The organism is Pseudomonas laurentiana (assembly GCF_014648275.1).
GTDB classification, from domain to species: Bacteria; Pseudomonadota; Gammaproteobacteria; order Pseudomonadales; family Pseudomonadaceae; genus Aquipseudomonas; species Aquipseudomonas laurentiana.
Map to the genome: position 1 here is coordinate 1 of NZ_BMQU01000015.1, position 115,343 is coordinate 115,343.

A 115,343-nucleotide genomic window follows, 5' to 3' on the forward strand; every position below is an offset into this window, starting at 1 on the left:
GTTTGCAGCGAGCAGCCACACAAGAGCTTGTTTTTAAAGGGTTTCCATGACCAATGCACGCATGGGGTGCAAGGGGTCGAGTGTTCGAATCACTCCGTCCCGACCAATATTCCTGAGTAAAATCAGACACTTAAGCCGATCAGCTAGATCGGCTTTTTTGTGCCTGCGCAAAACCCGCGCAAGTGACGTTTCGAGTGACTTGGCCTTTTCCTTAATCCAGGCCTCCTGCTCCCGGACGCCAGTGTTCATCTTGAACAAGGCCATCGTTTGCAGGTGCGCCGGCAACTCGCCGAAAAGGATCGACTGCTCATCCCGTGACATGGGGTAGGGCTCCCTGCTCAGTTATGAGTGCATGGCAGGGCAGAAAAAGCTCAATCAATGGCCTTTGCTGGAACACGGGACTATGAATCGTCCAAGCTGCTGTACCGCCGCACTGGTATCAGACGGTTCACTTAAGTATGGACTGATCTCTTTCCACGAAAAGGCTTTTACAGGACGGACAGATCACTCCAGAGCGGATTTTCCGCACGAAGCGATGCTTGCACTTTTTACAGATAAAAAAGTAGGGCGGACCAGGATGGAAATGGGTCACCGCTATTTGCTCTTTCTAAGGGTCAAACTGAAGCTACCCTTACCCTGCTGAGTCGTTGACGCGCCTGCAGCCTCAGAGCCGCCGAGAGTGTTTTTTTGTTTACCGCTGAAGTCGCAGTTAGTTTCAAGCTCGTAATCTTTTACCATGACCAGGTAGAGCGTACCGAGAAAGGTCAGAGCAGTGATTGCGGCAATCAGTACTCCGGCGGTAGCTCCAGACATAGCAGCAGTGAGCCCGGCAGCTCCGGCAATTCCCCACCCTAGAGGATTCCAGGCGCTTGCCACTCCTATGCCCAAGACGGTCGCACAAGCAATGGCGGTTCCTTTCTTCGCGGTCTTTACTGTTTTGACGTGACGAGCTAGATCAGGGGCAGCGATGTGGATGACCTCAACACGATCCTTTAACGCTTTTTTCAGATCTTCCTTGGTTGTTACCACGCGACTGCTCATGTTGGGTCTTTCCTTCGGAGATTCACTTTGCCATCACGGTAGCTTAGGTCTAGCAAGTAAGGCAATTCTAGGGTTCGACCTGTAGATACTTTCGTATGACCAGGCAGCAAAAAGCCCGCTGAGACGGGCTTGAACTACGCAGTTTCAGCATTGAAGAATCGTTCGGCTGCTCGCTCAACCGACTCAATAGTTTGAACTCGGAATGAGTGTTTTTCGCCAGCCTCTTATAGCGACTCGATAGGCCGTCTAAGGGCATCGATCTGTCGTTCACTGCCGGTTGGATCTTCAATGGCAGTGACGTGTGCCGGCTTTCCTGTCGTTATGACAGCCTTGCTTGTCGGTACGGCCGCCATGGGCGACTGCAGATAGGGAGGTGGCTGCGAGAACTGCGGCCAAGATGAGACTGGTGAATTTCATAGTGCACTCCATGTGTTGGGAATAATCCTGCTGATTCGTGTTGTGGCAGCTCACGCAGTTTTCGTGCTGGTGGCCTGCTTAGCGTTTACTTCATCTGCCTCACTCCCGGCATGGCTCAGCCGCTTCCAGCGCCTCGCAAGGCCTAGAAGGTCGCTGCGTAGATCTTGGTTTGGCTTGGTGAGTGCCATAAAGCCCCTGAAAACTTACAGGGTCAGACGCATCAATGGAGCGTCACAACCCTGCGACTTTCGCCAATCCTGATCCTATCCAGCGCCCGGTTTAACGCATCCAAGGCATCGAGGAGGGCTTTTGCCTCGGCTTCGCGGCCATCCCCCCAAAGGCGTTCAGCCATTTTATTCAGGGCCTGAATGGATCTTTCAATGTCAGCAGCGGTTGCTGTCGAGGTGTCTTTCGGTTGCTTCTTTGGCATTTTTAGAGCTTCTGCGTTGCCCGGACGACGATGCCGACGATCCGGCAATACTCGTCAAGCGGCTCGATCGGGTATCCAGGGTACAGCAGTTTCAAGAAAAATCGCCCCCTCACGTCCTTCACATAACCGTCCAGTCTGGTCTTTACCTTCTGAACAGCCTGCGCGTACTACACCAGATGTCGCGGGATCTGCAGTCGAGTCGAAGCCGCTCAGCCTCTTGATGTTGATCGCTTCTTCCAGGTCAAGCGAATCAAACCACCCCCTGGGAAGTCCTTCAACAGTTTCGATTCGGCGAGCAAAATCGTCGTCTAGGCGAGCTCACCATGCAAGAAAAGCGGGCGCGGCTGCACCCTATCGAGTGACAACAAAGAGCTCGGCCTTTAAGCCGGGTTTTTATTGCTCGCAGAACAGTGCACTGCAGCCAAATCGGATTTTGGGGCTTCTTTGAACGTTACATCTCGTCTTGGCCGTGCATTGCTCTGCAGTAACTGGCGTTGTAGATTTTTACGTACACGTTGCGTGCTTGAGCTGTTGTCATAGTGTCGAGGCCGTATTCCTTACGGACATCCATAGCGATCTTGATTGCTTCTTTTTCGGAGAGCCCATCAAAGTCTTTCTCATTAGACTGAAGGTAATGCGAAATACCTGCCAGTGCTTGTAGGTTCTGCAAAACGCCAACGGCGGCCAGGCACGTCATTGCCTCTTTGGTGTCCGGGCTGTCAGAGCAGCCAGCCATTGTCAAAAGAAGTGTCGCGATTGCAATGTTCCTGTAACGCATTGTGAAAGCCTTTGAATAGTGTGAAGGCAAATGCTAGCACATTGACATTGCTTGGGCTTCTCACCCGCTTACTGGCAGGCGGTATGTGGGTTAGTGAGTTACGTAGGAAAGCAGGCAGCGTGAAAATGCAAACGGTCTTTCATTACGGATGGATCAAAATGAAACTGATTTTGGTAGCGCTCGTGGTTGGTCTGTTGGCTTGGACGCTTTCCCCTGAACTACAGTCCTGGGCTGACACCCGGGTATTGCATCCCAAAGGAACCTCTTCCATTGCGACTGAACCGAGGCCTGTTCCCGTTCCATTTAAATGTGATGGGCGCAAATATTGTTCCCAGATGACCTCATGCAAACAGGCCAAGATTTTTTTTGCAAAATTGTCCAGGAATGAAAATGGACGGCGACAACGACGGAGTGCCCTGTGAGACGCAGTGGTGCCGCTGATAACTCGCCGATAACAGATATCGCTGCCGACACTTTGCACCTCCAGTGGTTACTGTTTTGCCTTCATGGCTTAACCTCGCGTTGCGCCCAGCGCTCACATGGGCTGTTCCTCAGGCCCGTAGTGGTGGCTCTCGGACATATCGTCAGCTTCTTTTTCTCAGGCATGACTTCGTCCTTGCCGACATATGGCGGCTGAAAGTTGTACAGGTGATTAAGTGCAGTACAGGGTTTTCAGCCGGTTGTCTGAATCAGTTCTCAAACCAGTCGAGATTGGTTGCTTGTCGCTTGGTTTTGACTATGGTGGCCTTTACACATCTAAGACCAAAGTCGTAGGAGAGCGGCATGAGAATTCGCGGTGAAGCTTTTTGGGAGTGGGCTGACCCAGCGCTCCAGCATAGGTCCCATGACGAAACGCTCGATAACGGAAAGATCATCGACGTTCAGGTGCGCCTGTCACGCACAGGCAGTACACAATTGTTCATCGGTGTTTACGCACCATCCGGTATGGCCTTGCATGAAGAGGCTTACAATTCCCGTCCGGGCGAATCAACGACCAGGGCGCTGGCCTGGGGGGTAGGGCTGGCTCGAAGGCTCGCCACCTCAGGTGCTCCGCAAATCAAGCATCGCATTGCCAGTGAAGCCTGACTGAGTGCCTGTTCAATAGAGGGGCGCGGGGGATTCTTTGGTTGAGTACAAATGTACTCTCTGCGCTATGCGGCCTTTGATTGGCGCTTTGTAGCTCGCCACGGGTCATTCGTGTGAGCCGGTGCCGCCATCGGTGCCGGGCTGACGCTGTTCTCGCACTCCGCTCCTGCTCGGTTTTCGTGAGCCTCTTGCCGTCGGCACCCTTGTCGATGATGTAGTCGGTCGGGAGGCCCCGGCCCTTGAGTCGGCTTTGTAGGTGTTTTTCATCCCCCCTGACTATTCTCAGTTGACCTGAAATGGCAGAGGAGAATGTTCACATGAAGCGGAATTGGAATTACATCAAGGGAATTCTTGAGCAAGTTGAACGGGCCAACAGAAAAGGGGTACTCCAAGAAGAGGCGCTGAAGGCAGCGCTTGGTCCGGACATTCACGATCATGCCAAAAAGGAACAAGGTACCCATGCGCTCCAGCTCATCATCAAGGAGGCGTTCGTGGAGTACACACTGGATGCTGCAGGCGTTGAGACGCTGATCTCACTCACATGGAAAGGCCATGACCTGCTTGATGACATGAGAGCGAACGTTGCCAAGTACGAATTCAAGTCATTTAGTTAATATTGATCTCTTAAGCCCCGTCATCAAGCGGGGCTTTTTTGTGCCAAAGAAACACTACTTGCTGTAGCCAGGGCAGTCTACGGGGTGGACATCGTCTGTCATGGCAGGCTTCATTGCACTGCGTAACCATGCCGACCTGTCCAATTGCCTGTTGTGCTGATTGCTGCACGCACAACGTGTACCCTGCGTTCTTTGTCAGCGAGCTTGAACTGTCTACCGAGGCCTTGCATGCCAGTGTCTATCAGCACCGAAACCCTCTGGATCGATACGCCACACGGACGCTTGTTTTGTTGTCGCTGGCGCCCTGAGGGGGGAGCAAGCCATCAGGACAAGCCACCCATCATTCTTTTCCATGATTCCCTTGGTTGCGTGGCACTGTGGCGTGATTTTCCCCAGCGGCTGTGCCAGGTAACCGGGCATGAGGTAGTGGCCTATGACCGGCTCGGCTTCGGGCAGTCTGGTGCGTATCCGGGGCAATTGCCGCTGCACTTTATCCGCGATGAAGCCGAGTGCTTTTTTGCCTACGTCAGGGCAGCGTTGAAGATCGATCGCTTTCTCGCGCTGGGTCATAGTGTGGGTGGGGCCATGGCTGCGGCCTGTGCCTCGGTGTATGCGCAGAGCTGCACGGCGTTGATCACGCTTTCGGCGCAGGCGTTCGTCGAGGATCGGACGTTGCAGGGCATCCGGGCAGCCGAGGTGCAATTTGAGCAGCCGGAACACATGGCGCGTCTTGGGAAGTACCACGGTGACAAAGCGCCATGGGTGTTGTCTGCCTGGACGCATACCTGGCTTTCGCAGGCCTTCAGGGCATGGACTATTGAGCGCACGATTGATGCCATTCATTGTCCAGTGCTTGCCATCCATGGTCAGCATGATGAATACGGTTCTGCCATGCATCCCATGCGCATCGCCAAGCTATCGACCGCGACTGGCGAATACGTGATTGTGGAGGACTGTCACCATGTGCCTCATCGAGAGGCACCTGAAGCGGTGCTTGAAGCTGTCGGTCATTTTCTCAGTGTCGAGTTCTGATTGTGCTACCCACTTAACCCCGCTTGGTGGAGAAAATCGCCGGCATTTGCAGCTCCTTGTAAATCGCCAGGAACCTCAAGCCAGAGGTGAATATCAAGGCAATCCAGCCTACGGCACGGATTGATGGGAATGCATCGTGCAACAAGACATAGAGCGTGCATCCCAGCAGAATAGGCGTGGCGTAGATCTCACGTGACATCAGTAACGAAGGTCTCCCGGCTAGAACATCGCGGGCGATGCCGCCGCCAATGCTGGTCAGTACGCCCATCATCACGGCCAACGGTGCAGCAAGATTTAATCCCAGCACCTTCTCGGTAGCGACCAATCCGAACAGCGCCGCTGCGAATCCGTCGAGGTACAGCAGCAGGCGATACCGCTGTTGGAATCGCGTGGTGAGAAAAAAAGCCAGCAGTGCTGCGAACAGGGCGACCCAGATGTAGTTGAAGTCTGCAATCCAGAAAATGGGTTGATCAAGTAACAGGTCTCGAAGGGTGCCGCCACCAATAGCGGTGATGATGCCAAGTACCACGGCCCCGAATAAATCGACGCCTACTTTATGAATAGCCAGTACGCCGGTAATGGCAAACACCGCGGTGCCCAGCATTTCCTGAAAATAAAGCATCCTGTACTCCGTTCTCAGGTCACCCATCAGACGAGCGATGACTCGGTGTGTGTCGGTGTTCGCTGAATTATAGAGCTGTTGTCTCTGGTGTTCAGGTTCTGGTGGGGGCTGTTTATCTTTGATCGATCACTGATGTGTGTCGATTCACTTTAAATAGACAGGAATGGCTAATTAATCTCTAGTAAGAACACTATTGAGGGATGACAAGTAAGGGCGAGATTCAGGGCGAGCAGTGAACGAATACTCAAGGTATCACCTGGCTGGAAGCAGGGTTAGCACTGTTTCATCTGCTGCGGCGCCACGTGAAGTGAACCTAAGCTAATGAAAAAAAGATATTTGTTCCCGGTTTTTAAGATCGTTTAGCTTCAAGTGACGGGGCAGAAGAACAGGTTAGCGCCATGTCGCGAATGACCGTGTTGTTGATGCCGACCCAATCAAGGTTCAACGGGTTTATTGACGTCACATGGAGTGAAGCATGCCGCACACACGGGACATTACCGCTTTACCGATCCTGGATCTGTCGTTACTCGATGGCACGCCAGCACAGCGTCAGGGATTTCTTGACGACCTGCGCCATGCCGCCCGCGATGTTGGTTTTTTCTACTTGACCGGTCACGGCATCGACAGCCGTCTGTTGAAGCAGGTACAGGACTGCGCTCGACAGTTCTTTTCCCTGCCTGACAGCGAAAAGGCAGCTGTCGGCATGATCAACTCACCGCATTTTCGTGGCTACAACCGCGCAGCATCCGAGATCACTCGCGGCAAACCCGACCTGCGTGAGCAGTTTGATCTGGGGGCCGAAAGGGAGGCGTTGCCGCAGGATAAGGACAGTCCGTACTGGACGCGCCTGCAAGGTCCTAACCAATGGCCACGGGCGTTGCCGCAGCTCAAGCCGTTGCTGCTGGATTGGCAGCACGCCATGACGGGTATGTCGTTGCGCCTGCTGCGCGCCTTCGCTCAAGCCTTGTCGTTGCCGCAAGACGCGTTCGATCAGTTGTATGGGGATAAGCCCAATGAGCACATCAAGCTGATTCGTTATCCCGGTCGTGGGGCAGACGAAAGCAATCAGGGTGTGGGAGCTCACAAGGATTCGGGCTTTCTGAGCTTCCTGCTGCAGGATCATCAAGCCGGCCTGCAAGTCGAGATCGAGGAGGGGCGCTGGATCGATGCGTTGCCACGGGACAACACATTGGTGGTGAACATCGGCGAACTGCTGGAACTGGCCACCAACGGCTATCTGCGTGCCACCGTGCATCGGGTGTTGTCGCCGCCCAAGGGGGGCGAACGTTTGTCGATTGCGTTTTTCCTCGGTGCGCAACTGGATGCAGTGGTGCCGCTCTATCCCTTGCCCCCGGCTTTGCTGCATGAAGCACGAGGTCCGGCCAGTGATCCGGACAATCCGTTGTTTCGTGACGTGGGCTGGAACTACCTCAAGGGTCGCCTGCGTTCGCATCCCGATGTTGCCCAGCGTTACTACGCCGACGCACTGATTCCCAACACCCTGAGTGCCTGACTCCCCCTTACGTGATCAAGGACTATGAACATGTTCAAAAAAACAGGATTGACCCTGGCCGTGCTGGGTGGGCTGGCTGCTTCGTTCAGTGCGTTGGCCCTGGAGCCATTGCGTGTGGCGGCGGACCCTGTGCCTCATGCGCAGATTCTTGCGTACGTTCAGAAAATCGATCCGCAGTTGAACCTCAAGGTCATCGAAATTCCCAACGGTGTGAACTCCAATGAGTTGCTGGTGCATGGCGACGTGGACGCCAACTACTTCCAGCATTTGCCCTATTTGAAGTCTCAGGAGCAGGCCCTTGGCGAAAAACTCGCGGTGGCGGCGACGGTGCATATCGAGCCGTTGGGGATCTACTCCCATCGCCACGAGCGCTTTGCCCAGGTGCCAGAACACGGCACGGTGGCCGTACCCAACAACGTTACCAACCTAAGTCGCGCGTTGTACCTGCTTCAGGACAATGGCCTGATCACGCTCAAAGCGGGCTTCAACGACCCGGCCAGCGATCAGGCGACACCCAAGGACATTGCCGAGAACCCAAAGCAGCTCAGGATTCTCGAAATCGAGTCGCCGCAGATTCCCCGTGCGCTGGATGATGTAGACCTGGCGGTGATTAACGGTAATTACGCACTGGAAGCTGGCTTGGTGCCGGCCAAGGACGCGCTGGGCCTGGAAAAAGCCGAGCACAACCCCTACGCCAATATCCTGGTGACGACGCCAGGGCTGGAGAACGACCCGCGCATCAAGCAATTGGCCAAAGACTTGAGTTCACCTCAGGTCGCCAGGTTCATTACGGATAATTTCTCGGGCTCGGTGATCCCGGTTACGGTGGCGGACAGCAAGCCATGATCGTCATCGAGCACGTGAGCAAAACCTACGCATCAGCGCAGGCACCTGCGCTGGACCAGGTTTCCCTGAGCATCCCCGATGGCGCGATCTATGGGATCCTTGGGCGCAGCGGTGCGGGTAAATCGACGCTGCTGCGTTGTCTCAATTTGCTCGAACGTCCCAGCTCCGGTCGCATCATGTTGGACGGTGAAGACCTGACAGCCCTGTCTGACAGTGAGCTTCGCCAGCAACGCCAGCGCATCGGCATGATCTTTCAGGGTTTTAACCTGCTGCACTCGCGCAACGTTTTCGACAACATCGCTGTACCTCTGGAAATTGCCCGCGTCAGTAGCGCGCAGCGGCATGCGCGAGTCCGGGAGTTGCTGGATCTGGTGGGGCTGAGTGATAAAGCACAGGCGTTCCCTTCCCAGTTGTCCGGTGGGCAAAAGCAGCGGGTGGGCATTGCTCGGGCGTTGGCGGCGCGACCGGCGTATCTGCTGTCGGACGAAGCCACCAGCGCGCTCGACCCGGAGACCACCGCTTCAATTCTTGAGCTGCTGCGCACCATCAATCGTCAGTTGGGGTTGACCATTGTGCTGATTACCCATGAGCTGGACGTGGTCAAGTCCATTTGTGATCACGCCGCTTCACTGGCACATGGCCGGTTGGTCGAGGCGGGACCGATCGCACACTTGTTGGCCAACCCGGAATCAGCACTCGGACGTTCACTGCTGCCGGGTTACAGCATGCCTTTCGGCGAGGAGTCCCAGGCCTTGGACCTGAGCTTTTTCGACTCGCTTCTGGCCACGCCTGTGCTCAATGCGTTGGCGGTACAACAGGGGGTGGAGGTGAACGTGCTGGCCAGCGGTGTCGCGTCGATCGGTGGGCGACAGGTCGGGCGTTTACGTGTGGCCTTGCGGCCGCCACGTGATGAGCTGAAGTTGGCTCAGGTGGTAGCTTTTCTCAAACAGCGCGGCGTCAGGGTAGAGCGCTCATGAATCGTCTTACTGGCTGGAACGAGATTCTTCAACTGGTACTCAATGCGACGGGCGAAACCGTGTACATGGTCATGCTGGCAGGGTTCTTTACCCTGCTGATTGGCCTGCCCCTCGGTGTGTTGCTGTTCATCAGCCGCAGCGCAGGCCTTTACCCGATGCCCAGGCTTAACAGTGGTCTGGGTGGCCTGGTCAATCTTGGCCGTTCGTTACCCTTTGTGGTGATGCTGATTGCCTTGATCCCTCTGACCAGGCTGGTGGTTGGCACAACCCTGGGCAGTACTGCTGCCGTTGTGCCGATCACTATCGGCGCTTTTCCATTCTTTGCCCGAATCGTCGAGAACGCTCTGGATGAAGTCGACAAGGGCCGTATTGAAGCCATCCTTGCCATGGGCGGTAACATTCGCCACGTGATTCTCAAGGTCTTGCTGCCCGAAGCGCTGCCCGCGTTGGTGGCGGGCGTCACCCTGACCCTGGTCATGCTGATCGGATTTTCATCCATGGCCGGAGTCATCGGTGGCGGTGGGCTAGGGGACCTGGCGATTCGTTACGGTTACCAGCGCTTCAACAATCAGGTGATGGTGGCGACGGTGGTGGTGCTGGTGATGCTCGTCCAGAGCGTACAAAGCCTGGGTGATCGGCTGGTACGTTCCCTGGCCCACCGACGCTGATGCACCGCCTGGGCGTTAGCCCAGACGCTTCACAAAGTGATGGCAGGCAATTTGATAATGGCGCTGCATGTAGAGTCGATGGGCAGCCCCCCTGTCTGCACCGACCCCGGAGTCAAGGTGAACGGCCGAACAACCCAAGCGTTCGGCTTCCGCCTCTACCCAGGCAAGCAGCGCTGACCCGAAACCTTTCCCGCGCCACTGAGGAAGTGTCGCAATATCGACGACGTAAAGCGATTTTCCCATCCAGAGAGAATGCTGGATGCGATAACCCAGTACACAGACGGCATCAGGCGATTCCTCTGTCCAAACGCCGATCAGGTTGTAACCGTTTGGGCGAAGAAACTCATCGACCTGGGTGACAATGTCAGTTGGCGTGTATCGTGGCCATAACTCACATAAGGCCGCAGCGGCCAAACCTGTTTCACGTGCATCTACGGTTTTGATTGTGAAGGACATGAGTGTCTCCGTGGCTGTCCATGCAATTTTACGCTTGTTTCTCAGACTGCCTGATTGCTAGCACTTGTAGTTTGCTTCAATCAGTCTCCCCTTGGCGGCGTGCACATGCTTGATCAGCAACTTCTCCAGTTGCTCCCACAGTGCCGGTTCCGTACTGAAGGCGACGTTGAAGCGCATCCAGCCGGTGGCTTGTGAATCAACCATGAACAACTGCCCAGGGCCGAGCATGATGCCGTGTTTGAGCGCCTCGTCAACCAGTGCTGCGCTGTCGGCAATGGCCGGGTGGCGGGTCCAGATGTACATGCCTTCATCCGAGTCGACGAACAATTCGAAACCCAGTCGGGTGAGCTGGCGGCTGACTTCCTGTTGGGCTTCGGACAGGCGCTGACGCAGGCGTTTGAGGTGTTTGCGCCAACGTCCATCGGTAATTGCGGCATACACCACGCGTTCCATGACCTGCGAGGTCGTCAGGCCCGAGCGCATCTTCAGGTGCAGCAATTGCTGCATCAGTGTTGGGTTGGCCAGCATGTAGCCAACGCGTACGTTGGGCGAGATGCTTTTGGAGTAGCTGCCGACGTACACCACCTGTTGCAGGTGATCGAGGCTGGTCAGGCAGGGCAGGGGCTCGGCGATCATGTCGGCGTAGAGGTTGTTTTCCACAATGCGGAAGCCGTGCTGCGACGCCAGTTGCAGCAAGCGGTGCAATTGCACGAGAGGCGTGCGTGAGCAGGTCGGGCTGTGCAGGTGCGGCTGGGTGAAAAACAGCGTTGGGCGGTGGTGTGCCAGCAGCCGTTCGAGGTGATCCAGGTCGTAGCCGGCCGGGGTGCGTGGCACACCGATCAGGGTGGCACCCTGAAAGCGCAGGATGCTCATCAGGTTGGGGTAGCCGGGGTCGTCCACCAGCACAACATCGCCGGGTTGCACCAACGTGCGTACCGCCAGGTCCAGCGCCTGGCTGGCGCCATGGGTGAGCATCAGCTGGGTCGGCGGCACCACGATGCGCAGGTCTTGCTGTAGATTTTGCGCGGTGAGGGCGCGCAGCTCCAGCAGCCCCATCGGGTCGCCATAGCCACTGAGCTCCATCACGCTGCTGGCGACCTGGCGTAGACCGCGTCGCAGCCCGTCTTCAAACATCCAGTCGTTGGGTAGCCAGCCGCAGCCGGGTTTGAAGGCCAGTTGTCGGCTTTCAAAAATCTGCTGCAAGTACCACTCTGAGTTGAATACGGGTTTGGTTGGGCGCGGTTTGCTGGCTTGTGCGTTGACTCGCTCGCTGGCCGAGCGGTTGACGAAGAAGCCCGCATTGCCGCGGCTGATCAGCAAACCTTGGGCGACCAAGCGGTCGTAGGCTTCAACCACGGTAAACGTGCTGACGGAGTAGGTGGCGGCGAACGCGCGAATCGACGGTACTTTTGCGCCGGGTTTGAGGGTGTTGTTCTCGATCAACTCACGCAGCCCGTTGATGATCTGGTTGACCAGTGGGGGCGATGCGTCGGGTCGTAATTCAAGCATGGGGAAGCTGTGCCTTCAAATGAGCGTACCACCAAGCGCCTGCAGGAAAACGGAGTGTGCTGCATCGGCGACCTGTACAGTGCAGTGACGATTTGTGCGCGCTGTGCATGGCTCTTGGCGTCAGACATTTTTACATTAGGTGTCAGTTATCGCCAGACCAAAGCCGTTGAAGCTTCATGAACAATCACAATCTACCCGATGCTTTTCCGACGGAGTGTGCTCCGTTCACGTCTTTTCCGCTGATGTCGTCGCCTGTTGGCGTCGTTCATCCGTCCCTTGCACCACACCTCAGGCCCAACGGACGAGCCTGAGCACGATAGCAACCCTGCCCAACGTGGCCGTTTGCCGGCTCGGGCACACCATCGTGCACACAATCAGACAGCTGATGCAGAGGTGAACGCGACGTTCGTCGTGCTTTCACGAGTTTCCTTAGATAAAAAGAACACGAGGTAGACTACTGATGGACGCAACATCCACATCCACTTCCACAGCGAAGGTGGAGCATGAGAGCAAGCTCAGTGCTTCGCTCAAATCGCGCCACCTGACCATGATGTCGATCGCCGGGGTCATCGGCGGCGCATTGTTCGTCGGCTCTGGCAGTGTGATCCACAGCGCTGGCCCGGCCGCCGTACTTGCCTATCTGGCCGGTGGCATCCTGGTGGTGCTGATCATGCGCATGCTTGGCGAAATGGCCACCTCTTCGCCTGACACTGGCTCGTTTTCCACCTATGCCGAACGCGCCATTGGCCGTTGGGCCGGCTTTACCATCGGTTGGTTGTATTGGTGGTTCTGGGTCATCCTGATGGCGTGGGAAGCCTATGTCGCGGGCAAGATCCTGCATGGCTGGTTCCCCTCGGTCAGCGTCAACGTATTCACCTTGATCGCTACCCTGACGCTGATTTGCATCAACTTCTTCAACGTCAAGCACTACGGTGAGTTTGAGTTCTGGTTCGCCCTGATAAAGGTGGTGGCCATTGTCTGCTTCCTTGTGGTCTGTGGCATGGCCGTGCTCAATTTGTGGCCGACCGGTGAAGTGCATGGCATCAGTAACCTGACAGCGGTAGAAGGCTTCATGCCCAACGGCATTGAGTCGGTTGTGGTGGCCATGCTTGGGGTGATGTTCGCCTTCCTTGGCGCCGAAATCGTGACCATCGCTGCGGCCGAGTCAAAAAACCCTTCCGAGCAGATCGTCAAGGCGACCAACTCGGTGGTTTGGCGCGTATGCCTGTTCTACATCGGCTCGATCTTCCTGATCGTAGCTCTGGTACCGTGGAACGACCCACTGTTGGGGCAGTCGGGCTATGGTTCCTACCGTCGTACGCTCGAACTGTTGGGTATCCCAGGCGCTGAGATGGTGATGAACTTCGTGGTTCTGACCTCGGTGAGCAGTTGCATGATTTCGGCGCACTACACGGCCTCGCGCATGCTGTTCTCCCTGTCCGCCCGTGGTGATGCGCCAGCGATCTTCAAGATGACCCGTGCCGGCAGCGGTGTACCGGTCTTCTCGATTCTCGGTTCGTGCTCGGTGGCTGTGTTTGTTGCCTTGATCAACTTCAGCGACACCCTGCGACCCAAGGATGTGCTGGACGTGTTGATGAACACCACAGGCATGATCGCCATGCTGGTTTACCTGGTGATTGCATTCTCGCAACTGAAAATGCGTCGCAAACTGGAAGCTGAAGGCAAGCCGATTCGTCTGAAAATGTGGCTGTTCCCTTGGCTGACCTACCTGGTGATTGCGTTCATCATCGCTTGCCTTGTGACCATGGCTTTCGTCGATGAGTATCAGGTACTGGTGATTTCCACTGGCATCGCGTCCATTATCGTGGCGCTGATGGGTGTGTTCGTGCACCAGCGCGCACTGAAGAACAAGGCCGCCTGAGGCCACCTCCCTTCCTGGGCGACTCCCGTTCGCCCAGACCCGCACCTGGCGTCCTGCCAGGTGCAGTGTGCAACCGGTGCCGGTTAGTTGTTCCAGGCACCGGTTGACGCCAACCCGGTAGGGTCAGGCGAATCAAAGCCCTGCGCACCTCGGATTTGCAATGACGTTATTTTGACGAAATTGCCTGTGACCTATAGAGACTTATTATGGTACCGAGCCATTGACGTAGTGGCGATGTGCTCATAAGCTCAGTTCATGCGCCAATGATTCCAACGTACGATAAAAATAATGATTCTCCTTGCGGCGGGGGGCGGATATGCGCGCGACACTTTTCATTATATTTATTTTTTTATTGGTTATCTTGGGGGGTGCAGTCGGTACGGCTGGCGCTTACATTAATCATGCAAGTGCCGTCCCGATTCATACTGTCGCATGGCTGTTTTTTTCTGCGCTGATTGGTTTTATTGTTGTTGCCAGTCGGCGAAAGCTATAGCAGGTTTTTGGGGGATGTCCGGTCGTGTAATGGCAATTGATTTTTAAGGATCAATGGTTTTTACAACATCCGGTAAACAGAGCGAGCCAGGGTGAGGGTGTTTGGCAATTGTTCAACTGGTTTTTGTTGTTGGTTGAATTGCCTCAGTTGATTGTGGCATAGCCAGATCCGGCGCCAATGAAAACGGGACGGTCCGTCTTGTTTTCAGCAAGGCTCTTTGAATGGCCACTTGGCCAGAGGGGTCCCTATGTTGCGTTTGTTGTTTTCTGTGCTTTGGGTACTGGTCGTCTGGTCGGGTGCCAGCAGTGCCGATGAAAGAAACGTGGATTACCGTCTAAGCCCTGGTGATGTGATTTTGGTTTCTGTCTGGCAGGAAGAAAATCTACGTCAGGAGGTTCATGTGCTTCCCGACGGCAGCATTACCTTTCCCTTGGCTGGACGAATCGAAGTTGCGGGGCTTGATACCACCACTGTCGAGCAGAGAATCTCTGCAAAACTAGAAAAATTCCTTCCTGATCCGAACGTAAGCGTCGTCGTCACGAGCATTGCAGGCAACCTTGTGTACGTGCAGGGTAAGGTGCTCAAGCCCGGCCCAGTGCTGATGGCCGGCCCGACGGCAGTGCTGCAGGCGTTGAGCATGTCGGGCGGGCTCGACAAGTTCGCGGATGAGGATGCCATCAAAGTCATTCGACGCAAGGGGAGTACGCAAGAGATACTGCCCGTCCGCTACAGAGATTTGACTTCTGGGCGTGACCTGTCTACCAATTTCCAACTTCAGGCTGGCGATACGCTGGTTGTACCCTAACCTTGTAAGATTTTTAAGGCTTATTTGTGTCTATGTTGCGAGCAACAGGAGTTGCGACGGTAATCATGGCCTTGCCGTACCCAGGTATGGCCCATGCGTCCAATTGGCAAACAGCGGTAGCGTTACCCATGACCGTCGAGCATGACAGCAACCCACGACTCGATACGAGCGGTGTGAAGGCGGTGACGCGTACGATCATTGCGCCCGATTACAACCTCGTGGGGACGTATGGCCGTGATCAGTTCAAGTTTGGTCTTGGCGTCAGTGTGGAGCACTCGTCTGACACGTCCGTAATCAAGGATCGCGAAGACCCGAATCTGCAGTTGGGCTGGCAGCGCGAAACCGAAAAGGGCAGTTATGGGCTGGCGGCCAGGTATGTCGAGAGTTCGACGCTTTCCAGTGTGGTTGAGAAAACCGGCGTGGTGGTCGCAACCGATGGCACTCAAAAGCTCTATTCGTTGGCAGGGAACTGGAGTTCGGCCCTCAGCGAAAGGAGCACCCTGTCTAACGAAACCGGGTACACAAGTGTCCATTACGACATTAATTCGCTGATCAACTATAACGAACTTTCCAACCGCTTGGTCTGGCGTTACGCCTGGAGTGAGCGCGCGGAGCCTTTCCTGCGGTTTGACGTAACACGTTATGAGCCGGAAAAAGGATTTGCCGTTGCGTCTTCAAATAGCTACACCCCCACGGCCGGCGTGAAGTATCAGTTTTCAGAGCGGCTTGAGGGCACCGTGCATGCGGGGGTCAATCAAGTCTCCGGTACGAATGGCGGCTCTAGTGGGCAAGGTGGTGTTGAGGTTCGTTACCGGGGAGCGCGCGTCGATTCAAGCCTTGATGTCAGTCGCAGTAGCGTCGCCAGCGGGCAGGGCGGTTTTGCCGAGATCGACCAAGTGCAGGGTAGATGGAGTTATGCCGTTGACGAGATCAGCCGACTCGGCGTTGATGCGTCATGGCAAGACAGTAAAGGGCAAACACCTAATACCTTGCGCAAGTACGATGCCTGGTTTAGTCGAGAACTCTCGCCTTTTTGGATTGTGCGCCTATCCTTGATGTACAAAGAACGCCAGCAAGATGGATTACCCGATGCCAGTGGCGAAGTGTTTGGTTTAACCCTGGCCTATAGTCATCCCGATTTCTGAATTTCAGCGGTGTGGTGATTATGAAATCTGAATACGAGCTGTCACTCAATGACTACATCGCCATAATCAAGGATCGGGCCTTGCTGTTAGGTCTGAGTTTCGCGGTAATACTCGGGGTGAGCGTGGCGGTTGCCGTCGCGATCCCCCCGGTCTATCAGTCAGCGGGCACCATTCTTGTCGAGTCTCAGCAGATCTCGCCAGATTTGATCGCCGCGAACAATAGTACCTTCGCAGACGAGCGCATCGAAGTTATTCGCCAGCGCGTGATGACCCGTGAGCATCTGATGCGGATCATCGAAAAGTACAACCTGTTTGCCAGCAAAGGCAGGCCTCTGAAAGACTCCGACAGGATCGATCAGATGCGCAATGCCATTGCGGTTTCCACGGTCAGTACCTCCGTCAAGGGGCGTGGAGAAGTGACGATCGCTTTCCGGGTGTCCTTTGACCATAAGGAACCCGAAGTTGCCAATGAAGTTGCCAATGAGCTGGTCACGTTGTTTCTGGATGAAAATATCAGGCAGCGCACCGAGCGTGCGAGCGAAACAACAGAGTTCCTGACGCAGGAGGCGAACAAGCTAAGGGTCGAGTTGGAGGCGTTGGAGAACCAGTTGGCGGACTTCAAGCAAGCCCATGCCAACGCCTTGCCCGAGCATCAGGAATTGCGCATGAACATGTTGTCGCGCGCGGAGCTTGAGCTCAAGGAGGTTGATCGCGACTACAAGTCTGCTCAAGAGGAGTTGCGCTATCTGGAGCTCGAGCGCTCGGCCGCGAGTGCAGGGCTACTTGTCCAGCCTGGTACTGCGGCGGCGGCTGAAAAACCGCAAGACCTGGGTAGCCTCAAGGCAGAGTACGCCAGGTTGCTGGCACGTTACAAGGAAGCCCACCCGGACGTGCGAGCCGTCAAACGCAAGATTGATGCGCTCGAGGCCTCTGAAGGTGGTGGACGTGCAGTCGTGCCGGTAAGTCTGGATGTTGCCAGGGTTCAGGCTCGGATGGCCGCAGCGCAAGTGCGTATTAATTCGCTGGCTGAGCAAAAACGTGAACTACTCAAGAAAATGGATGCCTACGAGGCGGAAATTCTTGAAACGCCGCAAGTCGAGCGGGGCCTGGTCACACTGATGCGTGATCATGACAACGCGCGCAAGAAATATGAGGAAATTCGCACCAAGGAAATGAGTGCAAAAATTTCCGAAAGCCTGGAGCAGGAAAACAAGGCTGAGCGCTTTGTGCTGCTGGAACCTCCGCAGATGCCTGAACAACCGGTCAAGCCGAACCGTAAGAAAATTGTGGCGCTAGGCTTTGTTCTGGCTCCGGCAGGCGCTGGTGTATTGGTGATGTTCCTTGAAATGTTGAATCAGCGTATTCGCGGGGTCGAGGCGCTGGCTAGCGTGCTGGGCAAGCGCGTATTGGTTGCCATCCCCTACATTACGACTCAGGCAGATCTGGCTCGGCGCAGGAAGTGGCGAACCCTTCTGATCGTTACTGGCGTCTTGCTCATCACCCTCATGTTGGTGCTCCTGCACGTCTTCTACATGCCGTTAGACCTCCTGATAATTAAAGCTATGGCTCGGTTTGAATAGGGAAAACAGCAATGGATAGAATGACGCCGGCTATTGATAAAAACACACAGCAGGGTTCGTCCAATTCCGCAGGAGCATCGCAAGTCATGATCTCGACTGAGCAGCCTGCAGTGCTGGGTCAGTTCAATTATGTACAAACCAGGGTCGTACCGTTGCGTACAGAGCACCTTGAGCGTAACCGCATTGTTGCGTACAACAAAAACTCAAACATGAGTGCGGCCTTCGATTTGCTGCGTACGCAGGTTTTGAAGGTCATGGATGAAAATGGTTGGCGCACGCTGGCTATTACATCGCCGACGCCGGGATCCGGTAAGACGGTGCTGGCAATCAACTTGGCAATGAGTGTGGCGCACCATACTACCAAGGCGGCATTACTGGTGGATTTCGACCTGCGTCGCCCCAGGGTTGGGGCCTATCTGGATTTGCCGATGGAAAAATCGCTCAATGAGTTGCTTGCCAACAAAGCCGAGCTGAGGGACGTGTTGGTCAACCCGACGCTGCCACGCTTTGTCGTCCTGCCGACGCGTGAGCCGATTGCGCTCTCGACGGAGGTGCTGTCTTCTCCAGTGGTGAGCAATCTCATTACGGACCTGCGCGATCGCTATGACTCACGCATCAATATTTTCGACTTGCCGCCGTTGTTGAGCTCCGATGATGCGATCACTGTCTTGCCCAAGTTCGACTGCGTACTACTCGTGGTGGCTAACGGCGTGAACAGCAAGAAAGAGATCGAAGAGAGTATGTATCATCTGGCAACTGCCAATCTGATCGGTACGGTGTTGAATAAGGCAGAGCCACAGCCCCGTTCTTACTATTAGGGTGTCATCATCCGGTGGAGGGTGACACCGTTCATTTTCAGCACCAAGGGTATTTCTGTTCCCAGCTCCAGGCGTGCGCCACTATCTGTTCGAGTGAAGTAAACTGCGGTTGCCAGCCGAGTAACGCCTTGACCTTGCGCGCATCAGCTACAAGGCGTGGCGGATCCCCGGCACGCCGAGGTGCTTCACTCGTCACGATTTCCCGGCCCGTCACGCGGCGTGCGGTATCAATCACTTGTTGTACTGAAAACCCTTGGCCGTTACCGAGGTTGAAGGCGGTGCTTGCACCACCGTCCAGTAGATAGTCCACGGCCAATGAGTGCGCTGCAACAAGATCGACGACATGGATATAGTCACGAATGCAGGTGCCATCGGGCGTATCGTAGTCACGGCCATATACGGTAATGTTTGTACGGCGCCCGGCGGCTGCCTGCAGGATCAGTGGAAGCAGGTGGGTTTCCGGTTCATGGCGCTCGCCCAACTGTCCATCAGGGTCTGCGCCTGCGGCGTTGAAGTAGCGCAGGCAGACCGACTTCAACCCGTATGCACGGTCAAAATCTTCAAGTATCTGCTCCACCATCCACTTGCTGCGTCCGTAAGGGTTGATCGGAGCCTTGGAGTGTTCTTCGTCGATCGGGGTATACAGCGGTTCGCCATAGACGGCTGCGCTTGAGGAAAATACAAGGTGCTTGACGCCTGCCCGAACCATGGCTTGTAACAGTGTCAGGGTTGCCGCCAAGTTGTTTTGATAATACTTGGCAGGCTCGGTAACAGACTCGCCCACCTGAATGAACGAGGCGAAGTGGAACACGGCATCGAAGTGGTGTTTGGCAAACAGGGTGTCCAGCGCTTGCGCGTCGGCGATATCCAGCTCAACCAACTTCGTGCAATGTCCAGTGGACAGATTGTCCGCCACTTCCACTTCGTGACCTGCACTCAGCAACTTTTTCACCATGTGCGAGCCAATATAGCCGGCACCGCCAACAACCAAAAACTTCATCCAATTCTCCTGGAATCTGTTGCTGTATAAGCGTAGGTTGGAGCGTTTGTGCGATTGTCCGTAAAAAGGTCTATTGGTTATCAGCCCGCCGGAGCGCCTGATGTTGTGGTAGGGATTGGCTTGGCGTCCTGTAAAACTGTAGTTTGCGAAGTGTCTTTTTTCAAGAACAGCCAATTGGACATTTGCCGCCCATCGAACCGGATGATGTATTGCCCATTCAAGTAGGTCGCTGGCAGCGCCTTCATTTGCAATAGCGTGCTGTGGGTGAAAAGTTTCAAGCCTTGCGGTGCCTTGATCGTTAGTGTGCCCTCAAGGGGCTCAATATAATAAGGCGGCTTATTGTCCTCTTTCGGGATGGCCCGGGTGCCCAACGAAATCAGCACGTCCTGCGATTGGCCCAATGGCATGCCGTCCAGACTCTGTACCACCACACTGGCATTGGCAGTTTTGACTTGAACCTGAATGTCACCAAGGTTGATCGACTTGCCACCGATCCAGCCGGTTGCGGCCTGTGTGCGTGGTGTATTGATGGTATAGATACCGTGTTGCCAATCGCGCGTGAGTTCGCCGGTGTCGGTTGTCGATGCGTTAGCGTTGGCGTCCAGCAGCGACTGGTCGGGGTCATGCAATACCTGCACGTTGCTTGAAAGCCTGCTGTGTTGCAGCCAAGGTAATTCCGGTGTTTGTGGCATGGCAATTTGTATTCTGCCTTTCTCCATGGCGGTACGCAGGAGAACGGAATTGCTTGGCGAGATGGATTGATTGAAAAGACTGTTCGGGGTTGGCGCAAAGACATAATTCGTCTTGGCCGGGTGAACGTCTCCACGACGATACAGCAAGGCGGCGGCGGGGAGGGTGGCCAGCATCGCCGGGTCGTTGTAGGCGTGCCAGTTGCCAACCGTCATCCATCCGCCAGACAGCCCTTCCTGGCTGTAGGCATACTGCATCAGCGCATCCCAACCCTGATGGCTTGCGGTACCTGCCATATAGAGGGGCAGCGAGTGGCGGTCGGGTGTCGGGAAGGGTTCAGCATTCCACTCGGTGACAGTCAGGGGCTTGCCGACGACCTGGCCCGCGGCTATCCAATTGACCATGTTGTCACTGGTCAATGGGTTTTTCTCAAGCTGTCCAACACCCCCGTAGCTATGGGCATCAATCAGGTCGCCGGCAGTAAGGGCCGGTAGGGCGCTCAGACCATTGCCGCCCCAGGTGCTGCTTGTGGCAATGGGAACCTTCACCCCTACCTCACGCAGGTGTTGAATCATGTCCGCGTAGAAGTGTCGTTCCAGGTCGTTGAGAAACAGCTTCGCGGGACCATGCTCCCAGGCGCGCCAGGTTTTCTCTTCAGGTAGATTGTGCTGCTGGGCAAAAGCCTTGGCCCTGGCCATGTAGACCTGACTGTGTTTTGGAACTTGCTTGTCTGGCAGCAGGGCGTTGCCAAAGTGCTGGGTGATATCGTTCTCGTTAGTGATCAGTACCGCGGCGATAGCCGGGTCATCTTTATAGGCAAGGCCGGTATAGGTGTTCACGTGGGTCAAATAGGCATCGGCAAAGCGTTTCATTGCCTGCGAAATGGTAATGTTTACATAGGCATAGCCCTTGAGATCGGCGTTGTTATTGTTATCTTTCGGCAGTTCCTCGAAACCATAGATATTGTCGTGCGCTGTCAGCGCTCGTTGAACATGCAAGTCGAGCCATACATAAATGCCTTCGTTTTTCAGGCACGTGATCCACCAGTCTATTTTCTTCAGTGACTCCGGGCTTAGTTGCTGAGTGTCACGGGTGAGGGTACGGTCGCCAAAAATATTCGGGCTTACCCATGGGGAGTCATGATGGTGCAGTCGCACAATATTGAAGCCGAGCGCTGACAAGCGTTTTGCCTGTTGCTTGACCTCGTTGTCTGGGGTCTTGAATAGCGAGTAGGCCGATAGGTTCGTGCCCCAGAAGCGCGCCGGAGTATTGTCCGCGAATAGCAACTGCTCGCCGGACACTTTCAGGAAGCCATGCCTGCCTGCCGGTTTTTCTTGAGCATTCAGGAAGGACAGATCGACCGGAGGCGTTCTCCAGTCGATGTGATCGCTTGGCCAGCGCGTTGGCTCCGCCAGTCCGAAACGCTCGGTAGTGGTCTGACCGAGGACTACATCACCAGACACGCTCAGAACGGCCTTGATGTCCTGACGGCCAGGGCTGATGGTGTCCTTGTAGAAAAATGCACGTACCTCGGCGCTGTCGCCCCTCTCGAAATACACGCTCGCCAGTGGTGGTTCGAAGCGCATCTCGATGTGCCGACCTTGCGCGTTCCGCCCCCAGGACCAACCGCGATTCTCAGGTAGTAAAACCGGTTCGCCCATGTCTCCCGCGAAGAGGGCAGGATTGAACTTGAAGACAATGCCACCACCCATCACCCCCGACTTCATTCGGTGTGCATCCAGGGCGAAGTTCCAGGTCAGCGTCGTTGCTTGCGCCTTCTTGATCCCGGCGTTCAAATCAAAATCCAGGGCTTTGTTGGTGCCAGCAAGGACGTAATTGCCCGGTGCGTTGACCTTGAACGAAGTCGTCAAATCCGCCCAGGTCCAGTTCTCCCCAAAAAAAGCGAAAGAAGAGGTCAGCCCAGGGCCTCCACCGCGAGTCAAGCTTGGCAGGCCGTTGCGTTCGTCCACGCTGACGACCCAATCCGACGCCCACGTGGTAAACGGCAAGATGAGCAGGCTCAATAGAACCGAGACCCGCATAAATGGGCGGTGGGAGCGAGTGGTCATTGGCATTACCGGAGTTGAAGGCTCGCATTTGAAGCGGCTGCTGTCTGGGTGTGCCTGAGCCTGCTCACCATCTGGGCATAAGCCACGCCCAGTCCTGCCACCGACCAATACACCACGGGAATCACCGTGATGCTGCTGACAGTAAAGATGATGACCAGTATTCCGGCCAATGTCGCCAACAGCGCACGCCCGAGTCGTCGTTCTTCATCATCCTTGTCGGGAAACGAGCGCATCGATTTGCGAATACTGAGCAGAACTGTGCCAAAAAAAGCCACGAAGAGCGCCAATCCTATCAGGCCGACCTTAAGTGCCAGGCTGATATAGGTATTAACGATGTCAATGATGCCTTGCCCCTGAACCAGTGCTTGCATCTCAGGGGTGCTGCGGTAATCGAATGACCCTAGCAAGGGGTTACGCTGTATGACAATCAATGAGTTGTCGATCAAGCGTTCCCGGTACGTGATGTTCTCTTTTTCCAGCGTGCCAATGAAAGGAAGCAGATCGAGCACTTTTTCCCCGGCAGGCAAAACAGCCAGCATGGGGAGTGCGAGCGCTCCCGCGAGAGCAAGCAGCATGAGTCTTTTGATGGCCCCTCGGCCAGTGGCGATGAATACGGTAATGATGACGGCTGCGCCGACCCAGGGGCCGCGCGACAGCGGCGCAAACAACCCGGCGGCCAGCAGAAGGGCACTGAGAAATCGCTGCAATCGGCTGCGCGCGTAGACATGCAGAAACAGGAAAAAGCCGATGGCTACGCTGACAACGTAGCCCAGTACAATGGCTTGGCCGGTTGTGGCGCTGGCGCGCAATGAACCACCTCGGCTCAAGTAGCCGGACATTTCCCACTGCATGCCCAAGGCATCGATCAGTGCGTCATACAGTAACCAATGACGGGTGTACTCGAAGGCGGCAATCAGCGACAGCACCATGGCGGCAAGCAAGTAGCACAACAGGGCATCCTTGAAGTCGCTTAGCCTCTTGATGGCACGGCTGGCGACGTAGTAGGGCAAGAAAACTTCGATGAACAGGTAGAACGTTTGACGCAACGTATCGGTGACCGTTGTTTCACGCAGGTACAGCAGGCTGGTCAGCGCAATGCTGGCCGCTAGCAGCCTGTCTGGCCAGGTACGTCCAAATGGCAGTGTGTCCGCTTGTCTTATCAGCGTGAAAAAAGCTGGAAGCAACACACATAGCGCCAGCAGGCGAATGTGGTCGAGATCAAAGAGATAATTGATCAGGCCGAATCCGGGTATCTGGGCTGAAGCCGGTGGGATGAGAAAAAGCAGAAGGAAGAACAGTCCCACGGGGTTGCGATCACGTTGCCCTGCGACGGTCAAAGCGATTGCCGCAATGCCCGCATACACCCAGAAGTTTTGCGAGACAAAGGCCAGCAACGTCAAGGCAAACCACAGGTTGCGGCGACGGGTGAAGTCGCGGTAGGGGATCAGATCTGTTGCAGAGCGACGTGCAAGGGTAAACACGATGCCGGCAACAGCCAGAATGACGATCAACGCGCGAAAGTGCTCAGGCATGGGCTTTTTGTACTTCTTCCTTGGTGAGCGACGACTAGCGACATGGCGAATTGAGATTATAGTAAAGCTCAAGCCATCGACTTAGGGATTGATGTAGGGCTTTGATTGAGGTGCCGCGATCCGTGAGCCTTCGCAGGCGAGCGATATGGGCATGGGCAGGGAGCTCGGGCTCGTTGGTGGTATCCCTGGCAATACGCTTGGGCGGGAACCTCGTAATGGCACCTCTGCGGGTGCCGAAAATGTTGGGCGTCATGGCGATAGCCACCACTGCTTCAGTGCCATGGAATGGATATCCAGGTGATGGCTAAGGCGCAAAGGCACTGTGTTTATGCATCGCCAGGATTCTAGAGTCACTCAATGGTGTGGGTCTTGGGGCCATGAAAAAACATGACTGGAGTGTTCCTACGCTAAATCGCAGAGGTTTTCTCTGGGGGTGTGTTGTGCTGGGCCTGGGGGGCGCGATGTTCGGGAGCGCCAAGGCCGTTGCCCGGCAATCTGCTGATGAGTCCGAATTTGTTGTCATTAATGGCTGGGTGTTGCCAGCCCATCATTTTCGGAAACCATAAGCATGATCAAAGACTACCAATATCAGAAAGAGCTTCGCGACTCGTACGATTTCTGCATCATTGGTGGTGGGCCGGCCGGTATTACGTTGGCATTGCGTTTGGCGGGATCTGGATGGAGCGTGGTGCTTGTCGAGGGCGGAGGGCACGAGTATTCGCAGCGTTCGCAAGCGCTCTATACCTGTCCATCCTCAGCACTGGACGCATACGCCCACGAAACGCGCCTGCGCTTTCTGGGCGGTACCTCCAACCACTGGGCAGGACGTTGCCGCCCCTTTGAGCCTTCCGACTTCGCTGTTCCCCCAGTCGGCAATTTGCCGGGTTGGCCTATCGCCTTTTCCGAAGTCGAGCGGTATTTGGCAGGTGCCATGGCCATTGTGGACCTCCCGGCGGGGTCGGGTTTCACGCCTATCAATGGGGCCCTGAACGGTGGCGAGTTTGACGCTGATCGCTTCCTGCTCAGTCCTCCGACGCGATTTGCCCAAAAGTATGCAGAGGACCTTCGCGAGAGCGATGGCCTCGACCTCTTCATAAACTGCAACTGCGTCGATCTTGAGTTTGCCCCCACATCCGGTCGCATTGCGGCGGTGGTGGTTTCTGATTACGACAGAAACCGAGAACGGCTAAGGGCAAAAAATTTCATTCTGGCGACGGGTGCGATCGAGAATGCCAGGCAACTGCTTAACAGTGAGTCTTTAGTGGCTCACGGTATCGTGAGCAGGGATGGTTTCGTTGGGCGTTGCTTCATGGAGCATCTGAATGTTGATATGGGGACCTTCATTTTGCAGGAGGGGCAGCGTACAGAGCCCAGTCAGTATTTCACGACGGAGGCGTTTACCTCGGCGTATCAATCAGGGAAAGGCAACATAACGACCACGGTGCTATCGGAAGTAAGAACTTACGGTATGACGGCCAGGGTCAAGGGTTTTTTCGAAAATCTCATGTGCGAAATTGGCGCTGCGCACAAGATTGATTACATTGCAAAGTTCAACTGCCCAGGGGATGGCGTCATTAGTACCTTGATTGAGCAGTTTCCAAGCGTGAACAGCCGAATTTCGCTGCTCAACGAGCGAGATGAGCTAGGCGTTGCTAAAGTCAGTATTCATTGGGAGCTGAGCCCGGCAGACCGGCATACGATTAAATCCATAGGTCTCGAAATGGCAAAACGATTTGCTGAAACAGGGCTTGGATTCGTAAAGTTGAATGATTACGTGTATGACACCTCCGTGCCGCTGAACATGACACCCCACGCCCATCATATGGGAACTACGCGGATGGCTGCGACACCCGAACAGGGTGTTGTCGACACAAATTGCAGAGTCTTTGGGACCGACAATTTATATATTGCAGGTAGCAGTATTTTTTCCACTGGCGGCGCCTGCAATCCCACGATGCCGCTCTTGCAGTTTGCGTTGAGGCTTGCGGATCATCTGAATGAAAAAATGAGGTCGTTGGCGAGCAGCTATTCTTGAGTGGGGGATGCTGCTCGTTCGCGTGGCGGTAACCGTGCCGTTGAGGGGTGTTGTTAGTTTCGTTTTAGGGAGCAAGACCAAAAGATCAAGCGCCTATCCGGCGCGGGTGAAGTTTCAAATCTTTGGATTCTGGAGGCGGGCAGGATGATCGGGTGGATAAGGCGTGTTCTAACTTACGTTGCCCTGTCGACGGGGCGTGCCCGCCCGATCTATGCGCGGCCTTGCAATCCTCACAGACGAGCGTGGGCGGATTATCTGGCTCGTCGTGCGGCGCATCCGTGGATGGACCTCGTCAGGCCGCGCAGCGGTGCATATGGTCCCCGACGGGAGTCGAGTTGTTCAATAATAGGGACGCAGCACTTTTCTTGGGGGGGATGCTAATGGCCAGTAAGCTCCTTGATGTATTGATTGTTAACTTTAATACGGCCTCATTGCTGCAGCCTATGTTTGACGCGTTGCGCCGATCCGACCGTGCGCATGACGTTAACTATTTAGTCGTGGATAACGCCTCTGCCGATAACTCACTGGCGTGCCTGGCTACGGTTTGCCCTGAGGCGTTTCTCGTGGCCAACGAGCACAATGTCGGCTTTGGTCGGGCTAACAATCAGCTGGTTGAGCACTTGCAGGGAAAGTACGCGCTACTCCTGAATACCGATGCGTTCGTGGCTGCTGATACCCTGGGCAAGACCATCGATTACATGGAGGCCCATCCTGATTGCGGTGTGCTCGGTGTTCGGTTGGTGGGTCGAGAGGGTGATCTGCAACCCAGTTGTCGCTTTTTCCCTACCCCGTTGAATGTCTTCGTCGCACGTACAGGACTCGGACGCTTTTTCCCCGGGCTTAAAATGATCGACGAAATGGACTGGGATCATGCCTCGGTGCGCGAGTGTGACTGGCTGCCTGGGTGCTATTACTTGATCCGCCGTGAAGTCATCGATCAGGTTGGCTTGTTTGACCCGCGCTACTTTCTCTATTACGAGGAAGTCGACCAGTGTAAGCGCGTCAAGCAGGCTGGCTGGAAGGTCGTTTATTATCCACACACCACAGTCGTGCATATTGGTGGCGAAAGTTCAAAGTCGGTTGCCGAACTGGATAAAGCCAGCCGACAGATATCCAATCTGCAGATCGAAAGCGAATTGCTGTATTTCCGTAAGCATCATGGGTTGCCTGGGTTAGCCTTGCATATGCTATTGGTGAGTCTCGGCGATCTTGTTCTGGCACTCAAGGCGCTCTTGAAACGGCGTGGCTGGGCTGCCATCAGGGCGTGTTGGCAGCATAGTCGTGTTACCTGGAGGCTGCTGCTCGATACCAAGTTCGCTAGCCAACCCACACGGTAGGTGAATCCATGTTCGACAATATACGTGCGGACTTGCGTGCCCATTCGGGTGACTGGGCTGCTCAGGGATTTTGGGTGTTGCTGGTCTACCGTTTTGGGCGGTGGCGTTATGGGGTGCGCCCTGCGGTGCTGCGCAAGTTTTTTTCCATCGTGTACAAGTTTCTCTTCAAGTGCGTTCAGATCATCACCGGGGTAGAGCTGCCCTGTGAAGTGGTAATAGGCCGTAACTTCGTCATCGACCACTTCGGCGGCATCGTGATCAGCGGATATGCCCGATTTGGTGATGATTGCCGCGTCCGCAATGGCGTGGTTATCGGCTTGAAAAATATCAATGAACCGATTGCTCCGGTGCTTGGAAACAATGTTGATATCGGTGCGGGTGCCAAAGTGTTGGGCAACATTCGCATTGGCAACAATGTCGTGATTGGCGCCAATGCCGTGGTACTGACAGATGTGCCGGATGACTCGATAGCCGTCGGGGTGCCCGCGACGATCAAGAAGAGGCAGTGCCCGGTGAAAGAGCGTGCGCAAGAGCCTGTCGATGAGCGAGTGACAGGACCATGAGTGATCTTTTGGGCTTTGCAGAGTGAACGCCATGGCTATTGGCGTCGTCGTCATCGGCAGAAACGAAGGCTTGCGGCTCGAGCGCTGTCTGACTTCGTTGGTTGGCACTGCGGACAAGATTGTCTATGTCGACTCCGGCTCGACGGATGGCTCGGTGCAGATGGCATTGAAGCTTGGCATTGAGGTGGTGGCGCTGGATATGGCGCTTCCCTTCACTGCGGCGCGTGCCCGCAATGAAGGCTTTTCCTGCTTGCAGCGTGTATTGCCTGCGATGCGTTATGTGCAGTTCGTCGACGGTGACTGTGAAGTGGTCACTGGCTGGCTCTCCCGGGCGCAAGCGTTTCTTGATGCGCATCCAGAGGTCGCTGTGGTGTGTGGTCGGCGCCGAGAACGCTTTCCTGAAAACTCTGTTTACAACTTGCTGTGTGACCTTGAATGGGACACGCCACTAGGTGAAACCAAGGCATGTGGTGGCGACGCGCTCATGCGTGCTGAAGCGTTTGCCTCGGTATCCGGGTTTCGCCCGGATCTGATTGCCGGAGAAGAACCCGAGTTGTGCGTGCGTCTGCGTGCAGCCGGGTCGAAGGTCTGGCGCCTGGACGAGGAAATGACGTTGCACGATGCGGCCATGACGCGCTTCAGTCAGTGGTGGCAGCGCAGCCTGCGCGCCGGATATGCCTTTGCCGAGGGGGCATTTCTGCACGGGGCCGCACCGGAGCAACATTGGCGGCGCGAGTCGAACCGCGCCTGGATCTGGGGCCTGGGTCTGCCGTTGGCTACTGTTTTTGCGAGTGTGGTGCTGGGCGGGTTCGGTCTGCTGTTGCTACTGGCTTATCCGCTACAGGTCGTGCGTCTGGCACGCCGGGGTGACAGGTCGGCGCGAGAAAACTGGCTACGGGCGCTCTTCCTGGTGCTGGGAAAGTTTCCCGAAATGTGTGGGCAAATAAAGTTTCTATTGAACAGAGTTGGCGCCGGCAAGACGGTGTTGATCGAATACAAGTGAGACGCCCATGACGTTTTGGGTAACTGTACTACTGTGGGTGGAGATGGGCTGGTAATTAACCGCAACGACATTGAACCTGGTCCTTATGCGTATCACCTATTTTATCAATCAGTACCCCAAGGTAAGCCATAGCTTCATTCGTCGTGAAATTCTGGCGCTGGAGCGTCAGGGGTTTGCGGTTCAACGTGTTGCTTTGCGTGGCTGGGACGCCGAGGTGGTGGATGCCGAGGATGTGTCCGAGCGCAGTAAAACCTGTTATGTACTGCAGCACGGCATCAAGGGGCTGCTGAGGCCATTACTGCAGGTGCTGCGTACCCAGCCGCGACGTTTTTTTTCGGCCTTGTGGCTGGCACTTCGCATGGGGATGCGAGCAGATCGCCCCTGGCCCTACCATGTGGTCTATTTCGCAGAGGCGTGCCACCTGCTGCAGCGGTTGCACGCCTTCGGCACCGAGCATGTGCACGCGCATTTCGGCACCAACTCAACTGAAGTGGTCATGCTTGCCAATGCTCTTGGAGGGCCTGCGTACAGCTTTACCGTGCATGGCCCGGAAGAATTCGACAAGCCGCAGTCGATCAAGTTGGGAGAGAAAGTCCGGCGTGCCGCCTTTGTGACGGCCGTCAGCTCTTACGGGCGAAGTCAGTTGTTTCGCTGGGTAGCGCACGGGCACTGGAAAAAAATAAAGGTGGTGCATTGTGGCCTGGAACGGGTCTTTCACGATGTACCGGCAGTTGCCGTACCGGCGCTACCGCGTCTGGTGTGCGTGGGGCGCTTGTGTGAGCAGAAAGGCCAACTGTTATTGCTTGAGGCGGCCCGAATCCTGGCAGACCAATCGGTGGCGTTTGAGATAGTCCTGGCCGGTGACGGGGAAATGCGGACGGAAATCGAAGCCCTGATCGCCAAGTATGATTTGCAGGCACGGGTGCGAATTACCGGCTGGATCAGCAGCGGGCAGGTACGCGCTGAAATCCTCGCCGCGCGTGCCTTGGTGTTGCCCAGTTTTGCCGAGGGTTTGCCGGTGGTCATCATGGAGGCCATGGCCTTGCGCCGGGCAGTGTTGACCACCTATGTCGCAGGTATTCCCGAACTGGTCCGAGCGGGTGAGAACGGTTGGTTGTTTCCCGCTGGAGCGGTTGAAGAACTGGCGGCTGCTATGGCGGACTGCCTCGCGCAGCCCGTTGAGGTTTTGCAACGGATGGGTGAGGCGGCTTACGAGCGTGTGCTGGAACGACACGATATCGACACCGAAGCGGCCAAACTGTCCGGCTATTTCAGGGCGTCGGCATGACCGTCCTTCTGGGTGGGTTGGTCGGGGCATTGGCGCTGCTTGTCTTGCTGCCGGTGTCGGTAATATTTGTGCAGGTGTTGCTGGCCTGCCTCCCTGCACGGGCACTCCCGCTGGTGAGCGGATCACGTCCGCGGGTCGCGGTGCTGGTGCCGGCGCACAATGAAGCCTCGATCATTCTCGCGACGCTGAATAGCATTCGTCCACAATTGCAGAGCGGCGATCGACTGTTGGTGGTGGCGGACAACTGCTCTGACGACACTGCCGCGTTAGCTCGTTCGGCGGGGGCGGAGGTGGTTGAGCGCAGGAATGATCAGCAGCGTGGCAAGGGGTATGCGCTGGACTTCGGGATACGACATCTGGCCAACAGTGCGCCTGAGGTTGTGATTGTCGTCGATGCCGATTGCCAGGTCGGCGAGGGCGCGATCGAGCGTCTGGCGTCGTGCTGCGTCGGTTCGGGGCGACCTGCACAAGCACTCTACCTGATGCATGCTCCTGTTGGTTCAGCGCTGAAAGTCCAGATTGCCGAGTTCGCCTGGTGTGTGAAAAATCTGGTGCGGCCACGAGGTTGGGCTCGAGCTGGCTTGCCCTGCCAGTTGATGGGGGCGGGGATGGCGTTCGACTGGCGGGACCTGGCGTTGGTTGATTTAGCCAGCGGCCACCTCGTCGAAGACTTGAAGATGGGGTTCGATTTCTGCCGCAACGGCAAGCCGCCCGTATTCTGCCCTGATGCACGGGTAACCAGCTATTTTCCGGGCACCGATGACGGTTTGAGTACTCAGCGCACACGATGGGAACATGGCCACCTGGGCGTGATGTTGACTGACGCCCCAAGGTTGCTCGTAACGTCGATCAGCCGCGGCAATTGGAACCTGCTGGCGATGACAGTCGATCTGCTAGTGCCTCCTCTGGCCTTGTTGAGCTTGGCGTCAGCGGCTGTTTTCAGTCTTTCATGGTTGATGTTTGTGTTGATCGGCGCGGTGGTTCCAGCGCTGATGGCGTCTGCTGCAATGGCAATGCTGGGTGTAGCGGTTTTGCTGGCATGGAGCCGATTTGGTCGCACGCTGATCTCTTTTTCCGCCTTACTGCATGCACCGTTCTATGCGGTGAAGAAAATCCCGTTGTATCTGGGCTTTTTGATCAAGCGCCAGGTTGAGTGGGTTCGCTCGAAGCGAGATGACAATTAATGCGTGCGTTGGCTTGGCAGAACCGCTGGAAAACAATCATCGGAAAACTCCGCGTGGTCAGTAATCCGGGTGATGAACAAAGGATGCTGGACGCGTTATCCGCACCCGACGCTGCAACCGTGCTTGGATTCGTCAATGCCCATGCCATGAATCTGGCGGCGGGTAACGCCGATTACTACAAGGCGTTGTCGTCTGCAGATGTGTTGTTGCGGGACGGTAGTGGCATGGCGATCCTGTTTCGTCGACTGGGACTCGTACCCGGATTGAATATGAATGGCACGGACTTTATCCCCAAGGTACTGGCAGCGTTCAAGGGGCGGCGTGTGGCGTTCTGGGGGACTCAAGCGCCTTTCCTGGACAATGCAGTGCAGCGTAGTGAAGCGCTGTTCGGAGTACATGTAGTCTCTGCTCACCATGGCTTTGCCGAGGTGGATACCTACCTCAATCTTGCGCAGCACATGCAGCCTGAGTTGATCGTGTTGGGTATGGGAATGCCCAAGCAGGAAGCCATTGCCGCCAGGTTGGCCGCCAGTGGTATACCGTGCCTGATTGTGTGTGGTGGGGCGATCCTGGATTTTCTTGGCGGTAAGGTCATGAGAGCGCCACGATGGCTGCGCCGTTTAGGTTGTGAGTGGGCGTTCAGGCTGATGCGTGAGCCAAAGCGATTGTTCAGTCGTTACGTGTTGGGTAATCAAATGTTCCTGTTGCGTACGCTGAGGTGCCGAAAGTGACGACGCAGAGCCGTGCAGTCAAGGCAAGCAGCCATGCTCCTGGAGCGTTTCAACAACCCTGATAAACAACTAGTTTCGAATCAGACCGCGCTGATCGGAGGGTGATGCTACAGTGATATTAACCGTTGCTTGAACGTTGGGGGGAAGTGCTGGGGGGGCTCTACGCGACTGGTTGTGTAGGCGTTTGGTGTGTACTGAGACGTGCGGCTAAAACGACTCGAAGGTCAGGGAGGAACTCGCGGGATGAACAACGGGCTAGCGGTCCGTTTTCAACGTAGCCTTTCTGCAGACTTGACTGCACGTCAACTGCCAGGTGGCGCCAGCGTGAGGGCGTTGCGGGTTGCTCAGGGCGGGAGTCCGTACCTGACCCGGACGTTTACATTGCCTAATGATCCATATTCTGTACGGAGGCGTCCGGGTGTGACCGGGGTTTGCCTCGGCACAGTAGCAGCACGACATAACGTTTCTGTGTCTGTTGGCTGTTTGTTGTTTTTATTATTTTTGGGTCGGTAGGCAAGCACTCGGCATCTCAATTGTATTACGAGGTCTAGTCATGATTTTTGAGCCCAGAAGTAGCCGCTCCCTACTCCAGCGCCGAAGCAGTATCAGTAACGCTGTCCAAGCGGCTCTTGACGGCATTGCAGTGACCGGCGTTGCCTGGTCCCTCATTTATTATCATATCGGCTACATGACACCCGATTATGTCATCATGGTGCTGTTGTTGCTGGGTGCGTTGGCCATTATTTATGATCATTATGCTATTTATCGCAGTAATGTGAGTTTTTCTATCAAGGCGTTTAAGCTCTTCAAGGCGTGGTCGGCTACATTTTGTTTCCTGGTGGTCATGGCGTTTCTCACCAAGCAAAGTACGGAGTATTCGCGGCTGTTAGTCGCGGAGTTATTTGTGGTGGGTTATTGTGTGCAGGTGCTTTTGCACTTGGCCGTGCGCGAAGTGCAAAAAAAGTTTCTGGCACTCCCGTCGCGCTTGGAAAATGCGCTGATTATTGGCGGGGGCGAGCTGGTTAATTTCTTGCACCAGAAAATCAGCAATAACCCCTGGTCGGGTGAGCGGGTTGTCGGCTGTATATTGATCGGCGGTGAGGAGGCACGCGGGAGCGAGAGCGCTGAGAGCAAGCAGCGTCTATCGATACTGGGCAACCTCTCCGAGCTCGATGAGGTCATCGAGCAGCATGCCATTCGTACGGTGTATTTCGTGACCCCGCTGGATGGCTCTGAGGTCATCAAGGATGTTTATTTAAGGCTGTTGGATAAGTATATTTCTGTTAACTGGGTGCCTGATATTTTTTCACTCCGCCTGATCAATCACAGCGTTCGAGAAATTGCCGGCATGCCCGTGCTGACGTTGTCTGAAACACCGCTGATGGGGACGAAGCTGTTTCTGAAGAATCTTGAGGACAAATTCCTGTCGGCCCTTATCCTGCTGCTTGCTGCACCCCTGCTGATGGTCATTGCCATTGCGATCAAGATCGACAGCCCTGGGCCGGTATTCTTTCGGCAGGAACGCAAGGGGTGGAGTGGGGAGGTCTTCCGTATCTGGAAGTTCAGAAGCATGGTTGTCCATCAGTCAGAAGATGGCATGGTCAAACAAGCAGAAAAAAATGATGCGCGAGTGACCCGGGTGGGTGCCTTTATTCGTCGAACCAGCCTGGATGAGTTGCCGCAGTTGTTCAACGTGCTGATGGGCGAAATGTCGTTGGTGGGGCCAAGGCCGCATGCGATTCAGCATGATGCGCAGTACTCCCAGAGCATTGCAGACTATTTTGCCCGTCATAATATCAAACCCGGTATTACAGGCCTGGCTCAGGTGCGTGGCTTTCGAGGCGAAACGAAAGATATCGAACAGATGATTCATCGTGTTGATTCTGATATTGAGTACATCAATAACTGGTCGTTGTGGCTCGATTTCGTCATTCTGCTGCGAACGGTGTTTGCGTTCACCGGCAAGCAAGCCTACTAACTGTTCGGTGTCATCCAAGTTTTATGACGCTTTATGACACCGAGCCCAATGGCGGGAACTCCTCAGGCGTCAGGGTTTCTTTCTCCAGCAGTAGCCTGGCGCCGGTGTCCAGATCGGTCCGACGCTGTGCAAGCAGTGCCTTGGCCTGGCTGTAAGCATCCTCGAGCAACCCTCTGATCGCGAGGTCGATTTCTCGTGCGGTGTGCTCTGAATAGTCCTTGTCGCGTGTGGCCAGCAGGTTTTCACCCAGGTAGCTTGCGGTGTTTCGCTCCAGTACGGCCTGGCCGAGCGTTTCGCTCATGCCGAAGCGGGTGACCAATTGCCGGGCGATGTCGGTGGCTTTGGCCAGGTCGTCAGCAGCCCCGGTGGAGATTTGGCCATAAACGATGAACTCGGCGGCACGTCCGGCCATCAACACGACCATGCGATCTTTCAGTGTCTGGCAACTGACCAGAAAATGATCGGCGTTCGGACGCTGCAAGGTGTAACCCAAGGCGCCAACAGCACGGGGGACGATGGATACCTTGTGAACCGGGTCCATTCCGGGAAGTGTGGCTGCAGCCAAGGCGTGGCCCATTTCGTGATAGGCAACCACCTGGCGCTCCTGGGGCAGTAGCAGGCTGCTTTTACGCTCCACGCCAGCCACGATTCGTTCCACTGCGGCCGTAAAGTCATTCAGCGTGACGGTCTGGCCGCCGCGTCGCGTTGCCACGATTGCCGCCTCATTGACCAGGTTCGCCAGGTCTGCACCGGTAAAGCCCGTGGTAATGTCGGCGATGCGTTCACTGTCGATACTTGGGTCCACCGTGACGTTCTTCAAATGAACCTTGAGGATCTCGCTACGGCCTTTGCGGTCAGGCCGGTCAATGATGATCTGGCGGTCGAAGCGACCGGCGCGCAACAGGGCAGGGTCGAGGATCTCCGGCCGGTTGGTTGCTGCCAGCAAGACCACGCCTTCACGGGGATCGAACCCGTCCAGCTCGGCCAGCAACTGATTGAGTGTCTGTTCCTTTTCATCGTTGCCACCAAAGGCACCGACGCCACGCATTTTTCCCAAGGCATCGAGTTCGTCGATAAAGATGATGCACGGCGCGGCGGCTCGGGCCTGCTCGAAGAGGTCGCGAACCCTGGCTGCGCCCACGCCCACGAACATTTCGACGAATTCCGAACCAGAGATGGAAAAGAACGGTACACCCGCTTCACCGGCCACGGCCTTGGCAACCAGTGTCTTGCCGGTGCCCGGAGGCCCGACCAGCAGAATACCTTTAGGGATGTGGGCACCCAGGCGGGCGTATTTAGCCTTGTCTTTCAAAAAGGAGACGATTTCGACCAGTTCAGCCTTGGCCTCGTCAATACCTGCCACATCTGCGAAGGTCACCCCGGTCTCGCGCTGGACAAAGATCTTTGCCCTGGACTTTCCAACGCCCATCAGGCCGCCCATGCCTTGTTTGCCAGCCATTGAGCGCATGATCAGGTTCCAGCCAAACAGCAACAACATCAGCGGCATGAGCCAGCCCAGCAGTTGGCTGCCAAAGGAACTTTCCGGTATGCCGGTAAAGTTGACATCGGCTCCGGAAGCGGTGAGCTCATTGGCCAGCGCCGGGTCGACCCGGACCGTCGAAAACTGCTTATGGCCATTGATCGGCTCTTCCAATACGCCCGAAATCTGCTCCCGTTCGATTTTCAGGTCAGAGACTTTATGCGCCTCCAACAATTGCAGGAACTGGCTGTAAGGAATAGGTTCCAGCGGATTCCGGTTGGATTGCATGAACTGCAACAAAGACAGGGCAATGAAGGCAGATGCAAAGAAAAATATGAACTCCCAGCGAATGTTCTTCATGGCTGCGTCTCGTCAGAACCCGCGCAGCCGCTGACATGGGCAAGTGGTCGCATGGTCCATCCCCCTTTACGTTTCAATCTTTACGTTTCAATGCTTCAACCATAGAACATAGCGTAGCTGGCTGAACGGCTTGGCTATGCACAAGCATCTCGCCTACGCTTGAGGTGTTTCGTAAACCCTTCAGGCTGCAGCAACCGTGACGTGGCCACTATGCCGTTCATTTCGCAACTGCCCTACAGGGCACTGTTGGTGGTGTCCGCTTTAACGCTGTTGGTCGGCACCCTGTTGCATCTGAATTCGCAGACCGCGTTGGCGCATGGGTTGTGGCTGGCGGGTGTGATACCCGTCCTGTTGGGGCTGTGCGTTGATATCGTCAAAACCCTGTTGCGTCGTCAAGCTGGGGTCGATGTTCTGGCGTTGTTGTCGATTGGTCTGGCGCTGGTACTGGACGAAATCCTGACCGCAGCAGTCATCGCGTTGATGGTGGCCAGTGGACGAGCCCTGGAGGATTACGCCGAAGCGCAGGCCCGCCGTGAAATGACCGCGTTGTTGAACCGGGCTCCCCGCGTGGCCAACCGTTACGAAGACGGTCAGTTGCGGCAAATCAGCCTTGAGCAGGTATTGCCAGGTGACAGGTTGCTGGTGCGTAGCGGGGAAGTAGTACCGGTCGACGGTACCTTGAGCAGCCTTGCGGAACTGGACGAGTCCATGTTGACGGGGGAGTCCTTGCCGGCTCGGCGCTTATCAGGCGACACCGTTCGCAGTGGCGCTATCAATGCCGGGGCTGCGTTTGACATGACCGCGAGTGCCAGCGCTGCCAACAGCACGTTTGCCGGGATCGTCCGGCTGGTTTCTTCGGCCCAGGCAACGCGTAGCCCGGTAGCCCGGCTGGCAGACCGTTATGCACTGTTGTTCGTGCCATTGGCACTCGCTTTGGCTGGACTCGCCTGGTTTACTACCGCAGACCCGATCCGGCTGCTCGCGGTGTTGGTCGTCGCAACGCCGTGCCCACTGATTCTCGCGGTGCCGGTGGCGATCGTTTCCGGCATGTCACGCTGTGCGCGCAGAGGTGTACTGGTGAAAGGTGGCGGCGCGCTGGAACGGCTCGCTCAGGCCAACACCCTGTTTTTTGACAAGACCGGCACCCTCACGGGTGGTAACGCACGACTCGTTGCCATTGAGTGTGAGCCACACACCCGCGCAGACGAGGTCCTGCGCCTTGCGGCGTCGCTGGATCAGGCCTCCAATCATGTGATTGCTGCGGCGATAGTCGCTGCTGCGCGCGAGCGCGGCCTGGTGCTTTCCGTACCTGCACAGGTGGTCGAGGAGCCTGGCGCGGGGGTGTCCGGGCAGGTGGATGGCAAGTCAGTGACCGTCGGCGCCTTCGCCTATGTGATCCGCACCTCGGCGCCGGCCTCCTGGAGCCAGTTGTTTCTTCAGCGCTTGCGGTACGACGGCGCCTGCGGGGTGTTTGTAGGCGTGGATGGTGTGATGCAAGGGGCGTTGCACCTGACCGATGAGATTCGTCTGGAAACACCGCGGGCATTGCGCCTGTTGCGTCGAGCGGGGATAGAGCGCTTCGTGATGCTGACCGGTGACCGGCAGCACATCGCCGACTCGATTGGTGCTGTGCTCGGTGTGACCGACGTACGGGCAGAGCAAACACCTGCTGACAAACTCGCTGCCATCCAGGCGGCACGCCGTGACGGCGTGGTCATTATGGTGGGTGATGGGGTCAACGATGCCCCGGCGCTGGCGGCGGCCGACATTGGCGTGTCCATGGGCGCGCGGGGGGCGGATGCGTCGTCCGAAGCGGCGGATGTGGTGTTGCTGGTAGACCGTCTGGACCGTCTGGCGGAGGCGCTGATGGTGGCCCGTCGAACACGCCGGATCGCAGTTCAGAGCGTTGCTGTTGGCATGGGGCTGACACTGGTGGCGATGGTCGTGGCCGCGTTCGGCTACCTGCCGCCTGTGGCTGGCGCGTTGTTGCAGGAGGTGATCGATCTGGTTGCGATCCTCAGCGCGTTGCGCGCCCGCCAGGCCGGCTCGATGCGACCGTCGGGGGGATTGTCGAGTGAACAGTGGACACAATTGCAGGTTGAACACCAACAACTCAAACCCGTGCTGGACAGCGTCAGGTCATTGGCTGATCGCCTGAGCAGCCTGTCCGGCCCGGTCGCGGCAGCCGAGCTCGCTGAGCTGAACGAGCGTTTGCTTCACCAACTGCTGCCTCACGAACGCCAGGACGACAGTGAACTGTACCCGCGCATCGCCGTGTTGACCGGGGGCGACGACCCGATGGCGGCGATGAACAGCACGCACCGCGAGATTTTTCGCATCACTGGACGGCTTGCCCACATTGCACAGGAGCTGCCGGAGAGCGGTCCCGACCCTGCGTACATGCAGGAAATCCAGCGGCTCTTGTACGGCCTGGACGCTATTTTGCGTTTGCACTTTGCTCAGGAAGAGGAGCTCTATCACGCGTTCAGGGAGAGCAGTTGAGGTGGCTGCCGCACATCGGCGAATGCCTGGGGATGTTGGCCTTTTTTGATAAAAGTCAAGGCTGGACGGGGGCATTCATGGAGGCTGTCAGGACAGGCTGGTGGCTGAACGATCCCGGAGTGCATCCCGATATGGCCCACACAAAAATTCTCTTTCGTTCCGCTGCTCGCGAGAAAATCCTCTGCGGCGCAGCGCAATTGGCGGACGCCGTTCGCGTGACCCTCGGGCCCAAATCGAAATCGGTGTTGATCCAGAACAATTGGGGCAATCCCACCGTCTGCAATGACGGTGTGACCATTGCCAAACGGGTCGATCTGCTGGACCCCGAGGAGAACCTAGGCGCCCAGATGCTGCGTCAGGCCGCCGAGCGTACCGGTGATGCCGTGGGCGATGGTACGAGCACCGCGACGCTGCTGGCCCATGCAATCCTCGCCGACGGCATTCGCAATGTCGTTGCCGGTGCCAGTGCCATTGACCTGAAGCGTGGGCTGGACCGTGGCTTGGCGCTGGTGATGCAGTCGTTGCTTGCGCAGTCGCGTCCGGTGAGCACCTTCAAGGAGAAGGCCCAGGTGGCGACACTTTCGGCCCATAACGATGCGACCATCGGCCAATGGGTCGCGGATGCCCTGGAGAAGGTCGGCATTGAGGGCGTCGTCAGCGTGGAAGAGTCCAAGACGACCGAAACGGTGGTCGAAGTCATGGAGGGCATGCGCTTCGACCGCGGCTATGTCTCACCCTATTTTGTGACTGATACCGAGAAGATGCAGGTAGAACTCGACGAGGCCTACCTGTTGCTCTGCGATCATAAGATCGGCTTGCTGAAAGACCTGCTGCCCGTGCTTGAAAAGGTCGCTAAAAGTGGTCAGCCGTTGGTATTGATTGCCGATGACATCGAGGGTGAGGCCTTGACCACGCTGGTGGTCAACCAGATCCGTGGCGTGTTGCGCGCCGTGGCAATCAAGGCCCCCGGCTTTGGCGATCGGCGCAAGGAGATGCTCCAGGACATCGCCGTTCTGACGGGGGGGACGGTGATTTCCAGCGAACTGGGCATTGAGTTGGAACAGGTGGAGCTGAGTCAGTTGGGGCAGGCGCATCGTGTCGTGGTACAGAAAGACAGCACGGCGCTGATTGGCGGCGTGGGCCAGCGGGAGGCCATCGATGCTCGTCTGCAACATATTCGCCAGCAAATGGACAGCACCACCAGCGACTATGACCGCGAGAAGCTTCAGGAGCGCTTGGCCAGGTTGTCCGGTGGCGTTGCAGTAATCCGTGTGGGCGCGCCTTCCGAGGCTGAGATGAAGGTGCGCAAGGATGCCTTGGACGATGCCATTTCAGCGACCCGGGCAGCCATTGCCGAAGGTATTGTCCCGGGGGGAGGGCTGGCACTGCTCAAGGCCATCCCGATGATTGCGGCAGAGGAAGCCACGAGTGAAGGCGACTTCAAGACCGGGCTGCAGATCTTGCGTCGGTCGCTGGAGGCCCCGGCCAGGGTCATCGCGGAAAATTCGGCGGTGGATGCCGGCGTTGTCGTCGCACGCATGCTCGCAGAGTCCGACAACATTGGCTTTGATGCCGCCACCAATCGTTATGTGGACATGTTCGAGGCGGGCATCATTGACCCGACGAAGGTGGTGCGGATTGCGTTGGAAAACGCGGTTTCAGTTGCCAGCATCCTGCTGTTGACCGAAGCCACGATGACCGACATTGCGGAGAAGGAAACACCAACGCAGTTGCCACTCCCTGAGTGACTGGCACCGATGACGGGTGCTCATGCGAGGCTAATCATGCGTCCGACGCTTATCACGAAAGCCATGCTCGACTGTCCAGTGCCGCCTAACTGGCTCGACAGTGTGCAGTCCCGGGAGGCGTTTTCCTGGCAGGGGGAAGCGACCGAGTTGGCCGGGTTGCCGGAGGGCGGGTTGAACCTTGCGTATGAGGCCGTTGACCGGCATGCCACGGGGGAACGCCAGCATCACACCGCATTGCGGATAGTCGAGCGCAACGGCGGCTGCCGTCATATCAGCTTTGCCCAGTTGAGCGTGCTGAGTAATCGGTTTGCCAGCGTCCTCAGCACCCTGGGTGTGCAGCCTGGTGAGCGTGTGTTCATGCTGTGCAATCGAGGGCTGGAGTTGTTCCTCGGCGTCCTCGGCGGTTTGAAGCATGGTTGCGTGGTTTCGCCGCTGTTCTGCGCATTTGGCCCTGAACCTATTGAGACACGCTTGCGCCTTGGCGAGGGCAGTGTACTGTTGACCACAGAGGCACTCTATCGACGCAAGGTCGCGGCCATTCGCGAGCGCTTGCCCGCCCTCAGGCATGTACTGGTCTATGACGAGCAGGGCACCGAGGTTCAGCCACCCCCGGGCACCCTCAGTCTGCAGTCGTTGTTGGCCGACGCCGATGAGCACGTTCCGATTGCCCGGACGACCGCCGACAGCCCTGCGCTTTTGCACTTCACCAGCGGCACGACGGGCACCCCAAAGGGGGTCTTGCATGTCCACGGCGCCGCGTTGACCCACCGTGTCACGGGGAAGTACGCCCTGGATTTGCACCCCAATGACATCTATTGGTGCAGCGCCGATCCAGGCTGGGTGACGGGCACGTCCTATGGCATCTTCGCGCCGCTATTGGTCGGTGTGACCAGTGTGGTCGACAGCAACGAGTTTGATGCCGAACGCTGGTACTGCATGCTTGAGGCCCAGCGGATTACGGTCTGGTACACGGCACCGACGGCTATCCGATTGCTGATGAAAGCCGGTGCTGCGTTGGCACACAACCATCATTTTGCAGATTTGCGTTTTATAGCCAGCGTCGGTGAGCCGCTTAATCCGGAGGCCGTCTGGTGGGGCAAGGACGTACTGGGCCTGCCGATCCATGACAATTGGTGGCAGACCGAAACAGGCGGGATCATGATCGCCAACACCGTTTCCATGGCCATCAAGCCCGGCTCCATGGGAAAACCGCTGCCAGGTGTCGAGGCCGCGATTGTCTCGCTTAACGCAGACGGCACCTTGCGTTTCCTGGGAGAGCAAGAGGTCGGCGAGTTGGCCCTGAAGCAGCCGTGGCCGGCGATGTTCCGTGCCTATCTCGGGCAGGAGGCGCGTTACCGTCAGTGTTTCGCCGGTGACTGGTACCTGAGCGGTGATCTGGTACGCCGAGATGCCGATGGCTATTACTGGTTCATTGGCCGTAGCGATGATGTGATCAAGTCAGCCGGGCACCTGATCGGCCCGTTCGAAGTCGAGAGTTCGCTCATGGAGCATCCGGCGGTGGCGGAAGCGGCGGTGATCGGCAAGCCCGACCCCTTGCTGGGTGAAACCGTGAAGGCCTTTGTCTCCCTCAAAAGCGGTTTTACAGCCAGCCCGGAATTGCATGACGAGTTGCTCGGACACGGGCGTAAGCGCCTGGGTGCCGTGGTGGCGCCCAAGGAACTGGAGTTCGTTGTACAGCTGCCGCACACCCGCAGCGGAAAGCTCATGCGACGCCTGCTCAAGGCAAGAGAACTGGGTTTGCCGGAAGGTGACACCTCCAGCCTGGAGAACCCGTCATGAGTCCTCAGCCGTTGCCCTATGCACACGATGTGTTACTCGCCTTGCTCCGCGACATGCTGCGTATCCGCCGTTTCGAGGAGCGTGCCGCCGAGCTGTATGGTGAAGGAAAAATTCGCGGTTTCCTGCACCTCTACATTGGTGAAGAGGCGGTGGCTGTCGGTGCCTTGCATGCACTTGGCGCTCACGATGCGGTGGTCTCGACCTACCGTGAACATGGCCACGCGCTGCTCAAAGGGGTGCCGATGCAGGCGATCTTCGCCGAGATGTACGGGCGTCAGGAAGGGTGCTCACGAGGCCGCGGCGGCTCTATGCACCTGTTCGATGCCAAGACCCGTTTCTACGGCGGCAACGCGATTGTCGCTGGCGGTTTACCGTTGGCTGTCGGGCTGGCCCTGGCCGACCGTATGCAGGGAAAGGCAGATGTCTCGGTGTGTTTCTTCGGCGAAGGGGCAATGGCGGAGGGTGCATTCCATGAGTCGATGAACCTGGCGGCACTCTGGCAGTTGCCTGTGCTGTTTTGTTGTGAGAACAACCTCTACGCAATGGGTACCGCACTGGCGCGCTCACAGTCGCAAACGGATCTGTGTGCAAAGGCCTCGGCCTACAAGGTCGCTACCCAGGCGGTGGATGGCATGGACGTGATTGCGGTGTATCAAGCCACGACCGCAGCGCTTGAGCATATCCGTGCAGGGCTCGGGCCGTATTTCCTGGCGTTTCAGACCTATCGGTTCCGTGCCCACTCGATGTTCGACCCGGAGTTGTATCGCGACAAGGCGGAAGTGGAGCAATGGAAGGCCCGCGGGCCGCTTCATACCTACAGCGCGCGGCTCAAGGCGCAAGGCGTGCTCGACGAAGCGGGTTTTCTGGCGATGGCGGCGCAGGTGGAGGCCGAGGTGGAGGCCGCGATTGCTTATGCCGAGGCCGGCAGCCTGGAGCCTGTCGAGGATTTGTACCGCGACGTGCATACCCCGGAGCCTGCGCCATGAGCCCGCCCATGACCTACCGCGAAGCCTTGCGCGAGGCGTTGCGTGATGCGTTGCAACGGGATGCGCGGGTGTTCCTGATGGGCGAGGACGTGGGGCGCTATGGCGGAAGCTATGCCGTCTCCAAGGGGTTGCTGGAGGCGTTTGGTCCGGAGCGCATTCGTGATACCCCGTTATCCGAGCTGGGTTTCGTTGGAGCCGGTATCGGGGCTGCACTGGGTGGAATGCGACCGATCGTCGAAGTCATGACGGTCAACTTCAGTCTGTTGGCCCTGGACCCGCTGATGAACACGGCGGCGGCCTTGAGACATATGTCCGGTGGGCAGTTTTCCGTACCGCTGGTGGTGCGCATGGCAACGGGCGCCGGGCGCCAACTGGCTGCCCAGCATTCCCACAGCCTGGAAGGCTGGTATGCGCATATTCCGGGGTTGAAAATTCTCGCGCCGGCAACGGTCGAAGATGCCCGCGGCATGCTCTGGCCGGCCCTGCAAGACCCGGATCCCGTGCTGATTTTCGAACATGCCCAGCTCTACAACCAAGAGGGTGAACCGGGTGACTGGCAGCAGGTTGATATCTGCAGCGCCAAGGTTCGTCGAGCAGGCAGGGACCTGACGCTGATTGCCTACGGCGGCACCCTCGGCAAGGCGCTGAAGGCTGCGGAGCAATTGGCCCGGGAGGGTATTGAGAGTGAAGTCATCGACCTGCGTGTGCTGCGCCCGCTGGATGATGCCACCCTCATGGCATCCGTCGGCAAAACCCGTCGTGCGCTGGTGGTCGATGAAGGTTGGCGCAGCGGCAGCCTGGCAGCCGAAATCATTACTCGGATCATCGAACAGGCTTTTTTCGAGCTGGATGCGCCACCGTCAAGGGTGTGCAGTGCCGAAGTACCCATTCCCTATGCCCGGCATCTCGAAGAGGCCGCGCTGCCACAGGTCTCGACGATTGTTGCCGCCGCCCATGAACTCTGTAGAGGGGCGTGAACATGCACAGGACCGGGCGCATCGGCAGGCCAGATTGGAGGCGCGCGCCATGATCGAGTTCAACCTGCCCTCACTCGGCGCAGACATGGATGAAGGCACCTTGCTGGAGTGGAAAGTTCAACCAGGAGAAACCGTCAGGCGGGGGCAGGTGATCGCCGTTGTCGACACGGCCAAGGCCGCTGTAGAAATCGAGTGTTGGCATGACGCTACCGTCGCACAATTGTTGATTGAGGTCGGCACCAAGGTGCCGGTCGGAACACCGATCGCGCTATTGCTGGCGCCAGGCGAGGACGCATCAAGCGCAGCACTGGCACCGCGTATCACCGGTCACGAACGGATTGAAACACCAAGGGCCGTCGGCAGCCGTCCACGGATCTCCCCGGCGGCACGCAAGCGCGCGGCCGAGCTGGGCCTGGATGCCACGTTACTGAAGGGTAGCGGCCCACACGGCGTGATTACGCTGGACGATGTCGAGTCGGCCGGTCGTGCTGCAACACCACCTGACCGTAACCAGGCCATGCGCCAAACGATCGCCATGGCCATGAGTCGTTCGAAACGCGAGATACCCCACTATTACCTGTGCGAAACCCTTGCGCTGGGCAACGCCATGACCTGGCTGCAGGCACACAATGCGCAGTGCCCGTTGCAGGAGCGCTTGTTGCCCAGTGTCCTGCTGCTAAAAGCAGTGGCCCTGGCCCTGCGAGCGTATCCCCGGCTCAATGGCTTCTGGCGAGACGGGAATACCTTCGAGCCTGCGACCGGTAGTGACCTTGGGGTGGCGATTTCGTTGCGCCAGGGCGGCTTGCTTGCGCCGGTCTTGCATGATGTCGCAGCGAAGTCGTTGCCCCAGTTGATGAGTGAGCTGGCCAACCTGGTGGAGCGTACACGCAGTGGCGCCTTGCGCAGCTCGGAACTCAGCGGTGCGGGCATGACGGTGACGATTCTTGGTGATCAAGGGGTGGACACCGTCATCGGTGTGATCTACCCGCCCCAGGTGGCGTTGGTCGGCTTCGGGCGGATCAGTGAGCGGCCCTGGGTGCACGAGGGGCAATTGTGCGTGATGCCCACCGTTGTCAGCAGCCTGTCTGCCGATCATCGCGCCAGCGACGGCCACTACGGTGCGCGGTTTCTCGTCGAGCTGGGTCATTTGCTACAACAACCAGAGAACCTCTGAGGAATGCCCACATGGATCGACAATTGATCAGCAGCCAGGTCCTGAGCGCTTTGAAAGGTATTGCGCCAGAGCTGGACGTCGAGTGCCTGCGCGGTGATCGGTCACTGCGCGAAGAGGTTGATCTGGACTCCATGGACTGGCTTCGCTTCATTGAAGCGTTGAACAAGCGCGTCGGCATTGCCATCCCCGAGGCCGACTACCAACAGGTACAAACCCTGGACACGCTCGTTGACTATCTGTTGCAAAAGGGCACGACGAGTGCTGATCCGCCATTGATTAGCCCTTAGGAAGGTGTCAGATGAATCCTAGTCCCTCGCTGGAAATGACCTTACGTGACAGAACGGCTGCCGGAAAAAGCCTGGTGGAGCCGCTGCTTAAGTACGCACACAGGGATGATGTCATTGTTCTCGGCCTGCCACGTGGCGGTGTTCCGGTGGCCTACGAGATTGCCACCGCCTTGGAGGTTCGCCTGGACGTGATGCTGGTTCGCAAGCTGGGTGCGCCCTCCCATGAGGAATATGCCCTGGGCGCCATTGCCAGTGGCGGCATAGAAATCGTCAACGAGCAGGCGTTACGGGTCAACCACATCGATCAGGCGACGCTGGATGCCATCGTTGAGCGCGAAACGCGTGAGCTGCTGCGTCGTGAAACTGCCTACCGGGCCGGGCGGCCGCCCTTGAACCTCAAGGATCAGGTGGTGATTCTGGTTGATGACGGGCTGGCCACCGGTGCATCGATGATGGCTGCGGTGCATGCCGTGCGTCGGCAGGATCCGGCACACATTGTCGTTGCAGTGCCTGTGGCGGCCCTGGAGTCTGCCGAGGCCTTGCGCAGTGAAGTGACCGAACTGGTGTGCCCGCTCACCCCCGAGTGGCTGATGTCGATCGGCCAGTGGTACCTGGACTTTTCCCAGACATCGGATAACGAGGTCATCGACCTGCTGCAGCGTGCCTGGCAACGTGAATCTGCCGCGTGAATGTCACGGTCCTGTGGGAAGCAGGCTTGCCTGCGATGGCATCGTCGGCGCGTCCACACGGGAGCGATGGTGTAAGGAAGGAACCCGGAGCGTAGCGTAGGGCCGGATGTCGGGACAGGGCGTTTTGCCCACTTTTGCGCCCTTCCAAAAGTGGGTCGCCGTAAAAGGCGAAACCAGCCGGTGGTGCCGCTGCAGGAAATGGATATGTTCACGAGGTAAGAGCCAATAGCCACAAACGACCTCCTGGAGGGACGATTTGGCGGTGCCTGCAGGTTCAGCACATGGAAAAGCACCGCCGGAAAGACAGGCTCAGCCCATGTCGCGCCCTTAAATGAACAGCATTACTGTCCTCGTCGAAGCTATAGGCTGCCCCTACACGCCAAACGGATAGGTCTCGTCTTCCGGTTCCAGTCTCTGGGATTTCGGCAGCGGCAACGCTGTGACCGGACGCGTCTTTTCAAACCACACCATCGCGTCGAACTGCTCGGCCAGTACGGCCTGAAAGTAGTGACTTTCGCGTTCACTTTGCGGGCGGTAGATGACGCCGATGGCCCGTTCCAGCAGCGACATGGACAGCGCCTCGCGCAAATCCTCTCGTTGGGGATCACGCCAGTCGGTCAATGAGCGAGGCACGCCGGCCTTGAGAAACTGCTGTTCCCAGCTATCGGCACGTGAGGGGCGCACATCCTTGATGTGCATGTCGCCATCCCAATCATCGGCTGCCGCTACCTGGCCATGATCGGTGCTCATGCCGATCAGTACCACGTCACGGCCGTAGGCGTTGCGACAGAGTTGTCCGATATTGAACTGTCCTTTCCAACCCATCTCCGTGGCACTCGCATTGCCGATGTGGGAGTTGTGCGCCCACACCACGGCCTTGGCGTGAGTGCCCCGATGCGTGAGCAGTGCCTGCAAGGTGTCGAACATATGCCGGTCGCGCAGGTTCCACGAGGCACTCGAGCCGCGATAAATGGCCCGGTAGTATTGTTCCGCCGCCCGGATGACTTGTGCATTCTGCCGGGCATTGAAAAAGGCTTCGTCGTCCTTCATTAGCCCGGTCATCTGTTTGGTCAGCATGACGTTCAGTTGCTCGACCACCGCTTGCTCACAGGGCATCACGCCCGCACGCTCGACAAAATGCCCATACAGCGTGGGATCATCCTGCCAAGGGGTCAGGCATCCGTAGCGTTGCCGCGCCTCCTGCGCCAACAGTGGGGCGACACTGTCCAGGTAGTGCAAGACTTCACGAATGGAATTGCGCAGGCTGTACACATCCAGCCCACGAAATTCGACACGCTGTTCGGGGGCTATCAAGTGGTTGTGTTGATGAAGCCAATGGGCAAAGGCTTTGACCTCGGCATTGCGCCACATCCAGGTGGGGAATCTGCTGAAAATGTGATGCTTCCAGGCTGTCGCTGCCAGGCCGCGCACATAACGGTCAAGGTGGCCGGCATCCGGCCAGTCCGCTTCGACGGCGACGATGTTGAAACCGTGCTTGGCAATCAGTCGCTGGGTGATCGCCGCACGGGCTTGATAGAAGTCCGAGGTGCCATGGCTGGCTTCGCCGATCATGACCACGCGTGCATCGGCGTATCGGTCAAACAGTTCGCCAAAGGCTTCTGTATCTACCGCAGGCAGCGGTTCGGCGTAATGGCGTAACACCGGGGTAATGGCGGCCTGGGCACTGTTGGCTCGGTAGGCATAGGGTTTCTTCAACATGCCGTGGTTACTCCCAGAAGCGGGCTTTCGTGGCTCAGGTAGCCTTGTGCCTGACGCAGTAACTGCCTGGCTTTGTCGGCCTTCAGTTGCCGCAGTGCCGGGTCCTGCTGACGCACCTCGGCGCTGGCATGAAACCGCGCAATCTCGGCCCCTAGCTCATGGATCAACGGTTCGCTTAATCGCCCTTCAACCGCCATACGGTCGAACAGCGCTTTTTGAGGAAAGCGACGCATCACCACCAGCCAGTCCATGACGTGGCCATCACCATCGAAGGCCAGCCGACCGTCTGCCTGGCGTGTGATTGGGCACAGGCGCAAATACAGGTCAGGGGCTGTCCGGCTGTTGAGGCGCAACTCGGCCCGGCAAGCGTGCTCGCGGCGTTTCAGGGTGAGGAAATTCAGTTCTGCATAGGCCACCGCGAGCTTTAGTTTATACGCCCGGTCTGCATGCAGAAACACTCTGGAACCGTGGCTTTCAATGCAGGTGACAGGCTGCTCAGGCCCAGGGTAGCTGCCGGGGCATGAGAGAAAGGCGATGACCTCGTCCTGCGAGCTGCTCATGGGTGTCTCAATGGGTAGGTAGCCATTTTGACTACTCTATCCGTGGACTGGTCGGAGCCTTTTGACATTTATCAGAAAGGTGAACCCGGGCTCGCCCACTGGTCTACGTCTCGATAGGCGGGTCATTGTCAGCTGCTTACCATGCAAATGGAAAAAAGCCCTTCAGATGAGCACTCAGGTTGCCTGTCAATTCCAGTAGGGAGTAGTCGCGAAAGGAAAAACGCCACGTCTGGTCGATGCGTTCAAATGTATCGTGGTAACGGCCTGCGGCAATGGGTTGAAGCGGGATCTCGTCGGTTTCCTGAAAAACCGTGTAGTAGGCGCGTACGGTCGCCTTGCCTGAGGCTTCATCGATCTCGATGATGGGATTGCTGATGATGTGTTTTGTACGCGGTGTGCCGCAGGGATAGATTTTTATGTGTTGTTTCCAGACCAGCAACAGTGCGTGTTCATCAATCAAATCGTCGCGGCTCTGAACCTTGATGCGCGCATGCCTGAAGAGGGCCGCAGCACCTTCCAGATCACCACCATCCATTTTCTCAGCGTAGCGGTAAAGTAGATTGGTGATCTCGACAGCACTGTTGTTCATCTCTCACCCTTGCGTACGAATGGCCAGTTGGCCGGAGGGGCCGTAGCCACTGTCGCAGGCATCGTGAGTCGAAACATCGTCCCTATGGACGATCAGCCGTGGGCGGGCGCGAGTCCCGATACGCCGGTGTTGCACCCCAAGGCACCAGACGACAAAAAGCCCGCACGGGGCGGGCTCTCTGCGACGGGTCGCTGATCCTTCAGCTGAAACCAGTGTGCGCCTGCAGCGCCGTCGCGACCATGGGCAAAAGGTCGTACTGCCAGGCAGTAGAGCGGTTGCTGCCATCGCACGGTGTGTTCAGGGCGTGAGGACGGTGGCCGGGTAGAACAGGATGTTAAGGACGAAGAGCATCACCCAGAAGCCGATTTCCAGGGTTTCGGTAATCGGCTGGATACGCTTCAGTGCGCCATAGACATGCACGACGAACATCAGGCCGAAGACCACGAACAGCAGGTCGAATGCGTAGCTGTAACCGGTTCCGGTCGTGACCGAGCGCAGCATCGCGGCTTCAATCACCAGAATAAAGGCGCCGAGGCAGCGTCCGAAGTAAATGGCCAGGTGCTGATGGTCTGGAATCGTCCAGCGCATGGCTTTGGCCCAGGCAACAGGCGCAATGAAGATCGGCAGCGCGAAGAAAAGCGTGGTCACGATCATCAGGGTAGTGAGGTAGTCCTTGCTGTATTGCGCATAGTAGCCAAGCATCGACGAACTCCTTGTTCCGATGGCGCAGTGAAGCGCCACTCAATCGCTATTTTTGTTATGGAGGGCCTGTTTTGCGCAGCAAGAATTGCGAGCGGCCTGTTGGACTGTCAAGCGCACCGGGGCTTTCCAGTACCAAAGAGGCAGGGGGTACGACTTAAGGTGTGGGTGGCAACAGGGTGACCAGACGCGCGAGGGTCGTATCGACGGCAGAACCTACGGAAACGCTGCGGTAATGGTCACCCGGGTGCCCCTGAACACGCTTAGTTCAGTGTTTTCAGGTAAGCGATCAGGTGTTGGCGGTTCTGCGCGTCTGCCTGGCCTGGGAACATCATCATGTTGCCCGGCAACAGGGTGGCAGGACTGGTCAGCCATTTGTCCAGGTTTGCTTCATTCCACTGCAGCTTGGCACCTTGCAGTGCGGCAGAGTAGCTGAAGGCGGGGGCCTGGGCGCTGGCACGGCCGAAGACGCCATGCAGGCTTGGGCCCATGAGATTCTTGCCCGCTTCGGGGCTGTGACAGAAGCCGCACTGGGCAGTGAACAGGGCTTTGCCCTGGGTGGCGTCGCCCTGAGCAAGGGCCAGAGGGGCAGCCAGCAGCAAGGCACTGGCAGCGAGCAGTTGCGCGTATTTCATGGTATTTCCTAGCGGTAAAAACGGCCCCGCCGAGAGGTTTCGGCGGGGCATCAAGAGCAATCAGAACGGGTTGGCGAGGTCGATGCCCGACTTGCCCGGCGAGAGGATGTTGTTCGGGTCCAGGGCACGTTTGAGCGCATGCTCAACCTTGCGCTTCACCGGGCCGTAGCTCTGCGCCACACGCTCCTGGAAGGCGGTGTTGACGCGGTACACGGCGTAACCTTCGCTCTCGAACACATCCAGCAGTTCGGCGAAGCAGGCGTTGGCGCGCTTGGTCTCCTCCGGGTTGGTGCGGTCGTACAGCACGTCGATGACGTGGTGCATGTCGCGCCAGCCGACGATGAACTCGCCGACATAGTCCAGACCGTGTTTGTTGAGGATCTTCTTGGCCAGCGCCTGCTGCTTGTTGCACTCGCTGCCACGGGCCTGGCTCACCGGGGCGAACCACATCGAACCACCGCCGCCACGCCAGTTGTACAAGCCGAATTCCTGCAGGTTCGGCACACCCGACATCAGTTGCGCACGGTACTTGAACGGCTGGGTGTCACCGGCTTCTTCCTGGGTGACGATGCGGCCTTTACCCAGTTGTTTCAGGGCGCCGGTGACGATCTTCCAGTTCACATCGACCTGTTCCTGAGTGCCGTAGAGCGCGGCATAGACGTTCCAGGCACCGAGGTTCTTGTCCTTCTGGATTTGCTTGAGGATCGCGTCGGAGGTCGCACCCGGCTCAGTGGTGTAGTCGGCACGGCGGGTGTTGCAGGTGGAGGCTTCCCAGAGTACGCCGGCGATGACCACCGAGTTCGGAATGACCTGGGCAATACGCAGTGGGCGGATGAATTCGACAATCTCGGCGATGTCCGACTCGTTCTCGAATTTGATCTCGAACGGCTTGAACACCGGTGGTTTTGGCATCAGCCAGAAACCCATCTTGGTGCAGATACCATAGTTGGCCTGGGTGAACATGCCGTCCAGGGTCGGGCCGTAGCCCCATTTGAACACCTGCCAGGCCTTGTCGCCTTTAACGCCGCCCATACCGGTACGGTAGACGTCACCGTTGGCCAGCACCACTTCCATGCCACATTGCATCAGGAAGTGTTCGCCATAGGGGGTGTAGCCCACGCCACGGTCCATGGTATTGCCCAGCGGGCCAGCGATGGCCGACGGTGCGGAGAACGACAGCATGAGCGGCAGGTTGTTTTCCTGCAGGTAGTCATACAACTGCTGGTAGGTCACACCCGGTTCGACCAGTGCAGTACCCAGCTCTGGGTCGACATGCAGGATCTTGTTCATTTTCTTCAGGTCGAGGATCACCTGGCCGCGTTGGCCTGGTGCCGCCGAACCGTAACCGAAGTTACGGCCGGTGGAGATGGTCCACACCGGAATCTTGTGTTCGTTGCAGATCTTCACCACGCCTTGCACTTGCTCGACGGTCGTGGCGGTGACGGCGGCGGATGGCGCGTGCTCGGCGTTGTCCACGGCCATCATGATTTTGGTGTAGGGGATCAGTTGATCGTCCTTGACCAGGACATTGTCCTCGCCCAGCAGCGCACGGAATTTGGCGATGGCTTGTTGGAAGTTGGCAGCATCGACGCCGCGCGGGAGCAGTGTGGTGTTGGTTTGCTCAGTCATCTGATTAGCTCCTTCAAGCTTCGATCGAGAACGAAACGAAATTGCCGGTCAACGGCGATGGGCGGCTGGCCACCAGAGGCGCCTGTCCGCTGTCGGCGGTGCCCATTACCGCCAGGGCGTAGCCGAGGGTGGCGGCCCATTGCTCGGAACCCGCACGGTTACGGCTGGCGGCGCCCATCTGCAGCGGGGCTTTATTGCCATGCAGACGCTGTTCGCTGAGGCTGAAACCGGTGCCGCAGGCATTCAGCTGCAGGCCAAGCTGCGGGGCGCAGCCGCTGGCCGCTTCGGCGCTAAGCAGACGGTGCTGTGAGGCGTTGGCCGTTGCATTGTGCTGGCCCAGCCATTGCACCCGGGCACCCGTGCTGCGCGCCAGGTCTATGATCAGCGCCGCGCTGGCATCGTCGACCAGGCCAATGATGCGTTGCGGTTGGCCGCTGCGCAGGCGTTTTTCCAGGCCGAGGATGAAGTCCAGGCTCAGGTCGGTGCGCTGCACGCTGACCTGCTTGGCAGCGTTGCTGGCCTTGATCCCCTGGAGGAAGGCCGACTCGGCGACATTGCCGCTGACCAAGGCCAGGGTCGGCAGTGCCGGCCGGGCTTGGCCGCCCAGCATGGTGTTGGCCATGGCCAGGCTGGAACTGCCCATGGCGACACCGGCCAGGCCACCCAGGGCCATACCTTTGAGCAGGAAACGACGTTCGACGTTCATGACGCGCTCCTTAAGGTTTGGCCGCTGGCGCAGACGCCTTGGAAATGTATTCGGCGACCTGCTGCAGTGAGTTGTCGTCGATGAACGAGGCTGGGAAGGCCGGCATGGCGCGGAAGCCGTTGCGGACCACGGCGGTGATGTATGCCGGTGGCAGTTGGCGGCCTTTGATGACCGGGCCAACCTTGTTTTCATGGCAGTGGCCACAAACCTTGGCATAGACGTTTTCGCCGCCTTTCCAGACGCCATCACCATCGGCGGCAGCATTACCGGCAAGCACGACAAAAGGCAGGGCGAAACAAGCAGCGAAGGTCCGCTTCACAGCAGCGCTGTTGAGGAGTGAGGACATTTCGTACTCCATATTGTTATTGGTAGGTTGGTTCATGAGCGCCTTGGGCCGGATCAGAACGGATACGGACGAGGGGCGTGTTGCAGGGTGATCCAGTGATCAGTGGTGAACTCTTCGATGGCCCAGTCGCCGTTGAAGCGGCCGAGACCGGAGTTCTTCTCACCGCCGAATGGCGCATTCGGTTCGTCATTGACCGGGATGTCGTTAACGTGGGTCATGCCGGCATGAATACGCTGGGCGAACTGCACACCGCGCTCCAGGCTGGAGGTGAACACGGCGCTGGACAGCCCGTACTCGCTGCGGTTTGCCAGTTCCAGTGCATGTTCGGCGTCGCGGGCGGACTGAATGCCCACCAGCGGGCCAAAGATTTCTTCCCGGGCGATGTCCATGTCGGCGGTCACGTCACCGAACACATGCGGTGGCAATACATTGCCCTGGGCTTGCGCACCGACCAGCAGCGTGGCGCCCTCGGCGATGGCCGTGGTGATCTTCTCCTGCAGGCCAGCCAGTTGCTTGGCGTTGATCACTGGGCCGACCACGGTCTCGGCCTTGCTTGGGTCGCCGTAGGGCAGGGCTTTCACGCGCTCGACGAAGCGGCGGGTGAAGGCTTCCAGCAGTGGCTGCTCGACGATGATGCGGTTGATCGCCATGCAGATCTGCCCCTGGTGAAGGAACTTGCCCACCACGGCTGCGTTGACGGCCTGCTCGACGTCTGCATCGGCCAGGACCACAAACGGGCTATTGCCACCCAGTTCGAGGGCAACGTGCTTGAGGTGCTCGCCGCCACTGGCGATTCGGCCGATGTTGCGTCCAACCTGAGTGGAGCCGGTGAAGGAAATGAATGCCGGTACCGGGTGCTCGACAAAGGCATCGCCGATTTCCGCGCCAGAACCCACGACCACGCTGAGTACGCCTGCCGGCAGGCCGGCTTCCTCGAAAATACGCGCCAGCAGCAGGCCACCGGTGACAGGGGTGTCACTGGCCGGCTTGACCACCACGGCATTGCCCAGCGCCAGCGCGGGGGCCAGGGAGCGGGCGGTCAGGTGCAGGGGGAAGTTCCATGGGCTGATGACACCGATCACGCCCAATGGCGTGCGGTACACGCGGCTTTCCTTGCCCGGGATGTTCGACGCCATGATGCGCCCGTGTACACGGCTTGGCAGGCTGGCCGATTCCAACGTGATGGCACGGGCGGCGCCCCACTCGATCTGAGCCTTGATGCGGGTACTGCCGGACTCACGAATGATCCAGTCGATGATCTCCTCACGGCGTTCGTCGAAAATCTTCACCGCATTGAGCAGCACCTGGGCACGCGCCGCTGGCCCTTTGCTTGCCCACTCGGCCTGGGTTTCGCGTGCCTTGCGGTAGGCCGCATCGAGGTCTTCGCGGTTGGCCAGGGTGATGTCCAGCAAGCGCTGTTGGGTGAAGGGGTCAGACACTTCCAACGAGCGACCGGCGCTGCCGGCACGCCATTCTCCGGCGAGCGGCTGCAAGTCAAGGTTCTGATAGGCAGGGCGAGTAGTGGTCATGATGTTCTCTCTTATAGAACCGAAAGGTCATCCATCAGCGGCTGAAAGGCCGCTGGCCGAAGGCTTCCGGCTGGTCGTGGTACGCAGGGGTTACGGTTCAGCCGCGAGGCTGACGAAGGTCACCGAGAGCACTGTCCAGCGGGGCGCACTTGCAGAGTAGTCGCCACGGTAAGGTGCGCTGGGTGTCAAGTGCGAAGTGGGCAGTCGTCATGTCGGGGTCACCTGTATTTTTTTTATCAATGTGCACGTGACCTGTGACTAACAATTATCGTGCCACGCTGCTGTTTGTGATTGTTTTTCCTTTAAAAACAGTGACTTGCGAGTGTTTTTTGGCGCGACAGCATGTCGCGGGCAGGAGGTGTTAAAACGCCCAGTGCGGAAATTTATGCAGAGAAGTTGCAGGCTGTCGAAAGCTCAGCGGTGCGCTGAATGATGAAAAATGTGCGGTTATCGGACGAAAGTGGTGCTTGCAGCGTACCGTTGCCCGCCTGCCGATTGACCCGTCGGGGGGGCTGGGCATACTGAAAGACTACTTATCTGCCTTCTGTTGATTGCCTATGACTCGTACAACAATAACCAACAAGACCGGCCGTCCTGCGGATGAGGATTTTCTCAAGCAGTTACTCGGTCGACAGAAGCGCCTGATCGTTGATCGGGCCAGCCAGTTCGGTGCCAGCGGCTTGCCGTCCGCTGAGCAACTGGCTGAAACCGTGGCCTTCGCGCCACAGGATGGCAGCATCTGGTTGTGCGGCCAGCGCATGATGCTGCTGCAAGGCTCTGCGTTCGGGGCTATCCGCCGTGAACTGATTGATGCGCTAGGGTTCGACAAGGCGCGCGGCTTGCTCACGCGCATCGGCTGGCAGGCCGGTGCACGCGATGCTGCGCAGGTCAGCGAGCAATGGCCCGAGGGTGATCACGCCAGCCTCTATAGCGCCGGGCCGCGGCTGCATATGCTTGAGGGCATGGTCAATGTCGAGGTCGTGCGCTTCGAGATCGACTCCAGCGCCGGGCACTTCTACTCCGAATTCCTCTGGCACAACTCCCTGGAGGACGACGAACACATCGCGGTCTACGGGTTGGGAGGCGAACCCGCCTGCTGGATGGAGATCGGTTACGCCAGCGGCTATGCTTCGTCGCTGCTCGGACGCCTGGTGGTCTTTCGCGAGGAAGAGTGCCGCGCCATGGGCCACCAGGCCTGCCGTATCGTCGGCAAGCCAGCCGAGCAGTGGGAGGATATCGACGTCGATCTGGCGTATCTGGACGCGGGCGATTTCCTGAGCCGTAGCGCCTACAGCTCAGGTATCGAGACGACCCTCGCCGAGCTCGATGTACCACCAGAGGGTAAACAGTTGGTGGGTATTTCCGCTGCCTTTGTCGCGGCCAGTCAGCTGCTGCAACGTGTAGCGCCGACCCAGGCCACGGTACTGCTGACCGGCGAGTCGGGCGTGGGCAAGGAATTGTTTGCGCGTACCCTGCATCAGGCCAGTTCGCGGCATCACACGCAGTTGGTCGCCTTGAACTGCGCAACCCTGCCGGAGAACCTGGTAGAGGCCGAGTTGTTCGGTGTCGAGCGCGGTGCCTTCACCGGCGCGGATCGGTCACGGCCTGGGCGTTTCGAGCGTGCCCATGGCGGCACCCTGTTCCTTGATGAGATCGCCACGCTCAGCTTGAGTGCGCAAAGCAAAATTCTGCGTGCCCTGCAGGAGGGTGAGATCGAACGGGTAGGGGGGACAGCACCGATCGCGGTTGACGTAAGGGTCATCGCTGCCACCAACCTGGACCTGCGCCGTGAAGTCGAAGCCGGACGTTTTCGTGAGGACTTGTTCTATCGACTGAATGTCTTCCCGATTCACCTGCCACCGCTACGCGAACGTCGTGAAGATATTCCGCTGTTGATGAGTTACTTCCTGCGTATCTTCAGCCAGCGTCATGGCCGCCAATTGGCCGGTTTCAGCACGCGCTTGGTCAATGCCCTGCTGACCTATCGTTTCCCGGGCAATATCCGCGAGCTGCAGAACCTCATCGAGCGTGGCGTGATTGCCGCAGGCGAGGGTGAGGTGATGGACGTTGTGCACCTGACCGAAGCCGGGGCTCCGTTGATGGCGACGGCCATAGGGCTGACTGCCGAGGGGCGCTTGTCGGCGGCGCAAACCTCTGAAGAGGTGGCCCAGCCCGCCTCGGCGTCAGACGTCGAGGCGGTGTCGGATGGCGCGGCTGACGAGCCTGCGTTGGCGAGCCTGCAGGACTTTGTTTCGGGGCGTCAACGGGTCTTGAGCACCTCCCTGGAAGAAATCGAATTGCGCCTGGTGCGCCTGGCGCTGGAACGCTCTGGTGGCAATGTGACTGCGGCGGCACAGATGCTCGGTATGAGCCGTGCTCAGGTCAGTTACCGCCTCAAGGGAGGGTGAAGGTTCGTGATGCGCATAAAAGCGCCCCGCAACCACTAGGGTGCGGGGCGTTTTCATTACCGCTGGCGAGAGCAGCTCACAGTGCGGTAGTGAACTTCAGCCAGTAGGTCTGGCCTTCGGCGCGGTTGCGCACGCCCGATTCGTCCTGCCACTTGGCACTCAGCGACCAGCCATTCTTGCTGGTGTACTGCACGGCCGGGCCGATGGAGAAGGATCGCCCACGGTTGCCGTCGTTGGCATCAACCAACGCTGCCGCAGCGCAGTTCGAGGCGCTGCATTTGTCATCGCTGATCTGCTGGTAGGCGTGACCACCAACGCCGAGCACCCAACCATTACCCATGCCCCAGCCGAGGGTGTAGTCCGCATGCAGTTCGCGGCCCGACTGGTAATGGGTGTCCTTGTTCTCGAAGTTGTAGTCGTGCATCAAGCGCACGTCGGCATTGAAGCCATTGGGGTCCATGTAGGTCATGGCATACACCGCCTGCACGGTGTAGTAGTTGTTGCCCAGGTTGACCAGGTCGTTCTTGTCGTACTCGCCGCCGGTTGGCAGCACGAAGTCGACGCCCACGGCCGTGTGGAACTTGTCACTGTGGTGGAAGCCGATCACTGGGCCGAGGTGTGCGTCGCCGATGCCGCGCTTGTGGTCGTGCGGACCATTCTTGACGTTCAGGCGAATGTCGTTGAGTGGCAGCAGGGCATGAAAGCCCAGGTTGCCACCCAGGACCTTCTGCTCGGTAACCCAGACAAAACGCGGCACGATGGTGGTGACACGCAGGTCGATGTCAGCCGCTTTGTCGCCGGCGTTGTCGCGCAGGGTGTCAGCCAGGTAATTGCCAACGAAGACCTGACCGTACGTGCCAGGTGGCGGCAGGATACCCATGCCGTAGTTTTCGATGCCCATTGGCCAGGACGAGATACCGCCTTCAGTGGCCTGAACCTGTGAAGCCGTGCCGGTCAGCAGAAGGGCGGCAGTGAGCGCAAGGGGTGTGGCGAGGGTGAATTTCTGATGCATGAGAGGGTCAGCCTTATTGTTATGAGTACTGCGCAGCTTTTTTTATATCTGCGCAAGCGTGACGCCTCTCAACTACCGTGCCAGGTTTCTGTAAAAATCTTTTATCTTTAAAAACAATGACTTATGTATTTTTGTGTTGCTGGTTGGTCGCTGTCTTCCCGTGCAAGTGATGGTATTTGTTAAGAAAATTCAGCGGATTGCGAAAAACTCGAGCCTTTTCAGGCTCCGCTTTCACGGTGTCCGGCTGCCTGGCGGAATGCATTTGGGGTCTGGCCACTGAGCCGGCGGAAGAACCGTGAGAAGTAGGTCGGGTCAGTGAAACCCAGGCTGTCGGACAGCTGACTGATGCTCATGGTGGTGTAGATCAGGCTGCGTTTGGCTTCCAGTAGCAGGCGCTGGTGAATGATCTGCAGCGCTGTTTGCCCGGCCAGCTCACGGCACAGGGTATTGAGGTGTACGCTGGAAAGACCGACGCGGTGGGCGAAGTGCTCCACTGAGAGATGTTCCCGGTAATGCTGTTCCACCAGCTTGATAAAGCGGCTGAGCAATTGCTGGTTGCGTTCACCACGGCTACTCGGTTGCCTGTTCTGCAGACCTTGGCGGCTGATCCAGACCATCAGCACATTGACCAGTGAGTGCAGCAGCAGGTCGCGTGCCGGAGCGCTGCCCTCATACTCCTGATGCAGGGCAGTGAACAGGGTGTTGAGGGTACGGCGATCACGCCCGACCGGGTAGCAGCCGGACGATGCCAGAACGGTCAGCGGCGCGCCTAATTGTGCCTCCAACTGCGCAACCAATGGCGCACCGAGGGTGAGTACGTAGCCCTCGATGTTTTCTGAAAACTGAAAGCCATGCACGGTCAGCGGCGGAGTGACCTGAATCGACGCTTCCTGCACGTTTGTACGCCGCCCCTCGACCTCGACCACCGCTTGGCCACGCTGTACGTAAAGCAACTGGAACAGGTCGGCGTGACGGTGTGGTTTGATCTCCCAGTGGTGCAGGCTGCTGCGTTTGGGGATCGACTCACAATGCAGCAGGTCTGGGGTTGGCCACGCCTGGTTTTCACCGTACAGCTTGAAGACAGGGATGCTGGGGAGGCTGGTTTTCATCGTGCGAAGCGACCTGGCAGGGGTGGATAGAGCGGCGGATCGGTTTGTTCGATAATCGAACCGTATTTATAAAAGTGCAATTTACAGGGGGAATATCACCTTTTTTTCCATTTTTTGTAAGTAAAAATGCAGGGGCCAAATAAAACAATAACCTCCAGCCGCTGCCTGCAATTGGCTGGAGTACCCATGAGAGATCACAGTAATGAAAACTCAGGTTGCGATTATCGGTGCCGGCCCCTCCGGACTTCTGCTGGGTCAACTGCTGCACAAAGCAGGCATTGACAACATCATTCTTGAACGTCAGACGCCGGACTATGTGCTTGGCCGCATCCGTGCTGGTGTTCTGGAGCAAGGCACAGTGGACATGCTCCGCGAGGCCGGTGTTTCCGAGCGTATGGACGCTGAGGGCCTGGTCCATGACGGCGTCGAGTTGCTGGTTGCCGGCAAGCGCATGCGTGTTGACCTCAAGGCACTGACGGGTGGCAAGACCGTGATGGTCTATGGCCAGACGGAAGTCACCCGGGACCTGATGGATGCCCGCACTGCCAGCGGTGCGCCGATCATCTACTCCGCCGAAAACGTGCAGCCTCACGACATGAAGGGTGAGAAGCCCTATGTCACCTTTGAAAAAGGCGGCGAAACCTACCGTATCGACTGCGATTACATCGCCGGTTGCGATGGTTTCCATGGTGTAGCCCGCAAGAGCATCCCGGACGAGATCCTCACCCATTACGAGCGCGTATACCCGTTCGGCTGGCTGGGCCTGCTGTCCGATACCCCACCGGTCAACCATGAACTGATCTATGCCCACCACGACCGGGGTTTTGTCCTGTGCAGCCAGCGCTCGCTGACCCGCAGCCGTTACTACCTGCAAGTACCGCTCACCGACAAGGTCGAAGACTGGTCCGATGAGCGTTTCTGGGATGAGCTCAAGGCCCGTTTGCCGCAGGATGTAGCCGACAAGCTGGTGACCGGTCCATCGTTGGAAAAGAGCATTGCCCCGCTGCGCAGCTACGTGGTCGAGCCGATGCAGTACGGCAAGTTGTTCCTGGTGGGCGACGCTGCCCACATCGTGCCTCCGACCGGTGCGAAAGGCCTGAACCTCGCCGCCTCCGACGTGTGCTACCTGTACCGCATCCTGGTCAAGGTCTACAAGGAAGGCCGCACTGATCTGCTGGAAAAATATTCCGAGCTGGCACTGCGTCGTATCTGGAAAGGCGAGCGTTTCAGCTGGTTCATGACCAACCTGTTGCATGACTTCGGCGACCACAAGGACGCTTGGGACCAGAAGATGCAGCAAGCCGACCGTGAGTACTTCTTCAACTCCCATGCCGGCCTGGTCAATATCGCCGAGAACTACGTCGGCCTGCCTTACGAAGACGTCGAGTAATCAGCGTGTTGGGCGCCCGCATCCAAAGTGCGGGCGTTGCACTGTGTAAACGGAGACTGAATCATGGGCGTGTTTGACTGGAAACACTGGCTGGTCGTGTTGGTTGTAGCGGTGCTGCTGTTCGGCAGTAAACGCTTGAAGCACCTGGGCGCCGACCTGGGTGAGTCGATCAAGGGCTTTCGCCGTTCGGTGAACAGCGAGGACGAGACGCCGCCTGTAGTGGCGTCGGCGCGGGTTGAGGGCGATACCCGTGAGGCTCAGCACGCCGCACACGCTGAGACCACCGCCAACCGCTGAACTACCCGGCCATAGGCGCGGTGTACTCGCTGACACCGCGCCGCCGCTATCGCAGGCAAGCCTGCATCCCACAGAACAGCAGGGTTCTGCGCGGATCCCAGTGGGAGCAGGCTTGCCTGCGATGCAAGCGCTGCGCATTCACTGACAGCCGCGATCACGCCGGCAGGCGACGTCTTTGTCCTATTGGTTTTCAACACCCGGGAAAGCTGGCAAGGCATACTCGGGTGCCATGTGGCTTACTTAACCAATGAGGCAAGGATGAGCGATATATTCACTACTCAGGAGGCCGGCGTCCTCACGATTGCGTTTAACCGTGAAGCAAAGAAAAACGCCATCACCGCGACCATGTACGACGCGCTCAGCGAGGTGCTGGTCGGTGCAGCGGCTGACCGTGAGGTTCGCGTGGTGCTGATTCGTGGCAGCGAGCAGGTATTCTCTGCCGGCAATGATCTTGGAGACTTCATCGGGCATCCGCCGGCGACCGAGGATGCTCCGGTCTGGCGTTTCTTGCGCACCTTGAGCGCATTTCCCAAGCCGATTGTCGCGGCCGTCTGCGGTGTGGCTGTCGGTGTCGGCACGACACTGTTGCTGCACTGCGATCTGGTCTACGCGGGTTCCAACGCCCGTTTCAGTGTGCCCTTCGTCAGCCTCGGCCTCTGCCCGGAAGCGGCGTCCAGCCTGCTCTTGCCCAAGCTGTTTGGTCATCAGGGCGCCGCCGAGGCGCTGCTGACCGGCGAGCCGTTCGATGCCGAATTTGCGCTGCAGTCGAAGCTGGTCAATCGTGTTCTGCCACCGGAAGCCGTCCTCGACTTCGCATTGTCCCAGGCACGCAAGATTGCCCAACAGCCTTCGAGTGCGGTCATGGAGACCAAGCGCCTGCTGAAACTGGCAGATGCCAGCGACGTGTTGGCACGCATCAATGAAGAAGCGAAGCGCTTTGCTCAAATGCTTGATGAAGAGGCTGCACGTGAGGCCATCGCGGCCTTCACCGAGAAACGTAAACCGGACTTCAGCCGGTTCTGATCGAGGGATGGGCAGCCCAGCATGAACGGGCTGCCCATTTAAGCAAGTACGCTGTGGCTCAAGGCCTACAGCGCATGGCTATAGGCCGTTCTGGAGGCGTGGGTCGAGGTCCGGATCAGCAGCAGCACTGAGCCGATGACCGGCAGGCTTACCATCAGTAGTGCGTAACGCAGGGACTGCTGGCCAAACAGGGGTTGCAGCAGATCGCTGAACAGACCGGTCACCAGTGGGCCGATGCCGACCCCGAGCAGTGTGCTGACGATGGTTTGCAGGGCCATGGCCGTACCGCGTCGGTTGGACGGTACCAACTGTGTGACGAGGTTGTAGGACGGTGCTACCCACCAAACGGCGAAGAAGCTGTAGAGCGCACACCACACCATTGCCGTTGGAATCGGCACGCTGCCCAGCGTCATCAGCAGGGTGTCGGGCCAGAGCAGGTAGGTGCTCAGGGTGGTGATAGCAGTCAAATGGCCCAGCACCGGAATCGAGAGTTGCCAGTGCGGGTTGCGTCGACTCAGGCGGTCGCTCAACCAGCCGCTGAACAGGCCGCCGACCCCGGCGGCGGTGCCACAGATGACCCCGGCCAACAGGCCGGCATGTTGCAGTGAGAGGCCGTGGGAACGCACCAGGAAACTGGTGTTCCACATGCCGATGGCGTAGGAACTGAGCGTGGTCAGGCCGCCCGCCAGAATCAGGCAGCGATAGGCCGGTAGCGCCCATAGCTTGCGCGCTTCAGCGCCCATGCTGAGCAGTGGTGCGTGGGCCGGGGCAGGGCTCAGGTCCCAGCGTCCCCGCACCGGGTCGCGCACCACAATGGCCATGACTGCGGCAAACAACAGGGCTGGCAGGCCAAGGGCAATGAATGCGGTACGCCAGCCATACACTTCGACCACCCAGGCACCGATACTCAAGCCGATGATCGAGGAAAACGTAGGGGCTGCGGTGAAGCAACTGATGGCGAGTGAACGTCGATGAGGTGGATACAGGTCGGCGATCAAGGACAGGGATGCCGAGGTCGTCGGTGACTCGCTCACCGCGACCAGCATCCGGGCAATGGCCAGCACCAGAAAGCTGCCGGCCAGTCCGCAGGCCATTGTCGCTAGCGCCCAGAGCAGGCACGACAGCGCGAGCAGGCGAGTGCGCGGCAGACGATCCACCAGGCGTCCGGCCGGTAAGCCCATGAGCGCATACACCGCCGCGAAGGCCAGCCCGGAGATCAGGCCCATGGCGGTGTCGCCGACCCCGAACTCCGCCTTGATCGGCTCAATCATCACTGCCAGGATCTGGCGCCCGACAAAGTTGTCGGCGAATACCAGTGCCAGCAGCAACAACAAGCCGTGGCTTCGCCAGCCGACCGAGTTGGTCGGCATGACGTGTGCGTCGGCCGTCATCGTGGCGCCCAGAGGTCGGGCAAGCCGGGGTCGCTCACTACAATCAGGCGTTTGAGCAAGACCTTGAGCGCTTGCGCGTCGGCGCTGCCGAGCTTGGCCGACAGCTCTTCCTCCACCACCTTGGCCAATGCCAGCTGTTGCAGCGACAGCTCACGGCCGTTTGCCGTGAGTACGAAACGCAACTGATCGGCATCACCCTCGATTGCTACCAGATGCTGGCGCTCGAGAAAACGCATACCGGCCAGTGTGACTTCATGGCCGGTGTAGCTGACAAAGGTGTTGATTTCCTCAAGGCTCAGGTTGTCGCGGATACACAGCACCGACAGTATGAAAAAGGCCTGTTCGTCCAACTGCTGGTTGCTCACCATGCGCCGCAGGGTATTGAGCACCTGGTAGTGCCCGCGCCCGAGCAGGTAGCCGAGCAGGTCTTCGGTGTAGCTGCATTCCGGTGGTGGCGGGGTGGTTGCCAGGCGCAACTCACTGCGCGGCTTGCGGGTGGCCAGCGCATACTGGCCACTCTGGAATGCCAGCGGCGCCCGGTCGCTGTGATCGAAGGCCAGCACTTCCCCGACAAAAATCACATGGTCGCCGCCTTCATACTGGAAGGCGGTACGGCATTGAAAGCGTGCGGTGCAGTCCTGCAGCAGGGGCGCCTCGCTGACGCCATTGTCGAGTTGGACTTCGGCGAACTTGTCCTCGCCCTGTGTGGCGAAGCGCCCCGAGAGTTTTTCCTGCTCGGTGGACAGGACATGCACATTCCAGTGCTTGCCGTTGCTGAAGACCGGCAGGCTGCGGGCGTTCTTCGACAGGCTCCAGAGCACCAGCGGCGGGTTGAGCGATACCGAGTTGAAGCTGTTGGCAGTGATCCCCACAGGTGAGCCGTCCTCGGCCTGGGTCGTGATGATCGTGACCCCGGTAGTGAAGGTACCGAGCGCGGCGCGGAAGGCCTGGGGATCGAAGCTGGCATTTTGCATAGCCATGATAGACCTCATGGAGTGGAGTTTTCGTGTGGCCAGTATTGGTCGCCGCAGGGCGCTGTACATCGTCTCAACGGACTAACGCTTTTGTTCGACTCTCGTCCGATCGGACGAGGCGCCGGGCGCCAGCCCGCGACTAGTGTGGCCCCATGCGCATCAGGCGCTTCCGGGCCTTGGGGCCAGTACCAGCGAGGGGACACGAATGAGTTCAGCGACGTCATCCGTACAAACGCTTTCGAGCCTGTTATCCCGGCAGAGAGAGGCCTTCAACAGTGCCGGTGCGGTCAGTGCCGCTGAGCGCCGAGGGCGTATCCAGCGGGTGATCGATTTGCTGGTGCGCCATCACGGCGTGTTGACCGAAGCGATGGATCTGGATTTCGGTGGCAGGCCTGCCGGCTTTTCCCTGATGAACGATGTACTGGGCTCCCTGGCATCGCTCAAGCATGCCCGGGACAACCTGCATGCCTGGATGCAGGACGAGCCGCGCCAACCCTTTGCGCCCTACGATCAACTGGGTGCCAAGGCCTGGATCATGTATCAGCCCAAGGGGACAGTCGGCATCCTTGGTACCTGGAACGCCCCGCTGTTTACCTTGTTCAGCCCGCTGGCTTCGGCGCTGGCGGCCGGCAACCGGGCAATTCTCAAACCGTCGGAAGTCGTGCCGCGTACCGCGCAGTTGGTAGCGCAGTTGTGTGCCGAGCACCTTGACCCCCTGGAGGTCGCAGTGGTCACGGGGGGCGCTGAGCTGGCGGAAGGCTTCACCGCCCAGCCGTTTGACCACATGGTGTTCACCGGCAGTACCGCGATTGGCCGCTCGGTCATGCGCAATGCCGCGCAGAATCTGGTGCCGGTGACGTTGGAGTTGGGCGGCAAGTCGCCAGTGATCATCGGGCGCAGTGCCGACCTGAACAAGGCGGCCTTCAGCATTGCAGCCGCCAAAGCCTGCAATGGCGGACAGATCTGCATCAACCCCGATCTGGTGTACGTACCGACAGCGCAGCTTGAAACCTTCCTCGACGCCCTGCGCAGTGCTTACTGCGAGCTCAATCCGTCGGTTGCCGGCAACCCGGATGTCGTCGCGGTGGTCAACCAGCGGCACCTGGCGCGTGTCGAAGGCTATGTGCAGGAAGCCCAGGCCCTGGGGGCCCGAATCGAAAGCCTGCCCGAAGTGCTGACGGCCGATAGCGAGGACCGTCGCCGGCCCCTGCGAGTGGTGGTCAATCCGCCGCGTGACAGCCAGATCATGCGTGAAGAAATCTTCGGCCCGGCCATGGTAGTGCTCACGTATGAGGACCTCGACGTGGTGATCGCCGATATCAACGCCCGGCCACGTCCGCTGGCGTTGTACTACTTTGGCGAGGATCAACAGGAACAGCAGCGGGTACTGGAGCACACCCTGTCGGGCGGAGTCACCGTCAACGACGTCATGATGCACGCGGCGATGCACGACGCGCCGTTCGGTGGTGTGGGCGCCTCGGGCATGGGGCATTACCACGGCCGCGAAGGCTTCCTTGAGTTCAGTCACGTGCGCACGGTGTTCAAGGCGCCTGCACATGACCCGCGCCGTGAGTGGGGCGTGCTGCCGCCCTATGGCGAGCACTACCTTGCGGCCATGACAGCCATGGTCACTGCCGACTGATTGTGCATGGGGCGCTTGCATGAGCGTCTCGTCGCCTGTACGAGGTTTACCGTTGCTTATGTTCAACGCGATCACTATTGCCCAGCGCCTGTGGTTCTGGGCGTTGTTGGCCACACTGTTGTTTATCGTCGCAGTCGGTTTTGGTGGCTATGGCCTGCAACAGGCCCGCGACAGTCTTCGGGCTATCAATGAAGACAATCTGGCGACCCTGCTCACCTTTGGTGAAGTCCAGCACCGTCTCGACGAAGGTCGGCGGCTGGCGTTGCTTGCTATTCAGCATGACCCGGAAGGCCCACTGGTAGCAGCGTTCGATCGCTCAATCGATGTGACGCTTGCAGCCATCGAAGCCAACAATCAGGCGCTCGCACAGGTGTGGGCCGATTACCGTCAGCGCCCCCTCTCCAACGACGAGCAGCAGGCGGCCGTGGCCTTTGATAGCCATTACCAGGCCTGGTTGGGTGAGCTGGAGCTGCTCCTGGAATCCTTGCGTGCGGGTGACTATCGACTGTCTGGCATCATTTCATTCCTGCGCATGGCCGAACCCGCGGGCGATGCGGCGGGTATTGAACTGGGCAAGCTGCAGGCGCTGCAGAAGGAAGCGGCGGCGCAGGCCTACGAAGTGGCCCAGCAACGCTACCGCTCGACCCTGCTGGCCTACCTGGCGTTGGCCGTGGTGGGGGTTCTGGCCGGCAGTGTTACCGCGTTCTCGACCTTGAGGCGCCTGAAACGGGCTTTTGCCCAGGCGGGTGCCAGTGTGCGAGCGATTGCCAGGGGTGACCTGTCGCAGCCTATCGAGGTCAATGGGCGCGATGAGTTTGCCCGGATGCTGAGCGATATCGCGACCATGCGCGACAGCCTGCACGGGTTGATCTCGCAGATGCGCTCGTTGGTGCAGCGTGTCAGTCACGAAGCGGCACACATGGCGGAATCGGCAGAGCTGGCCTCATTGGCTGCGCAGCAGCAGGCTGACGCCGTGCGCGGTATTTCCGGTGCGGTCGAGCAACTGTCAGGTTCGATCAGCGAGGTCGACACCCACGTTGGGGTTTCGCGCAACATCACGCAGCATTCAGCGGGGCGCTCGGGCAAAAGCGAAGGCTTTATTCGCGATATGGCCCATGAAATGAACCGCATCAGCGAGGTGATCAGCGAAACCGCCGTGCATATCCGCGAGCTGGAGGTGTTTTCCGGCGAAATCAGTACGGTGCTGAATGTCATCCGCAGCATTGCCGAGCAGACCAACCTGCTGGCACTGAACGCCGCCATCGAGGCCGCGAGGGCTGGAGAGCAGGGCCGCGGCTTTGCCGTAGTGGCCGATGAGGTCAGGCTGTTGGCGCAACGTACGGCCCGTTCGATTGGTGAAATCGACCTCACGGTGCAGCGCATCCAGGAAGGGACCCAGGCGGTGGTCGGCGGCATGGACCGGGTCGTCAGCCGTGTGCGCGATGGTGTGGGCCTGGCACAGGAGGCCGGCGACTCGGTGGCGCAGATTCGCAGTGGCACCGAGGACGTGATTCGAAGCGTCGACACAATTGCCGTGGTGATCACCGAACAGGTACGGGTTACCCAGGAAATGGTTGCCCGCGTCGAGAGCGTCTCGGCCGGCACGGGCGCGCTCTCGGCCAATGCGGGCCGCAGTGCCGCGACAGCCTCTGACCTGGAGCAGTTGGCGCGGGCATTGGATCAGTTGTCCGCCCGGTTCAATGTCGTCTGACGGGTCTAGTCCGCTTTGACGATGAGAGCGCCCCGGTCAGCCCCGATCATGGGGCGCACACCGCCAGCGTCCCCGTATCGTCGTCGGCGGTCTTTCCTGACCTCAGCTAATGGCATAACAACAATGACGGCTCAAGTTCAGTCTCAAACCCACTACGACGTGATCGTCGTCGGTTCGGGTGCAGGTGCGATGACGTCGGCAGTCTTCCTCGCCGACCAGGGTTTCAGCGTGCTGATCGTGGAAAAAAGCGACAAGTACGGTGGTACTTCGGCGATTTCCGGCGGTGGGATCTGGATCCCGAACAATCACTATTTTGCTCGCCAGGGCGGCAACGACAGCTTCGAGCTGGCGATGCGCTACCTCAAGGCCGCCGCTGGCGAGCACGTCGATGACGCGCGCCTGCAGGCCTACCTGGACAATGCGCCAAAGATGATTGAGGCGCTGACCCGTACCAGTCGGGTGCGTTATGCAGTGGCTGCCAAGTACCCGGACTACTACCCGCATTTGCCCGGTTCGCTGCCTGGAGGGCGTACCCTCGACCCCGAGTTGTTCGACACCAGTGTGCTTGGCGAGGAGCTGGATAACCTGCGCAAACCGTCACCCTCGACCTTGCTGATGGGGCGCATTGCCTGGACTGCACGGCATGCACACAAGGCCATGGCCCGCAGCTTCGGCTGGCGCTGGCTGATCATGGGGCTGATGCTGCGCTACAAGCTGGACTTCAAATGGCGGCGCAAAAGTAAATTCGATCGCCGAGCGGCCCTCGGCAGTTCGTTGGTGGCATCGCTGCGTCGCTCGCTGATGGACCGTAACGTGCCGTTGTGGCTGAACACCGATTTTCGTGGGTTGCTCACGGAGCAGGGGCGGGTCACCGGGGTCACGGTGCAACGTGACGGTCAGGAAAAGCAGCTGCATGCCCGTTACGGGGTGATTCTCGGCTCTGGTGGCTTCGAGCAGAACCAGGCATTGCGCGAGCACTACCTGCCCAAGCCAACCCGCATGGCCTGGAGTGCAACGCCACCGGGCAACAACACGGGGGCTGCACTAGAGGCCGGATTGGCCCAGGGCGCAGCAACCGCGTTGATGGACTGGGCCTGGTGGGCGCCGACCATCGCCGTGCCGGGTGAGGAAAAACCACGGGGCATCTTTGCCGAGCGGGCATTCCCCGGGGCAATCGTGGTCAACGGCCAGGGGCAACGCTTCGTCAACGAAGCGGCTCCGTACCTCGAGTTCGTCGATGCCATGCACCGCGATAACCAGCGTACAGGCGGAAAGTCGGTGCCGGCCTGGGTGATTTTTGACGGGCATTTCCGCTTCCACTACGCCATGGGGCCGTTGATGCCGGCCCAGGTCATGCCTGACAGTCGTCTGCGCAAAGAGTGGTTGAACACCTTGTACTGGAAGGCCGACACCCTGGCGCAACTGGCCGAACAGATCGGCGTCGATGCGGTGGGCCTTGAACACACCGTGGACAAGGTCAACGAGTATGCGCGCACCGGCAAGGACGTGGATTTCGACCGTGGCGGCAACGTGTTCGACCGCTACTACGGCGATTGCAATATCAAACCCAACCCGTGCCTGGCGCCCTTGCGCAAAGGGCCGTACTACGCCATGCGCCTGGATGCCGGCGACATCGGTACCAAGGGCGGCTTGCTGACCAACGAGCATGCGCAAGTGGTGCGCGATAACGGTACGCCCATCGACGGCTTGTACGCGATCGGCAACTGCTCCGCTTCCGTGATGGGTACCAGTTATCCGGGGGCGGGCGGCACCCTCGGGCCGGCGATGACGTTCGCCTATGTCGCTGCCAACCACCTCGCCAGCCAGCGTTAGGAGCCGTCATGGACATGTCTGACAACAGCACCTGTACGGCGATTCAAGCGCCATTGCGCGTCGCCGACAGCAGTACCGTGAAGTGGGATGAGCAGTGTGATGTGCTGATCATCGGTTGGGGAGCAGCCGGTGCCTGTGCGGCGCTGGAGGCCCGTGCCAATGGCGCCGATGTGCTGATCGCCGACCGTTTTACCGGCGGCGGAGCCAGTGCCAAGAGCGGTGGTGTCGTGTATGCCGGCGGGGGTACGCGGTATCAGCAGGCGGCAGGCTTCACTGATACCCCCGAGGCGATGTTCGACTACCTCAAGCATGAAACCCAGGGTGTGGTCAGTGACGAGACCTTGCGACGCTTCTGTGCGGACAGTGTGGCCAACCTTGACTGGTTGGAGAGTCACGGTGCTCCTTACGGCCATCAAATGCCTCCGGGTGGCAAGACCTCTTATCCACCTGATGGTTACTTCCTCTACTACTCCGGCAACGAGCTGGTGCCGCAGCACGGCGGTCCGTTGCCACCGGCGCCGCGGGGGCATCGCACCGTTGGCAAGGGGCAGTGCGGTGCGGTGCTGTATGCGCACCTCCAGGCGGCCTGCCTGCGTGCCGGCGTGCGGCCACTGCTGCAATCAGCCGCCAAGCGCCTGGTGCTCGACCAGGAGGGCCGGGTGATCGGTGCCGAGCTGTGGTGCCTGCCGCCGGGCAGCCAGCAAGCGAAGCTGCACGCCCGATGGGCCGCCCGTGCCGAGCGTTTGCAGAACTTTTCCCCGGCCTACTGTGACGCCTTACGCCAGCGGCTCAGTCGGTTGGAGCGCGAGTTCGCCCAGCCACGTCTGGTCAGGGCCCGGAATGGGGTGATCCTCAGCACGGGCGGATTCATCTTCAACCGTGAGTTGATCAAGCAGCACGCGCCGAAATTTCGCCGCAACTTCAAGGTGGGTGCCACGGGATGCGACGGCAGTGGCCTGCGCCTGGGCTTGAGTGTCGGCGGTGAAGGGGCTGCGCTGAATCGGGTCTCGGCCTGGCGATTCATCAATCCGCCCTACAGTTGGCACAAGGGCATTGTGGTCAATAGCCAAGGCCAGCGTTTCTGCAACGAAGAAGTCTATGGCGCGACATTGGGTCAGCCATTGATGGAGGAGCAGGGCGGCAAGGCCTGGCTGGTGCTCGATGCGCCGCTGCGCAAAAAGGCCATCCGTGAGGCGCTGTTCGGCGGTTACTGGTGGTTTCAGAGTGTTCCCGCCTTGGCGTTGATGTTGCTCAAGGTGCGCAAGGGCAAGCGTCTGGAACAACTGGCCACGGCCACCGGTATGCAGGCCAGTACCTTGCGCCAGTCGCTGCAGGCCAACAACGCCGCAGCGCGTGGTGCGGCCCCTGATCCGTTCGGCAAATCGCCGGGCGGTCGCCAGGTGCTTGAGCAGGGCCCGTTTTACGCCTGCGACATCTCGGTGACCAACCCGGTCTTCCCGTTAGGGGCATTGACCCTGGGCGGTTTGCGGGTGGATGAAGGCAGTGGGGCGGCATTGGACGCCCAGGGGCAGCCAATCGCTGGCCTGTACGCTGCGGGGCGCACGGCCCTCGGTATTCCTTCACACCTGTATATCAGCGGCTTATCCCTGGCCGATTGCGTGTTCTCCGGGCGTCGTGCCGGGGCCGCAGCGGCCGTCAACCGTGCACAACCGATGCAACAGAACCGCGCACACGAGATGACATGATGACGATCAAGGAGAGCAACATGCCCGGACGGGTTCAAGGCAAGGTCGCGCTGGTCACTGGCGGGGCAAAGGGTATTGGCCGTGCCAGTGCGCGGCTGCTGGCGGCTGAAGGCGCACAGGTGCTGATCAGCGACATCGATGTCGTTGCCGGTGAGGCGCTGGCCGCCGAAATCGGCCCGGCTGCGGCGTTCATTCGCCATGACGCCAGTAGCGAGGCAGAGTGGAAACAGGTCATGGCGCACGTGCGCGAGCGCTATGGCCGCCTCGACATCCTGCTCAACAATGCCGGCATACTGCTGAGCGGTTCCATCGAGGAAACCTCGCTGCAGGACTGGCAGAAGGTCATGCGGGTGAATGCCGACAGCGTTTTTCTCGGGTGTCGCGAAGGGATTGCACTGATGAAGGAGGGCGGTGGCTCGATCATCAACCTGTCGTCGATCGCGGCATTGGCCGGGCGTGATGATTTCATGGCGTACAGTGCCTCCAAAGGCGCCGTGGCCGCCTTGTCGCGCTCTGTGGCAGTGCTCTGCCGACGCCGCAAGTACCGCATTCGCTGCAACACCCTGCACCCCGATGGCGTGCTCACCGACATGACCCGCGGTGGCTTCCCCCAGGGCATCGACCCGACACGCCTGACCATCGACAGTGACCCGATGAATCGCATGTGTCTGCCCGAGGATGTGGCGGCCAGTGTTCTGTTTCTTGCCAGCGATGAGGCCCGGGCCATCAATGGTGTCGAACTGCGCATCGACAGTGGGCAGATGGTGATGAGCATCTGAGCGTCGCGCTAGCGCTTGATTGCACAAGGCCGCTTGCCTGTTGAACGAGGCAAGCGGCCTTGTGCCGTGTTCCCGTGGTGCTGTCCTTCGAGTGGCTCTTTCTGGCGGGTGGCTACCGGTCAATGCCCTTCGAACTGCGCCGGGCGCTTTTCGATAAAGGCTTGCATGCCTTCTTTCTGGTCACGGGAGGCGAACAGCAGGGCGTTGGCCTTGCGCTCCAGTGCCAGGCCGGCCTCCAGCGGCGCATCCATGCCGGCGAGAATCACTTCCTTGATCTGTTCGGCAGCCAATGCCGGCATCGCCGCGATGACGCGGGCCAGTTCCAGGGCGTGGGCCTGGACCTGGTCATCGTCCACCAGGTCGCTGACCAGGCCGGCTACCCAGGCTTCTTCAGCGCTGATCGGTTGCCCGGTGAGGGCCATGCGCATGGCTTTTACCTTGCCTACGGCGCGGACCAATCGCTGTGTGCCGCCGATGCCCGGCATGATGCCTATCCGAATTTCCGGTTGGCAGAAGCGTGCGCTGCGTCCGGCGACGATCAGGTCGGCGAGCATCGCCAACTCGCAGCCGCCGCCATAAGCGTATCCGCAGACTGCGGCAATCACCGGCTTCGGGCAGTGCTGAATCGGCGCCCAGAGCCGTTCGGTATGGCGCCGGTAGATCTCGATCGGGCCGACGCCGGCCATGCTGTTGATATCGCCGCCTGCAGCAAACACGTTGTCGCCGCCGGTCAGCAGGATGCAACGCACCTGAGGGTCGGCGCTCAGCTCACTGAAATAGCGCGACAGCAAGGCTTGCAACTCCAGGCTCAGGGCATTGGTCGCGTGCGGACGGTTGAGTCGCAGCAGGGCCACGCCAGGCAGCGGGCGTTCAAGCAAAACCGGTGGAGCGGATGAATCAGGCATGAGCGTCCTCGTGAGCCAGGCGTCAGGTGAATGCCTGCCAGTGTCACGGCCGGGGGGTGATGATTCATCGTCCGTTCAGACGAAGAATGGGCCTGGCTTTGTCCCTAGAGTGAACCCTGTCAGCAGAATTAAGGAGCGCGACATGGGGCTGCATTCGGGGCTTGATTACAGTGGCAAGGTGGTGCTCGTCACCGGCGGCACCAAGGGCATTGGCGCAGGCATCGCGCTTGAGTTTCTGGCAGCACAGGCGCAGGTGATCGTCTGTGCCCGCAAAGCGCCTGAGCAGGTGCCGACACAGGAGGGCAATAGCGCCATCTTCATCCCTGCGGACGTGCGCGACCCGGACTCGCTACAGGCGCTGTTCGACACCATCAGTCGCGATTTTGGCCGCCTCGACGTGGTCATCAACAACGCTGGCGGTAGCCCGGCGGCCGAGGCCGCCAGCGCGTCGCCGCGTTTTCACGAGAGCATCATTCGTCTCAACCTGATTGCGCCACTCAATGTCGCCCAGCTCGCCAACCGCCTGATGCAGGCACAAGTGCAGGGCGGTTGCATCGTGTTTATCGGCAGCATCAGCGCATTGCGCTCCTCACCCGGGACTGCGGCCTATGGTGCGGCCAAGGCTGGCGTGCTGTCGCTGGTGCAGTCGCTGGCGGTGGAGTGGGGCCCCAAGGTTCGTGTGGTCGCGGTCAGCCCAGGCCTGGTGCTGACTGAACAGGCTCACCTGCATTACGGCAACGACGCCGGTATCGCCGCCGTCAGTGCCGGTATTCCGGCCGGTCGCATGGCCGTGGCGTCGGATGTCGCCAATGCCTGCCTGTACATCGCCTCGCCGCTGGCCAGTTATGCCAGCGGTTGCAACCTGTTGCTGCATGGCGGTGGCGAGCGGCCGGCGTTTCTGGGTGCGGCGCAGGTTCTGCCCACCTGATCGACCCATGGCGGCGACCGGGTCTGGATGCCGCCCTCAATTTGCAGGAGACGACTTTGGCTGATCCACAATTGCTATCCAATGTGCGCGCCCTAGTGGGGCGCCAATACGGTCGTGTGTATGCCTGGGATGAGGTCAATGCACCGATGATCCGCCAGTGGTGCGAGATCATGGGTGTCGAAAACCCGCTCTACACCGATCCTGCGTTCGCCCTTGGCACGCCCCATGAAGGCCTGATCGCGCCACCGGCGATGTTGCAGGTGTGGACCATGGAAGGCTTCCATGCCAACCACTATCCGCCAGGCTCCACCGACGAAAACCCGTATGAAGTGCTCAAGCTGTTCGAGCAATACGGCTACAACTCAGTGGTGGCGGTCAACTCCGAGCTGAGTTTCACACGCCCGCTGCGCTTGGGTGAAAAGCTCTACTACACCACGCGCCTGGACGCGGTGGGCGATGAAAAAACCACGGCGCTGGGTACAGGCTTCTTTGTCACCCTGGTGATGAGTCACTTTGTCGAAAAGGCCGGTGGCGACGAGCCGGTAGGCGAGTTGTTGTTCCGCGTCTTCAAATTTCGTCCGGCCAACGCTCAGCCGGCAGCGCCTGCGCCGGCTGCCAGCGCTGCGCCTGCCAAGGCCAAGCGCCCACAACCGGGCATCAGTGACGACACCCGGTTCTTCTGGGAAGGCTGCGCACAGGGCCAACTGTTGATCCAGCGTTGCACGGCCTGCGCCACCTTGCGCCATCCGCCCGCGCCGGTCTGCATCCAGTGCCACAGCTTCGACTGGGACACCGTCCAGGCCAGCGGTCGCGCCAGCCTCTACTCGTTTGTGGTCATGCACTATCCGGAGGTCGCACCGTTCGATCACCCGAATCCCATCGGTCTGATCGAGCTGGAGGAGGGCGTACGCCTGATCGCCGGGTTGGTCGGCATTGAGCGTGAGCAGTTGCAGATCGGCCAACGTTTGCAGGTTGAGTTCCAGACCTTCGATGACGCGCTGACCTTGCCATTGTTTCGGCCTGTCGGCGAGTAGGAGTTGATCCCATGAATTTTGAATTGAGCGAAGACCAGCGTGCGATTGCGCAGATGGCTGACAGCCTGTTTGTCGACCACTGCCACGACGACTACATGCGTCGCTGGGATACCAGTGGTGAGCCGCTGATGGCGCCGCTTTGGGCACTCTGCATTGAGACCGGGCTGCACGCCTTGGCGATTCCTGAATCCCACGGCGGCAGTGGCCTGGGCATGACCGAGCTGATGCTGGTGTTGCAGGCCCAGGGGAAGGGGTTGGCTCAGGTGCCGTTGTGGCGGCATCAACTGGCCGCAGCGACCCTTGCCGCGTTCGCGTTGCCCGAGGTCGCGGCCTGGGCCGAAAAAGCCGCGTCGGGTGAGGCCATGCTGACCCTGGCCATCGATGCCCTTGGCAGTGCCTGCGGCATCGAGCTTCAGGCCCGCCCGTGTGCCGAAGGTTGGGAACTCAATGGTCGGGTCGCGGCGGTGGCCTTGGGCGAGCAGGCACAGGCGGCGCTGGTGCTGGCTGAGGTCGACGGCCAGCCGCGTTTGTTGCTGCTCGACCTCTCGGTCGCACAGGTAACCCGCGTGCCCGCGGTGCTTACCCACGGTGAAGCCGTGGCCGATGTGCATGTCGAAGGCTTGCGCGTTCCGGCCCAGCAGTTGCTGCCCAGTACCGCCCTGGCCTGGCTGGAACCCCGCAGCGTGGCGGCCTTGGCCGCACTGCAGTTGGGCGTCAGCGAGGAGCAGATCCGCCGGACGGTGGCCTATGTCAGTGAGCGTCAGCAATTCGAACGGCGTATCGGCAGCTTCCAGGCGGTGCAGATGAGCATGGCCGATGCGCATATCGCCCTTGAAGCCCTGCGCAGTGTGCTCTGGCAGCTCTGCTATCGCGTCGACGCGGGTTTGCCGTCGCCCTCGGAAGCGCTGGCCACGGCTTACCTGGCGTGTGAAGCGGGACATCGCATTGGCCACATCGCACAGCACGTGCATGGCGGTATCGGCGTTGACCTGACGTACCCGATCCACCGCTTTCTCTATTGGAGCCGCGCCTTGGGCCTCGCCCTGGGTGGTTCGGCGGCAAGCCTGGAACGTCTCGGCGATTGGCTGAGCGATAACGACAAGCTGGGATGGAAATATGACCTCGAAGAACACCAAGCGCTTTGAAGACGTGCGCCCCGGCGAAGTGCTGCCTGAGCTGGCAGTTCCAATCACGGTCGGCCTGATCACCGGTGGCGCGATTGCCACCCGGGATTATTTCCCGGGGCACCATGACCTGGAGGCGGCTCGCGCACTGGGCTCACCGCACATTTTCATGAACATCCTCACCACCAACGGGCTGGTGCAACGTTACGTCGAGAGCTGGGCGGGGCCATTGGCCACGTTCACCTCACTGAAAATCAAGTTGGGCGCACCGAACTACCCCGGTGACTGCATGACATTCAGTGGCAGCGTGACCCGCCAGGACGCTGACACCCGCACGGTGGAAGTCACCCTCAGCGGCAAAAATTCCATGGGCAACCACGTGACCGGAACGGTCGCGCTGGTCCTGCCCTGACAGCCGGAGACACAGACATGACGACTTCGTCGATTTCCGGACGCGCCGCGATAGTTGGTTTGGGCGCGACCGAGTTTTCCAAGAACTCCGGGCGCACGGAATTGCGCCTGGCCCTTGAAGCCACGCTGAGCGCGCTGAAGGATGCGGGCATTGATCCGTCCGAGGTTGAGGGGTTCAGCTCGTACTCGGTGGACAAGGTTCCGGAGTACGAAATAGCCCGCCTGCTGGGCTGCAAGGACGTTAAGTTTTTCTCGCAAGTACCCCACGGCGGTGGCGCGGCCTGTGCGCCGATCATGCACGCCGCCATGGCGGTGGCCACCGGGGTGGCGAAAGTGGTGGTGGTCTACCGGGCCATGAACGAGCGCTCCTGGTACCGCTTCGGTACCGGCACCTACGGTTTTGCGTCGACGCCGATCTTTGAGAACGTCAACTACGGTTGGTACATGCCCCATGGTTTCCATACCCCGGCGGCCTGGGTTGGCATGTTCGCCCAACGCTACATGCACACCTATGGGGCCACTTCCGAGGATTTCGGTCGGGTCGCAGTGGCCGTGCGTGATTTCGCCGCGACCAACCCCCAGGCGTTTTTCTACGGCAAGCCGATTACCCTTGAGGAGCACCAGGCCTCGCGCTGGATCTGCGAACCGCTGCATCTGCTCGACTGCTGCCAGGAGTCCGATGGCGCCGTGGCCATGGTGATCACTTCGGCGGAACGTGCCCGTGATCTGCGCCAGAAACCGGTGATGATCAAGGCCGGTTCCCAGGGCATTACTGACGGTCAGCAGATCATGACCTCGTTCTACCGCGACGACATTACCGGGCTGCCGGAAATGGGGGTAGTGGCCCGCGAGCTCTATCGCCAGTCAGGGCTGGGGCCGGAGGCGTTCCAGACGGCGGTGATCTATGACCATTTCACCCCGTTCGTGCTGCCGCAGCTGGAAGAATTCGGTTTCGCCAAGCGTGGCGAGGCCAAGGAGTTCATCCGCGCTGGCCATCATGCGCGTGGCGGCAAGTTGCCGATCAACCCCCACGGCGGACAACTGGGCGAAGCCTACATTCATGGCATGAACGGCGTCGCCGAAGCGGTGCGCCAAGTGCGCGGCACGGCGGTCAACCAGGTGCCGGATGTCGAAAACGTGCTGGTCACTGCCGGTACCGGCGTGCCGACCAGCGGCCTGATTCTCGGCGCGGCCTAAGGAGGCGTTTATGTTCGTTGACCTCACTCCCGAACAACACGCCCTGCGCCACAAGGTGCGGGACTATTTCCAGGCGTTGATGACCCCGGCGCTGCGTGAGCAATTGCGCGGCCAGGAAGGCGGCGAACTGTACCGGCAAACCATCCGCCAGATGGGCCGCGATGGCTGGCTGGCAGTCGGCTGGCCCAAGGCTCACGGTGGACAAGGTTATGCGGCCACCGAGCAATTGATTTTCTTTGAAGAAGCCAACATTGCCGGGGCACCGTTGCCGTTCGTGACGATCAGCACCGTAGGCCCGGCGCTGATGGCTCATGGCAGTGCGATGCAAAAGGAGCGGTTCCTGCCGGGTATCGCCGCTGGCGAGATCATGTTTGCTATCGGCTACTCCGAGCCGGACGCCGGCAGCGACCTGGCGGTCCTCAAGACCAGCGCACGCCTGGAAGGCGATGAGTTTGTGGTCAATGGCAACAAATTGTGGACCTCCGGCGCCGATGCGGCGGACTACATCTGGCTGGCAGCGCGCACCGACCCGACCCAGGCGCGTCACAAGGGGGTGTCGATCCTGATCCTCGATACCCAGGCGCCCGGGTTCTCCACGACGCTCATCCCGACCACCAGCATTGCGACGACGGCCACCTATTACGACAACGTGCGGGTGCCCAAGGACATGCTGGTAGGCGCGCTGCACGGTGGTTGGAAGCTGATCACCGAGCAACTCAACCATGAACGGCTTGGCCTTGGTTCCTGGTCAGACAAAGTCGTCGCATTGTTCCGCCGGGTCTACCTGTGGGCACGTTGCCGCGATGAACAGGGCCGACGGGCCATGGACAAGGGCTGGGTGCGCAGCTCGTTGGCCGAGTGCTATGCCCGTCTGGAAGCCATGCGCCTGATCAACTTGCGTATCGCCGCCGACCTTGAGCAACAGCGCATGGACGTGGCCCTGAGTTCGACCACCAAGGTTTATGGCTCCGAGTCGGCCATCGAGATACTGCGCAAGCTTGCCGCCATTCTCGGCGCCAACGGCTCCTTGCGCAGTGGTTCGTCCGCAGCCTTGCTGCAGGGGGAGCTGGAGTACGAATTACGCTCATCGGTCACCCTGACGTTCGGCGGTGGCACCAATGAAATCCAGCGTGAGCTGATCGCCCAGTTCGGTTTGGGCATGCCACGTACCCAACGCTGACAGCGCCCCGCGCCGCTCGGCCAATACAACAAGAACAGCACCCGCTTCGGACTGAGTCCGGGGCCGGGTCGAGGGTGAATTTCATGAGCACGATTGAGCAATTCAGGCACGAAACCCGTGCCTGGCTGGACGCCAACTGCCCGTTGTCGATGCGAACCGCCATGGCGGAGGGTGAGGTGGTGTGGGGTGCCAGCCAGCCGCAGTTCCCCAGCGAGGATGCCCGGTTGTGGTTTGAGCGCATGCGTGACAAGCGCTGGTTCTGCCCGGAGTGGCCCGAGGAATACGGCGGTGCGGGTTTAAGTGAAGAGCAATTGGCCGTACTTGAGAGCGAAATGCGCAGGCTCAAGTGCCGACCGCCACAGATCAACCTGGGTATCTGGATGCTCGGGCCGGTGTTGCTGGCCTTTGGCAGTGAAGCGCAGAAGCGTACCCTGTTACCGCCCATGGCCCGGGGTGAAGTGCGCTGGTGCCAGGGCTTTTCCGAGCCTAACGCCGGCTCTGACCTTGCCAGCCTGAAAATGGCTGCACGCGATGCCGGCGACCACTTCGTCGTTGATGGCAGCAAGATCTGGACATCCTACGGCGATAAATCCGACTGGATGTACGCGCTGGTACGAACCAACCCTGCGGCACCCAAGCATGAAGGGATCAGCCTGATTGTGCTGGACATGCGCAGCCCAGGGGTCAAGGCGGTACCGATCGACCTCATCAGTGGCAAGTCAGCATTCTGCCAGGTGTTCTTCGATGCGGTGAAGGTGCCCAAGCAGCAGTTGATCGGCCCCTTGAACGGTGGTTGGAGCCTGGCCAAGTACCTGCTGCAGCATGAGCGCAAGGCCATGTCGAAGTTTGGTGAGATCAGCCTGCCCTCGCATTTCCATCTGCTCACGCTGCTGCGTGAATACCTGCCACGCCCACAGACCCCTGGCGAACATGCGCTGCATGCCCGCGCCGTGGCCTGCGCGATGAATGAACACGCGTATGGCCTGACGGTCCAGCGCATGACCGAAGAAGCCAGGTCGGGCGATGACGTCAGTGGCCTGATGTCGATCATGAAACTGGTGCATACCGAACAGGAGCGCGACAAGTTTGAAGTCCTGCTCGATGCCATGGGCGGGCATGCCTTTGGTTGGCAAAGCGAAGCCTTCAGCGAACAGCAGCAGGCCATTACCCGGGCCTGGTTGAACAGCTACGCCCTGACGATTTCCGGTGGTGCCTCGGAGGTCCAGCTCAATGTCATCGCCAAGCGTGTGCTTGGCCTGCCCGATGCGAAGAAAGGAGTGACGCCATGAACCTGCGCTACAGCGAAGAGCAGCGCCTGCTCGCCGACAGTGCCCGGGATTTTCTTGCGGCCCGCAGCCCTGTCGCGGCCCAACGTCGGCTGCGTGACGAGGGCTCGGCGCTCGGCTTTGATCCGCAGCTGTGGCATGCCGCCGTGGACCTGGGCTGGAGTGCGATTCCATTTCCGGAAAATTACGGTGGCCTGGACTTTGGCTGCATGGGCCTTGGGCCGGTATTCGAGTCTCTCGGTCGCAACCTGGCGGCCACCCCCTTGCTGTCGAGCGTGGTGCTGGGCGGTTCGCTATTGCACCTGGCAGGCAACCCACAACAACAGGACCGCTGGCTGAATGCCCTGATCAGCGGCGAGAAGCGCCTGGCCTTGGCCTTGGATGAACAGTCGCGTCATAACCCGTTGGGCACGGCCATCGAGGCCAGGGCCGAGGGTGACGGCTTCCGCTTGCAGGGTGACAAGTACTGGGTGGTCGACGGGCTGGGTGCCGATGCTTACGTGTTGGCCGCACGCACGTCGGGTCATGCCGGAGACGTGCAGGGTATCAGCCTGTTCCTGGTGCCTGCCGATACCCCCGGCGTGCACTGCAGTGCACTGCCTTTGATTGACTCGCGCAACTGCGCACGGCTGCATCTGGACGGTGTGCAGCTGGGCTGCGACGCGCTGCTGGGCAACCTCGGCGACGGTTGGACAGCTCTGGATGCGGCACTGGACCGTGGCCGCGCGTGCCTGTCTGCAGAACTGCTGGGCGTGGCTGAGCATGTGTTCCAGACCACCCTCGATTACCTCAAGACCCGCGTGCAATTCGACACGCCCATTGGCGCGTTCCAGGCCCTGCAACACCGTGCCGCCCAGTTGTACGTCGATCTGGCCCTGGCCCGCAGCGCAGTCATGGCCGGGCTGGCTGCCCTGGACGATGCCAGCCTCAGTGTGGCCGAGCGTGGCCGACTGGTCAGCCTGGCGAAATGGAAGGCCGGTGATACGGCCATCAAGGTCAGCAATGAAGCGGTGCAGATGCACGGCGGCATCGGGGTCACCGATGAGCTGGATATCGGCCTTTACCTCAAGCGTGTGCGCGTTGCCCAGGCCTGTTTGGGGGACCGGGATTTTCATTGCGAACGCTATTCGGCCCTCGACCAGGCTTGCGCCTGAGGGCGCAGTACCTCGGCTGTTCTGGAGAACGACACATGAGCATTGAACGATGGCAAACCGCGTGGCAGCAATTGATTGCGCCGGGCTCGCCTTTTGAAGTGATAAGCCCGGCGGACGGTGGCCCACGTTGCTTCCGGCATACCGCGCACGACCTTATGCAGGCAATCGATGCCGGGCGAGTGCATGGCGATCGTGAGTTTCTGGTGTGGCAAGCGCAACGGCTGACCTTTGCCGAGTACTTCGATCAGGTTGACCGGCTGGCCGGGCAAATGGTCGCCTGTTTTGACGTGCGTCCTGGTGATCGAGTTGCCATCGCGATGCGTAACCAGCCGGCCTGGCTGGTGGCGTTCGCTGCAACCCAGCGTTGTGGGGCGGTGTGTGTACCGCTCAACAGTTGGGGGCTGCGCGATGAGCTGCTGCACGGGGTGCAGGACAGCGGTGCCCGCCTGTTGCTGTGCGACGAGCCGCGGTTGAACGTGCTGCAGGACGACCTGGCTGGCGAGCAGTTGCCAACGATCGTTGTCGGAACGGAGCGTCAGGCCCAACTGCCTGAGTACTGCCTTCGTTATGAAGACCTTTTGGCCGACGTGTGTTTGCCGGTTCCACCGGTGACGATAGATCCCGACGCCCCGGCACTGATCCTCTATACCTCGGGCACCACCAGCCGTGCCAAGGGTGTGCTGTCCAGCCACCGGGCGGTTTGTCAGGCGCTGACCGCGCTGGAGTTCCAGAGCGCATTCTGTGCGCTGAGTTCACCTGAGCGTATCAACGTGGTGATCCAGAGTGGTTATCCACCGACCTCCCTGATGGCGGTGCCGCTGTTCCATGTCAGTGGGTTGCATGTGCAATTTCTCTCGGCGCTGCGCAGCGGTCGGCGCGTGCTGCTGATGTACAAATGGGACGTCGAGCGCGCCCTCGATCTGATCCGTGATGAACACTGCACTCAGTTCAACGGTGCGCCGGTCATGATGCAGCAATTGCTCGCATCACCGCGCTTTGGCTCTGCGCAGACTGCCAGCCTGTTCGGGCTGGGCCTGGGCGGCGGCGCATCGTCCAGCAGCTTGCTGGCTGACATGATTGCGCGCAAACCCGACGCCATCGGTGGCAGCGGCTATGGGCTGACCGAAAGCAACGGTATCGGTGCAGCCATCGGCGGCGATCAGTTCGTCTACAAACCGACAACGGCCGGCTGGCCATTGCCGATAGTCGATGTGCGCATCGGCGATGACCCGCAGCAACCGTTGCCCAACGGGTCCAGTGGCTTGATCTGGCTGCGTTCGCCAACCCTGATGAGCGGCTATTGGAACCTGCCCCAGGCCAGTGCCGAGGCCTTGCGCGGCGGGTGGCTGGACACGGGTGATATCGGCTACCTGGACGAGGAGGGGTTCCTCTGCATCACCGGGCGGCTCAAGGACCTGATCAACCGCGGCGGCGAGAAAATTTCAGCAGCGGAAATCGAAGCCTGTGCCTGCGAGATGCCCGGTGTTGACGAAGCCGCGGCATTTCCCATTCCCGATCCGGTACTGGGTGAGGCCGTGGCGTTGGTGATTCACGGCAACGCAGGGCCGATGCCCGACCAAGAGCACGTCTGTGCCTTCATTGCCCAGCGATTGGCGGGCTACAAGGTACCGGCGCGGGTCTACTCGCAGGGTGAACCACTGCCCCGTAACGCCACCGGCAAAGTGCTCAAGAGCGCGCTGAAAGAAAGGTGGAGCGCACCTTGATTTTTAGTCTTTCCGGACGATGTTGGCGCCGCCAGAACACGAACAATAGGCCCATACACGCAAGCCTTATCAGCGAAGGAGGCAATACATGAAAATAACAAGAACAGGTGTCGTGCTCGCAGCCGCAATAACCGCCCATGTCGGGATTATCGGTAGCGCATACGCCGAGGTATCGCCTCAGGAAGCCGCCAAGCTGGGCAAGGAACTGACCTGCGTCGGTGCCGAGCAGGCCGGTAATGCTGAAGGAACCATTCCCCCGTACACGGGTAAATACCTGGGCGAAGTACCGGGCTGGAATCACGTGAAGTTCTCGGGGGACCAGCCTGTGGACCCTTACGCGGCGGAGAAGCCGATCCTGGTGATCACCGCACAGAACATGAGCCAGTACGAGACGCACCTGACCGAAGGTCAGAAAGCCCTGCTGAAGAAGTACCCCACCACGTACAAGATGAACATCTACCCTGGGCATCGGGATTTTCGCTACCCGGATTACGTGTGCCGGCGAGCGATGCAGAATGCGCTGACTGCCAAGCTGGTCAATGACGGCCTGGGCATTGAAGGCCTCGGCCAGGTACCGTTTCCGATTCCGAAAAACGGCATGGAAGTGCTTTGGAACCATCAGTTGCCGGCGCGTGCCTACACCGAGGAAAAGATCAGCGACCTGGCCTCCGTGTTGCCTAACGGCAGCATCGGTTGGGGCCGTGCCCATGCGCGCAACCTGTCACAGGCCAACTCGCCAACGGTCGAACCCAAGACCGAAGACAAGGTGCAGGCCATGAGCTACAACACGACGCTGAAACCGGCCCGTGACAATGGCGTGATCAGCATTGCCCACGAACCCTACAACTTCGCCACCGAATCCCGTCAGGCCTGGAGCTACAGCCCGTCGACTCGACGTGTACGGCAAATGCCGGGTTACGGCTACGACCAGCCAATGATCGGCACCAACGGCACCATGACCGTCGATGAGGACCGTTTGTTCAACGGTGCGCCGGAACGCTACACCTGGAAGCTGATTGGCAAGCGTGAAATCTACAGCCCGGCCAACGCGTTCAAGCCGAACGCAGGGAACATCAAGTACGCTGACATGCTGACGCCCAACCACCCCAATCCTGAGTTCATGCGCTATGAATTGCGGCGTGTCTGGGTGGTCGAGGCCGACCTGAAGGAAGGCTATCGCCACGTGTATGGCAAGCGGGTGCTGTTCATTGACGAAGACACCTGGAACGCAGTCATGGCGGACAACTACGACGCCCGTGGGCAGCTGTGGAAGCATGCGATGATCAACTACTACTACCATCCGGACATGAGCGGCTGGCAGGCCGGTTCGCAGTTTTTCATGGACTTGAACTCGGGCCAGTACACCGGGTACGGGATGACCAACGAAGCGAAGAGGGGGCCAATCCTGAACGAGAGCAAGTTCACGCCGGACATGTACACCTCCGACGCGGCGCGGGCTATCGGTCGCTGATCGGCACACTGTCGTCGCTGCACCTTCAAACCCTGCCGGTCACCGGCAGGGTTTTTTGTCTGGGTAGGCCTGGAAACCCTCGTTGGCATTACGCCATCGGCGTACACAGCTCTACCAGCAGCCCATCAGGGCAGCGCAGGTATGAGACGGTTTGCCCCCAGGGCTTTTGCTCGGGAGCCTTGAGTTCGGTTGCGCCGCAGGCCAATGCCTGGGTGTGGGCGGCCTCGACGGCGTCGGTGGCGAGTGCGATTTCCATGCCCAGCGGTCGGGTTGATTCAGCCGCCAGCACCAGGCCTTCTGGCAAGTTGGCCTGGCCTAGCGCCTGCGAGGCAAAAGCCAGTGTGGTGGCCCCGGTGTCCAGTTCGCCATAGTCGCCGGACTCATGCAGAAAACGCCGGGTAATGCCAAAGGCACGTTCAAAGAACGCCAGCGATGCGGCGACATCGGGTACGTAGAGAATGGTGTACGCAAACTTCATGGGTAGTCCTTTACTGTAAGTTGATCCAACTTCTATACACATTTTATTTTAGCGGGCTTTCGGCGCCGCCGCTTTTCTGGGGCGTTTTGCGTTGGTCGATGGTTTGCGTGCGGGTGCTTTGCGTTTCTTTTTCCACGGCGCGCCGTTACGCCCGGCCGGAATGGCCGGGCCGCTGATGGTGAGGGTGAGCCCGACGCATCGCTCGACCTGCTTGCTCATCCATGCCGATTGTTTGGCGACGAACGCCTCCAGGCTCATTTCGCCGCTTTGCACCATGTCCAGCGCCTGCTCCCAGATGGCGGTAGTGCCGGGGTCGGCAATGGCCCGAGGTACGGCGTCGATCAGGCTGCAGGCCGCTGGGGTGGCCGACAACGCCTTGCCGTTCTTCACCAGATAGCCCCGGTCGAGCAGGCCCTGGATGATCCCGGCACGTGTCGCTTCGGTACCAATACCCGTGGTGTCCTTGAGCTTTTGCTTGAGCCGTGGATCGTCAACCAGCTTGGCGACGTTCTTCATGGCCTTGATCAGGTCGCCTTCGGTGAACGGTTTGGGCGGTTGAGTCCAGAGGTCCTTGAGGTTGACCCCGGCCACGGCGCAGTGCTGGCCCTTGCTCAGTGCCGGCAGCACCTGTGCTACCGGTGCTTCGCGACCTTTGCCTGGGGTCAGGGCTTCGGGCAGGGCGCGGCGCCACCCCGGCTCGATGATGCGCTTGCCAACGGCGCGCAGGGCCTGGCCGGCACAGTCGAAGTCGGCTTCGGTGCGGTCGTACTCATGGTGGGGCAGGAACTGCGCCAGGTAGCGTGCGCGGATCAGGCTGAACACGGCCTTGTGCTTGCTTGGCAAGCGTCCCAGGTCGATAGCTGCAGCGGTGGGGATGATGCCGTGGTGGGCACTGACCTTTGCATCGTTCCAGGCCCGTGAGCGGCGTTGTGGCTCCAGGTAGGGTTGCAGCGCTGCCAGGCTGGCGTCAGCCCGGCCCAGTGCGGCGAGAATCGCCGGAGCCTCGCTGTGCTGGCTCAGCGGCAGGTAGCCACAGTCACTGCGTGGGTAGGTGATGACCTTGTAGGTTTCGTACAGCGCCTGGGCAATGTCGAGGGTTTCCTGGGCGCCCAGGCCCAGCTTTTTCGAGCAGAGCTCCTGCAGGGTGCCGAGGTCGAAGGGCAAGGGTGCGGTTTCGCGTACCCGTTCGGTACTGACGTTCACCACCTCAGCACTGGTCTCGCCGCCAATGGCCTCGGCGGCGTGCTGTGCCAGGGCCTGGTTGAGGCAGCGGCCCTGATCGTCACAGGCGTCTTCCGGAGCACGCCATTGCGCGGTAAAGCGCGCATGGGCGCTGCTCAGCGTAACCTCGATGGCCCAGAACGGTACCGGCACAAAATCGGCGATGCTGCGGTCGCGGTCGACCACCAGGCGCAGGGTAGGGGTTTGCACCCGGCCAACCGGCAGCACGCCCTGGTAACCGGAGCGGCGGCCGAGGAGGGTGAACAGGCGGCTCATGTTCATGCCGATCAGCCAGTCGGCCCGTGAACGACCCAGTGCCGAGTGGTAGAGGTTGAAGGTGGCTGCACCGGGCTTGAGCGCGGCCAGGGCCTTGCGGATCGAGGCGTCGTCGAGTGCCGACAACCACAGGCGCTGGATTGGCCCGCGGTAGCGGCAGTGCTCGACCAGTTCACGGGCGATCATTTCACCTTCGCGGTCGGCGTCGGTGGCGATGACCAGTTCACGGGCTTCGCCAAGCAGGCGTTTCACCGCCTTGAACTGGCTGGCGGTTTTCGGCTTGACCAGCATCTTCCACTGTTGCGGAACGATGGGCAGGTCTTCCAGTACCCAGCGTTTATAGCGGGCATCGTAGGCGTCAGGTGGTGCGGTTTCCAGCAGGTGACCAATGCACCAGGTGACGCAGAGGTCGTTGCCGACCCAGCAGCCATCGCCTCGCCGGTTGGCGCCGAGGACTTTGGCGATATCTTTGGCCTGGGAGGGCTTTTCGCAGAGAAAGAGGCGCATGGCCGATGACGAGTCTGGCGGCTATAGAAGGTGCATAGCATGCGCAGGGTGGCAGCGAGAGGCAAGCGATATCTGTATGGATGTACAGTTTTGTGTGTCTGCTGGTTTGCCAGGGGGCTGAGCAATCCGCGGGTGCGGTCTTGCCAGCTGCCTGACTCTCGCAGGGTGTGCGGGCCTTGCCCGCGATGCAGGCACCGCGAACTCATGGGCCCCCACCGATAGCAACCCTGCTAACGGGACAAAACCCGGCTCAGCCTTGTTTAGAGGCGTCCAGCGCCTGGGCCAGGTCGGCCAGGATGTCGTCGCTGTGCTCGATGCCAATGGACAGGCGCACCATGTCTCGTGGCACACCGGCCTTCTCCAGTTCTTCGTCGTTCAACTGGCGGTGGGTCGTGGAAGCCGGGTGGCAGGCCAGCGATTTGGCGTCGCCAATGTTCACCAGGCGCACGACCAGTTTCAGCGCATCGATGAAGCGCGCGCCTGCTTCCTGGCCGCCCTTGATGCCGAACGAGAGAATCGACGCCGGCTTGCCGCCGGTGTAGCGCACGGCCAGGTCATGTTCGGGGTGGTCCGACAGGCCGGCGTACTTCACCCAGGCAACCTGTTCATGCTCACGCAGGTAGTTCGCCACTTTCAGGGCGTTCTCGGTATGGCGTTCCATGCGCAGGGCCAGGGTTTCCAGGCCTTGCAGGATCAGGAAGGCGTTGAACGGCGACAGTGCCGCGCCGGTGTTGCGCAGCGGTACTACGCGGCAGCGGCCAATAAAGGCTGCAGGGCCGAAGGCTTCGGTGTAGGTGACGCCGTGGTAGGACGGGTCGGGGGTGTTGAGCAGGGCAAAGCGCTGCTTGTGCTCGGCCCAGGGGAAGTTGCCGGAGTCGATCACGATGCCGCCGATGCTGGTACCGTGGCCGCCGATGTACTTGGTCAGCGAATGCACGACGATGTCGGCACCGTGTTCGAACGGGCGGCACAGGATCGGGGTGGCCACGGTGTTGTCGACGATCAGCGGCACGCCATGGCGGTGCGCGGCGTCGGCCAGTGCCTGGAGGTCGACGATGTTGCCCGCCGGGTTGCCGATGGACTCGCAGAACACTGCCTTGGTCTTGTCGTCGATCAAGGCCTCGAGTGCGGCGATGTCGTCATGGGCGGCGAAGCGGGTCTGGATACCGAAGCGCGGCAGGGTGTGGGCCAGCAGGTTGTAGGTGCCACCGTAGAGCTTGGCCACCGAGACAATGTTGTCGCCAGCCTCGGCCACGGTCTGGATGGCGTAGGTGATGGCGGCCATGCCCGATGCCACGGCCAGCGCACCGACACCGCCTTCAAGCGCGGCCATGCGCTTTTCCAGGACATCGTTGGTGGGGTTCATGATCCGCGAATAGATATTGCCAGCCACCTTCAGGTCGAACAGGTCGGCACCGTGTTGGGTATCGTCAAAGGCGAAGGAGGTGGTCTGGTAGATCGGTACGGCAACGGCCTTCGTGGTTGGATCGGGGCTGAAGCCCGCGTGAATGGCCAAGGTTTCCAGCTTCATGCATTCATTCCCTGAGAGTTTGGTTGGAGGAGCGTGAGCATGGGCTGCAGTATCAGCGTCGGTCAAGAGCCGCCAGCCTGCTGAAACGCTCCTCCTGTAGCTTACTCGCCAGGTGTGTGCATGCCCGCACGCTTGAGCAGTTGCCTGCAGCGTTCAGACAGGTGCAGTACGCGCAGGTGCTTGCCCGCATTGGCATAGCGTTCGCGCAGTGTTTTCAGCGCGGCGATTGCCGAGTAGTCGACGAAGCTCAGGTGGCGGCAATCGAGCGTCACCTGGGCGGGGTCGTTGGCCGGGTCGAACTGGTTCAGGAATTGGGTGGTCGAGGCGAAGAACAGTGTGCCATGCAACTGGTAACGCTTGCTGCCGTCGGCTTCCAGATGACCGTCGGCGTAAAGCTCGCGGGCTTGCTGCCAGGCAAAGTTCAGTGCGGCAATGATGATCCCGCACAGCACGGCGGTGGCCAGGTCGGTGAACACCGTGATGACGGTCACCGAGATGATCACCAGTACGTCGTTCAAGGGCACCTTGTTGAACACCCGCAGCGAAGCCCAGGCGAAGGTCTGCTGCGAGACCACGAACATCACCCCGACCAGCGCAGCCAGGGGGATGCGTTCGATCAATGGCGAGAGAAACAGCACGAACAGCAGGATCATCACCCCAGCGATCACGCCCGATAGGCGACCACGGCCAGCGGAGCTGAGGTTGATCACCGTTTGGCCGATCATCGCGCAACCGCCCATGCCACCGAACAGCCCCGAAACCATGTTGGCCGCACCCAGTGCGACACACTCACGATCCGGGTAACCGCGGGTTTCGGTAATCTCATCGGTCAGGTTCAGTGTCAGCAGGGTTTCCAGCAGGCCGATCAAGGCCATCAATATGGCATAGGGGGCGACGATGCCGAGGGTTTCAAGGTTCCAGGGTAGCTGGGGCAGTGCAAATACTGGCAGGCCTCCGGCGATGTGGGCCATGTCGCCCAGGGTGCGGGTCGGCAGACCCAGCAGGTACACCGCAAGGCCGACACCCAGAATCGCAACCAGCGCCGGTGGCACTGCACGAGTGAGGCGTGGCAGCAGGTAGACGATGGCCATGGTCAGCGCGACCAGCCCCACCATCAGGTAGAGCGGTGTGCCGCTCAGCCAGGTCTCGTCACGTTTGAAGTGTTCCAGTTGGGCCAGGGCAATGATGATGGCCAGGCCATTGACGAACCCCAGCATGACCGAGTGCGGCACCATGCGCACCAGTTTGCCCAGCCGCAGCAGGCCGAAGGCGATCATGAGCAGCCCACCCAGCAGCACCGTGGCGAGCAGGTACTGCACGCCGTGCTGCACCACCAGTGCCACGATCACCACCGCCATCGACCCGGCAGCGCCGGAAATCATCCCTGGCCGCCCACCGAACAGGGCGGTCAAGGTACAGATGATGAACGCACCGTATAACCCCATCAACGGGTTGAGGTGTGCGACCAGGGCGAAGGCGATGCATTCGGGCAGCAGGGCAAAGGACGTGGTGAGGCCGGCCAAGGCCTCGGCGCGCAGGCGAATGGGTTTCATGGGGTACCTGAAAAATACCGACCGGCGAAACCGGCCGTGGTCAAAGGTGCGTGCAAGAGGGGGGCGGATGTTACGCAATTGCCGGGATCACGGCCAGCCTGCCGGTTGGCCGTGTCGCCTGGATTGGCGCCTGCCGACAGCTCACGGCATTGCAAGCCAGGCAGTCGATCTGCGCAGGGCAGGGGCTAGCCCTGTTTCTTGATGATCACATCGGCGATGCTTGCTGGCGCTTCCGAATAGCGAATGAACTCCATCGAGTAACTGGCCCGGCCCTGGGACATCGAGCGCATGTCGGTGGAGTAGCCGAACATTTCCCCCAGTGGCACTTCGGCACGCACCACCTTGCCAGCCGGGGTGTCTTCCATGCCCTGGATCAGACCGCGCCGACGGTTGAGGTCGCCCATCACATCACCCATGTATTCTTCCGGTGTGACCACTTCGACTTTCATCACCGGCTCCAGCAGCACGGCACCCCCTTTTTGTGAAAGTTGCTTGGTGGCCATCGACGCGGCGATCTTGAACGCCATCTCGTTGGAGTCGACGTCATGGTAAGAACCGTCGAACACCGCCGCTTTCAGACCGATCAGCGGGTAGCCGGCCAATACCCCGTTCTGCATCTGCTCTTCGATGCCTTTCTGGATGGCCGGGATGTACTCACGGGGAATCACCCCGCCGACCACTTCACTGGTGAATGCCAGGCCTTCCTTGCCCTCATCATTGGGTGAAAAGCGAATCCAGCAATGGCCGAACTGGCCGCGACCGCCCGACTGGCGGACGAACTTGCCTTCGATTTCGCAGGTGTTGCGGATCTTCTCGCGGTAGGCCACTTGGGGTTTACCGATGTTGGCGTCGACGCCGAATTCGCGCTTCATGCGGTCGACGATGATGTCCAGGTGCAGCTCACCCATGCCGGAAATGATGGTTTGTGCGGTTTCCTCGTCGGTCTTGACCCGGAACGAGGGGTCTTCCTGGGCCAGTTTGCTCAAGGCGATGCCCATTTTTTCCTGGTCGGCTTTGGTCTTGGGCTCCACGGCCACCGAGATCACCGGGTCAGGGAAATCCATGCGCTCAAGGATAATGGGCTTGTTTATGTCGCACAGGGTATCGCCGGTGGTGACATCCTTCATGCCGATCAGGGCGGCAATATCGCCGGCGCACACGGCCTTGATCTCGGCACGCTGGTTGGCGTGCATCTGTACCATACGGCCGACCCGCTCTTTCTTGCCCTTCACCGAGTTGAGTACCGCATCACCCGAGGACAATACCCCGGAGTAGACCCGGACGAAGGTCAGGGTACCCACGAATGGATCAGTGGCAATCTTGAAGGCCAGGGCCGAGAAAGGCTCGTTGTCGTCGGCGTGACGCTCCAGGTGCTTGTCTTCGTGCTGTGGGTCGGTGCCGTTGATGGCCGGGATTTCCGAAGGGGCCGGCAGGTAGTCGATCACCGCATCGAGCATCAGCGGCACGCCCTTGTTCTTGAACGATGAACCGAGGATCGTCGGCACGATTTCGTTGGCCAGGGTGCGCTGACGCAGTCCCGCCTTGATTTGCGCCGTATTCAGTTCGATACCGTCCAGGTACAGGCTCATCAGTTCGTCGTTGGCTTCGGCGGCGGCCTCGATCATATGGGCACGCCATTCCTCCGCCAGTGGCCGCAGCGCGTCGGGGATATCCTCTTCGCGGTAGCTGGTGCCCTGGTCATCGTCGCTCCAGTAGATCGCTTTCATCTTCACCAGGTCGATCTGCCCGACAAAGTGCTCTTCGGCACCGATAGCCAGTTGAATCGGCACCGGGTGGTGGCCCAGGCGCTGGTCAATCTGTTTGACCACCCGCAGGAAGTCGGCGCCCTGGCGGTCCATCTTGTTGATATAGGCCAGCCGTGGCACATGGTATTTATTGGCCTGGCGCCAGACGGTTTCAGACTGCGGCTCGACGCCATCGGCGCCGCTGAACACCACCACTGCGCCATCAAGTACGCGCAGCGAACGTTCTACCTCGATGGTGAAGTCAACGTGGCCGGGGGTGTCGATGATGTTGAACCGATACTTGTTCGGGAACTGCTTGGTCGAGCCTTGCCAGAAAGCCGTGGTGGCTGCCGAGGTGATGGTGATGCCGCGTTCCTGCTCCTGGGCCATCCAGTCCATGGTCGCGGCGCCGTCGTGCACCTCGCCCATTTTATAGTTGACCCCGGTGTAGAACAGGATGCGTTCGGTGGTGGTGGTCTTGCCGGCGTCTACGTGTGCAACGATGCCAATGTTGCGGTAGAGCTCAATGGGGGTGGTGCGCGCCATGATGGGTCACCTGTACGTGTGCGTGCTGGGTATTCCCAAAGTAGCAGAACAATCGACACCCGGCGGGCGCCACCCGGACGTACGGCGCCTGTTAGACCTCCACCGTGTAGTTCAGCCCCAGTTCGTCCCCTGGCAGCCCGCGGATTCCCCAGTTCAGCCGTGGCGTTTCAAACAGGGTAATTTCCACATCCTGGGCGCAGATGCCGGTGTGTTCGCCGATGTACTGGAACAACAGGCGAATCAGGTTTTTCTTTGCCTGTACCGAGCGGCCCTCGAACAGGCTGATTTCAATGATGGTGTAGTGCTGTGAGCGGTCGTCGGGGTAGATGAAATCCACGGGGTCCAGCGCAATGAAACGGTGGAATCGTTTCTCGATCGGGTACTCCAGCGCAGCCATCACTGCGGCATGAATCGCCTCCGACAGTCCTGTGCGGTGGCGCTCCAGCGTCGAGCGCAGGCCATAGATTTTTACTTGTGCCATGGGCAGTCCATCCTTGGGCGCGTGGGGTTTCAGGTTGCTGTACTGGTTGCAATGTAACGGCCTTGTTGCCACTGCGTATAGCGCTCGTCCAGGCGCGGTTTCAGCCGGTCGAAGTTATCCCAGCTGTCGGCCACGCGACAGGGGCTATCAGCCGTCGTTGCCAGCAGTTCCAGGCAATCGGAGGCAAACGGGCCGTTCTCGATGGCCAGGTAGTGGGCGACGAAGGCATTGCCTTGGCGGTTGAGGTCTTCGGCGTTGAGCGTGCCCTCGCAGCACTGGCGAAAGAACAGGCCGGGTGTGATGGTACGCTCTACCAGCGAATTGATCTCGAAGTCGAAGTCTGCCTGAAAGTTACGGCTGGTCAGGGACTGTTGCACGGCCCAGGCGACGAACAAGGCGGTCTGGGCCAGCGTGCCAAGGGATTGCAAGGAGGCGTCATCGTACGTCATGGGGCTCATCCTTTTTTAGCGTCATTATTCTTCCCGGGCAGCTAGCCTACACTACATCGTTGTCTGCCCGTAGCCAGGGGCGTGCATTCCAGCCGTGGGCACGCCAGCAGCGCACGCATGGCACCTGTCGATGAGGTGTTCTGATCCGTAGTAATCGGCCGAACCTGAATCTGTAACCCAGTACACCCAAACGCCATAGTAGCGGCCTCCCTGATGAGGTCCGAGCCATGTATCACTATGACGAGTATGACCGTGCGCTGGTGTTTGAGCGCGTGGCGCAGTTCCGTGACCAGGTGCAGCGCTTTATGGGTGGCGAACTCAGTGATGAGGAGTTTTTGCCGCTTCGCTTGCAAAATGGTCTTTACCTGCAGAAGCATGCCTACATGCTGCGGGTGGCGATTCCCTACGGCACCCTGAGCGCCACGCAGATGCGCACGTTGGCGCGTATCGCCAACGATTACGACCGTGGCTACGGCCATTTCACCACTCGCCAGAACATTCAATTCAATTGGATCGCGCTGGAGCAGGTGCCGGATATCCTCCAGCGCCTGGCAGAGGTCGATATGCACGCGATCCAGACCTCCGGCAACTGTGTCCGCAACATCACCACCGAGGCCTTTGCCGGCGTGGCGGCTGATGAGTTGCTTGACCCGCGACCATTGGCCGAGATCCTGCGTCAGTGGTCGACCATCAACCCGGAATTCCTGTTTCTGCCGCGCAAGTTCAAGATTGCCATCTGCTCGGCAGCGCAGGACCGTGCGGCAATCATGATGCATGACATCGGCCTGTACCTTTACCGTGATGAGCAGGGCGAGATGTGCTTGCGGGTGATCGTCGGCGGTGGGCTGGGGCGCACACCGATCCTGGGCCTGCAGATTCGCGATGGTTTGCCATGGCAGCATTTGCTGTCATACGTTGAAGCAATTCTTCGGGTGTACAACCGCCATGGGCGGCGCGACAACAAGTACAAGGCGCGTATCAAGATTCTGGTCAAGGCGCTGGGTATCGAAGCCTTTGCCCGTGAAGTGGAGCAGGAGTGGCAGCACATCAAGGATGGCCCGGCTCAACTCACCGCCGAGGAGTTCCAGCGGGTGGCTGCGGGTTTTGCTGCTCCGGCCTACCAGCGCCTCGACGATGCCGACCTTGAGTTTGGTACCCAGCTTTCGCTGAATCCGGCCTTTGCGCGCTGGGCCTCGCGCAGTGTGCAACCGCACAAGGTGCCGGGGTACGCCAGCGTGGTGCTGTCGACCAAGCCCGGCCTGGCATCACCACCGGGCGACCTGACGGCGGCTCAGATGCAGGCCGTGGCGGACTGGTCCGAGCAGTTCGGTTTTGCCGAGATTCGCGTGGCCCACGAGCAGAACCTGATCCTGCCGGACGTGCGCAAGGCTGACCTGCATGCGCTCTGGCAACTGGCCTGTGAGCAGGGCCTGGGCACAGCCAACAGCGGTTTGCTGACCGACATCATTGCCTGTCCGGGCGGCGATTTTTGCGCGCTGGCCAATGCGACCTCGATTCCGATTGCCCAGGCCATTCAAGCGCGATTCGACGATCTGGACTACCTGCATGACCTGGGTGAAATCAGCCTGAACATTTCTGGCTGCATCAATGCCTGTGGCCATCACCACATCGGTAATATCGGCATTCTGGGCGTCGACAAGAACGGCAGTGAGTGGTACCAGATCACGCTGGGTGGTGCGCAGGGCAAGGACAGCCAGTTGGGCAAGGTGATCGGGCCGTCCTTCAGTGCGGCGCAAATACCTGGTGTCATCGAGCGGATCATTGCCACCTACTGCGCCTACCGCGAACTGGACGAACCGTTTCTGGAGACCCTGCACCGTGTCGGGCTTGAACCGTTCAAGGAACGGGTCTACGCCGTTCACGAGGAGGCCCCGACATGCGCAATGTAATCGCCTTGCAGGGCGGGCGGGCGCAGTGGCAGCAGGCGGATGCCTGGACGTTGGTTCGTGAACCGGGTGAGCCCATGCCTGCGGGACCGCTAATCGTGCCGCTGGCTTGCTGGATCGCGCAGCCAAGCCATGAGCACGGCCTGTGGCTCGGTCCCGACGACGATGCCGAGCCGCTGCGGCCCTGGTTGGCGAGCGTGCCGTTGATTGCCGTCGACTTCCCCAGTTTTCGTGACGGTCGCGGTTACAGCCAGGCGTACCTGTTACGCACCCGCTTGGGCTGGGCCGGCGAGTTACGCGCCATCGGCGACGTGTTGCGCGACCAGCTTGGGCACATGCGCCAGTGTGGTTTCGACAGCTTTGCCGTGCGCGAGGACAAGTCCGTTGAGGATGCGTTGAAAGGCCTGGGCGGCGTGAGTGTGCTGTACGGACGTTCGGTCATCGAACCCCGACCCTTGTTCAGGCGTCGCTAGCGGCGAGCAGGTGCTGCTGGGGGATCAGGTGGCACGAAACTGCCAGACAATTTCTACCACGCGCACCGCCAATAGCATGTAGACCACGCACAGGATGATCTGCAGGAGCAGCGGGTGGCGGGCCTTGGCCAGCTTGCGCAGGCCGTCGGCCATGTTCAGCAGCATCAGAAACACCGCCAGCGCGATCAGCCCGACACCGGCCATGTGGGCTGTGAACAGGCCGAAAAACACCCTGCCGTCACCCGTGAGTGTGCTACTGCCAGCCGCCAGTAGCAGCGAACACATGAGGAAGTTGCGCAGGTTGTCGAAGACGTCCTTGTTCAGCCCATTGTCCAGCAGACGGCAGATGTGGCGCAGCAGTTCAGCCATAGTAAGGCTCCGCGAGGTGGCGACGGTGCCTTGAGTATGGCTGCTGCTTGCCGTTTCAGAACACCTGCCGCAGTAACCAGTACAGACTGCCCGACAACAGGATCGCCGCCGGCAGGGTCAGCACCCAGGCCATCAGCAGGTTGACGATGGTCCGAACCTGCAGGCCCGAGCCATTGGCGGTCATGGTGCCGGCCACCCCGGAAGACAGCACATGGGTGGTCGAGACGGGCAAGCCATACATGTCTGCAGCGCCAATGGTGAACATCGCCACCAGCTCCGCACTGGCGCCCTGGGCGTAGGTCAGGTGGGTCTTGCCGATCTTTTCGCCAACGGTGACCACGATTCGTCGCCAGCCCACCATGGTGCCCAGCCCGAGGGCGATGGCCACGGCCACCTTCACCCACAGGGGAATGTAGTGCGTGGCGTCGTCGATCTGCCGTTTGAAGTCCTGCAGGGTGGCTTGGGTCGCCGGATCAAAGTGAAGCCGCTTCTGCTTGTCCATCAGGCGAATGGCTTCGCTGGTCAGGTACATGTCGTTGCGCACATTGGCCATGGCTTCGGCCGGCACGCCGGCGAAGGAGCCATAACCCTCGACCTCGCGGCCAATCAGGCCCGCCAGAGCCGCCAGGGCCGGCAGCAGATCGGCACTCGCGTGCTGACTGCGGATGAAGGCGGTCAGGGTTTGTCGCGGATCGTTGGGCGCCGGTTCTGGCGCCGTGCGCACCAGCGCCTGTTGGGTGGCCTCGGCCACGCGGGCGAATTGCACCGATTGTTCTGCGGGCATGGTGCGGTTCAGTGCATAGGCCATCGGCAGGGTCCCGACCAGAATCAGCATGATCAGCCCCATGCCTTTTTGCCCGTCGTTGGAGCCATGGGCGAAGGACACCCCGGTACAGGTCAGGATCAGCATCCCGCGAATCCACCAAGGCGGTGGTGCGCTGCCGACGGGGGCCTGGTACAGCGCCTTGCGCTTGACCAGCAGGCGCAAGGTCAGCAGCAACAAGGCCGCGCAGACAAAACCGACCACCGGTGACAGCAGCAACGAGTAGCCCACCTTGCTGGCCTGGGTCCAGTCTACGCCACTGGTGCCGTCTCGACCGTGCATCAGGGCATTGGCCACGCCGACGCCGATGATGGAGCCGATCAAGGTGTGTGACGATGAGGCCGGCAGCCCCAGCCACCAGGTGCCCAGGTTCCAGACAATGGCCGATAGCAACAGTGCGAAGACCATGGAGAATCCGGCCGATGAGCCGACCTGCAGGATCAGCTCAACCGGCAGCAATGCGACGATACCAAAGGCGACTGCGCCACTGGAGAACAGCACCCCGAGGAAGTTCCAGCAGCCCGACCAGACCACGGCGAACGAGGCGGGAAGCGAATGGGTATAGATGACCGTGGCTACCGCGTTGGCAGTATCGTGGAAACCATTGACGAACTCGAACCCCAGGGCAATGACCAAGGCCACGCCCAGCAGGACGAAGGGCGTCCAGGTGGTGATCACCGTACCGCTGGCACTGACATCGCGGAACAGGCTCCAGGCGGTGTATACCAGCCCGGCCAGTAACAATGAAAAAAACAGGGTAAGTGTGGCGCGGCTGGGGGTTTGGCTAACGCTTGAAAGTGGGGAGCGTGTCGCCAGTGTCGAGGTGGTCATGAGGATGGGGTCCGGGTAACGAGTGCCTTGAAGGAACAAGCCTTGCGTGACCAGCATAGAAACAAATAGTCACTGCGATCTGATCTTGATCAAGTAAACCTTGAAGTGTGTGGGTTTTACTGACCAGCGTTGTACTGTTCCCACCTTCGCGTCGTCGCTGCTACCGTGTTGATCCCTTTACCGGCAAGGCCGGTTTTTTTCGGCTGATCGTTCAATGACCCTGCAACTGATTCGTGCCACTGACCTGCATCTGCCGTTTGCTCGCGCGTTGACGTGCCGCAACATGCTGCCGTACTACCGAGAGTACGACCTGCTCTGGATGGACGAAGCGTTTGATCAGGCCTGGACCTGGCGTGAACAATGGCTGATCGTCGACGGTGAGCAGCTATTGGGCTTCTGCAGCCTGAGCCAGGACGCCCGGGCGTTGTTCATTCGCGAGCTGCAGGTGACGGAAAGCGCCCGGGGGCAGGGCGTCGGTTCCTGGGCATTGGAGCAGTTGGCCGCCTGGGCCGCAGCGCGGCGCCTGCCGTTGTTGCGCCTGACCGTGTTCAAGAGCAACCCGGCGCAGGGCTTGTACCGACGCCGGGGCTTTGAAGCGGTGGGGGAGGATGATTGCTTTGTACGCATGCAGCGCGTTATTGCACGGCCGCCACCTGGTTGACGCGGATCACCTGGTGCTGACGCAGGGTTGCGTCGAGCAGCAGGCTCTGGACGGGCAGCAGATCGCCGATCAATAGGTTCTGTAGCAGGGGGGTACCGTTGAAGCGGTTAGGCCCCAGATCCACCTGGTTCAAGCCTTCGACCCGCACCACCGCCTTGCCGACCTGGCCCAGGGTGTTGCCACTGAGGATCAACGGGCCGGGCAGGGCGCTGGCGTTGCGCAGGCTGATGGCATACTCCGGGGTGTTGCCGATACGGTTGTTGATCAAGGTTGCCGCTGAGACGTCGCTGGCATCTATCGCACTGCCCTGGCTGCTGCCGATCAGGTTGTCGTCAATCAACAGGGGGGCCTCGGCAGTGGAGTGCACGCTGCGCAGCAGGATACCGTTGCCCCGGCTGGCGCCAATGCGGTTGCGGCTCAGCATCAGCGCACCGTGTTGTTCACTGACCTCGATGGCCGCCTTGTTGGCGCCAAGGATCAGGTTGCCCTCGACCAGGGCCCGTGTGTTCCCGCGCAGGCGGATGGCGCTGTTGTTGTCGACGCCGCGAATCTGGTTCTGGCTGACCAGCGCCTGGCTGTCGCGGATATCCAGGGCGTACTGCTGCGATTGCTCAAAGCGATTGCTGTCGAATTGGGCCAGCGTATGTTGCAGTTCTACCGCACTGAGTTCGTTGAACTGGCTGTTGCGGACCAGCAGCGTTGCCGGCCGGCTGTTGACGGGCTGCTGCACACTGAGCGCGGTACTCAGGCCGCGCGACAGGTTGGCGTTGTAGCCCAGGCGATTGAGGGTCGAGTTCAGGACCTGGGTGTGGCTGCCAGCCCAGGCCACCACGAACGGTCGCCAAGCACGGTCGGTGCTGCCGGGCTTGTCGCCCGCGACGCTTTCCAGGCGCGACTGGTTCAGGCCCAACCAACCCTGGTTGATCAGCGCCGTACCGGAATAGCTGTACAGGTACAGGCTGGTGCCTTCGAGCAGCAGACCGCCGTCGCTGGCGATCATCAGCGGGTAACTGAGCAGGTAGCCGTCCTTGTAGCGCTTGAGGATGCGCTCGTCCTTGAGGGCATCATGCAGTTGCGCAAGGGTGACGCTGCCTCCGCGAATCAGTACCACCTGCGGGTGGTGCGCCTGATAGCCAGCAATGGCACGGAACAGGCCGTTATTGACGAAGGGCTCGAACGGCCAACTGCCGCCCTGGGAGGAGAACATCGGTTGCAGGCTGACACTGCCCCGCCCGGCGGGACGGGGTCGCTCCGGGGGACTCATCTGCACGGCCTCGCGGGCCTGGGTTTGCAGCTGTTGCAGGTGTGCCTGATGCTCAACCGTGGCGACGGTGCTGAGCGACTGCTGCAACGGCAGGCTCTGGCTGGCGGCCTGAGCGCTGCTGGCCAGCAGCAGTGCCAGGCAAGGAAAGTAGAGGTGACGGGCAAACAAGGCCATGGCGGTTCGTCCTTGGGTTACGGCAGTTTGGGGTAGAACGGCTTGAGCGGGCCGCCGAGCTGGCTGTAGTTGTCGACATCGCCGTCTTCGCTGTCATACAGCTGACGGGCCAGGCGGTTGTCCGGGGCGCGTTGCAGAAACGGGATCAACCACGCCAGCTTGTACGGCGCGACATCGGTCTGTGACTGGCCCTTGAGCTCCGGCAGGTTGTCGGGGTCAAGGATGCTGCGTGCGGCGAAGTTGGCCAGCAACTCCAGGGTGTGCTGGTCCTCACTGCTCCAGGGCAGGTGGTTGGCCCGCGCCGATTCGGCCAGCAGCACCAACGGCACCAGGGCGTACTGGCTGTAGGTCGCGGCCAGTTTGCTGCGCGCTACTTCCAGCGGCAGGTAGGCATAGCTGCCATCGCTGCCACGCACGGCCTGCTGCAGGCCCCGGCGCAGGTTACCGTCGGCCCACTGGATGAAGTCGTCGCGCTGCACCAGCATGCCGGTCGCGGCAACCGCCCAGGCAGCCCAGTAGTCATGGTTGTTGAACCAGGTGAAACCCGGGGTCTGACGCGGCTGGTACTCACGAATGATCAGTTCGCCAAGGTGCTCGAACCAGGCTTTTTGCGTGGGCGTCAGTTGAACCTGACCATTGCTCGCGGCCTGGGTCAGCAACAGGTTCGAGGCCATGGCCGCAACCGCCCATTTACGCGCGGCCATACCGGTGCTGCTGGCGTCGGGGTTGAGCAGGGCGCCCGCCTGGGCCCAGTGCTCCAGCCACTGGTCCTGACAGGCCAGGGCCATGTTCGCTTCTTGTGGCGTTTTGGCCCGCAGGAAGCGTTTGTTGGCGTAGATCAGCCCGCTGATAAAGGCTTTCACCTGCTTGCCGACCTTTTCCGTGCCAGCGTCCGGGTCACTGCGCAGGGTAGATTTGCTGGCGTCGCTCTGGTCGTACTTGCTCTGCAGTTGCAGATTGCCGGTGTAGGGCGGTGGCGGCGCTTTGCTACAGGCCAGGCTGCGGTAATCGGCAATCATCGCCGACTGTGCGCTGGCCCGTGCCGGCCAGATCGAGGTGGCGGCCAGGCTACTGCCCAGGTGCAACGCGGCGCACAGGCCAAGCCCGGCGACGCTCCAGCGTTTTACAGGCATAGTCGGGTTTCCACTTCAGTGGCAGCAGTGCCGGGTTTGGTGGGCTCAAGAAACACCGAAAGCAGGTTGGCGCCGGCGAATTCCTTGGCCTTGCTCAGTTCCAGGTAGTACTGCCCGCCAGTGACAGCCGCCTCGCGGCGGAACCAGACCTTGTCACGGGCGCCGTTGTCGTAATAGACAATGACGTAGAAGTCCTTGACGTTCTTGTCGCTGATCTTGATGTCGAGAAAACCCTGGCCACTGCTGAGGTTCTTGCGCGCCTCACCGGCATTGCTGAGCAGCTCGATGCGGTCGCTGACCTTCAAGGCCGGGTGCTGCACGTGGTTGCCGAGCACGGCTGTAGAGGTCGAGCAGCCGCCTTTGATCGCCGGAATCAGTTGCCGGTACATGAGCTCGGACTCCAATTGGTAGTTGGCGGGTAACTCCCAGATGATCAGCTTGGGTGGCGCCTTGGGCTTGTAGTTCTCCGAGAGCAGGTATTCCAGTAGTGAACCCTCCTGGCCGACGCCGGGAAGGGCGTAGTTGAGGATGTCCACTTCCAGGTACTGCTTGAGGTAGCCGTCGAAGTTGAACTGCTTGCTCTCGTCCTCACGCGCGGCCGCGTTACTGTCGCCGACCAGAATGACTTCCGGGTCTGGTGCTTCGTCGAACAGTGCATTGGCGTCGTCGGCCATGGGGATGGTCTGGTGGCCACGCACGTACTGGAAGCCATAGTTGTTGCCGCAGATGTAGCTCATCGCCAGGTTCAGGGTGCCGTCCTTGGGCACCATGACGCCGGGTTCAGTGCGGTACTGCTTTTTGCTCAGCTCGTTATAGAACGGTTGCCGCCGCACCTCTTCTGCCAGCAAGCGGGCGGTCGCCTCGGCGCCACTGGGGGTCCAGTGGTGGTCACGACGAAAGAAGTACTCGCCCTTGGGCGGGGTGCGCACCAGTTGCATTGTGTCGGGCACCACCGCGCCGGCATTACGCAGCTGTTGCAGGTAATTGCTCAGGTTGCCGCTGGCCCGGGTGAAATCGAAGCCGTGCAGTTGGTTGGCGTAGAGCTTGTCGCGGTGCATCAGCCCACGGGTGGGCTGGATCGCCATGGCGACATGGATGCCTTGTTGGCGAAACGCAGCCATCAGCCGGGCAAACTCTGGACGCATCGGCGCCGGGATACCGAAATCGTTGGTCAGGTCGACCATCGAACGGAACAGCCAGCGATTCTTGCCCGGGACAATTTCACGCATCAGCTTCATGCGCCCTTCGGCGTACTTCTGCGGGTCGCTCAGGGCGGGGCAGGTCATGCACTCAAGGCTCTCGCAGGCACCACGCTTGCCGGGTACAGTCGCCGTGGCGGGCAGGCTGAAGCAGGCAAGGACGGCTACAAGGCCCAGGGGGAGTAAAGTCTTCATGTGCGCGATTCATCATCCTGTTGAATAAGGGCCGTGGTCATTCACTCGCTGGGGTCAATGCTGTTGGCCAGGCTCAGGCTGCGGTAGCCGTTGCCCTGAGGCAGCAGCACATAGCTGTAGGAGCGACCTTTCTTCAGGAACAGTTCCTCGAACCGGGCCACGTTCTGTTCCTCGACATAGGCGGCGAAGCCGATCTTGATTTCGTTGACCATGCGGCTGCCGGTCTGGTCCTTGCCCAGCGGGTCGACGATCACGTGCTTGCCGTCCACGGTTTTCAACGCCGCCTTGGCTGGTGTCAGGTTGTAGAAGGCCACCTGGGCTTTCTTTGGTTCGTTGACGTACTTGTCGGCAATCAGGGTCAGGCTGTTGCCGTCATAGACCACGGTACTGGCTGCGTTCTTGATCAATTGCGGTTCGATCGACTTGCTACCGACCGCGATCTTGTGTGTGCCGGCAGGGGTGAAACGGTAGCCGCTCAGTTGTCCGGGGGCGACCTTTTGCGGGGTTACCTTGCCGCTCAGGGTCACGTCGATCGTGCTGTTGCTCAGGTTCAATACCCGAACAAAGGCCGAGTCGGCCGGGGCCACGGCGTCGTAAAGGTCGGCGTTGCCTTCGGCGGCGAGCACCACCGGCGTGTTCAGTACGCCAAAGGCCAGGGCGCTGGCGGCCAGGAACTGTTGCAAGGTGCGGGTCATGGGGATCTTCCTTTAAAAGTGTTGGGGCTGGGCTGGGCGGCTGAGTGAACCGATCCGATGGGCAAGCAGGGTGCGCAGCGGGAACTCCCAGACCACGGTGTCGATCTGTGGGTTGGCCAGTTGGTCGCTTTGCAGGAATTGGGTCATGGCCTCGAAGGGTCCCCGGGCCTCGACGGCGACACTGAGCAGGTCACGGTTAAGCGCTTCCTTGAGGAAGCCGACGAAGTTCCAGTCATCGATCTTGCTGTAGCTGGTGCCGACCAACAGCAGGCTCTGGTGTTCCTCGGCGAACAGCTCATCGGCGCTCTGCCCGGCCTTGAGGGTCTCGTAGACGGCGATCGAATTGGCACCGAACTGTGGGGCCAGAGGGCTTTGCCCAAACTGGATGTAGTTCATCAAGTCGCCCTTGACGACTTTTTCCGCCACCTTGTTCGACACGTAGCGTTCGTCACCGAGCAACTCTGGCCGCTGGCGGGCCAGTTCATAGGCGGTCAGGCGGGCACCTTCCGGGCTCCAGTGGGTGTCGGACTTGAGGAACAGTTCATGCCCGTCCAGGTGCTGCAGGAAGGTCGAGCGCACCGGCGTGACAGTGATGTGTCGCGCCTGCAGCTGGCTGACGAAGCGGTCATACAGGCTGACTGCCCGAGGGTCGAAGGGGCGCTGGGTATGAGCCGCATAGATGTCCAGCTTCATCGGCAAGGGCAGCACGATCAGGCGCTTGTTGTGCTGTTTGAGTTGCTGCTCGACCGCGGCAATTTTTGCCAGTTGCCCCTCAAGGTTGGCGTCCAGGTCGTTGGGTACGCGGTACTCCTGGTTGGTGTAGAGCCAGCCATCCTTGCCCAGCACCACACCTTTGGTGCCTTCGCCAAACAGTTGGTATTGGGCGTTGGCCCACAGTGCTACAGAGGGTTCGCGCAGGAAGAAACGCTTGTCGTAGGCCTGCTCGAACTTGCGCAGCAACTTGCCATCGACGAACAGCGTCCAGGCGTCGCTCTGGTTTTTGGCAAAACTGAAAACGGGCGGCAGCGAGTAGATGAACATCCCCGCCAACACCAGGCAGAACAGAATGCCGTTGACCTTGCTTGCCGAGTTGAACACCGGGTACATGGCAGTCTCCTAGAACTGGAAGTACAGGAAGGGCGAGAAGGAGTGCGCAGCCAGGCTGCTCAGCGCCAGGCCGAAGCCGCACCACAGCAGCATGGCCTTGAGGCCGCCGACGTGGCGCATGAAGTAGTGCTCCTTGTTGCCGGCGTAATAGCGCACGTTGTTGGTCCCGGCCAGGATCAGCCAGCACAGCGCCACCGCGGCGAAGGACATGGCCATCTTCGAGGCGCCGAGTACGTACAACTCCAGTGAGCCGACGCCGTTGAAGCCGAACAGTGCCTGGTAGATGTCCAGGCTATGGCGCAGGTCGTTGGTGAAGAACAACGGCATGCTGAGGATGATCAACAGCGCAGTGCGCAGGTTGCGGCCCAGGTGGTAGGGCGTGGTGACTTTGGTCGCCAGGTCGAATGTGCGTTCGATCACCATGCCGAAGCCGAAGAACAACCCCCAGCAGATGAACGCGAAGCTGGCGCCGTGCCACAAGCCCGACAGCAGCATGGTGTAGACCAATGCGGGCAGGGCGCCGGCAATGCGTTTGCGTACCAGCGGCATGTACACGTAGTCGCGCAGGAAGTGCGCCAGGGTCATGTGCCAGCGGGCCCAGAACTCGGTGATGCTCTGCGAGACGTAGGGTTGGTTGAAGTTCTCCGGGAAACGGAAGCCCATCATCAAGGCCAGGCCCAGGGCCATATGGCTGTAGCCGGCGAAGTCGAAGTACAACTGCAGGGTAGAGACCACCAGGCCAAACCAGGCATCGCTCAACTGCAGGGTGCCCTCACTGACAAACAGCACGTTGATTGGCGCCAGTTGGTCGGCAATCAGCACCTTCATGATGAAGCCGAGCATGAACCGGCATACGCCCAGGGAGAACAGCTCCAGCGAATGGGTGCGCTGGCGCAGCTGCGGGGCCAACTGGCTGTAGCGCAGGATCGGCCCGGCCACCAAGTGAGGGAACAGGGCGACGAAAGCCGCGAAGTCGATGAAGTTGTTGGTCGGCGTGGCGTCCTTGCGGTAGATATCGACGATGTAGCTCAGGGCATGGAACACATAGAAGGAGATGCCCAGCGGCAGGAAAATCGTCTCCAGGGTAAAGGTATTGATGCCCAGTGGCGCCAGCAGCGCGGCCAGTACTTCGGCGCCGAAGTTGGCGTACTTGAAGTAGCCCAGGGTCGACAGGTTGCCGATGATGCCGATCCACAACAGCCGAAATGCCCAGCGTTTGTCGCCGGCATCCAGGCGAGCCTTGATGCGCAGGCCGAACCCGTAGTTCCAGTAGGTGATGGCAACGAACAGCAGCAAAAAGTCCGGACGCCACCAGGCGTAGAAGATGTAGCTGGCGGCCACGATCACCGTTGAACGCCACTGCGGCCGGGCAAGGAAGTAGACGGCCAGGAACAGCGGCAGGTAGAGGAACAGAAAGACGTTGGAGGCGAAGATCATCTCGGGGCCCGTCCTTAGTAGCTGATCACGACGCCGAGCGTCAGCTGGTAGTCATCGCCGGTGTCCAGCGCGTTACCTGCATTCAGGTAGCTGGCGCTGACCAGGGTGTTGACGTCCAGGTGTTTGCCGTCGATGGCCACCGGAAACATCTTCCAGTAGTAGTTGAGGTCGAGCATTTGCCCGACGGTCTTGCCACCGGTAGGGGTGCCTTGGTTGATCGCCTGGTTGCGCGCACTGCGCTGGTCGCCGTCGATGCGAATCGGCAGGGTACCTTCGGCGTCGCGCAGCTTGAGCTCGGTAAGTCGCAGGTCCAGAGCGCTGCGTGGGGTTGGCTGGGTTTCCAGAGCGAAGCCGTAGTAACTGAGGTTGCGCAGGTCCAGGCTGACAAAGGAACTGGTCAGGCGGGTGCTGTAGGAGCCCTGGCGGGTGATGCGGTCAGACTGGATGGTGTTCAGGCGAAAGCCATCGTTATCATCACTGGGCTTGTCGGTCAGGCCACCGCGCAATGCCACGCGGGGGGTCCAGGGCAGGTCGTGAAAGCGCTTGCCGATCTCGCCCAGCGCGGCCCAGCCGCGGGTACTGTGGCCGGTGCTGGTGATGCCCTTGCCGTCGGTGTTGTCGATCTCGCCGTCGAGCCCGGCCAGTTCCACGTGGTAGTCGCTGAACAGTGGGCTGACCTGCAAGTCATCGGCCTTGAAGAACAACCCGTAGCGCATGCCCGTGAAGTCGTAGCGGTCTTCGGGGTCGTGGCCGCTGTGGTCGTCTTCATGCATCAGGCGTACGCCCGCCCAGTTATGCTCGCTCCAGCGGTAGGCATACTCACCCATCAAGTAGGTGGTGCGCTCTTCGCTGTCGGCCAGGGTGTTGACGTCACTGTTGTAGTTGTAGAACTTCTGCGCGACGGCGAGAAAGCCATGGGCGAAGGTGTCGTTGTAGTTGAAACGCAGCGACTCAAGGCTGTCATCCCACCAGATCCCGTAGTCGTCAAAGTAGCGCTGGCGGCCTGCTGACAGTGAAAAGCGCGGGTCGTCGCCCAGCAGGTTGCGTTTGACGTACAGTTCGCGCATTTCGGCGTACCAGCCTTCAGGCTGCTCACGGTCGACGCTGTTGGCGTTCTCGTTTTGCACGCTGATCGATTGGCTGGAGTCATAGTCCAGCCACAGGCGGCCGTAGACCTGCCACTTGGCCCAGCGTTTTTCCGGCGAGTACCAGACGAACGAGGGCTCATAGCGCAGGCTGTAGAACATTTCGCGACTACGACCGACCTGGGAGTTTTCCGGGCCGTAGCCGGTTTGCAGCGTAAGCTTGTTGAAAAACTCCGAGGTAATCACCGGCTCGCTGCCATCGTTGGCGGCAACCCGCACCGGCTCGTTGCTGTCGGCTTCCGGGCCGGTGATTTCTTCGGCAGCCAAGGCCGTGTAAACAGGGGTCAGGGCGAGCAGGGCGCCGAACAGGGAATGGTGCGCTTTCACAGGGTAGCCTCCTTCAACAGATCGTTACGGGCCACCAGGGCGCGTTCGATGTCATCCTTTTTCAGGGTTTTTTCCAGACGTTTGAGCAGGCTGCGCGCACCGTTCTCGCCCAGGTCCAGGGCGACCCGTGCATAGGTGTAGGCCTTGACCGGGTCATGACAGATGGCCCGGCCATAGGCGTGCAGGGTCGCCATGCGGTACCAGGCCGCGGTGGAGCCGGCTTGTGCCTGTTGCTGGAAAATCGCCAGGGCTTTTTGCTGGTCGGGTTCATCCTCGACACCCTTGCTGTAGTACTCGCCAAGCAGCAGTTGGGCATCGGGGTAGTGGCTGGCGATCAACTCGTCGATCAGTGCTCGGGCTTTGTCCGGGTCGAGGGTGAGCCAGTTGTTGACCATGTAGAACGAGGCTTGCAGTGCCTTGGCCCGGGTTGGCTCCTGGGTCTTTACCTGATCGATCAGGCTTTGGGTTTCCTCGGCATTGTGCTCGGTCGGGTTCGAGATCATGTAGTTGGCCTTGGACACCATCGCCGGGACAAAGCCGCGCTCCACTGCGTTGTCACGCCAGCGATGTGCCTCGGCGGTGGCAACATCGAGGGCCTCGGCCTCGGCCTTCTCCCGCGCCAGTTGCTGTGGGCTCGGTTGCGCTTTGTCCGGGCCCATGCCGTTGGCCTGGCGCTCGTAGCGGTCAGCGTCCTGTTCGGCACGGCGGACACTGGTAATGCTGTCGAGCAACGAGCCGATACGGTGAACGATGTCCACCGGCAGCTTGGGGCGCTCGCTTTCCAGGGTTCGGGCGAACGCCGGAAAGGCCGTGTCCTGATCGTCCCCAAGGAAGCGGTAATAGCGGTCGATGGCCCGCAGGTCGACCCGCACCGCCTGTTGATAGCCTCGCTCGGCAGCAACGCGGTCGCCCTGGCGCTCGGCCAGAACGGCGCGGTACAACTCGGGGCGGCAGTTAAGCAGGCACGATTGCTCATACAGGCCAAGCACCTGCGCCGCCTCACGAGGTGGCACCAGTTCCGGGTACACCAGGAACACTTCCAGGGTCGTGCTGGCGTTACGCGGATCGAGGTTACTCGGGTAACGCGTGAGCGCCTGTTCGACCCAGGCGCGCTGGCCCTGACGCAGGCCGGGGCTACGGTCGAGCAGGCGCGCCAGTGAGGCCAGCGCCGGGACCAGCCCGCGACCGTCGGCAAAGGCCTCGTGGTACAGGCGAATCACTTCCTGGCGGCTGGCACCGTCACTGCTCGACAGCAGGTCGCCCAGCAGCAGCTTGGACGCCAGGTCACCACGCTCGGCCAGCACCCGCAGATCGGCCGTAACCTCGGCGCTGGGGTCTTTGTACAGCGCATAGCGGATTTGCTCCAGGCTCTGTCCGGCCAGTGCAGGGGCAGTGCAGGCCAGGGCTCCGAACAGCAACCAGGTGGGCGTCATCGGTTTCATCGCTCGACCCTTAGCGCGACAGCGACGGCAGACCGAGGAACAGGTCTACTGCCACCGGTTTCAGATAGGCCTGGGCTGGCAAGCGCGTGTCCGTACGGATCGTCAGGGCCAGGTTCTTGTTCAGTTCATCCACCCGCGAGTCCACCACCGTGCCGGTGAAGCGTTCGTCGAGGCCGAATACCTGCAGGTCGACCGAGGTCACCCGGGTAATGTCGGTGAGCTTGTCGAACGGCACGTTGGCGGTGACGAACAGGTCTTCGTTTTTGGGCAACAGGTGCATCAGTGGAGCCTGCTTGTAGCCGAAGCCATCAAGCGGCTTGCTTGGGAAGTACACCTGGCAGTCGCACGGGCTGTTGATCACGGTTTCGATGGTGGCGCGCCCGAGCAGGGTTTGCAGGTCGCCGGGCGACAGGTCGGCGACTGCCTTCATGTCGGCCGGGCTGGTAAAGCTGGTGGCCAGTTGCGTGGAGATACTGGCTACCGGCTCGCCGGCCTTGACCTCGGTTTGCCCCGGTTGCAGCAGGAACTTCACATAGCCGTTGTCGGGCATGCTGATGACTTGGGCATTGGCCGACACCTGGGCTTGCACGGCCGGGATGCGGAACAACAGCAGGTAGCTTTTGTACGCGACGAAACTCAGTGCGGCGATCCCTGCCACGGTATACAGCAGGGTGCCGGTCATGGCTTTGAGACGGTCGCCAGCCGTACGCGCACTGGCATACGTGTGCTTGCGTTCCTTGATGTAGTTTTCGCGCTGCATCACATTGAACAGGCCATTGATGTCAGCGATCTCGCCGGACATGTAGGCGGTGATGATGTAGCGCAGGATGTCGCGCTTCTGTGTATCGAGGTCAACGAACTGTGCGCCGACCTCCTGGCCGCGCTGGGAAACGATCTTGACCTTGCTGTCGATGTTCAGGTCGATCTGATTCAGGCGCAGTTTGATCGAGGCGGTGTACAGGCTGCCGATTTTCAGCGGATCGGCATGAACCAGGCCTATGCCACCCAGGGAAATGTCCTGCAGCGTGCTCTCGAATGCGGGTTGTCCCGTCGCGCTGAGCAGGACCCGGGCATTGAGTTTGGTGCGCACGTACTGACGTTCGTCAATCGCTTCATGGACCACATTGGCCGGTACTGTTGGGGTGCTGGAGTTACTCATGACAGGCGCCTTTCCTTAACGTTGCGTGAGTTCGAGAAGAACCGAGATGACCCCGAAGAAGATCGCGATGGAAGAAAACAGCATCGCCTTGGAGGACCAGCGGTTCAGGGCCGCATCGAAGTTGACGCGGCCGTTGCTCAATGTGGTTTTCTGTCGGGTCCAGCGTTGTTGGTCCATGTGGAACATTGCGTAAACCTTCATCACCGAGCCGACGATCTGGTTGTAATAGAGAACGAAGGGGTACACCGGGCTGACCGGGTGCCCGGCGAACAGGAACATCACCGTGACCAGGGTGCGCGACAGCAGTACCCAGAACAGGTACACCAGCAGGTACTGAATGCCGAACACCAGGCCGGCCACCACCGATGCGGTCAGGCCCATCAGGCACGTCCACATCGATACCCGCTGATCCAGCAGCACATACAGGGTGAACAGCCCCAGCCGCGCACGACCCAGCAGGTGGGTTGCGCGAAAATTCTGCCGTAGCGAGTTGCCGTACCAGCGGAACATCAGTTGCCGGGTTGCGCGCCAGAAGCTGTTATCTGGCGGATGCTCCACGGTCAGGGTGTTGCTGTCGGGCACGTAGAAGGTGTCCCAGCCAGCGCGCATCAGGCTCAACCAGGATGACTTGTCGTCACCGGTGAGGAACTGGAAGCGGCCCAGGCGCCAATGTTCGAGGAAGTCGGCCTCGACATCCCTGATGAACTCGGGGTCGGTCATCACGCTGGCGCGGAAGAACGACAGCCGCCCGGTGAGGGTCAGCACCCGATGCGACAGGGCCATCGAGCACATATTGATGTGCCGTTGAACAAAGCGCATCGAGTGCCATTCGCGCATCAGGCGGCTGCCCTCGACCTCGCAGAACTCGTTGGTGGTCAGGCCACCGACATTGGGCAGGTAGGCAAACAGCTTGACCGCGCGTTCGACACAGCCAGGCAGCATCATGGTGTCGCCATCGACCACGCCGACCACCGAGTCTTCCATGGGCATCTGCCGCGACAGTGCGCGAAAGGCATGCGCCAGGCCATCACGTTTACCGGTGCCCCGGGCGCGGACGATTACCAGCTTGATGTCGTCGCGGTCCTTGACCTCGTTGCGCATGATGTCCTTGATAAAGTGCTCGTCGCCTTTCTCGACGATCGAGGCAATCACCGTGCACGGGACCTTGAGCCGTTGCACTTCCTGAAACACCGACTGGTAGACCTTGAAGGTGGTGTGGGTCGGAATGCGGAAGCTGGTGACCACCATGAACAGGTGGGCGGGCAGTGCCGCATCGCCCATGCGCTCGACGGCCTTGCGAATGCGTGGAAACTTCCAATGCAGGAAGTACATGCCGCGCAGGTAGTGGACAATGGCGTTGCCATAGCGCCACAGGCCCAGCGTACCGATGACGAAAATGAACAGGTGGTGGTCAGGGTCGAGGTACTGCGGCGCGATCATTTCCGAGGCCAGCGCGATGAGGCCGAACAGGCAGGCCCAGGCACAGAAACGTGCGCTGGCCCTGAGCGTGTTCGATTGACCTGCAGGCTGGCCTGAGTGTCGTTCCATGTTGCCGTTTCTCCTTGTTGATGGCGGCACCCGTCATTGACGCGGCTGCACGTCGCCGGCCCGCAGGGCGGGCAGACGCTGGCAGGTCATGTCAATGGATGATCGGGGCCGCGTGCTCTCTTGGTGGAGCGTTCAGGCTTACCAGCAGATTCCTTCGCGGGAGGCATCGCTGGTATGCGGCATGAAGCCCACCAGGTCGACGATCTGCTTGTTGTCGTCTCTTTCCAGTGCCTGGGCGAAACGACTGTCGTTGTTGCCGAGAACGATCACGTCCGAGTGGTCGATCACCTGCTGCAAGTCGTTGCAGAGCAGTGAGGAGACGTGCGGGATTTTTCCTTCGATGTAATCGCGGTTGGCCCCGAACACCCGTGCGTACTCGACATTGGCATCGTAGATGCGCAGGTCATAACCTTTGCCGATCAGCATCTCGGCCAGTTCCACCAATGGGCTTTCACGCAGGTCATCGCTACCGGCCTTGAAACTCAAACCGAGCAGTCCGATACGACGCTTGTCGAACCCGGTCACCAGGTCGAATGCGTTTTGTACCTGGCTACGGTTGCTGGCCATGATCGAGGCCAGCAGTGGGTGTTCGACGTCCAGCTGGCCGGCGCGGTAGGTGAGGGCGCGCACATCCTTGGGCAGGCACGAGCCGCCAAAGGCAAAACCAGGGCGCAGGTAGTAGCGTGACAGGTTGAGTTTGTGGTCCTGGCAGACCACATCCATCACTTCACGACCATCCACGCCCGAGGCTTTGGCGATGTTGCCGATCTCGTTGGCAAAGCTGACCTTGGTCGCATGCCAGACGTTGCAGGTGTACTTGATCATCTCTGCGACTTCGATCGACTTGCGAATCACCGGTGCGTCCAGACCCTCGTACAGCGACTGCAACAGATCACCGGACTGGCTGTCGAGCTCACCGATGACGGTCATTGCCGGGAAGTCGTAGTCTTTGATGGCCGTACTTTCGCGGAGGAACTCCGGGTTCACTGCGACGCCGAAGTCGACACCGGCACGTTTGCCGGATGTGGCTTCGAGCAGCGGGATGACCACAGTGTTCACCGTGCCGGGCAGCACGGTGCTGCGCACCACGACGGTATGCCGGGAAGGCTTGTCACGCAGCGCTTCACCGATCTGGCGGCACACCGCCTCCATGTAGACCAGGTCCAGGTCGCCGTTTTTCTTGCTTGGTGTGCCAACGCAGAGCAGCGAAAGATCGGTGTCCAGCACAGCGCCTTGAACATCCGTCGTGCCATGCAGAAGCCCTTTGCGTAGCCCCTCCTGCAGCAACGCCTCCAGGTCGGGCTCAACAATAGGTGATTTGCCCTGGTTGATCATCTCGATCTTGGCCTGGGAAATATCGACGCCGATCACCTGATGTCCGCGGGCCGAAAGGCAACCGGCGCAGACAGCTCCAACATAACCCAATCCAAAAATACTGATTCGCATAGTTCCCTCTTCCCCGGTTCATCAGATGACCCAGGATAGTTAGTTAGACGTGTTTATAGGGCGGCAGGCGCACGCTGACAGCCAGCGCAACGTTGTACAGCGCAGGTGGTTTTTCTGTTTTTTTTACATCCTATAGGACGACTTTTAATCGTTGCAAGACGTTGATACTTGATAAGTTGCTAAACGTTGAAATTAACGTGGTTAAGTTTAAAAAACTGTTATAAAACAATGACTTAAAGTTTGATGTAAGTTAGGCGTCAAAAAACCGAATGCTTATTTGTGGTGATTTTTCTGGCGCCAAAATACAGCCATTGTGCGTTTTTAGCCTTGATTTCCCGGATCTTGTTCATTTTTTTGGCGCAGGTGTACACGCTGTGCCGGTCGCCGAAGTTTGGGTGTTTTAGTGTGTGATGGAAAAATGCCAGCAATGCATGGCTATAACTTTCAATGGCCTGCAGTGTGGTCGTGATATTGAACTTTTATAGGGCGGACAATAACGTTAAGCCGGTTGTGCCTATCGGCGGATATGGCCTGTCTTGCGTGACGCTGCCGAAGGTTGGCTTGTATTGCGTGCAGCATCGCGTGCATAGTTTGGGTGCTGTTTCGTTACCTACTGTTGTTTTCAGGGAACACCCTTGGGGTGTCGTGTAAGGGATTGTGTATTCAGATGACTGGAATCGGTTCGCGTATCAGGGAAGAAAGAGAACGGCTCAGGCTGACTCAGCGGGCTTTTGGCGACATCGGTGGCGTCGAGCCCAACGCACAGGGCAAGTACGAGAGTGGCGAGCGCACCCCCAAGCTGGATTACCTGGCTGCAGTGGCGGGGCGGGGAGTCGATGCCTTGTATGTGCTCAGCGGGGTGCATACCCCGGTGGCGGCCACCGGCTTGTCGCCGGCTGAAGGCCAGTTGCTCGACTGCTATCGTGCATTGCCGCAGGCTGATCAGGAGGCTGTGGCGCAGTTGCTGCACAGCTTGTCCAGGGGCATGCAGCGACCTGTGGTGGGTGTAAGGAAATTGACGTCGGTATCATGACGCTTTCCGTTAGGATTCGTGCCGGGTTTTTTGTTAAAGTGGCGGGATCCAATTTAAGACCGTAACGCGAGGTGTCAGCTTGATTAGGGTCCTGGTGGTCGATGATCACGATCTGGTGCGTACAGGCATTACCCGGATGCTGGCTGATATCGACGGTCTGCAGGTGGTCGGCGAGGCGGATTCGGGCGAGGCTTCATTGAAGGTCGCGCGTGAACTCAAGCCGGATGTCGTCTTGATGGACGTCAAGATGCCGGGGATCGGCGGCCTGGAAGCCACTCGCAAGTTGCTGCGCAGCCATCCGGATGTGAAGGTGGTGGCCGTTACGGTCTGTGAAGAAGACCCGTTCCCGACGCGCCTGCTTCAGGCGGGCGCTGCTGGCTACCTGACCAAGGGCGCCGGGCTGGATGAAATGGTGCAGGCCATACGCATGGTGTTTGCCGGGCAGCGTTATATCAGCCCGCAGATCGCCCAGCAGCTTGCGCTCAAGCCTTTCCAGCCACAGGGCTCGCCTTTTGACGCCTTGTCGGAACGTGAGATCCAGATTGCGCTGATGATCGTTGGTTGCCAGAAGGTGCAGATCATTTCCGACAAGCTGTGCTTGTCGCCGAAAACCGTGAACACGTACCGTTACCGTATCTTTGAAAAGCTTTCGGTCACCAGCGATGTGGAACTCACCTTGCTGGCGGTCCGTCACGGCATGGTCGACGCCAACCTCTGAACATGATCCCTGTTTTTGACTCAAGCGCCTTCCTCGCGACCTGCAGTGGTCGCCCGGGCGTCTATCGCATGTTCGACGAGGACGCGCGCCTGCTTTATGTGGGCAAGGCGAAGAACCTCAAAAAGCGCTTGGCCAGCTATTTCCGCAAGACCGGTCTTGCGCCGAAAACGGCAGCGCTGGTGGGCAAGATCGCCCAAGTGGAAACCACCATTACCGCCAACGAGACTGAGGCGCTGCTGCTGGAGCAGACGCTGATCAAGGAATGGCGACCGCCTTACAACATCCTGCTGCGTGACGACAAATCCTACCCCTATGTCGTGCTTTCCGAGGGTGACTACCCGCGCTTGGGTATTCACCGTGGTGCCAAGAAGGCCAAGGGCAAGTACTTCGGGCCCTATCCCAGCGCGGGCGCTATCCGCGAGAGCCTGAACCTGCTGCAGAAAACCTTCCTGGTGCGCCAGTGCGAAGACAGCTATTACAGCAACCGCACGCGACCCTGCCTGCAATATCAGATCAAACGCTGCAAGGCACCCTGTGTGGGCCTGGTCGAGCCGCAGGTGTATGCCGAAGATGTCCGTCACTCGGTGATGTTCCTGGAAGGGCGCAGCCACCAACTGACCGATGAGTTGAGTGCGGCCATGGAGCGTGCAGCCATGGCCCTGGAGTTCGAGCGGGCAGCCGAGCTACGTGACCAGATCGCCTTGCTGCGTCGGGTCCAGGACCAGCAAAGCATGGAAGGCGGTAGTGGTGACGTTGATGTGGTGGCTGCGTTCGTCAACCCGGGTGGTGCCTGCGTACACCTGATCAGTGTGCGTGGCGGGCGGGTACTGGGCAGCAAGAACTTCTTTCCGCAGGTGGGTATTGAAGAGGACGTGGCCGAAGTCATGGCCGCGTTTCTCTCGCAGTATTATGTGGGGAACCCTGAACGCGACCTGCCGGGCGAGTTGATCGTCAACGTGGTGCATGAGGACTTCGAGGCGATCACCGCCGCGATCCATAGCCTGCGTGGCCGCGAGTTGAGCATCAGCCACCGGGTGCGCGGCACGCGCGCGCGCTGGCAGCAACTGGCGGTTACCAACGCCGAACAGGCGCTGATGGCGCGCTTGGCCAACCGCCAGCACATGGCGGCGCGATTTGAAGCACTGGCTCAGGTGCTCAAGCTCGACGAGATCCCTCAGCGACTGGAATGCTATGACATCAGTCACTCCAGCGGTGAGGCGACCGTGGCGTCCTGCGTGGTGTTC

General features: G+C 59.7%; 99 protein-coding genes and 1 pseudogene (1 of these 100 running past the window's edge). 54 read left to right on the top strand and 46 right to left on the bottom strand.

The annotated features are described in order from the left end of the window. Positions 1-33 precede the first annotated feature (33 nt). The 5 genes from IE038_RS16015 to IE038_RS16035 form a co-directional block, all read right to left on the bottom strand. Positions 34-321, bottom strand: a complete 288-nt coding sequence (locus IE038_RS16015; protein WP_189395912.1) for a hypothetical protein — start codon at positions 319-321, stop codon at positions 34-36. Positions 322-594: 273 nt separating this feature from the next. Continuing rightward, entirely contained in the window at positions 595-1,041 is a 447-nt protein-coding gene (locus IE038_RS16020) for a PM1101 family membrane protein (protein ID WP_189395913.1), read from the bottom strand. 285 nt (positions 1,042-1,326) lie between these two features. After that, the gene (locus tag IE038_RS24810; protein ID WP_368855851.1) at positions 1,327-1,470 is read right to left on the bottom strand and encodes a YHYH domain-containing protein; all 144 of its coding nucleotides are present in this window, start codon (positions 1,468-1,470) and stop codon (positions 1,327-1,329) included. 208 nt (positions 1,471-1,678) lie between these two features. Further along, the gene (locus IE038_RS16030) at positions 1,679-1,888 is read right to left on the bottom strand and encodes a hypothetical protein (protein ID WP_163935953.1); all 210 of its coding nucleotides are present in this window, start codon (positions 1,886-1,888) and stop codon (positions 1,679-1,681) included. Positions 1,889-2,339: 451 nt separating this feature from the next. Continuing rightward, positions 2,340-2,666, bottom strand: a complete 327-nt coding sequence (locus IE038_RS16035) for a hypothetical protein (protein WP_163935940.1) — start codon at positions 2,664-2,666, stop codon at positions 2,340-2,342. Between the two features lie 158 nt (positions 2,667-2,824). Here IE038_RS16035 and IE038_RS16040 point away from each other — a divergent pair. From IE038_RS16040 to IE038_RS16055, 4 genes and pseudogenes are all read left to right on the top strand, one after another. Continuing rightward, positions 2,825-3,107, top strand: a pseudogene (locus IE038_RS16040) (excalibur calcium-binding domain-containing protein). 342 nt (positions 3,108-3,449) lie between these two features. Continuing rightward, a complete protein-coding gene (locus tag IE038_RS16045; protein WP_189395914.1) occupies positions 3,450-3,752 on the top strand; it encodes a hypothetical protein in 303 nt (100 codons plus the stop codon). Positions 3,753-4,069: 317 nt separating this feature from the next. Next, positions 4,070-4,366, top strand: a complete 297-nt coding sequence (locus IE038_RS16050) for a DUF2513 domain-containing protein (RefSeq protein ID WP_163935937.1) — start codon at positions 4,070-4,072, stop codon at positions 4,364-4,366. A 228-nt stretch (positions 4,367-4,594) separates the two neighbouring features. After that, a complete protein-coding gene (locus IE038_RS16055) occupies positions 4,595-5,398 on the top strand; it encodes an alpha/beta fold hydrolase (protein WP_163935934.1) in 804 nt (267 codons plus the stop codon). Between the two features lie 13 nt (positions 5,399-5,411). Here the strand turns inward: IE038_RS16055 and IE038_RS16060 are convergent, their stop codons facing one another. Continuing rightward, positions 5,412-6,020 (bottom strand): trimeric intracellular cation channel family protein, encoded by a 609-nt coding sequence (locus IE038_RS16060; protein WP_163935950.1) that lies wholly within the window; start codon positions 6,018-6,020, stop codon positions 5,412-5,414. A gap of 475 nt (positions 6,021-6,495) precedes the next feature. On the opposite strand from IE038_RS16060, the gene IE038_RS16065 reads away from it, so the two are divergent. Genes IE038_RS16065 through IE038_RS16080 form a run of 4 tightly spaced genes read left to right on the top strand, consistent with a single transcriptional unit; the run spans position 6,496 to position 10,024 of the window. After that, positions 6,496-7,533 carry an isopenicillin N synthase family dioxygenase gene (locus IE038_RS16065; protein WP_163935931.1) on the top strand — a complete coding sequence of 346 codons (1,038 nt, stop codon included), beginning with the start codon at positions 6,496-6,498 and terminating at the stop codon, positions 7,531-7,533. Between the two features lie 30 nt (positions 7,534-7,563). Continuing rightward, positions 7,564-8,379, top strand: a complete 816-nt coding sequence (locus IE038_RS16070) for a MetQ/NlpA family ABC transporter substrate-binding protein (RefSeq protein WP_189395915.1) — start codon at positions 7,564-7,566, stop codon at positions 8,377-8,379. Continuing rightward, entirely contained in the window at positions 8,376-9,356 is a 981-nt protein-coding gene (locus tag IE038_RS16075; RefSeq protein ID WP_163939768.1) for a methionine ABC transporter ATP-binding protein, read from the top strand. Before IE038_RS16070 ends, IE038_RS16075 begins: the two co-directional genes overlap by 4 nt. Beyond that, the gene (locus IE038_RS16080; protein WP_189395916.1) at positions 9,353-10,024 is read left to right on the top strand and encodes a methionine ABC transporter permease; all 672 of its coding nucleotides are present in this window, start codon (positions 9,353-9,355) and stop codon (positions 10,022-10,024) included. The genes IE038_RS16075 and IE038_RS16080 overlap by 4 nt, the downstream gene beginning before the upstream one ends. 15 nt (positions 10,025-10,039) lie before the next feature. Here IE038_RS16080 and IE038_RS16085 read toward each other — a convergent pair whose 3' ends face one another. Both IE038_RS16085 and IE038_RS16090 read right to left on the bottom strand, forming a co-directional pair. Then, positions 10,040-10,480: a GNAT family N-acetyltransferase gene (locus IE038_RS16085; RefSeq protein ID WP_163939769.1), complete on the bottom strand. Its 441-nt coding sequence runs from the start codon at positions 10,478-10,480 to the stop codon at positions 10,040-10,042. Positions 10,481-10,537: 57 nt separating this feature from the next. Next, positions 10,538-11,989, bottom strand: coding sequence for an aminotransferase-like domain-containing protein (locus IE038_RS16090; RefSeq protein WP_189395917.1), 1,452 nt, complete (start codon positions 11,987-11,989; stop codon positions 10,538-10,540). A gap of 460 nt (positions 11,990-12,449) precedes the next feature. Here IE038_RS16090 and IE038_RS16095 point away from each other — a divergent pair, with 460 nt between their 5' ends. From IE038_RS16095 to IE038_RS16115, 5 genes are all read left to right on the top strand, one after another. Further along, positions 12,450-13,871, top strand: a complete 1,422-nt coding sequence (locus IE038_RS16095; RefSeq protein ID WP_189395918.1) for an amino acid permease — start codon at positions 12,450-12,452, stop codon at positions 13,869-13,871. Positions 13,872-14,611: 740 nt separating this feature from the next. Then, on the top strand, positions 14,612-15,169 hold the full coding sequence (locus IE038_RS16100) for a polysaccharide biosynthesis/export family protein (protein WP_163938019.1): 558 nt from the start codon (positions 14,612-14,614) through the stop codon (positions 15,167-15,169). A 26-nt stretch (positions 15,170-15,195) separates the two neighbouring features. Next, positions 15,196-16,314 (top strand): hypothetical protein, encoded by a 1,119-nt coding sequence (locus IE038_RS16105; RefSeq protein ID WP_189395919.1) that lies wholly within the window; start codon positions 15,196-15,198, stop codon positions 16,312-16,314. Positions 16,315-16,334: 20 nt separating this feature from the next. Next, positions 16,335-17,894, top strand: coding sequence for a GumC family protein (locus IE038_RS16110; protein ID WP_189395920.1), 1,560 nt, complete (start codon positions 16,335-16,337; stop codon positions 17,892-17,894). 11 nt (positions 17,895-17,905) lie between these two features. Next, on the top strand, positions 17,906-18,712 hold the full coding sequence (locus tag IE038_RS16115) for a CpsD/CapB family tyrosine-protein kinase (protein ID WP_163934170.1): 807 nt from the start codon (positions 17,906-17,908) through the stop codon (positions 18,710-18,712). Between the two features lie 37 nt (positions 18,713-18,749). Here the strand turns inward: IE038_RS16115 and galE are convergent, their stop codons facing one another. The 3 genes from galE to IE038_RS16130 form a co-directional block, all read right to left on the bottom strand. Beyond that, positions 18,750-19,712, bottom strand: a complete 963-nt coding sequence (gene galE / locus IE038_RS16120; protein WP_163934173.1) for a UDP-glucose 4-epimerase GalE — start codon at positions 19,710-19,712, stop codon at positions 18,750-18,752. Positions 19,713-19,792: 80 nt separating this feature from the next. Beyond that, positions 19,793-22,477, bottom strand: a complete 2,685-nt coding sequence (locus IE038_RS16125) for a glycoside hydrolase family 5 protein (protein ID WP_438810780.1) — start codon at positions 22,475-22,477, stop codon at positions 19,793-19,795. After that, the gene (locus IE038_RS16130; RefSeq protein ID WP_189395922.1) at positions 22,477-24,003 is read right to left on the bottom strand and encodes an O-antigen ligase family protein; all 1,527 of its coding nucleotides are present in this window, start codon (positions 24,001-24,003) and stop codon (positions 22,477-22,479) included. Before IE038_RS16130 ends, IE038_RS16125 begins: the two co-directional genes overlap by 1 nt. A 568-nt stretch (positions 24,004-24,571) precedes the next feature. Between IE038_RS16130 and IE038_RS16135 the strand changes: the two genes are divergently transcribed. From IE038_RS16135 to IE038_RS16170, 8 genes are all read left to right on the top strand, one after another. Continuing rightward, the gene (locus IE038_RS16135) at positions 24,572-26,038 is read left to right on the top strand and encodes an FAD-dependent oxidoreductase (RefSeq protein WP_189395923.1); all 1,467 of its coding nucleotides are present in this window, start codon (positions 24,572-24,574) and stop codon (positions 26,036-26,038) included. Positions 26,039-26,418: 380 nt separating this feature from the next. Then, positions 26,419-27,375: a glycosyltransferase family 2 protein gene (locus tag IE038_RS16140; RefSeq protein WP_163938043.1), complete on the top strand. Its 957-nt coding sequence runs from the start codon at positions 26,419-26,421 to the stop codon at positions 27,373-27,375. 8 nt (positions 27,376-27,383) lie between these two features. Next, positions 27,384-27,938: a serine O-acetyltransferase gene (locus IE038_RS16145; RefSeq protein ID WP_163938032.1), complete on the top strand. Its 555-nt coding sequence runs from the start codon at positions 27,384-27,386 to the stop codon at positions 27,936-27,938. A gap of 31 nt (positions 27,939-27,969) precedes the next feature. Beyond that, positions 27,970-28,941 carry a glycosyltransferase family 2 protein gene (locus IE038_RS16150; protein ID WP_189395924.1) on the top strand — a complete coding sequence of 324 codons (972 nt, stop codon included), beginning with the start codon at positions 27,970-27,972 and terminating at the stop codon, positions 28,939-28,941. 85 nt (positions 28,942-29,026) lie between these two features. Then, complete coding sequence (locus tag IE038_RS16155; RefSeq protein ID WP_163938034.1) at positions 29,027-30,229, top strand: glycosyltransferase; 1,203 nt, start codon at positions 29,027-29,029, stop codon at positions 30,227-30,229. Then, positions 30,226-31,413: a glycosyltransferase family 2 protein gene (locus IE038_RS16160; RefSeq protein WP_163938037.1), complete on the top strand. Its 1,188-nt coding sequence runs from the start codon at positions 30,226-30,228 to the stop codon at positions 31,411-31,413. Before IE038_RS16155 ends, IE038_RS16160 begins: the two co-directional genes overlap by 4 nt. Beyond that, positions 31,413-32,144 carry a WecB/TagA/CpsF family glycosyltransferase gene (locus tag IE038_RS16165; protein ID WP_189395925.1) on the top strand — a complete coding sequence of 244 codons (732 nt, stop codon included), beginning with the start codon at positions 31,413-31,415 and terminating at the stop codon, positions 32,142-32,144. Before IE038_RS16160 ends, IE038_RS16165 begins: the two co-directional genes overlap by 1 nt. Before the next feature lie 553 nt (positions 32,145-32,697). Next, positions 32,698-34,122, top strand: a complete 1,425-nt coding sequence (locus tag IE038_RS16170; RefSeq protein ID WP_189395926.1) for an undecaprenyl-phosphate glucose phosphotransferase — start codon at positions 32,698-32,700, stop codon at positions 34,120-34,122. Between the two features lie 31 nt (positions 34,123-34,153). On the opposite strand, the gene ftsH is transcribed toward IE038_RS16170, so the two are convergent. Continuing rightward, positions 34,154-35,962, bottom strand: coding sequence for an ATP-dependent zinc metalloprotease FtsH (ftsH, locus tag IE038_RS16175; RefSeq protein WP_189395927.1), 1,809 nt, complete (start codon positions 35,960-35,962; stop codon positions 34,154-34,156). A 210-nt stretch (positions 35,963-36,172) separates the two neighbouring features. On the opposite strand from ftsH, the gene IE038_RS16180 reads away from it, so the two are divergent. The 8 genes from IE038_RS16180 to IE038_RS16215 all read left to right on the top strand — a co-directional run bounded on the left by IE038_RS16180 (position 36,173) and on the right by IE038_RS16215 (position 46,125). Next, positions 36,173-38,464 (top strand): heavy metal translocating P-type ATPase, encoded by a 2,292-nt coding sequence (locus tag IE038_RS16180; RefSeq protein WP_189395928.1) that lies wholly within the window; start codon positions 36,173-36,175, stop codon positions 38,462-38,464. Between the two features lie 131 nt (positions 38,465-38,595). Continuing rightward, the gene (gene groL / locus IE038_RS16185) at positions 38,596-40,212 is read left to right on the top strand and encodes a chaperonin GroEL (protein ID WP_163937488.1); all 1,617 of its coding nucleotides are present in this window, start codon (positions 38,596-38,598) and stop codon (positions 40,210-40,212) included. A 36-nt stretch (positions 40,213-40,248) separates the two neighbouring features. Next, positions 40,249-42,012 (top strand): acetate--CoA ligase, encoded by a 1,764-nt coding sequence (acsA, locus tag IE038_RS16190; protein ID WP_163937485.1) that lies wholly within the window; start codon positions 40,249-40,251, stop codon positions 42,010-42,012. Further along, positions 42,009-42,998 (top strand): pyruvate dehydrogenase (acetyl-transferring) E1 component subunit alpha, encoded by a 990-nt coding sequence (gene pdhA / locus IE038_RS16195; protein ID WP_189395929.1) that lies wholly within the window; start codon positions 42,009-42,011, stop codon positions 42,996-42,998. Before acsA ends, pdhA begins: the two co-directional genes overlap by 4 nt. Positions 42,999-43,006: 8 nt before the next feature. Then, entirely contained in the window at positions 43,007-43,975 is a 969-nt protein-coding gene (locus IE038_RS16200) for an alpha-ketoacid dehydrogenase subunit beta (protein ID WP_163937491.1), read from the top strand. Between the two features lie 49 nt (positions 43,976-44,024). After that, positions 44,025-45,149 (top strand): dihydrolipoamide acetyltransferase family protein, encoded by a 1,125-nt coding sequence (locus IE038_RS16205; RefSeq protein ID WP_189395930.1) that lies wholly within the window; start codon positions 44,025-44,027, stop codon positions 45,147-45,149. Between the two features lie 11 nt (positions 45,150-45,160). Beyond that, on the top strand, positions 45,161-45,436 hold the full coding sequence (locus IE038_RS16210) for an acyl carrier protein (RefSeq protein WP_163937482.1): 276 nt from the start codon (positions 45,161-45,163) through the stop codon (positions 45,434-45,436). 11 nt (positions 45,437-45,447) lie between these two features. Then, complete coding sequence (locus tag IE038_RS16215; protein WP_189395931.1) at positions 45,448-46,125, top strand: phosphoribosyltransferase; 678 nt, start codon at positions 45,448-45,450, stop codon at positions 46,123-46,125. Between the two features lie 372 nt (positions 46,126-46,497). On the opposite strand, the gene IE038_RS16220 is transcribed toward IE038_RS16215, so the two are convergent. The 9 genes from IE038_RS16220 to pchA all read right to left on the bottom strand — a co-directional run bounded on the left by IE038_RS16220 (position 46,498) and on the right by pchA (position 54,537). Beyond that, positions 46,498-47,844: an erythromycin esterase family protein gene (locus IE038_RS16220; protein ID WP_163935512.1), complete on the bottom strand. Its 1,347-nt coding sequence runs from the start codon at positions 47,842-47,844 to the stop codon at positions 46,498-46,500. Next, positions 47,838-48,404 (bottom strand): hypothetical protein, encoded by a 567-nt coding sequence (locus IE038_RS16225; RefSeq protein WP_163935516.1) that lies wholly within the window; start codon positions 48,402-48,404, stop codon positions 47,838-47,840. Before IE038_RS16225 ends, IE038_RS16220 begins: the two co-directional genes overlap by 7 nt. A gap of 136 nt (positions 48,405-48,540) precedes the next feature. After that, the gene (locus tag IE038_RS16230) at positions 48,541-48,993 is read right to left on the bottom strand and encodes a nuclear transport factor 2 family protein (protein WP_163935519.1); all 453 of its coding nucleotides are present in this window, start codon (positions 48,991-48,993) and stop codon (positions 48,541-48,543) included. A 297-nt stretch (positions 48,994-49,290) separates the two neighbouring features. Then, a complete protein-coding gene (locus IE038_RS16235) occupies positions 49,291-49,695 on the bottom strand; it encodes a hypothetical protein (RefSeq protein ID WP_163935522.1) in 405 nt (134 codons plus the stop codon). Positions 49,696-49,955: 260 nt separating this feature from the next. Next, on the bottom strand, positions 49,956-50,327 hold the full coding sequence (locus tag IE038_RS16240; RefSeq protein WP_163935525.1) for a c-type cytochrome: 372 nt from the start codon (positions 50,325-50,327) through the stop codon (positions 49,956-49,958). A gap of 60 nt (positions 50,328-50,387) precedes the next feature. Next, positions 50,388-51,956, bottom strand: coding sequence for an FAD-binding oxidoreductase (locus IE038_RS16245; RefSeq protein ID WP_163935528.1), 1,569 nt, complete (start codon positions 51,954-51,956; stop codon positions 50,388-50,390). Between the two features lie 13 nt (positions 51,957-51,969). Next, positions 51,970-52,662, bottom strand: coding sequence for a hypothetical protein (locus IE038_RS16250; protein WP_163935532.1), 693 nt, complete (start codon positions 52,660-52,662; stop codon positions 51,970-51,972). 10 nt (positions 52,663-52,672) lie between these two features. After that, positions 52,673-53,008: a c-type cytochrome gene (locus IE038_RS16255; protein ID WP_163935535.1), complete on the bottom strand. Its 336-nt coding sequence runs from the start codon at positions 53,006-53,008 to the stop codon at positions 52,673-52,675. A gap of 53 nt (positions 53,009-53,061) precedes the next feature. After that, positions 53,062-54,537: a 4-hydroxybenzaldehyde dehydrogenase gene (gene pchA / locus IE038_RS16260; RefSeq protein WP_163935538.1), complete on the bottom strand. Its 1,476-nt coding sequence runs from the start codon at positions 54,535-54,537 to the stop codon at positions 53,062-53,064. A gap of 557 nt (positions 54,538-55,094) precedes the next feature. Between pchA and IE038_RS16265 the strand changes: the two genes are divergently transcribed. Further along, on the top strand, positions 55,095-56,945 hold the full coding sequence (locus IE038_RS16265; RefSeq protein WP_163935541.1) for a sigma-54-dependent Fis family transcriptional regulator: 1,851 nt from the start codon (positions 55,095-55,097) through the stop codon (positions 56,943-56,945). 76 nt (positions 56,946-57,021) lie between these two features. Here IE038_RS16265 and IE038_RS16270 read toward each other — a convergent pair whose 3' ends face one another. Beyond that, complete coding sequence (locus IE038_RS16270; protein ID WP_163935545.1) at positions 57,022-57,957, bottom strand: SphA family protein; 936 nt, start codon at positions 57,955-57,957, stop codon at positions 57,022-57,024. A gap of 218 nt (positions 57,958-58,175) precedes the next feature. Beyond that, positions 58,176-59,066: a helix-turn-helix domain-containing protein gene (locus IE038_RS16275; RefSeq protein ID WP_163935547.1), complete on the bottom strand. Its 891-nt coding sequence runs from the start codon at positions 59,064-59,066 to the stop codon at positions 58,176-58,178. Positions 59,067-59,268: 202 nt separating this feature from the next. Between IE038_RS16275 and pobA the strand changes: the two genes are divergently transcribed. The 3 genes from pobA (at position 59,269) to IE038_RS16290 (ending at position 61,776) form a co-directional block, all read left to right on the top strand. Next, positions 59,269-60,456: a 4-hydroxybenzoate 3-monooxygenase gene (gene pobA / locus IE038_RS16280; RefSeq protein WP_189395932.1), complete on the top strand. Its 1,188-nt coding sequence runs from the start codon at positions 59,269-59,271 to the stop codon at positions 60,454-60,456. 63 nt (positions 60,457-60,519) lie between these two features. Beyond that, positions 60,520-60,753: a twin-arginine translocase TatA/TatE family subunit gene (tatA, locus tag IE038_RS16285; protein ID WP_189395933.1), complete on the top strand. Its 234-nt coding sequence runs from the start codon at positions 60,520-60,522 to the stop codon at positions 60,751-60,753. A 258-nt stretch (positions 60,754-61,011) separates the two neighbouring features. Beyond that, positions 61,012-61,776, top strand: coding sequence for an enoyl-CoA hydratase (locus IE038_RS16290; RefSeq protein ID WP_189395934.1), 765 nt, complete (start codon positions 61,012-61,014; stop codon positions 61,774-61,776). Between the two features lie 65 nt (positions 61,777-61,841). Here the strand turns inward: IE038_RS16290 and IE038_RS16295 are convergent, their stop codons facing one another. Beyond that, positions 61,842-63,146: a spinster family MFS transporter gene (locus IE038_RS16295; protein ID WP_189395960.1), complete on the bottom strand. Its 1,305-nt coding sequence runs from the start codon at positions 63,144-63,146 to the stop codon at positions 61,842-61,844. A gap of 17 nt (positions 63,147-63,163) precedes the next feature. Next, a complete protein-coding gene (locus tag IE038_RS16300; protein ID WP_163938544.1) occupies positions 63,164-64,147 on the bottom strand; it encodes a flavin reductase family protein in 984 nt (327 codons plus the stop codon). A gap of 199 nt (positions 64,148-64,346) precedes the next feature. On the opposite strand from IE038_RS16300, the gene IE038_RS16305 reads away from it, so the two are divergent. The 5 genes from IE038_RS16305 to IE038_RS16325 all read left to right on the top strand — a co-directional run bounded on the left by IE038_RS16305 (position 64,347) and on the right by IE038_RS16325 (position 71,812). Beyond that, positions 64,347-65,783 carry a coniferyl aldehyde dehydrogenase gene (locus tag IE038_RS16305; protein WP_189395935.1) on the top strand — a complete coding sequence of 479 codons (1,437 nt, stop codon included), beginning with the start codon at positions 64,347-64,349 and terminating at the stop codon, positions 65,781-65,783. Positions 65,784-65,802: 19 nt separating this feature from the next. Further along, positions 65,803-67,494, top strand: a complete 1,692-nt coding sequence (locus tag IE038_RS16310) for a methyl-accepting chemotaxis protein (RefSeq protein WP_229775681.1) — start codon at positions 65,803-65,805, stop codon at positions 67,492-67,494. Between the two features lie 123 nt (positions 67,495-67,617). Then, positions 67,618-69,327 (top strand): FAD-binding protein, encoded by a 1,710-nt coding sequence (locus tag IE038_RS16315; RefSeq protein ID WP_189395936.1) that lies wholly within the window; start codon positions 67,618-67,620, stop codon positions 69,325-69,327. A gap of 8 nt (positions 69,328-69,335) precedes the next feature. After that, a complete protein-coding gene (locus tag IE038_RS16320; RefSeq protein ID WP_189395937.1) occupies positions 69,336-71,033 on the top strand; it encodes an FAD-binding protein in 1,698 nt (565 codons plus the stop codon). Between the two features lie 20 nt (positions 71,034-71,053). Next, on the top strand, positions 71,054-71,812 hold the full coding sequence (locus tag IE038_RS16325) for an SDR family oxidoreductase (protein WP_189395961.1): 759 nt from the start codon (positions 71,054-71,056) through the stop codon (positions 71,810-71,812). Positions 71,813-71,931: 119 nt separating this feature from the next. Here IE038_RS16325 and IE038_RS16330 read toward each other — a convergent pair whose 3' ends face one another. Further along, positions 71,932-72,717, bottom strand: coding sequence for an enoyl-CoA hydratase (locus tag IE038_RS16330; RefSeq protein ID WP_163931439.1), 786 nt, complete (start codon positions 72,715-72,717; stop codon positions 71,932-71,934). A 142-nt stretch (positions 72,718-72,859) separates the two neighbouring features. Between IE038_RS16330 and IE038_RS16335 the strand changes: the two genes are divergently transcribed. The 10 genes from IE038_RS16335 to IE038_RS16380 all read left to right on the top strand — a co-directional run bounded on the left by IE038_RS16335 (position 72,860) and on the right by IE038_RS16380 (position 84,226). Beyond that, positions 72,860-73,645 (top strand): SDR family oxidoreductase, encoded by a 786-nt coding sequence (locus IE038_RS16335; protein ID WP_163931436.1) that lies wholly within the window; start codon positions 72,860-72,862, stop codon positions 73,643-73,645. Between the two features lie 56 nt (positions 73,646-73,701). After that, complete coding sequence (locus IE038_RS16340; protein ID WP_163931433.1) at positions 73,702-74,679, top strand: bifunctional MaoC family dehydratase N-terminal/OB-fold nucleic acid binding domain-containing protein; 978 nt, start codon at positions 73,702-73,704, stop codon at positions 74,677-74,679. A gap of 11 nt (positions 74,680-74,690) precedes the next feature. Beyond that, positions 74,691-75,824, top strand: coding sequence for an acyl-CoA dehydrogenase family protein (locus tag IE038_RS16345; RefSeq protein ID WP_163931430.1), 1,134 nt, complete (start codon positions 74,691-74,693; stop codon positions 75,822-75,824). Further along, positions 75,796-76,215, top strand: coding sequence for a MaoC family dehydratase (locus IE038_RS16350; RefSeq protein ID WP_163931427.1), 420 nt, complete (start codon positions 75,796-75,798; stop codon positions 76,213-76,215). The genes IE038_RS16345 and IE038_RS16350 overlap by 29 nt, the downstream gene beginning before the upstream one ends. A gap of 17 nt (positions 76,216-76,232) precedes the next feature. Next, positions 76,233-77,411 (top strand): lipid-transfer protein, encoded by a 1,179-nt coding sequence (locus tag IE038_RS16355; protein ID WP_163931424.1) that lies wholly within the window; start codon positions 76,233-76,235, stop codon positions 77,409-77,411. A gap of 10 nt (positions 77,412-77,421) precedes the next feature. Further along, positions 77,422-78,591, top strand: coding sequence for an acyl-CoA dehydrogenase family protein (locus tag IE038_RS16360; RefSeq protein ID WP_163931421.1), 1,170 nt, complete (start codon positions 77,422-77,424; stop codon positions 78,589-78,591). Positions 78,592-78,674: 83 nt separating this feature from the next. Continuing rightward, entirely contained in the window at positions 78,675-79,880 is a 1,206-nt protein-coding gene (locus IE038_RS16365) for an acyl-CoA dehydrogenase family protein (protein ID WP_189395938.1), read from the top strand. Beyond that, positions 79,877-81,031: an acyl-CoA dehydrogenase family protein gene (locus IE038_RS16370; RefSeq protein WP_189395939.1), complete on the top strand. Its 1,155-nt coding sequence runs from the start codon at positions 79,877-79,879 to the stop codon at positions 81,029-81,031. Before IE038_RS16365 ends, IE038_RS16370 begins: the two co-directional genes overlap by 4 nt. Positions 81,032-81,066: 35 nt before the next feature. Then, positions 81,067-82,755: a class I adenylate-forming enzyme family protein gene (locus tag IE038_RS16375; RefSeq protein WP_189395940.1), complete on the top strand. Its 1,689-nt coding sequence runs from the start codon at positions 81,067-81,069 to the stop codon at positions 82,753-82,755. Between the two features lie 88 nt (positions 82,756-82,843). Further along, positions 82,844-84,226, top strand: a complete 1,383-nt coding sequence (locus tag IE038_RS16380; RefSeq protein ID WP_167523930.1) for a DUF1329 domain-containing protein — start codon at positions 82,844-82,846, stop codon at positions 84,224-84,226. A gap of 88 nt (positions 84,227-84,314) precedes the next feature. Here IE038_RS16380 and IE038_RS16385 read toward each other — a convergent pair whose 3' ends face one another. The 7 genes from IE038_RS16385 to IE038_RS16415 form a co-directional block, all read right to left on the bottom strand. Then, positions 84,315-84,704: a VOC family protein gene (locus IE038_RS16385; RefSeq protein WP_163931418.1), complete on the bottom strand. Its 390-nt coding sequence runs from the start codon at positions 84,702-84,704 to the stop codon at positions 84,315-84,317. Between the two features lie 48 nt (positions 84,705-84,752). Next, the gene (locus IE038_RS16390) at positions 84,753-86,708 is read right to left on the bottom strand and encodes a DNA topoisomerase III (protein ID WP_189395941.1); all 1,956 of its coding nucleotides are present in this window, start codon (positions 86,706-86,708) and stop codon (positions 84,753-84,755) included. 250 nt (positions 86,709-86,958) lie between these two features. After that, a complete protein-coding gene (locus IE038_RS16395; protein WP_189395942.1) occupies positions 86,959-88,239 on the bottom strand; it encodes a bifunctional O-acetylhomoserine aminocarboxypropyltransferase/cysteine synthase in 1,281 nt (426 codons plus the stop codon). Positions 88,240-88,340: 101 nt separating this feature from the next. Then, on the bottom strand, positions 88,341-89,792 hold the full coding sequence (locus IE038_RS16400; RefSeq protein ID WP_189395943.1) for a SulP family inorganic anion transporter: 1,452 nt from the start codon (positions 89,790-89,792) through the stop codon (positions 88,341-88,343). A gap of 185 nt (positions 89,793-89,977) precedes the next feature. Continuing rightward, positions 89,978-92,083: an elongation factor G gene (fusA, locus tag IE038_RS16405; RefSeq protein ID WP_189395944.1), complete on the bottom strand. Its 2,106-nt coding sequence runs from the start codon at positions 92,081-92,083 to the stop codon at positions 89,978-89,980. A 91-nt stretch (positions 92,084-92,174) separates the two neighbouring features. Beyond that, the gene (locus IE038_RS16410; RefSeq protein WP_163931415.1) at positions 92,175-92,564 is read right to left on the bottom strand and encodes a tautomerase family protein; all 390 of its coding nucleotides are present in this window, start codon (positions 92,562-92,564) and stop codon (positions 92,175-92,177) included. A 29-nt stretch (positions 92,565-92,593) separates the two neighbouring features. Next, positions 92,594-93,013, bottom strand: a complete 420-nt coding sequence (locus tag IE038_RS16415) for a DUF7832 domain-containing protein (protein ID WP_163931412.1) — start codon at positions 93,011-93,013, stop codon at positions 92,594-92,596. Positions 93,014-93,240: 227 nt separating this feature from the next. Here IE038_RS16415 and nirA point away from each other — a divergent pair, with 227 nt between their 5' ends. Together nirA and IE038_RS16425 are read left to right on the top strand one after the other, a co-directional pair. Beyond that, complete coding sequence (gene nirA / locus IE038_RS16420; RefSeq protein WP_163931409.1) at positions 93,241-94,923, top strand: nitrite reductase NirA; 1,683 nt, start codon at positions 93,241-93,243, stop codon at positions 94,921-94,923. Beyond that, complete coding sequence (locus tag IE038_RS16425; protein WP_163931406.1) at positions 94,911-95,393, top strand: DUF934 domain-containing protein; 483 nt, start codon at positions 94,911-94,913, stop codon at positions 95,391-95,393. The genes nirA and IE038_RS16425 overlap by 13 nt, the downstream gene beginning before the upstream one ends. A gap of 24 nt (positions 95,394-95,417) precedes the next feature. Here IE038_RS16425 and IE038_RS16430 read toward each other — a convergent pair whose 3' ends face one another. Both IE038_RS16430 and IE038_RS16435 read right to left on the bottom strand, forming a co-directional pair. After that, positions 95,418-95,762 (bottom strand): hypothetical protein, encoded by a 345-nt coding sequence (locus IE038_RS16430; RefSeq protein ID WP_163931403.1) that lies wholly within the window; start codon positions 95,760-95,762, stop codon positions 95,418-95,420. 55 nt (positions 95,763-95,817) lie between these two features. After that, positions 95,818-97,416, bottom strand: a complete 1,599-nt coding sequence (locus IE038_RS16435) for an inorganic phosphate transporter (protein WP_189395962.1) — start codon at positions 97,414-97,416, stop codon at positions 95,818-95,820. Positions 97,417-97,630: 214 nt separating this feature from the next. Between IE038_RS16435 and IE038_RS16440 the strand changes: the two genes are divergently transcribed. Further along, positions 97,631-98,077, top strand: a complete 447-nt coding sequence (locus IE038_RS16440; RefSeq protein WP_189395945.1) for a GNAT family N-acetyltransferase — start codon at positions 97,631-97,633, stop codon at positions 98,075-98,077. Here the strand turns inward: IE038_RS16440 and IE038_RS16445 are convergent. The 11 genes from IE038_RS16445 to IE038_RS16495 form a co-directional block, all read right to left on the bottom strand. Next, positions 98,052-99,515, bottom strand: a complete 1,464-nt coding sequence (locus IE038_RS16445; RefSeq protein ID WP_189395946.1) for a right-handed parallel beta-helix repeat-containing protein — start codon at positions 99,513-99,515, stop codon at positions 98,052-98,054. The genes IE038_RS16440 and IE038_RS16445 overlap by 26 nt on opposite strands. 17 nt (positions 99,516-99,532) lie before the next feature. Next, complete coding sequence (locus IE038_RS16450; protein ID WP_189395947.1) at positions 99,533-100,648, bottom strand: polysaccharide lyase; 1,116 nt, start codon at positions 100,646-100,648, stop codon at positions 99,533-99,535. Next, positions 100,639-102,042, bottom strand: coding sequence for an alginate O-acetyltransferase AlgX-related protein (locus IE038_RS16455; RefSeq protein WP_189395948.1), 1,404 nt, complete (start codon positions 102,040-102,042; stop codon positions 100,639-100,641). The genes IE038_RS16450 and IE038_RS16455 overlap by 10 nt, the downstream gene beginning before the upstream one ends. Before the next feature lie 41 nt (positions 102,043-102,083). After that, complete coding sequence (locus IE038_RS16460; protein ID WP_189395949.1) at positions 102,084-102,737, bottom strand: alginate O-acetyltransferase AlgF; 654 nt, start codon at positions 102,735-102,737, stop codon at positions 102,084-102,086. A gap of 12 nt (positions 102,738-102,749) precedes the next feature. Then, on the bottom strand, positions 102,750-103,844 hold the full coding sequence (locus tag IE038_RS16465; RefSeq protein ID WP_189395950.1) for an alginate O-acetyltransferase: 1,095 nt from the start codon (positions 103,842-103,844) through the stop codon (positions 102,750-102,752). A 9-nt stretch (positions 103,845-103,853) separates the two neighbouring features. Further along, on the bottom strand, positions 103,854-105,281 hold the full coding sequence (locus IE038_RS16470; RefSeq protein ID WP_163935972.1) for an MBOAT family O-acyltransferase: 1,428 nt from the start codon (positions 105,279-105,281) through the stop codon (positions 103,854-103,856). A gap of 14 nt (positions 105,282-105,295) precedes the next feature. Further along, a complete protein-coding gene (locus tag IE038_RS16475; RefSeq protein ID WP_163935969.1) occupies positions 105,296-106,753 on the bottom strand; it encodes an alginate export family protein in 1,458 nt (485 codons plus the stop codon). Continuing rightward, positions 106,750-108,195, bottom strand: coding sequence for a tetratricopeptide repeat protein (locus IE038_RS16480; protein WP_189395951.1), 1,446 nt, complete (start codon positions 108,193-108,195; stop codon positions 106,750-106,752). Before IE038_RS16480 ends, IE038_RS16475 begins: the two co-directional genes overlap by 4 nt. Positions 108,196-108,205: 10 nt before the next feature. Then, the gene (locus tag IE038_RS16485) at positions 108,206-109,354 is read right to left on the bottom strand and encodes a PilZ domain-containing protein (RefSeq protein WP_163935959.1); all 1,149 of its coding nucleotides are present in this window, start codon (positions 109,352-109,354) and stop codon (positions 108,206-108,208) included. Positions 109,355-109,369: 15 nt separating this feature from the next. Continuing rightward, positions 109,370-110,902 carry a glycosyltransferase gene (locus tag IE038_RS16490; protein ID WP_189395952.1) on the bottom strand — a complete coding sequence of 511 codons (1,533 nt, stop codon included), beginning with the start codon at positions 110,900-110,902 and terminating at the stop codon, positions 109,370-109,372. A gap of 138 nt (positions 110,903-111,040) precedes the next feature. After that, a complete protein-coding gene (locus IE038_RS16495; protein WP_163935956.1) occupies positions 111,041-112,348 on the bottom strand; it encodes a nucleotide sugar dehydrogenase in 1,308 nt (435 codons plus the stop codon). 667 nt (positions 112,349-113,015) lie between these two features. Here IE038_RS16495 and IE038_RS16500 point away from each other — a divergent pair. From IE038_RS16500 to uvrC, 3 genes are all read left to right on the top strand, one after another. After that, the gene (locus tag IE038_RS16500; RefSeq protein ID WP_189395953.1) at positions 113,016-113,381 is read left to right on the top strand and encodes a helix-turn-helix domain-containing protein; all 366 of its coding nucleotides are present in this window, start codon (positions 113,016-113,018) and stop codon (positions 113,379-113,381) included. A 79-nt stretch (positions 113,382-113,460) separates the two neighbouring features. Beyond that, entirely contained in the window at positions 113,461-114,099 is a 639-nt protein-coding gene (gene gacA, locus IE038_RS16505; RefSeq protein ID WP_189395954.1) for a response regulator transcription factor GacA, read from the top strand. A gap of 2 nt (positions 114,100-114,101) precedes the next feature. Further along, positions 114,102-115,343, top strand: partial view of an excinuclease ABC subunit UvrC gene (gene uvrC, locus IE038_RS16510; RefSeq protein ID WP_163933824.1) — the 5' portion only. 582 nt of this gene lie beyond the right edge of the window; the window shows 1,242 of its 1,824 coding nt (coding positions 1-1,242); its start codon is at positions 114,102-114,104; the stop codon falls past the right edge of the window.

Bases quoted from the DNA above. Each gene is read 5' to 3' on its own strand.
- IE038_RS16500 (WP_189395953.1), top strand. From the start codon at position 113,016: ATGACTGGAATCGGTTCGCGTATCAGGGAAGAAAGAGAACGGCTCAGG.
- IE038_RS16335 (WP_163931436.1), top strand. From the start codon at position 72,860: ATGGGGCTGCATTCGGGGCTTGATTACAGTGGCAAGGTGGTGCTCGTC.
- IE038_RS16265 (WP_163935541.1), top strand. From the start codon at position 55,095: ATGACTCGTACAACAATAACCAACAAGACCGGCCGTCCTGCGGATGAG.
- fusA (WP_189395944.1), bottom strand. From the start codon at position 92,083: ATGGCGCGCACCACCCCCATTGAGCTCTACCGCAACATTGGCATCGTT.
- IE038_RS16020 (WP_189395913.1), bottom strand. From the start codon at position 1,041: ATGAGCAGTCGCGTGGTAACAACCAAGGAAGATCTGAAAAAAGCGTTA.
- IE038_RS16200 (WP_163937491.1), top strand. From the start codon at position 43,007: ATGACCTACCGCGAAGCCTTGCGCGAGGCGTTGCGTGATGCGTTGCAA.
- IE038_RS16220 (WP_163935512.1), bottom strand. From the start codon at position 47,844: ATGTTGAAGAAACCCTATGCCTACCGAGCCAACAGTGCCCAGGCCGCC.
- ftsH (WP_189395927.1), bottom strand. From the start codon at position 35,962: ATGAAGAACATTCGCTGGGAGTTCATATTTTTCTTTGCATCTGCCTTC.
- IE038_RS16165 (WP_189395925.1), top strand. From the start codon at position 31,413: ATGCGTGCGTTGGCTTGGCAGAACCGCTGGAAAACAATCATCGGAAAA.
- IE038_RS16385 (WP_163931418.1), bottom strand. From the start codon at position 84,704: ATGAAGTTTGCGTACACCATTCTCTACGTACCCGATGTCGCCGCATCG.
- IE038_RS16180 (WP_189395928.1), top strand. From the start codon at position 36,173: ATGCCGTTCATTTCGCAACTGCCCTACAGGGCACTGTTGGTGGTGTCC.
- IE038_RS16255 (WP_163935535.1), bottom strand. From the start codon at position 53,008: ATGTCCTCACTCCTCAACAGCGCTGCTGTGAAGCGGACCTTCGCTGCT.
- IE038_RS16055 (WP_163935934.1), top strand. From the start codon at position 4,595: ATGCCAGTGTCTATCAGCACCGAAACCCTCTGGATCGATACGCCACAC.
- IE038_RS16035 (WP_163935940.1), bottom strand. From the start codon at position 2,666: ATGCGTTACAGGAACATTGCAATCGCGACACTTCTTTTGACAATGGCT.
- IE038_RS16015 (WP_189395912.1), bottom strand. From the start codon at position 321: ATGTCACGGGATGAGCAGTCGATCCTTTTCGGCGAGTTGCCGGCGCAC.
- IE038_RS16170 (WP_189395926.1), top strand. From the start codon at position 32,698: ATGATTTTTGAGCCCAGAAGTAGCCGCTCCCTACTCCAGCGCCGAAGC.
- IE038_RS16360 (WP_163931421.1), top strand. From the start codon at position 77,422: ATGTTCGTTGACCTCACTCCCGAACAACACGCCCTGCGCCACAAGGTG.
- IE038_RS16150 (WP_189395924.1), top strand. From the start codon at position 27,970: ATGGCTATTGGCGTCGTCGTCATCGGCAGAAACGAAGGCTTGCGGCTC.
- IE038_RS16345 (WP_163931430.1), top strand. From the start codon at position 74,691: ATGAATTTTGAATTGAGCGAAGACCAGCGTGCGATTGCGCAGATGGCT.
- IE038_RS16090 (WP_189395917.1), bottom strand. From the start codon at position 11,989: ATGCTTGAATTACGACCCGACGCATCGCCCCCACTGGTCAACCAGATC.
- IE038_RS16400 (WP_189395943.1), bottom strand. From the start codon at position 89,792: ATGAAACCCATTCGCCTGCGCGCCGAGGCCTTGGCCGGCCTCACCACG.
- IE038_RS16355 (WP_163931424.1), top strand. From the start codon at position 76,233: ATGACGACTTCGTCGATTTCCGGACGCGCCGCGATAGTTGGTTTGGGC.
- IE038_RS16490 (WP_189395952.1), bottom strand. From the start codon at position 110,902: ATGGAACGACACTCAGGCCAGCCTGCAGGTCAATCGAACACGCTCAGG.
- IE038_RS16375 (WP_189395940.1), top strand. From the start codon at position 81,067: ATGAGCATTGAACGATGGCAAACCGCGTGGCAGCAATTGATTGCGCCG.
- IE038_RS16140 (WP_163938043.1), top strand. From the start codon at position 26,419: ATGGCCAGTAAGCTCCTTGATGTATTGATTGTTAACTTTAATACGGCC.
- pdhA (WP_189395929.1), top strand. From the start codon at position 42,009: ATGAGTCCTCAGCCGTTGCCCTATGCACACGATGTGTTACTCGCCTTG.
- groL (WP_163937488.1), top strand. From the start codon at position 38,596: ATGGCCCACACAAAAATTCTCTTTCGTTCCGCTGCTCGCGAGAAAATC.
- IE038_RS16300 (WP_163938544.1), bottom strand. From the start codon at position 64,147: ATGGCTATGCAAAATGCCAGCTTCGATCCCCAGGCCTTCCGCGCCGCG.
- IE038_RS16270 (WP_163935545.1), bottom strand. From the start codon at position 57,957: ATGCATCAGAAATTCACCCTCGCCACACCCCTTGCGCTCACTGCCGCC.
- IE038_RS16460 (WP_189395949.1), bottom strand. From the start codon at position 102,737: ATGACCCGCACCTTGCAACAGTTCCTGGCCGCCAGCGCCCTGGCCTTT.
- IE038_RS16455 (WP_189395948.1), bottom strand. From the start codon at position 102,042: ATGAAGACTTTACTCCCCCTGGGCCTTGTAGCCGTCCTTGCCTGCTTC.
- IE038_RS16290 (WP_189395934.1), top strand. From the start codon at position 61,012: ATGAGCGATATATTCACTACTCAGGAGGCCGGCGTCCTCACGATTGCG.
- IE038_RS16205 (WP_189395930.1), top strand. From the start codon at position 44,025: ATGATCGAGTTCAACCTGCCCTCACTCGGCGCAGACATGGATGAAGGC.
- IE038_RS16390 (WP_189395941.1), bottom strand. From the start codon at position 86,708: ATGCGCCTCTTTCTCTGCGAAAAGCCCTCCCAGGCCAAAGATATCGCC.
- IE038_RS24810 (WP_368855851.1), bottom strand. From the start codon at position 1,470: ATGGAGTGCACTATGAAATTCACCAGTCTCATCTTGGCCGCAGTTCTC.
- IE038_RS16050 (WP_163935937.1), top strand. From the start codon at position 4,070: ATGAAGCGGAATTGGAATTACATCAAGGGAATTCTTGAGCAAGTTGAA.
- IE038_RS16410 (WP_163931415.1), bottom strand. From the start codon at position 92,564: ATGGCACAAGTAAAAATCTATGGCCTGCGCTCGACGCTGGAGCGCCAC.
- IE038_RS16245 (WP_163935528.1), bottom strand. From the start codon at position 51,956: ATGACTGAGCAAACCAACACCACACTGCTCCCGCGCGGCGTCGATGCT.
- IE038_RS16135 (WP_189395923.1), top strand. From the start codon at position 24,572: ATGATCAAAGACTACCAATATCAGAAAGAGCTTCGCGACTCGTACGAT.
- pchA (WP_163935538.1), bottom strand. From the start codon at position 54,537: ATGACCACTACTCGCCCTGCCTATCAGAACCTTGACTTGCAGCCGCTC.
- IE038_RS16160 (WP_163938037.1), top strand. From the start codon at position 30,226: ATGACCGTCCTTCTGGGTGGGTTGGTCGGGGCATTGGCGCTGCTTGTC.
- IE038_RS16365 (WP_189395938.1), top strand. From the start codon at position 78,675: ATGAGCACGATTGAGCAATTCAGGCACGAAACCCGTGCCTGGCTGGAC.
- IE038_RS16480 (WP_189395951.1), bottom strand. From the start codon at position 108,195: ATGAAACCGATGACGCCCACCTGGTTGCTGTTCGGAGCCCTGGCCTGC.
- IE038_RS16045 (WP_189395914.1), top strand. From the start codon at position 3,450: ATGAGAATTCGCGGTGAAGCTTTTTGGGAGTGGGCTGACCCAGCGCTC.
- IE038_RS16495 (WP_163935956.1), bottom strand. From the start codon at position 112,348: ATGCGAATCAGTATTTTTGGATTGGGTTATGTTGGAGCTGTCTGCGCC.
- IE038_RS16380 (WP_167523930.1), top strand. From the start codon at position 82,844: ATGAAAATAACAAGAACAGGTGTCGTGCTCGCAGCCGCAATAACCGCC.
- IE038_RS16085 (WP_163939769.1), bottom strand. From the start codon at position 10,480: ATGTCCTTCACAATCAAAACCGTAGATGCACGTGAAACAGGTTTGGCC.
- IE038_RS16250 (WP_163935532.1), bottom strand. From the start codon at position 52,662: ATGAACGTCGAACGTCGTTTCCTGCTCAAAGGTATGGCCCTGGGTGGC.
- IE038_RS16470 (WP_163935972.1), bottom strand. From the start codon at position 105,281: ATGATCTTCGCCTCCAACGTCTTTCTGTTCCTCTACCTGCCGCTGTTC.
- nirA (WP_163931409.1), top strand. From the start codon at position 93,241: ATGTATCACTATGACGAGTATGACCGTGCGCTGGTGTTTGAGCGCGTG.
- IE038_RS16145 (WP_163938032.1), top strand. From the start codon at position 27,384: ATGTTCGACAATATACGTGCGGACTTGCGTGCCCATTCGGGTGACTGG.
- IE038_RS16115 (WP_163934170.1), top strand. From the start codon at position 17,906: ATGGATAGAATGACGCCGGCTATTGATAAAAACACACAGCAGGGTTCG.
- IE038_RS16435 (WP_189395962.1), bottom strand. From the start codon at position 97,416: ATGACCACCTCGACACTGGCGACACGCTCCCCACTTTCAAGCGTTAGC.
- IE038_RS16275 (WP_163935547.1), bottom strand. From the start codon at position 59,066: ATGAAAACCAGCCTCCCCAGCATCCCTGTCTTCAAGCTGTACGGTGAA.
- IE038_RS16075 (WP_163939768.1), top strand. From the start codon at position 8,376: ATGATCGTCATCGAGCACGTGAGCAAAACCTACGCATCAGCGCAGGCA.
- IE038_RS16225 (WP_163935516.1), bottom strand. From the start codon at position 48,404: ATGAGCAGCTCGCAGGACGAGGTCATCGCCTTTCTCTCATGCCCCGGC.
- IE038_RS16235 (WP_163935522.1), bottom strand. From the start codon at position 49,695: ATGCTTGGCTACTATGCGCAATACAGCAAGGACTACCTCACTACCCTG.
- IE038_RS16295 (WP_189395960.1), bottom strand. From the start codon at position 63,146: ATGCCGACCAACTCGGTCGGCTGGCGAAGCCACGGCTTGTTGTTGCTG.
- IE038_RS16370 (WP_189395939.1), top strand. From the start codon at position 79,877: ATGAACCTGCGCTACAGCGAAGAGCAGCGCCTGCTCGCCGACAGTGCC.
- pobA (WP_189395932.1), top strand. From the start codon at position 59,269: ATGAAAACTCAGGTTGCGATTATCGGTGCCGGCCCCTCCGGACTTCTG.
- galE (WP_163934173.1), bottom strand. From the start codon at position 19,712: ATGAAGTTTTTGGTTGTTGGCGGTGCCGGCTATATTGGCTCGCACATG.
- IE038_RS16425 (WP_163931406.1), top strand. From the start codon at position 94,911: ATGCGCAATGTAATCGCCTTGCAGGGCGGGCGGGCGCAGTGGCAGCAG.
- IE038_RS16315 (WP_189395936.1), top strand. From the start codon at position 67,618: ATGACGGCTCAAGTTCAGTCTCAAACCCACTACGACGTGATCGTCGTC.
- IE038_RS16215 (WP_189395931.1), top strand. From the start codon at position 45,448: ATGAATCCTAGTCCCTCGCTGGAAATGACCTTACGTGACAGAACGGCT.
- IE038_RS16080 (WP_189395916.1), top strand. From the start codon at position 9,353: ATGAATCGTCTTACTGGCTGGAACGAGATTCTTCAACTGGTACTCAAT.
- IE038_RS16095 (WP_189395918.1), top strand. From the start codon at position 12,450: ATGGACGCAACATCCACATCCACTTCCACAGCGAAGGTGGAGCATGAG.
- IE038_RS16210 (WP_163937482.1), top strand. From the start codon at position 45,161: ATGGATCGACAATTGATCAGCAGCCAGGTCCTGAGCGCTTTGAAAGGT.
- IE038_RS16485 (WP_163935959.1), bottom strand. From the start codon at position 109,354: ATGAGTAACTCCAGCACCCCAACAGTACCGGCCAATGTGGTCCATGAA.
- IE038_RS16100 (WP_163938019.1), top strand. From the start codon at position 14,612: ATGTTGCGTTTGTTGTTTTCTGTGCTTTGGGTACTGGTCGTCTGGTCG.
- IE038_RS16430 (WP_163931403.1), bottom strand. From the start codon at position 95,762: ATGGCTGAACTGCTGCGCCACATCTGCCGTCTGCTGGACAATGGGCTG.
- IE038_RS16395 (WP_189395942.1), bottom strand. From the start codon at position 88,239: ATGAAGCTGGAAACCTTGGCCATTCACGCGGGCTTCAGCCCCGATCCA.
- IE038_RS16415 (WP_163931412.1), bottom strand. From the start codon at position 93,013: ATGACGTACGATGACGCCTCCTTGCAATCCCTTGGCACGCTGGCCCAG.
- IE038_RS16060 (WP_163935950.1), bottom strand. From the start codon at position 6,020: ATGCTTTATTTTCAGGAAATGCTGGGCACCGCGGTGTTTGCCATTACC.
- IE038_RS16320 (WP_189395937.1), top strand. From the start codon at position 69,336: ATGGACATGTCTGACAACAGCACCTGTACGGCGATTCAAGCGCCATTG.
- IE038_RS16030 (WP_163935953.1), bottom strand. From the start codon at position 1,888: ATGCCAAAGAAGCAACCGAAAGACACCTCGACAGCAACCGCTGCTGAC.
- IE038_RS16155 (WP_163938034.1), top strand. From the start codon at position 29,027: ATGCGTATCACCTATTTTATCAATCAGTACCCCAAGGTAAGCCATAGC.
- IE038_RS16240 (WP_163935525.1), bottom strand. From the start codon at position 50,327: ATGAAATACGCGCAACTGCTCGCTGCCAGTGCCTTGCTGCTGGCTGCC.
- acsA (WP_163937485.1), top strand. From the start codon at position 40,249: ATGCGTCCGACGCTTATCACGAAAGCCATGCTCGACTGTCCAGTGCCG.
- IE038_RS16440 (WP_189395945.1), top strand. From the start codon at position 97,631: ATGACCCTGCAACTGATTCGTGCCACTGACCTGCATCTGCCGTTTGCT.
- tatA (WP_189395933.1), top strand. From the start codon at position 60,520: ATGGGCGTGTTTGACTGGAAACACTGGCTGGTCGTGTTGGTTGTAGCG.
- IE038_RS16065 (WP_163935931.1), top strand. From the start codon at position 6,496: ATGCCGCACACACGGGACATTACCGCTTTACCGATCCTGGATCTGTCG.
- IE038_RS16450 (WP_189395947.1), bottom strand. From the start codon at position 100,648: ATGCCTGTAAAACGCTGGAGCGTCGCCGGGCTTGGCCTGTGCGCCGCG.
- IE038_RS16445 (WP_189395946.1), bottom strand. From the start codon at position 99,515: ATGGCCTTGTTTGCCCGTCACCTCTACTTTCCTTGCCTGGCACTGCTG.
- IE038_RS16305 (WP_189395935.1), top strand. From the start codon at position 64,347: ATGAGTTCAGCGACGTCATCCGTACAAACGCTTTCGAGCCTGTTATCC.
- IE038_RS16130 (WP_189395922.1), bottom strand. From the start codon at position 24,003: ATGCCTGAGCACTTTCGCGCGTTGATCGTCATTCTGGCTGTTGCCGGC.
- IE038_RS16070 (WP_189395915.1), top strand. From the start codon at position 7,564: ATGTTCAAAAAAACAGGATTGACCCTGGCCGTGCTGGGTGGGCTGGCT.
- IE038_RS16465 (WP_189395950.1), bottom strand. From the start codon at position 103,844: ATGTACCCGGTGTTCAACTCGGCAAGCAAGGTCAACGGCATTCTGTTC.
- IE038_RS16125 (WP_438810780.1), bottom strand. From the start codon at position 22,477: ATGCCAATGACCACTCGCTCCCACCGCCCATTTATGCGGGTCTCGGTT.
- IE038_RS16325 (WP_189395961.1), top strand. From the start codon at position 71,054: ATGCCCGGACGGGTTCAAGGCAAGGTCGCGCTGGTCACTGGCGGGGCA.
- IE038_RS16310 (WP_229775681.1), top strand. From the start codon at position 65,803: ATGAGCGTCTCGTCGCCTGTACGAGGTTTACCGTTGCTTATGTTCAAC.
- IE038_RS16230 (WP_163935519.1), bottom strand. From the start codon at position 48,993: ATGAACAACAGTGCTGTCGAGATCACCAATCTACTTTACCGCTACGCT.
- IE038_RS16350 (WP_163931427.1), top strand. From the start codon at position 75,796: ATGACCTCGAAGAACACCAAGCGCTTTGAAGACGTGCGCCCCGGCGAA.
- IE038_RS16110 (WP_189395920.1), top strand. From the start codon at position 16,335: ATGAAATCTGAATACGAGCTGTCACTCAATGACTACATCGCCATAATC.
- IE038_RS16330 (WP_163931439.1), bottom strand. From the start codon at position 72,717: ATGCCTGATTCATCCGCTCCACCGGTTTTGCTTGAACGCCCGCTGCCT.